Genomic DNA, 115,343 nt, shown 5'->3' with positions numbered 1-115,343 from the left:
TGGATCAGGCCGCTAGCGTCAATGTTAGGAATGGTCGCCGTCCTCGTCAGTCAAGGGAAGAAGTGGCTGCCTCTCTCCGACCAGGCTTGGCACGCCGCGAAGCACGCCCTGAAATCCCGACAGCGGCTCACCCAAGGTCAGTCCGACGTGGGATATTCTGAATTCGCGAATGGTGTCTTCGTGAGGTCCGGTCCGCTTCTTGATCACGGATACCGCACGCCGCACTTTGCCGAATGCCTCGAAATAGCGGAGCAGGATGACACTGTCGGCGAGATAGGTGACGTCAACCGGCGATTTCATGTCTCCAACGAGACCATGCTGAGCCACCGTTAGGAAAGTATTGACACCCTGCCGGTTCAGATATTGCAGAAGCTCGTGCATGTGGAGAATAAGCGCATTTTCTTCAGGCATCGCGGCCTGGTAACCATTGATGCTGTCGATAATGACTGTCTTGGCTTCATAGGTCGCAACCCGGTCTCGAACACGCTGCGCGAATTCACCTGGCGACAGTTCGGCGGCGTCCAGTTGTTCGATATGAATAAAGCCATCATCTCTCAGCTTTTCCAGATCGATACCCATGGCCTTCGTGCGCGCGAAGAGCAGGCCGAGTTCCTCGTCGAAGATGAAGATCGCCGTCTTTTCGCCGCGCTGCGCCGCCGCATTGACGAACTGCAGGGCAAACAGGCTCTTGCCCGTTCCGGCCGGGCCGATCAGCAGCGTACTCGATCCACGTTCGATACCACCGCCCAGAAGCCCGTCGAATTCGGGCAGGCCGCTGGACAGCGTGATGCGCTCGAACCCGGTTTTGTGTTCGATGGCGCGAAGTCGCGGGAAAACCGCAACGCCGCCGGTTTTGATCACGAAATCGTGGTAGCCGCCACGAAACGACTGGCCACGATATTTTATCACCCTCAAACGCCGCCGCTCGGATCCATAGTCTGGGGCAAGCTGTTCGAGGTGGACGACGCCATGGACAACGCTATGAACGGTCTTGTCGAAATTCTCCGACGTCATGTCGTCAAGCAGCAGCACGGTCGCATCAGACCTTGAGAAAAAGTGCTTCAGCGCAAGGATCTGTCGGCGATAACGCAACGAACTCTGCGCCAGGAGGCGGATTTCTGAAAGGCTGTCGATGACCACGCGTTGCGGCTTTACCCGCTCGAACGCCTCGAAAATCAGCTTGGTTGTTTCACCGAGTTCCAGGTCGGAGGAATAAAGCAGGCTCTGCTGCTGATCGGCGTCCAGAAGGCTTTCGGGCGGCACGAGTTCGAAGATCTCGATCCCGTCACCGATTTCCATGCCATGAGACTGGGCGCAATCGCGCAGTTCTTCATCCGATTCGGACAAGCTGATATAGAGGCAGCGCTCACCGAGCTTCGCTCCTTCGAGAAGGAATTGCAGCGCAATCGTCGTCTTACCCGTGCCAGGTGACCCTTCCAGCAGAAAGACATGTCGGCGAGTGAAGCCGCCGGATAAAACATCGTCCAGTCCCTGGACGCCGGTTTCAGCCTTATTACTTAGGATCTGACTCATCATTTCTCCGCATTTTCTATAATACTTAGAGCGGATGGATGGACAAACAAGACGATTGCGCGAGGCGGCTCTCCGACTTTTTCTTAAATTTTACAGTTAGGTAAACGGGGAATACCGCTTTATTTACAGAACCCGGAGCATTCAGCAGGAAAGCGCGCTGTCGCGCAGACCCCTTGGCGTTTTGGGCTTTATCGAGCAATCGTTCATCTAAAGATCGAATGGCCTATCAATCAGATGACGATCGGTCGTCGTGGACTTGAATACCGGCGTCGCAGCGATCAGTGTTCGCGTGTAGGCATGCTGCGGATCAGTAAACAGCTTCTGCCGCACATCGATCTCGACGATCCTGCCGCCTTTCATCACGGCGACCCTATCGCTGATATGGCGCACGACGCTGAGGTCATGGGCTATAAACAGGTATGTCAAGCCATGTTTTTCCTGCAGGTCGACAAGCAGGTTGATGATCTGCGCTTGCACCGAGACGTCCAGCGCCGAAATCGCCTCGTCGCAGACGATGAATTCCGGTTCGCAGGCAATCGCCCGTCCGATTGCCACCCGCTGGGCCTGGCCGCCCGACAATTCGTGCGGATAACGGTTCTCGAATAACGGACCAAGGCCCACATCCGACAGGATCGCATGCACGCGGTCGCGCACCGTTGCCCGTGTCGCAAGGCCATGATGCAGCAGCGGCAAAGCGATGGCGGAGCCAACCGTTGCACGCGGATTAAGCGTCGAGAACGGATCCTGGAAAACGATCTGCAGATGACGCCGCATGGCGCGGTTCTGCGATCCGTTGTTTTTGACGATATCCTTGCCGCGATACCAGACGGAGCCGGAGGTCGGTCGGGTCAATTGCAGCAGGCTCATGCCGAGCGTCGATTTTCCCGAGCCGGATTCGCCGACGATGGACAGCGTCTCGCCACGAAAGACGTCGAAACTGACGTCCTGCAACGCATGCACCTGTGATCGCGACTGCCCGAATTGCCCTCCCCTGACATCGAAGGTGCGGGTCAGATTGCGCACAGAAACCAGCGCTTCCGTCGATCCCTGCATGTCTGTCATCGAACAAGCTCCCTTGCTTCGTCATGCGCCACGAAACAAGCCGCCCGACGTTCCCCATCCATCGGCAGGAGAGCCGGCGGCGCGACGAGACATCGCGCTTCGCGCCGTTCGCAACGTGGTGCAAACGCACAACCGACCGGGCGGCGCGCGGGATCGGGCGGCAGTCCGTCGATGGTCTTCAACCGGCGACCCTCGCCGCGATTTGCCACCGGCATCGATGATATCAATGCTTGGGTATAGGGATGAACCGGCGCAGAACAGATCTGCTCGGCTGTGCCTTCCTCGACGATACGCCCGGAATAAAAGACCGCGATCCGATCGGCGATCTGCGACAGCAGCGCGAGGTCGTGCGATACCCAGATGACGGACAGGCCGAACTGGCGGCGGATGTCGAAGATCAGATCGACGATCTGCGCCTGTGTGGTGACGTCCAGCGCGGTGGTCGGTTCATCGGCAATCAGCAGGCTTGGCCGACAGGCAATGCTCATGGCGATCATCACCCGCTGGCGCATGCCGCCGGATAACTGATGCGGATAACTCGAAAGGCGGCTTTCGCCACCCGGAATGCCGACCAGCAACAGAAGTCTGCCGGCTTCCGCCCACGCCTCTTTCCGTCCGAGACCGGCATGGTACCGCAAGGGTTCGCTCAGCTGCGCACCGATCGTCATGACAGGGTTCAGCGATGTCATCGGGTCCTGGAAAACGAAACCGATGCGGCTTCCCCGCAGCTTCGCCAGTCTCGATTCCTCCTGGGCAAAAAGATCCTCGCCCTCGAACACGGCGCTGCCGGAGCTGACCCGCAGCGCCGGCGGCAGGATGCCGAGCAGGCTGAGCATGGAAACGCTCTTGCCGCAGCCGGATTCACCGACGATGCCGAGAACCTCGCCCTCGTTCAGCGTCAGGTCGATGCCGGTGACGATTTCCACCTCGCCGGTTTCGGTCTGCCGCGCCACGCGCAGATCGCGAACCGCGAGCAGCGGGGTTTTGCTGATGGCGTCCGTCATTTTTTGCCCTTGGGATTGAGCGCATCGTTCAGGCCGTCACCGACAAAGGCAAAAGCCATGGTGATGATCGCAAGCGCCAGTGCCGGCACGATAAGAAGATGCGGATAGGCACCCCAAACGCGCATGCCGTCGGCGATCATCCGACCCCAACTGGGCGTCGGCGGCTGGACACCGATGCCAAGGAAACTGAACGAGCTTTCCAGCACCATGGCCGTGCCGAGACCGAAACTGACGGCGACGATAACGGGTCCGAGTGCATTGGGCACGACAAAAGAGCGGATGATCGTCGTGGGCGGCAGCCCAAGCGCGATGGCCGCGGTGACATAATTGGCATTGCGGATGGACAGAACCTGCGCCCGCATCAGCCGTGCATATTGTGGCCATTTGATCAGCGCTATCGTGCCGAAAACCAACGACAGGTCGAGGAACGTGGTGTCACGAAACATCGGATTGCCGGTTTTGAGGAAAAGGTCTTCCATCCAGCCGCTGAGAAGCGGCGTCAGCGACGTGTTGATGACCACCACCAGCAACAGGCTGGGAACCGCCATGGTGACGTCGGTCAGCCACATGATCGTGCGGTCGGTCATCCCCCCCACAAAGCCAGAGACCGCACCGGCAATCGCACCGATGGAAAACGAGAGCATGGTCACGAAGAAGGCGACAATCAGGGCGGTGCGCGCACCACCGACGATACGGGCAAACAGGTCGCGACCGAGATTGTCGGTGCCAAGCCAATGGATGGGGCTGGGACCCGAATTGACATGGGCGAGATCCTGCTGGGCAAAATCATAGGGCATCAGCCACGGCCCGAAGATGGCGGCACAGAGATAAAATGCGATGATGACGAGGCCGAGCATGGCCAGCCGGTTGCGACGAAGCCGCAGCCAGGCGTCACGGCCGAGACCGGCGGGTGCCTGTTTGGCCGTGTCGGGCTCAGTCTGCGATGTCATGGAGGATTGTCCGGTCATGGCTGCCCTCACCTTGCCTGCACGCGCGGGTCGAGAAGCGGATAGAGCACTTCGACGAGAAGATTGGCCGACAGCACCGCCACCGTACCGATCAGCACCAAGGCCATGATCACCGGATAGTCCGAATCCGTCATGGCGCTGATCGTCAGGCGTCCGAGCCCAGGCAGGCCGAACACCACTTCCACGAAGATCGCGCCGTTGATGAAGGTGATCAGGATGATGCCGAGCTGAGTGACGATCGGTGTCAGAACCGGCCGCATGACGTGATCGACGGCGATGCGAAAACGCGGCACACCCTTGGCAATCGCGGTGCGAATGAAATTTTCGGAAAGGATGTCGATCACGGCGGCGCGCGTCTGGCGCTGGATCAACGCAATCGGCTGCAGGGCCAGAACCAGAACCGGCAGGATGACCCGCGGATCGGTGAGACCACCCCATCCGATCGGCAGTGTTTCACCCGGTCGCAGGATGATCAGCGACACCAGCATCAGCGGGCCGATGACATAGGCGGGGACCGCCCATAACAGCAGCGCCACGGACGTTACTACATTGTCGAGTGCCCGCCCCTGATGGAAGGCGCAAGCCATGCCGAGGGGCACACCGACAAGCGCCGTGACCACGATGGTGACCAGACCGAGTTGAAGCGAAACCGGTGCGGCGACCGCGATGATGGAGCTGACCGCGCGGCCCGAAACCAGCGAATTGCCAAGATCGCCGTGCAGCAGGTTCCACAGATAGGAGCCGAACTGTGCGAGGAACGGCCGGTTGAGCCCGGCCACTTCGCGAATGGCGTCGATACGGGCCGGATCATAAGCGACGTCGCCCGGCGCGCTGAGGAACATCAGCTTGATAGGGTCGCCGGCGCCATAAAAGGCCAGCGCGTAAATGCCGAACATGACGACCAAGATCGACGGTATCCATGTCAGCACACGCTTGAGAATGAAGAAGGCCATTCAATTCCTCTGAAAACCGGGGCATGGCTGCGAACCCTGGAAAGCGCGCAGCCATGCAGTCGGCTTAGCTGCGGCTTACGGTGACGTTCCAGGGCTCGCTGACCTGCCAGTCCATGTTTTTCTCGATGCCCTTGACCCACGGCATCGCCATCTGCGGCATGTTGCGGTAGGCCCACGGAATGTAAATGGTATCGTCGACTGCCAGCTGCTGCGCCTGACGGGCGAGCGCCAGCCGTTCTTCAGAGCCTGCGGCAAGAATGGCCGCCTTGTCCAGCAATGCGTCCACCTGCTCATTCTTGTAGCCGCCGAGCTTGTTCTTGGCATTCGATGACGAGGAATGGACGATGCCACGCAGGTAGGTCGTGCTGTCGGAAACGCGGGTGCCGACATTGTCACGAAAGATCTGGACGCGGTTCTGGTCCGGGCCTTCGAACTTGTCGATCTGCGGCTTCATGGCAACCGACTCGACGCCAAGCACCGTGCGCCACTGTTCGGCAATATACTGGGCGGCCGCTTCGGCAACCTGACGGGAAATGCCGACAAAGTTGATGCGCGGGAATGCCGCCGCACTGCCATAACTCGACTGCGCCAGAAAACGGCGCGCCGCATCCGGATCGAAGGGCAGTTCGCGGAAATTCGGATCGATGCCCGGCACCGCCGTCAGGATCTGCGTTGCGCGCACTTCCGGTCCTTGCGGAAAGGTGAGCTTCCACAGCTGCTCGCGATCCACCGCCGAAATCAGCGCCTTGCGCACGTTGATATCGTCGGTCGGCTTGCGGCTGATGTTCAGCCAGAAATGATCGCCTTCCGGCGCCAGCGGACCGGAGAGGAAATCCGCACCGAGATCGTCGATCAGCGTCGTTGTCTGGATCAGGGTGTGGACATCGAACTGGCCCGACTTGAGGGCAGCCGTTGCCGTCGAGGCATCTTCGATGACCTGAACCTCGATGCGGCGCAGCGATGGTGCGGGGCCGGAAAAATTGGCATTGCGTTCGAAAACGAAGGTTCCGGCATCGAGATCCATCTTGACCGGCACGAAAGGACCGCTGACCACGACGGCATGATCGGTCGGGTTCCACCAGCCGGGCACTTCATTGCCGTCGGCGCCACGCGCCAGCGACACCTTGACGATCGGTGCCAGATGATTGGCAAGTTTTGCCGCAAACATTGGGTCCTGCGCGCTCAACCGCACCTCGACCGTACGATCGTTGAGGGCAACCACGCCCTCGAGTACGGTCGCCTTGCCGCCGGTGATCGGGCCGTAACCCTGAACCGTGGAAAGCACCTGATCGATACGCTGGTTCTTGGTGGCCGGCATGGCCGCCAGTTCCCACGAACCCTTGACGTCGGCCGCCGTGATCGGGCTGCCATCGGAGAAGCGCGCCTTTTCGGCAATCTCGAACTGCCAGACCGTATTGTCGGCGTTGGCGCTCCATTTTGCGAAGATGTAAGGCTTCAACTCGCCCTTGCCGGAATAATAGAGCGGGGCTGCAACCCAGAACGAATTCAGCCGATAACTCTGACCGCCACCGCGCAGAGGCGACCAATCGGACGAAAAGGCCGGGTGAATGATGCGCAGTATGTCATTCTCGGTCGCAAAGGCCTGGCGTGCGAAAAGGCCTCCGGCCAGCGGCGCCAGGCTACCGATGCCCAGCAGCTTCAGCGACTGCCGGCGGTTCATCGCCAGCAAACCGTTGCTGCCGCGGTTTCCAAAATCATTGTCCATGTTACGTCTCCTGATCAGGTTGAGATCGCGGCATTTCGCCAGCGGCCGTCAAATGCGATGAAAGGCAATGTCAGTGATCGACGACGGAGCCGTCGAAATGGGCGCGCATCTTGATGTTCTGGATCGGGCGCTCGCGGCGCGGGAATTTTTCCTCGAAACCCGGCCGCAGCTCGACGCCAAGACCCGGACCATCGGGGATGGCAAGAAAACCGCCTTCGGCTTTGGGAAAGTCGACGAGCATGTCCTCGCCGGCGAGACCCGTGCGCTGGTCGATATGCGGCGTGCCGAGCGGATATTCCTGAATGGCGAAATTGGGGATCACCGCATTGATCTGCAGGCAGGCCGCAAGCCCGATCGGGCCGACCGGATTGTGCGGAGCAATCAAGGCATCGCTGGCTTCCGCCATGGCGGCGATCTTCTTGGCGGCAGTTATACCGCCGCAGACGCCAACGGAAACGCGCAGATATTCGGCCGCGCGAGTATCGAGCAATTCCTGGAACTGCTGGATATTGATGAAACGCTCACCAGTGGCGATCGGGATGGCGATCTTTTCGGCAACCCGTGCCATGGCCGGGATCGAGGCCGGCTTGACCGGATCTTCGTAAAACAGCGGCAGTGACGGCTCGACCAGACGGGCAAGCGTGATCGCCTCCGGCACCGACAGGCGGCGATGCAGCTCGAGGCAGATATCGACCTCGAGTCCGACGGCCTTGCGGACCCGCTCGACGAGCTCGGCGCCCGCCTGCATCTGCGAGGCATGCGAGCGGTAATGGACACTGTCGGCATCATCCATCAGCGGATTGAGATGACCGATCGCGGTAAATCCCTGCTCCTTGCGCAGTAACGCCTGCTCGACGAATTCGTCGGCGCTGCGTCCCTTGACCCAGGCATAAAGGCGCACGCGATCGCGCATGCGCCCGCCGAGCAGCTCATGCACGGGCACGCCCAGCGCCTTGCCCTTGATATCCCAAAGCGCCATGTCGATGGCGGACACCGCGCCGTTGATTGCAGCACCCGTATAGTGGTTGGCACGCAGCATCACATTCCAGTGCCGCTCGATCGTTGTCGGGTCCTGCCCTTCGAGAAAACGCCCGAAACGCTGGATGGCGGCAGCAGCCGCATCGTAATGTCCCCAGGTGCCGCACTCGCCGTATCCGACGATGCCCTTGTCGGTGGTGATGCGAACGAACAGGAAAATGTCCGCAAAGATTGGCTCGACCGATGTGATTTTCATGTGCCCGTGATCGCCTCGATGTTGTCCATCAATTCACTAGAGAACGGATTTCCAATCTTTTGCGAAAGAATGGAAGGTTTTTGCTCAAGCGAATAAAACGGTAGCAAACTGTTTCATTCAATGATATCTATTTCATTTAATAAAACGCACAGAGCTTGCTTGTCAAGATTTGCGCGATGACTAGGATGTTCCGATGACACTCGATCCGGCCGAAAACTCCGACAATGCACCGCCCGCAGGCGTCCTCGACCGGGGACTGCTGATCCTCAGCCTGTTCACCATGGAGCGCAGCCAGATGCATCTGCGCGAGATCTCGGAAGTCTCGGGCCTGGACAAGGCGACGACACTCAGGGCGCTGAAATCGCTATCGAATTGGGGCTTTCTGGAACGACATGCGGATGGCAGTTATTCGCCAGGGCCAATGAACATGCGGCTGGCCGCAATCTTCAAGGCGACCTCAAATCTGGTCAACCGGATCGCCGAGCCGCTCAACCGGACCAGCGATCAGATCCATCAGGTGACGGCGTTCTACATTCGTACCGAGGGCAATCGTCTGTGTCTGGTGCGCAGCCGCGTCAACCGCAACCACAGCTATTTCGTCGATGTCGGCGCGTCGGTATCCCTGTCGCATGGCGGTTCGGCAGCACGCGTGCTGCTGGCCTTTTCGGAGCCCGAAAATCCGCTCTATCAGGATGTTCGCGACAAAGGATATGCCATCTCGCGCGGAGAGCGGCTGCGCCATTATGCGTCGATCTCGATCCCTCTGTTCGAGGCGGACGGCAACTTTCTGGGAACGGTGACGATCAACGCTCTCAGCGTCGATGTGTCCGACGAGGATTTCCTCAGATTTGCCGGTATCGCCCAAACCGAGGTCGGACGCTCGGGTTTCACCACATCCACCGGCACGTCGGCAGATAAACGGACGTGAAACGAGTGCGCTCGCTGCGCATCTCGTTTCCAGCTCCGTTTCGGGATCGGCTTTGGTGGTGCCGAACGAACAAGGGGCGCTACCCCGATAGCCCCCTCCCCTTGATCAAAGCATAGATCGCCGGAATGACGATCAGGGTCAGCAGTGTCGAGGATACCATGCCGCCGATCATCGGCACCGCTATGCGCTGCATGATCTCGGCCCCTGCCCCGGTACTCCACAGAATGGGCAAGAGACCTGCCATGATGGCGACCACGGTCATCATCTTCGGACGCACACGCTCGACAGCACCGACCATGATGGCGTGATGCAGGTCGCTTCTGGTCATTAGCCGGCTCTCATTTTCGCACCGGACACGCCGCTCCTTCAATGCGTGGTCGAGATAGATCAGCATGATCACGCCCGTCTCCGCGGCGACGCCCGCAAGTGCGATGAACCCCACGGCAACCGCAACAGACGCGTTAAACCCCAGCCACCACATCAGCCAGATGCCGCCGACCAGCGCGAAGGGCAGCGAAAGCATGACGATCAAGGTTTCCGTCAGTGCCCTGAAGTTCAGGTAGAGTAGCAGGAATATCAGCGCCAGCGTCAGCGGAACCACGATGGACAGCCGCGCCGCAGCCCGTTCGAGATATTCGAACTGGCCGCTCCAGGCCACGGAATACCCTGTCGGAAGCGACACCCGTGCCGCTACCGCCTGCTGAGCCTCGGCGACATAACCCCCGAGATCGCGACCCGTAATGTCGACATAGATATAGACGGCGAGCTGGCCGTTTTCGGTGCGCACCGTCGTCGCGCCGCGCGTCAGGCTAACCTCTGCCACTTCGCCGAGCGGCACGGTTCCCCCGCCGGGCAACGAGACGAGCACGTCCCTTGCGATCGACTGCGGATCGCTGCGGGAGGCACGCGGATAACGGATCGCCACACCGTATCGCTCCCGGCCTTCCACCGTCGACGTCACCACTTCCGAGCCCAGCGCCGTCGAAACCACGTCCTGGACATCGCCGATCGTAAGGCCGTAACGACCAAGCGCCGTCCGCTCCGGCACGATATCGAGATAATAACCGCCGATAACCCGTTCCGCATAAGCGCTCGACGTTCCGGGTATCGTCTTCAGCACCGTCTCGATCTGCCGGGCGACCGTCTCCATCTCCTTCAGATCGGTGCCATAGACCTTCACCCCGATCGGCGTGCGGATCCCCGTCGACAGCATGTCGATGCGGGCGCGGATCGGCATCGTCCAGGCATTGGCCACGCCCGGAAACTGCAGCGCTGCATCCATTTCCTGTTTCAGGCTGGCCGTCGTCACGTCGGGCCGCCATTCGGATTTCGGCTTCAGCGTGATGATCGTCTCGAACATCTCGACCGGCGCCGGATCCGTCGCGGTCAGCGCCCGCCCGGCCTTGCCGAAGACGCTCTCGACCTCCGGAAAGGACTTAATGATCCGGTCCTGGCTCTGCAGCAGTTCCGCCGCCTTGGTGACCGAAAGTCCCGGCAAGGTGGTCGGCATATACATCAGCGTGCCTTCGTCCAGATCCGGCATGAACTCGCTGCCGATATGCTGGATCGGCCAGACCGTGGCGCCGAGCACGACGAGCGCCGCCATGATCGTCAGCACTTTTGCTTTCAGCACACACGCAATGACGGGGCGATAGATCCAGATCAGCAAGCGATTGATCGGGTTCCTGTGCTCCGGCACGATCCGCCCCCTGACGAAGACAACCATCAAAGCCGGCACCAGGGTTATCGACAGAAGTGCCGCCGCCGCCATCGAGAATGTCTTGGTGAAAGCAAGCGGGCTGAACAGCCGCCCTTCCTGCGATTCCAGCGTGAAGATCGGCAGGAAGGAGACGGTGATGATCAGCAGACTGAAGAAAAGAGCCGGACCGACCTCGCTTGCCGCCTCGACCAGAATATCGATGCGCGGCTTGTCCGGCGGCGCACGCTCCAGATGTTTGTGGGCGTTTTCGATCATCACGATCGCCGCATCGATCATCGCCCCGATGGCGATCGCGATACCCCCGAGGCTCATGATATTGGCCCCGATATGGAGAAAATGCATGGCGATGAAGGCCATCAGCACGCCAACCGGCAACATGATGATAGCCACAAGCGCGCTGCGGACATGCAGGAGAAAGACGATCGTGACGAGCGCGACAACGATCGCCTCTTCCACAAGCGTGCCCCTGAGGGTCTCGATCGCCGCCTCGATCAGTTGCGAGCGATCGTAGACCGGGACGATTTCGGTTCCTTCCGGCAGGCTGCCCTTCACGCCCTCGAGACTTGCCTTGGCATTGTCGATGACCGACAGGGCATTCGCCCCGAACCGCTGCAGCACGATGCCGCTCGCAACCTCGCCGTCGCCGTTGAGTTCGGTGATCCCGCGCCTTTCGTCGGGAACCAACTCGACCCTTGCGATATCGCCAAGCCGCAGCGGCGTGCCGCCCATGGTTTTGAGAACGATATTTTCGATATCGCCGATGCCTTTGAGATAACCGTGTCCGCGGACCATGAACTCGAATTCGGACAGCTCGACCGTACGCCCACCGACATCCGTATTGCTGGCGCGCACGGCATTGGCGATATCGTTCAGCGAGATATCCTGGGCCTTCAGCCTCGCAGGATCGACGACGATGGAATATTGCTTGACGAAACCGCCGACGCTGGCGACTTCGGCAACACCTTCGGATTTCGACACCGCGAAACGCACGACCCAGTCCTGCAAAGACCGCAGTTGTGCAAGCGACATCTCTTTCGCCACTACTGCATATTGATAGACCCAGCCGACACCCGTCGCATCGGGACCGAGCGTCGGCGTGATGCCGTCCGGTAGCCGGCTTTGTGCGACATTGAGATATTCGAGCACACGGCTGCGCGCCCAATAGGGATCTGTGCCATCCTCGAAGATCACGTAGACGAAGGACGCGCCGAAAAAGGAGAAACCACGCACTACTTTGGATTTCGGCACGGTCAGCATGGATGTCGTCAGCGGATAGGTGACCTGATCTTCGACGACCTGCGGCGCCTGGCCGGGATAATCGGTATAGACGATGACCTGAACGTCGGAGAGATCGGGTATGGCGTCGAGCGGCAACGACCTCAAGGCGTATACGCCGCTGGCGACCGCCAATACGGCACCGACGAAGATGAGAACGAGATTGTGGGCGGACCAGGATATGACACGGGCGATCATTGTTTCGCGTCCCCCGTCGTCATCGCGCTGAGCGCCGAATTGAGGTTGCTTTCGGCATCGAGTAGGAAGTTGGCGGCAACCACGACATGGTCACCAGCCTTGATGCCGGTTGTGATTTCGGTCTGCGTATCGCCGCGAGCACCAAGCGTGACGTCCCGAGGTTCGAAACGGCCTTCTCCCTTGTCGAGGAACACGAGCTTGCGATCCCCCGTGTCGATCACCGCGCTGCTCGGAACCGCGACCACGGGGTCGTCGGACCGCGCGTCGATTTCCGCCTCCGCATACATGTTGACGAGCAGCACGCCATCCGGATTGGGCAGTCCGATACGGACTTTCGTCGTCCGCGTCTGGCTGTCGACCTGCGGGTAGATGAGATCGATTGTGCCATGGAATGTCCGCCCGGGCAGGCTGCGGACGGTCAACCGCACATCAGCACCAACCCGAACGGAATTCAGGTCATATTCCGGAAGATCGGCCAGAACCCAGAGGTGGGACATATCCGCGATGCGAAACAGCACGTCCCCCGGCTTGGCCATCATGCCGGGTATGGCAAGCCGTTCGAGGACTATCCCATCCCGGGGCGAGGCATAGTCGATAGTCGATGGCACCTGCCGCCTTTCGGCGATCGTGCTGATCGCTTCGTCCGGCACGCCGAGATTTTTCAGGCGAAGGGCGGAACCGGCCCGATCGCCTCCCGGCGCGGCATATTCCGTTCCGGCGGTGGCAATCTCCCTGGAATAGAAACCGAAAAGCACCTGCCCCTTCTCGATCCGGTCCCCCGTCGTCACATTCGACACCGCGTCGATAAATGCGTCGGTGCGCATCGAAATCACGCTGACGCGGGTTTCGTCCAGTGTCACCGTCGCGGGAACCCGGACTGCGCGCCCTATCCGGGCCACCCCGGCGATCGAGGTTTTCACTCCCGTCCGTTGCAGCTTGCCGGGAGATAGCCTTACCGCCGAGCCACCCTGCTGCTCGCCGGCGAAAACGGGCACGTAGTGCATGCCCATATTATCCTTCTTCGGCACCGGCGACGTGTCGCCGAGGCCCATCGGATTGCGGTAATAAAGAATGCGCCGGGGCGTGGCGGGATTGGACAGCGCCTGAACGTCGGTTGCGGGCTTGTCGGCCGGAGCATTGGCGCTTGCTTCCGCGGGCTTCTCCCGCACCGCAAGATACGCCCTGCCGTCATCCGTGGATTTCGGCAGGGCCAAGAATTGCGGCAATCCATCGGGATGCCGATAGTAGAGAATACGTCCGTCCTGATGTGAATGTTCATTTGCAGCGCCGGTTGTGGCGCTATGCGACGCTCCCGAATGAAGCTCCTCAGCGAGAGCCGGATAACCGCCGGAGCTTACGACGACCGCGACGGCAAGGACCGTTCCGAAATGTGGTAGCCAGATCATGGCGACACCTTGAGGATAAGATCGCGCTCGACAGGCTCCGGCTCGCCCTGGATCATCACACCGATCCGCAAGCGCCAACCGCCCGCCATCGAAAGGTTCGCCTTGAAGTGGTAGATACCCGGTTCGCTCGACCCCAAAGGCTCGATGGCCGTGCCCATGTCCGGCATCCCATCAGGAGCCATGTCCAGAACTGTGCTGAAGATGATGGCATCCGCGACGGGGGCACCCGTATGCAGGTCCGTCAGACGAACCTCGACCATCGCATCCCGGCTTTGTTTGATGTCTGTGTTCAGGAGAGCAGCTTCGTAATCCTGTGCAGCTGCGCTCGCGCTGACGGGGTTCATGGCCAAGAGGCCGAGGAGGAGCATTGCCCTCCCGGAAAACAATATTCTGTTCATGATTTTGGATCTCGCTGCGACGTATGTTCTTGCGTCGCGAAGTGAAAGTGCAGGCCATCCGACGCGACCAAACGCGCGTGCGTTCGGCCTTCAATCAGAGGGCGGTCCAGTTTCGACAGAGATCAGGCTTTGGGAGGTGGTCCGACAGGGGCGATCGTCGCAGATGTCATCTGTTGCGCAGGTGACAGGTCATACCGGACAGGCTGCAAGACAAATTTCATCTCCGAAGCCGCAGCAGACGGTATCGAAGCGATGGGAGGTGCACACAAAAGCGCCGACGGGCAGGTGTGATGATGCTGGGTGTCGGTGCTTTGATGCATTTCGGGGCAAGGCTGATTACAGTTCGCATGATCTTCGACGATCGAAACCTGCATCCGGTCGGAAGTCATATGAGACGAATGCGCCGGTTCCGCCCCGGCAGACGGGAGCGCGACTTCGCCGCCAACTCCCATTGAGAGCAAGATAATTATAAAAAAGAGATTGCGAATATATCTCATGGCGCATTCCTCATCTGCAACCAGATGAAGAACCTGTTTCCAGCTATCGGCTGAACTATCCCGCGAATGCAAAGTGTGAGGAATAGGCCAAAAGATCGCAGGCTAGCCTAACAGACGGCCCATGCCACCAGCCGTAAACGTGCAGAGACCCGGGAAGGCATTGCCTTCCCGGGTCTCTGAATACCAGGCTCAGAACCTTAGTAGTGAACCGACAGGCTGTCGATCGGCGTGGTCTTCGGCGGCGCGAACTTGGTCAGGTTGATGCCTTCGACCGCGACGCGATACTCCTCGATGCTCGGCGTGCGGCCAAGGATCGCCGACAGCACCACCAGCGGCGTGGAGGCCAGCAGCGATTCACCCTTCTTCTCGGCCGTGTCTTCAACCACACGGCCCTGGAACAGACGGGTCGAGGTGGCAAGAACGGTGTCGCCCTTTTCCGCCTTTTCCTGGTTGCCCATGCACAGGTTGCAGCCCGGACGCTCGAGATAGAGAATGTTCTCGTATTCGGTGCGGTTGGACGTCTTCGGCTTCAGGTCGTCGAATTCGAAGCCCGAATACTTCTGCAGGATTTCCCAGTCGCCTTCAGCCTTCAGCTCATCGATGATGTTGTAGGTCGGTGCAGCGACGACGAGCGGCGCCTTGAACTCGACCTTGCCGTTGACCTTTTCGATGTTCTTCAGCATCTGGGCGACGATCTTCATGTCGCCCTTGTGAACCATGCACGAACCGACGAAGCCGAGGTCGACCTTCTTGGTGCCGCCGTAATAGGAAACCGGGCGGATCGTATCGTGGGTGTAGCGGCGCGACACGTCGGCATTGTTAACGTCCGGGTCGGCGATCATCGGCTCGTCGATGATGTCGAGATCGACGACGACTTCGGCGAAATATTTCGCGTTGTCGTCCGGCTTCAGAGCCGGCTTTTCGCCCGAGCGGATCTCGGCAATGCGGGCATCCGCCTTGTCGATCAGGCCCTGCAGCGTCTGGGCGGCATTGTCCATGCCCTTGTTGATCATGATCTGGATACGCGACTTGGCGATTTCCAAAGACTCGATCAGCGTCTCGTCCTCGGAAATGCAGATCGACGCCTTGGCCTTCATCTCGGCCGTCCAGTCGGTAAACGTGAAGGCCTGGTCGGCGAGCAGCGTGCCGATATGCACTTCGATGATACGGCCCTGGAAGACGTTATCGCCATGCTGCTTGAGCATCTGCGCCTGGGTGGCATGCACCACGTCGCGGAAGTCCATATAGGGCTGCATCGTGCCCTTGAAGGTGACCTTGACCGACTGCGGGATCGGCATGGTCGCTTCGCCGGTGGCAAGCGCCAGCGCCACGGTGCCCGAATCCGCGCCGAAGGCGACGCCCTTGGACATGCGCGTATGGCTGTCGCCGCCGATGATGATCGCCCAGTCGTCCACGGTGATGTCGTTCAGCACCTTGTGGATCACGTCCGTCATCGAATGATAGACGCCCTTCGGGTCACGCGCGGTGATGACGCCGAAATTGTTCATGAAGGACATCAGCTTCGGAATATTGACCTGAGCCTTCTTGTCCCAGACGGATGCTGTGTGGCAGCCCGACTGATAGGCGCCATCGACCAGCGGCGAAATGACGGTTGCCGCCATCGCTTCCAGTTCCTGTGCCGTCATCAGGCCGGTCGTGTCCTGCGAACCGACGATGTTGACGGTGACGCGAACGTCGGAACCGGCATGCAGAACCTTGCCCGGCGTCAAGCCGACGGCATTGCGGTTGAAGATCTTTTCGACCGCAGTCAGGCCCTGGCCTTCGACCGAGAGTTCCTTGTTCGGAGCAAAGACCGGGGTGGCTTCTACGCCCAGCGTCTGGGCGGCAAATGTCTGGAGCTTCTTGCCGAAGACGATGGCGTAGGACGAGCCCGCCTTCATGAACTCCATCTTCTGCGGCGTGAAGGCGGAGGCGACATCGACCAGCTCTTCGCCGTTCTCGTCGCGGAGCTTCTTGTTCTTGGCGTCGATCTTCAGAACCGTACCGGTCGCGACCGAATATTTCTGCTCGAGGATCGGGTTGCCTTCATTATTGAGGATCGGCTTGCCGTTCTCGTCGAGCTTCTTGACCCAGTTCTTCAGGTTGACGCCGATGCCGCCCGTCACGTCGACGGTGGTCGCGAAGATCGGCGAAATACCGTTCGTGCCGGCAACGACCGGCGCGAAGTTGACGAAGGGCACATAGGGGCTGGACTGCTTGCCGGTCCACAGCGCAACGTTGTTGACGCCGGACATACGCGACGAGCCAACGCCCATCGTGCCCTTTTCGGCAATCATCATCACCCGCTTGTCCGGATGCTGCTTCTGAAGCGCGACGATTTCCGCCTGCGCTTCCGGCGTGATCATACACTGACCATGCAGTTCGCGGTCGGAGCGCGAATGCGCCTGGTTGCCCGGCGACAGAAGGTCGGTCGAGATATCGCCTTCGGCAGCGATGAAGGTCACGACCTTGATCTCGTCCTCGACATCCGGAAGCTTGGTGAAGAACTCGGCCTTGGCGTAGCTTTCGAGAACATCCTTGGCGATAAGATTGCCCGCCTTGTAGGCATCGCGCAGCCGGAACATGTCGGCGTCATAAAGGAAGACCTGCGTCTTCAGAACTTCGCCCGCCTGTTTGGCGATCTCCGCGTCATTGCCGAGCGTGATGTCGAGCAGCACTCCGATCGAAGGGCCGCCTTTCATATGCGACAGCAATTCGAGGGCAAAGGTCGGTGTGATCTCGGGGACGAGTGTTTCGCCCAGGATGATCTGCTTGAGGAAAGCTGCCTTGATACCCGCGGCGCTCGTGGTGCCGGGCAGGGTGTTGTAAATGAAGAACTTCAGGGCGTCTTTCCGGTGTTCGTTTCCGGTATCCCTGATCAGGGTGATGATTTCTGCGACGAGCGCGCCATCATCGATCGGCTTGGGGGCAAGCCCTTGGGTTTCTCTGCTTTTAATTTCAGCCAGGTAATCGGAATACAGGTTCATCACAGTCCCAACGTCATTAGCTTTTGGCGCTGAAACGCAGCGCCACCGAACGATTTATGCGGCCCGAGGCCTTCGGATTTGGAGTACGTCAACCGAGCCCGTGTGACAAGATACCGCATTTCGGTAAATGTAGTCCTTCGGCGTCAGCCTTGCCCGGTCAACAACGGCCGAGCGCATTCTTAACGGACCCGATTTACGGAAGCCATCGATTTCAGCCCATCCGGCTTTCCCGATCTGACCGACAGCGAAGACATTAGACAGCGCCTCCGCGATAGTTGACACCAGATCTGTCTCAGCGGTCGAACATATCCTGCCACTGCTTTTCACCAACCAGGCAATCGCTTCTGGGCGGTTTGTCGGCAATACGGCGAACCAATGGCTGCGGTTCGATGCCACTGACTTCCATCACCAGTTTGCGACGGACCGCGACACCGAAATCGTCGATGTCATGAACCGGCAGAACGAACGAGCCCGGCCCGCCCGCAACACAGTCGCTGTAATATTGATCGAGCCCGCCCGGTGTTCCCGACGGTCTCAGCATGATCGCCAGGCCGTTGATGACAATGCCGGCCTCGACAGCCTTGTCGCGTGCAGGCACAACAGGATTGCCCGAATTGTTCGGCCCGTCACCCGACACATCGATCACCTGTCGAAAGCCATGATAGGAATTGGAGATCAGCATGGTCGCGCCCTGCACGATTGCAGCCGAAATCGACGTGCGGCGCTGCATCTCGACCGGCCGTGCCTCTACCTTGTCGGCAAAGGCAATGGCATCCTGTTCATTCTCGATGATCTGCCAGTCTATCACCGAACCCGGAACGACATCACCGGCCCACTCGAAATAACTGATGGCGATGCGGCCCGTCAGCCCGGTCTTGACCGCGTCGATGAACTCTTTGTGCTTCAGCGCCGACACGTAACCTTCGCGCTGGATGCGGGCTTCTTCGGTGTCCATCGATCGGGATGTATCGACCGCGAGCACGAGTTCGACATCCACTTCCTGCCCGCCTTGCGCCATCAAGGTATTGGTCGCGGACAGGGTCATTAACAATGCAAGTGTTGTGAGCATGGCAATCCATTCACTGCAGTGTCGAATGCCGGACTGTAACACAGGATGCTCTAGAGGCGATCCCCTACCCTGGCCCGGACATGGCTCGGACCTCAATTTTCAGTGATGCCTTATTCAGCGGCCGTCGGATGAGGGCCATCCTTCATCGCTTCGATCAGGCAATCCATGATCGCCTTGCGAAGAGCGTAGGTATTGGCGCTGGTTTGTTTTCGGTCCAGGCTCTGGGCAGCCTCGACGAGCCGCATGCCTTGATGCACCACGATCTGGTGCGCGCGATTCATGGCCCAATGTTCGATTGAACTGCCATGATCCAGTACATGACTTTGCGCGTTCAATGTAGCCTCGCTAATCATCAGCGTTTACTGCGAATCATCTCGCAGAACCGATGCTAATACAGGTTCATGTTCGCGTGAATCCTCTATCCCTCAATAGTATTGGCGCGGAGACAAGAAAAACGTGAGCAATTTCAAAGAAGACAAGTTTTCATCGGTAAAAACCGACTCCTGAAAGCGTGCAGCTATCACATTTTCCTCTATTCCTACCGGGCAGAACACCGAACGGCCGGCACTATGCTGGGAAGCTTTGGCCTTTTGCTTCAACTGGCCTCTCTAAGCTCGCATCTGGTTTTTGCTCCCTATGAAGCCTGCAGACTGTTCTGGCAGATTTCTTGAGGCGTCCGGGAAACGCGGGCTGCCCGCGGTTGGCCGTTTCGTAGCCTGACAATCGGGATGAACGTCTCGCCGACCTGAAAAGGTCACGCTCACTCAAAAACAGGCCTGGGTTAATTCATTGAAAAAACTAGGCACGAAGACGGAAAAGAAACTTAAGTAGCGGTTTAGTTTCGCTACCGCATAGTTAACCATAATCGGTGAAAAAGATCAGGCTGAGGGGGATTTCGTGATTCGTATTATAGTCCTCGAAGAGGCCCCTGGAAACTAGCAAACGCGGTTATCACGGGTCGATCGTTTCAGGACCCGAAGGAGCTGTTGACAGCTGTCAACAGCTTCACGCTTCCATGCGAGAACAAGCCTATCGCTCGAACTCCGCTCCAAGGTCCACATGTCGTATCGGCCGAAGCGCCCCTCCCTCTCCTCGCCGAAGAACCATGCAGCCGCATCTGCTACAAGCGCCCTGGCCGAGACCAACTCGCGGTCACAGCTAGAGACATCCCGTCCATCACACGGGGATCAGGCTGTTGCGTAGCTGTTGACAGCTGTCAACGCTCAAGCTGTCTCGGAGAATAGCGCTCGCCGCCAAAGGATGGCCGCTCGATTGCCGGCATCGAAACATCCGCTTAGCTGTCAGGTGCGACCAAGCCAATCAGCCCGATATTCCGCTAAACTGTGATGATCGATGGCAACGGCTGTCGCACCCTTGCGCGCGGCAGGCTCCACGCCGGCCAGCAAAGCCGCCCCTTGGCTCGTCCCCGTCGATCCCGGAACCGCCACGACATCCCGCTCCGTCAGACCGGACAACAAGCTCAGATAAAGCGGATTAAGCGCAAAAGGTCCTTCAACGAGGATCATGCCTTTTGCACCCGCAAGACCAAGGCAGGTCTCCGTCATCAGCGCGAAATACAGGCAGGCCGCTGCCCACCGCTCGTCAGCCGAGACGCCTTCGTCGTTCGCCCATTCCCTCTGCCGCCCCGGGAACGGACCCGACCCCGGTACGATATTCGGCAACAGCATCAGCCGCTTTTCGAACACACCTGGCAAAGCGGCCCTCGCCCGCTCCTGGTCCAGAACACCCAATTCCCCCGTCAGCACTTCGAACTCACGCCCGCCCATAAAGCGGGCCGACGGCACGATACGTCCATAGGCATCGACATTCGCCAGCGTATCGCGTGCCTTGTCCAGCCGATCGATATCCCCGCCAACAGCGAAATTGATCACCCATGTCCCCGTCGAGACGACGGCAAATGGAGCCTCCCGTCCGGCGAGATACGGCAAAAGGGAAGCGTTGGAATCATGGATACCGCAAAAGACCGGGACAGGCCGGGACAGCGAAATCTCTGAAGCAATTTCAGGCAAAACGGACCCGACGCGATCAAAGGCCGAATGCACCGGAGCCATCGGCTCACGCACCCCCAGCACATCAACGAGCGCGGAATAGGCTCCCTCATCCGGCCTCCAGAGATCCGTATGGCAACCGAGCGACGTCACCTCGTTGGCCGCGATACCGCTCAGTTTGTAAGCCCAATATTGCGGATAGGTCAGGATCGTCCGCACTCGCGAAAACTCTTCGGGAAACGCTGTCTTCTGGTAGTGGATCTGCGCACCGAGATTAAGCCCGCCGGACAGGCGAGGGGAAAATGTCTCGGCAAACCCCGGACGCACCGCGTCATAGGCCCGCTGGATCTCCTCGGGATACAGATGCTCGTAATCCAGCACCGGCAATGCCAGTTGCCCATCGGCATCGATCAGTGCGGCGGCGGCGCCATGCGTGGTGATCGAGATGGCATCGAAACCGGGCTGCGTGGCAAAGGCGGCAAGGCTCTCGATCAAAAAAGACCAGAGCGCTTCGACGTCGTAATGGGGGTAGGGCGGCCCTGACAGAACCCGGTTGGGCATGCGCCGCGTCTCGATCTCCGCGCCACTTGCGGCATCGAAAATCACGACTTTCGCATTGGTCTTGCCGATATCGAGGACGGCGATCCGTTCGAAATTGCTCATGGCAGATGGAACACCGTGACCAGATCGCTTTGAACCGGCGAATTGTCCGGATTGGTTTCCATAATATCGGCCATATGCGCCCACCACCGCTTCATCACCAGGTGTTCAGGCAGGCTCGCCATCGAGTGATCCACCGGGCGGGACAACACGCCGAAGAGCGTGTTGGTCTCGCGGTCGAGATGGATGGAATAATCCCGCACCCCCGCTTCGCGCAAAAGCGCACTCAGTTCCGGCCAGATCTCATCATGGCGCTTGCGATATTCCGCCTCCATGCCGGGGTTCAGTTTCATCTTGAATGCGTATTTTTCCAAAATCATTTCGTGCTCATGAACTTGATGCGGCGCACCACGATGGGCAGCGCGATGGTGATGATCAGAAGCAGGCCGACAAAGATCGACATGACGATGCCCGGCACGTTGAGAAGCCCAAGCCCGAAGGTAACGAGCCCCATGACGAAGGCCGCGATAACAACGCCGGCAATCGTGCCCGCGCCCCCAAGAATGGAGACGCCGCCGAGAACCACCATGGTGACGACCTCCAGCTCCCACCCTTGAGCGATCGAGGGTCGGGTAGAGCCGAGCCGCGAGGTGAGGCAGACGGCGGCAATGCCGGACATCAGACCGGTCAGCAGGAAAAGCTTGAATTTCACCCGCTCGACCGGAATGCCGGAGAAGCGTGCAGCAAACTCGTTATTGCCGATAACATAGACCTGCCGGCCGAAATTGGTGGCATGCAGGATGATGCCGAAGATGACGGCCAGCGCGATGAACAGCACGAATTCGAACGAGAAGACCCAGACGACATAACCCTGCCCGAAGTAGGCGAAATCGGCCGGATACTTGCCGTAGGCCTTGTCGCCGAGAGTGATATAGGAAATGCCGCGAAACAGGCTCATCGTACCGATGGTGACAACGATCGAGGGCAGTTTCAGCACCGAAACCAACGTCCCGTTGATCGCCCCGCAGACAAGCCCGACAGCAAGGCCGATCGCCACCAGACCGGGCGTCCCGATCCCCATCTGGGCCGCCGCCCCCATGGCAGTGGAAGCGAGCGCAATGATCGCCGCAACCGAAAGGTCGATCTCCCCGACAATGATCAGCATCGCCATGGCAAAGGCGATCATCGCCTTTTCGGTGAAATTGAACGTTGCGTCCGACAGGTTCCAAGCATTGAGGAAGTAGGGTGAGGCGAAGGAATTGGCGATGAAGATTGCGATTGCCACGCCGAACAGAAGCACCTCCCAGCTACCGAGCAGACGGCTCACCGGCGTGCCAAGCCGGTCGGGAATGGCGGAACGGGTTCTGGTTTCAGTCACGATGTCGCTCATGCGGAAACCTCCTTGGCGCCACGATCGCGCAGGATGATGCGCCCGGCCCTGCGTTCGGCACGGGCGTTGAAGACGACGGCAAGCACGATAACGATGCCGGAAATCGCCATCTGCGCGAAAGGCGAAATGCCGATGACCGGCAGCGCGTTCTTGATGACGCCGAGGAACAGCGCCCCGAGCACGGCACCGGCGACGGAGCCGATCCCGCCTGCGATGGAAATGCCGCCGATCACACAGGCTGCCACCGTATCGAGTTCGAAACCGGCGGCGACATCGACATAGGCGACCGCATAACGCGACACCCAGAGATAACCGGCAAGTCCTGCAAGCGCACCAGAAAGGGTGAAAGCCAGAAACTTGGTCCGGCCGGTATCGATACCGGCATAAACCGCAGCCGTCGGGTTACCACCGGAAGCATAAGTCGCGCGCCCGAACTGGGTTCGCGTCAGCACCACCCACATCAGAAGCACGATGCCAATCGCCATCCAGGACAGAAGCGGCATCCCCAGGACGGGCAGGCGAGGGAAGTTCAGGAACCCAGGCGTCATCTGGTGTGAATTGACCCAGGCGCCGCCGGACAGGACGAAAGCCATGCCGCGATAGATGGTGAGCGTGCCGAGCGTCACGACGATCGGCGGAATCCTCAACCACCAGACAAGCGTACCATTGATCGCCCCGAGCACGGCGCCGATGCCGACAGCCAGAATGACCAGCAGCGCCAGCGGCATGCCTGGATAGGTCGCATCCATCATCGCCACCGCCATGCCGGTAAAGGCGAGATTGGCGGCAACCGAAAGATCGATCGACTTGGTCAGGATCACCGTCATCTGGCCAAGCGCCAGAATGATCAAGATCGAGGTGTCGTTAAAAATATTGGCGAGATTTCCGGGCGTGGCAAAACCGGGCGCACGGGTGGCAAACCCCGCCACCATGATGGCGATAATGCCGACCAGAAGCAGTTCGCGGTGTTTCAAGAGTTTCTTCATCACGGCTTCCTCACGCATTACCGGTGGCAGCGCGCACCAGCGTCTCGGCGCTTAAGCGCGAGCGATCGAATATCCCGGCAGACAGACCTTCGCGCATCACCAGAACCCGGTCCGACACGCCGAGAATTTCCGGTAGTTCGGAAGAGACCATGATGATCGACAGGCCTTCGGCGGCAAGTTCGCTGATAAAGCCATGCACCGCCGCCTTGGAGCCGATATCGATCCCCTTGGTCGGCTCGTCGAGAATGATCACCTTCGGCAGCGTCGCCAGCCACTTGCCGATCACCACCTTCTGCTGGTTGCCACCGGAAAGCGTACCGACAGGTACGGAAAGCGCAGCCGCACGCAGATCCAGCCGCTCGGCATATTTTCGTGCCAGTGCCAGTTCATTAGCCGCCTTCAGAAAACCGGACCGCGAGGTGCGCGCCAATGACGGCAGCGACATGTTCTGAAAAATCGGCATGGGCAGCGCCAGCCCATGGCGGCCACGCTCCTCCGGCACATAAACGATGCCCGCCGCAATCGCGTCACGCGGCGAACGGATGGAAACTGTCTCACCTTCCAGCACAAGCCGGCCCGAAGACGGCAGCGTCACGCCGAACAATGCCTGGCAGATTTCCGAGCGGCCAGCACCGACCAGCCCATAAACGCCCAGAATCTCGCCGCGCTTCAGCTCAAACGAGATGTCGCGATATTCCGTCGGGTGACAATAATTCTCGACCGACAGCACGGTCTCACCGATCGCCACCTCCACCTTGGGAAAGATGTTGGAGACATCGCGGCCCACCATCATCCGCACAATCGCATCCTGCGGTGTCTCCGCCAGCCGTCCGCTTCCCACAGCGCGGCCGTCGCGAAACACCACAAAATTCTCGGCGATCTCGTACACCTCATCGAACTTATGGCTGATGAACAGGATTGCCTTGCCCTGCCTTTTCAGCCCCTCGACGATGCGAAACAGATCGTCGATCTCCTTGCGGGAGAGGGCGGCCGTCGGCTCGTCCATGATGACGATCCGCGCTTCGACCGACAGTGCGCGGGCGATGGCTACGAGATGCCGCTGCGCAATCGAAAGATCTTTTAGCCGGATGGTCGGATCGATCTCACTTTCCAGCACATGTAGCAATTCGCCGGCGCGGGCATTCATGGTCTTCCAGTCGATCAGCCCGAAACGGGTGCGCGGCGCATGACCGAGAAATATGTTTTCCGCCACCGACAGTTCGTCGAACAGCACGGTTTCCTGATGGATCGCGGTCACGCCCGCATCCACTGCATCCTGCGCGCTTGAAAAACTGACGGGCTTGCCGTCGATAAAAATCGCGCCGTCGCTCGGCAGATAGATACCGGTAAGGATTTTCACCAGCGTCGACTTGCCGGCACCGTTTTCGCCGATCAGGGCCGTCACTTCACCGGGATGAAGCGAAATATTGACGCCGTCAAGCGCCTTAACACCCGGAAAAATCTGCGAAATGCCGCGCATTTCCAGGATGGTCATCCGCTCGGCGGCTCTCGAATCCTGAATAGGCGCCATCTCCATGCCCGTCCGTTCAACTGCGGTCATCATCATATCTGCCATTTGGAAATCATCGCCGGTCCGGCGCCATAAACCTGGCGGCGCCGGACCTTGAAGTCCCGGGAGGGATCAGAAGATCTTCGAGAACTCGTCGATATTCTTGGCGTCGTAGATGAACGGATCAGCCATGGCGGCCTCGCCATTGTCGCCGATCTTGATCTTGCCCATACGGCCGGCCGTGATCTCCGAACCCGGCTTGCCGTCGGCATCACCCTTTACAAGATGATAGGAGATCTGGGCGGCGGAATAACCGAGATCGATCGGGTTCCAGATGGCGAATTCCTTGGTGGCACCGGACTTGATGGCGCCCGCCATTTCGGAAGGAAGGCCAAGGCCGGTCACATAGACCTGGCCGATCTTGCCCGCATCCTTGACCGCCTGCGACGCCGCCAGCACGCCGACCGTGGTCGGTGCGACGATGACCTTGACGTTCGGCTGCGAGGTCAGAAGACCCTGCGCTTCACGATAGGACTTGTCGGCAAGGTCGTCGCCGTAAACCGTGGTGACGAGGTTGAGGCCGGCAAAATCCTTCAGCTGCTTCTTCATCTCGCCGATCCAGATATTCTGGTTAGTCGAGGTGGTGGTAGCAGACAGAATGGCGAAATCACCCTTGCCGCCTTCAAGATGGTCGGCTGCCAGCTGCAGGCACATCTTGCCGATCAGCTCGCTGGAAGACGGGTTGAGCTGCAGGATACGGCCTTCGGGTGCTACGCCACTATCCCAGGAGATCACCTTGATACCGCGCTGCGCCGCCTTTTTCAGTGCCGGCACGACCGCATCCGGGTCGTTGGCGGAAATGGCGATCGCATCGACCCCTTGAGCGATCAGCGAGTTGATCACTTCGATCTGGCCTTCCGCCGTCGTCGAGGTCGGGCCGGTATAGATGATCTCGACGCCGCCGAGTTCCTTGGCGGCTTCCTGCGCGCCCTTGTTGGCGGCTTCGAAGAAGCCGTTGCCGAGCGATTTCACCACCAGGGCGATCTTCATGTCTGCGGCACTTGCCGCCGACGACATCATGACGACGGCCAATGCCGCGCCGAGTGCGAGCTTCTTCGCCAGTTTCGAAGAAAGTTTCATGCCAATTCTCCTCCCAAAGATTGAACTTATGTCCATTTCCTCCCGCCGGGCGCACTATGCGACCGATGGGGTATCTTCCTCACCTGTCTGCGAAACGTTTCCGACACCGGCGATGATCAACCGGACCCCGGCATCCTCCACCATGCGTTTCGCATCCTCCGAAATGCCATCATCGGTAACGATCGTGGTGACGCGCTCTAGCGGACACAGGATCATGCTCGACCGCCGCTGGAATTTCGATGAATCGACCAGAACAACCAACTCCTCGGCCTGGCTCATCAGCTTCTGCTCGCTCTGGATCACTAGCGCATCCGGCTCCATGATCCCGAGCGGACCGATCCCTTGCGCGCCGATAAAGATGCGGCGGGCATAAAAATTGCGGATCGCGTCATTGTCGAAGGGCGACAGGATCAGGCTCTGTTCGCGATAGATCGTGCCGCCCGGCACGGTCACATTGTTCTTCGAATGCTTGACCAGATGCTCGGCGATCGCAAACGAATTGGTCATCACCTGCATGCGCCGCGCAGCCATGTAATGCACCATCTGGAACGTCGTCGTTCCACCATTGATGATGATCGATTCACCTTCGTCGCAAAGATCGACGGCCTGGTGTGCAATTGAGCGTTTCTTATCGATATTGACCGATTCCGACACGCGGAACGAGCGCGCCGCCAGCTGACCGATCTGCGGCGGATGCATCGCCTCCGCCCCGCCGCGCACCCGGCGCAGCTTGCCTTGAACATGCAGAGACGCGATATCACGGCGGATCGTCGCCTCGGACGCATCCGTCAAATCGGCAATATCCTGCACCGTGATCACAGGCTTTTCCTGGATCGCGCTCAAGATTATGCGATGTCGTTCGCGTTCGTGCATGGTCTCCTCCTAACGCCAACTATTATCAGTTTCTAAAAGTTGTCAATCATAAACGATCAAGTTTGATTTTACCGCAGCGCAACATGATTGAATTTGATCAATTACGATTGACAAGCGACGAAACATCGCGCGATATCCTGTCGCACGAACGGCGCAGGAGGACCAGCGCCGTGACAAAATACCGTCAGGGAGGACGACATGTCGGGCCAAATCCGCCTTCTCGATAACCGCTGGGATGATGCTTACGCTGCCAAGCTGGATGAACCGGGCAAGCTGCTTTATCGCTCCAATCTTCTGGGCAGCGACAAGCGCATCACCAATTACGGCGGCGGCAACACGTCCGCCAAGGTGATGGAAACCGATCCGCTGACCGGCCAAAAGGTCAAGGTCATGTGGGTCAAGGGTTCCGGCGGCGATGTCGGCACCATCAAGCTCGATGGTTTCTCCACCCTCTACATGGACAAGCTGGAAGCGCTTAAGGGTATTTATAAGGGTGTAGAAGACGAAGACCGCATGGTCGGCTTCCTGCCCCATTGCACCTTCAACCTCAATCCGCGCGCCGCTTCCATCGATACGCCGCTGCATGGCTTCGTTCCTTTCACGCATGTGGACCACATGCATCCGGATGCGATCATCGCCATCGCCGCTTCGAAGAATTCCCGCGAACTCACCCAGAAAATCTTCGGCAGCGATATAGGCTGGCTGCCCTGGCGCCGCCCCGGTTTCCAGCTCGGACTGGATCTTGAAGCCTTCGTGAAAGCCAATCCGACCGCCAAGGGTGTGGTTCTCGAAAGCCACGGCCTGTTCACCTGGGCCGAAGACGCCAAGGATTGCTATCTGCTGACGCTCGAGATCATCAACAAGGCGATCGAGTGGTTTGCCAGGGAAACCGAAGGCAAGACGATCTTCGGCGGCGCCGTTACAAAAAGCCTCGGCGCTGAAGAACGCCGCGCCATTGCCGCGAAACTGATGCCGGAAATCCGTGGCCGTATCGGCAAGGCGGAACGTAAGCTCGGCCATTTCGACGATCAGGATGCCGTGCTCGAATTCGTCAACTCGAAGAACCTTGCACCGCTCGGTGCACTCGGCACCTCCTGCCCCGACCATTTTCTTCGCACCAAAATCCGCCCGCTGATCGTCGATTTCGATCCAGCCAAACCGGATGCGGATGCCGTGGTTGCCGGTCTGGACAAGGCGCTGGAAGATTACCGGGCCGATTACAGCCGTTATTACGAGACCTGCAAACACGACAACTCGCCAAAGATGCGTGACCCCAACCCGGTCATCTTCCTGGTTCCCGGCGTCGGCATGCTCTCCTTCGCCAAGGACAAGGCAACCGCCCGCATCGCCGGCGAGTTTTATGTCAACGCCATCAACGTCATGCGCGGTGCTTCGACCGTCTCGGAATATCAGGGCCTGCCGGCACAGGAAGCCTTCGATATTGAATACTGGCTGCTGGAAGAAGCAAAGCTGCAGCGCATGCCGAAGCCTAAAAGCCTTGCCGGCCAGGTGGCCTTCGTCACCGGCGGCGCCGGCGGCATCGGTCGCGCCACCGCAACCCGCCTGATCGGCGAGGGGGCCTGCGTGGTTCTGGCTGACATCGATCAGAACGCTCTCGATGAAGCCCATGGCGATTTCGCCAAGCGTTTTGGCGCTGATGCGGTACGTGCCGTGAAGCTGGATGTCACCGCGGAAGATGCGGTCGCACACGCCTTTGTCGAAGCGTCCATAGAATTCGGCGGCGTCGATATTCTCGTGTCTAATGCTGGTATCGCCTCTTCGGCTCCGGTGGAAGACACCACGCTTGCCATGTGGAACAAGAATATCGACATTCTCGCCACCGGCTATTTCCTCGTCTCCCGAGAAGCCTTCCGCCTGTTCCGACGCCAGAAGATCGGCGGCAATGTCGTTTTCGTCGCTTCCAAGAACGGACTTGCGTCGTCACCCAACGCTTCGGCCTATTGCACGGCAAAGGCCGCCGAGATCCATCTCGCCCGTTGCCTTGCCCTGGAAGGGGCAGATGCCGGTATCCGCGTCAACACGGTCAATCCGGATGCAGTACTTCGCGGCTCTAAAATCTGGAGCGGCGAATGGCGCGAACAGCGGGCAACGTCTTCCAAGATCGACGTGAGCGAGCTGGAGGAACATTACCGCAAGCGTTCGATGCTGAAGCTCAACGTCTTCCCGGAAGACATTGCGGAGGCGATCTACTTCCTCGCCTCCGACCTCTCGGCAAAATCGACCGGCAACATCATCAATGTCGATGCCGGCAACGCCCAGAGTTTTACGCGCTGACGATATTTTCCAGCCACCGGGGCTTACGACCCCGGTGGCTGATTTCCATTACTTGCGGAGAATGACCCAGATTGCGTGGATGATCCCGGGAATATAGCCGCAGAGTGTCAGCAGGATATTCAGCCAGAACTGCAGGCCGATACCGACCTGAAGAAACACGCCGACAGGCGGCAGGATGATGGCGAGAAGGATGCGAATGACGTCCATAAAAACCTCGTCTTGAAAAGAACAGCACGTAACAACGCAGGAAGCGGCGGTTCGTTCGCTTAGCGGAGGAGGAAATAATGACGGATGCGATGATTTCGCCCGAAGTGATCGGCGAACACAACAAAAACAACGAGGTAGCGCTCAATTCCGACTATGCCGCGCTCGGCGAAAATCTGTCCCGTCGTGGCGTGGATATCGAAGCTATCACAAAAAAGGTCTCGGAATTTTTTGTCGCCGTCCCATCCTGGGGTGTCGGGACCGGCGGCACGCGTTTTGCCCGTTTTCCAGGGCAGGGCGAGCCGCGCGGCATATTCGACAAGTTGGAAGACTGCTCGGTTATCAATGAGTTGACCCGAGCAACACCGACCGTATCGTTGCATATCCCGTGGGACAAGACCGACCCGAAGGACCTGAAGGCCAGAGGGGATGCGCTCGGCCTTGGCTTCGACGCGATGAACTCCAACACCTTTTCCGATGCACCCGGCCAGGCGCATTCCTATAAATATGGTTCGCTGAGCCACACCGATGCGGCGACCCGCGCACAGGCGGTCGAGCACAACATCGAATGTATCGATATCGGCAATGCCATCGGCTCCAAGGCCCTGACGGTCTGGATCGGCGACGGCTCCAATTTCCCCGGCCAAAGCAATTTCACTCGCCAGTTCGAACGCTATCTTTCGTCAATGGCGGATATCTACAAGGCCTTGCCGGACGACTGGCGGCTGTTTTCCGAACACAAGATGTACGAGCCGGCCTTCTATTCCACCGTCGTGCAGGACTGGGGCAGCAACCTCCTGATCGCCCAGACTTTGGGTGACAAGGCTTTCTGCCTCGTCGATCTCGGCCACCACGCACCCAATACCAACATCGAAATGATCGTGGCCCGGCTGATCCAGTTCGGAAAACTCGGCGGCTTCCACTTCAACGATTCCAAATATGGTGACGACGACCTCGATGCCGGATCGATCGATCCCTACCGCCTCTTCCTCGTCTTTAACGAACTGGTCGATGCCGACAACCGCGGGAAATCGGAGTTCCATCCGGCCCATATGATCGACCAATCGCATAACGTCACCGACCCGATCGAGAGCCTGATCTCCAGCGCCAACGAAATTCGTCGCGCCTATGCCCAGGCGCTGATCGTCGATCGGAAAGCGCTTGACGGTTTTCAGGACGATAACGACGCCCTGATGGCAACCGACACACTCAAGCGCGCCTACCGTACCGATGTCGAGCCGATCCTTGCCGAAGCCCGTCGCCGTGCTGGTGGTGCAATCGATCCGATTGCCGCCTATCGCAAGAGCGGTTATCGGCAGAAGGTTGCCGGGGAACGCCCGGCCGTAACTGGTGGCAGCGGCGGAATTATCTGATCCTTCAAGACATGTTAAGGGTCGCTCTCATGGCCCTCGACATACTTTCCGGAACTGCCGTTTTGCGTCGATAAGCAACATAAGCAGTGTGCTTTTTGTTTCCGTCGCACAATCTCAGGCATGGCCTATGCTCGTGCCCATTGATTTCCGCTTTTGCCGATGCGTTTTCCATCCCTGACGAAATCAGAAGTCAGCAAAACCCCATACTTCAGCTATCTAGCGGAAATATTTGAATAAAATCGATGTTTTGACTGCCGTCAACAGCAGGTCCTGCTGATTATCCGGCCTGCATTGTCGTCTCTCCTGCATTGGCACGCACCAGCGCCATCAGCATTCTTCCAAGCGAGAATTCGCCCCGCTCTGCCTTTGTGGTCAGATCCCGAAGATAACCGCCGGGCGAGTTGATATGTCCCGCACGCTCGAGAATGCAGGCAACTGCCACAGCGGCATTTTCAGGTCCCATGACTTCGCAGGCTTGCTGATAGGCCGATGGGCTGACGCCGAGCACGGACCGAACCAGGATTGCCGTTCCGATGAAGTCGCGCCAATGGCCAATTCCCCCACCACTGGCATAATCCAGTATCTGCGGGCAGGCTCGTAACACCAGACCGAGCGGAAAAGCTTTCGGCGTTTCGCGCTGGGTGATTTTGGTTGGCTCGACTTTTGCCCCCAGCTCTTTCTCAAAGCGCGGTTCAAGTTCATAGATGGATTCAGGATCTGAATTCTGTATGTGGCATCCATTCTGGATGTCATTGGTGTCTGTTTTTTCAGTTTTTATCTGCATTTCCAAACAATTGACGATCTGCTCACGCAAATTGCCCATTTCGACGAGTATGGTTTCGACGATTTTCCGATTGGGTGAACGGGGCAGGCGGGCAATCAGCGCGTGATAGAGGTCTTCCATCATGCACCAGTCACCATCAGCACCTTCTTCCACTGCTGCGGTGAGGAGCTTGCGGATGTCGCGACGGCAAAGGGTCAAGGCTTCCTTGGCACGCTTGAAGCGGATCTTCTCGGCAGCGACCTGTTGTGCAAGACCGGCGAGTTCACCGGCACGCAAAAGCAGCGGCTCAAGGCTGAAGCCGTAAGCGTCGTCGATCTGGCCACCGATGCCGCGATGGGCATACCGTTTGCCGTTGGGGCTATCGCGGCGATGGATGAGACCGGCTTCGACCAGGGCGGCGAGATGGCGACGCAAGGTCGTACCGGCAATGCCATGGGCGCGAACCGAAAGCTGCGCATTCGACGGAAAGACGACAAGCTTGGCGCCGGCCGTCAGTTCGTTGCTCGGATAGAAGGTCAGCAATGCGTCGAGGACGGCAAGCGCACGGTCATGAAGACCAAGCAACTGCCGCGCTTCGGAGATGTCGCGAAACACTTTCCATTTCTCGACGGGACGCCCTATCCTGTCGTCGGACGATTGAAGCTGGCCTTTTACCAAGGCAAGCGTCATCGGCCGCCGCCCGAAAGGCGTCGTCACAAGTCCAGTTCGCATCTTCCACTTCACCTTTCTTCAGGCAAAAGAAGTCCGCTCATCAAAACGATGCCAAAAACTCTTGACTGTGATTCGTGGAAATGCGATTCTGCAGGTGCTTAATCAGAGAGAAGCTTCCACGACGGAAACGTTTTGGGGGCTTTTTTCTTTTGGTCGGTTCCTATTCCTTCATCAATCGACGGTATTCGGCATAAAGATCGTCGAGGCTGTCGGCGATGAATTCGCCAAACCCCACGGCGTCCCTGGCCTTCAGCGCCAAAGTGTAGTTCTTGCCGTCATTGCGAATCTCGGCCGAGAGGGCCTTCGCAACGCTCTTGTCCTTTGGTACCCATTTCGACGTCTTCGGGGATCTCGCATAACCTGCAGTTTTTTTGCGGGTGAGTGCGTCGATAACGAAGGCAAAACGGGCATCGCCGTTGAGGCCCGCAAGGTCGGTCGCGGCCAGAACTTCGCGCAATGTTGCGAGATTGGCCGGACGTTCCAGAAGCAGCTTTAGTTCGTACCAGCGGTCGCGTCCGGGCAGCTTTGCGCCGCCGATCGCTTCCAGAATGTCGCGGGGCATGTTGGCCACCGACATCATCTTCGACAGCGTCGCCTTATCCACAGATAAGGCGGTCATCACAATCGTGCTGTCATTGTCGTAATGTAACTCTGAAAGCCGACGGGCAAAGGTAGCCTTTTCGATGAAGGAGAGATCGGCGCGAGCGGAATTTTCCTGCCCCTGGGCAATGACATGTTCGCGGTCGGAGATCGGCTTGACCACGGCGCGGACATTGCGGCCGAGCACGGCTGCGGCCTTCAGCCGGCGATGACCGAAAACCACCATATAGCGGCTGTCATGACGCGGGTGGGGACGCACAAGGATCGGGCTGGTCTGTCCGTGTTCGCGGATTGCCGAAACGAGATCGTCGAAATCCTGCGGGTCCTCTTCCAGACGGTCGCGGATGAAGGATTCCTCGATGACCTCCGGCGAAAGCTCGACGACGGTTTCGCCTTCGAGCATCTTGTCGGCACGCTCGGCAAGTTCGTCGATCGTCGTGATGATCGAGCGCGAGGCGCCCTTGACCGTATAGTCAGGCGCCACGCCGCTATCCGGCCGGTCGTCGTTCATCAGATTGGCAAACGGGTTTTTACGCGCCATGAGAATTCTCCTCAATTCTCGTTATGCCGCCGGTGGTGTTCTTAAACAGCATCACATCCTCCCCCAGGCGCTGTGGATGAGCCCCTGGATCTCGAAATTGACGCTGTCCATGCAGTCTATGGCGCGGTCATAGGTTTCGCGGGTGAAATTGGCGCGCTCGACTTCATAGAGTGTCTGCTTAGTGAGACCGGCATCGGAAATCGCCGTCGACTTCACCATCGGATTTTTGAGGATTTCCTCGGCCAGCATCGAGTGCATGAAACCAAGCATCTGCGCCTGCGGAATGTCGGTCGGCTCATAGCGAGTGATGAGATAGCGCAGCCAGTCCATCTGGACATTGGCGCCGGCACGTTTGATCGTCTTGGTGATGTTGCCGAGCATCAGCAGGAACTGGCTCATCGACATCAGATCGAGCATCTGCGGATGGACGGTAATCAGCACCGAGGTTGCGGCCGTCAGTGCCGTCAGCGTCAGGTATCCGAGCTGCGGAGGGCAGTCGACGATGACGACGTCGTAACGACCCTCGACATCCTGCAGCGCCTTGCCCAGACGGGTGAAGAAGCGCTTGCCCTCGATGGAAGTCTGCATCGAGAGCGGCGTGTCGTATTCGTATTCCTGCAGTTCCAGATTGGCCGGAATGATGTCCAGATCCGGAAAATTCGTTTGCTGGATGATATCGGCAATCGGCTTTTTCTCGTCGTCATAACGGATCGCGTCATAAAGCGACGGGTTCCTGTCCAGCTCCGGCTGAAAACCGTGCAGGGCAGACAAAGATGCCTGGGGATCGAGATCGATCGCGAGAACGCGGTGGCCGGTCAGCGCCAGATGCTGGGCGAGATGGGCCGCCGTCGTCGTCTTGCCGGAACCGCCCTTGAAATTGACGACCGCAAGCACCTGCAGCTTGTCACCGGGCTTGCGATGCGGAACGTATTTCTTGGCGTCGGATTTGCCGGTCTTGTCGAGGAAAAAGCGCAGCTCGCGCATCTGCTCGCCGGTATAAAGACGTCGGCCGCCGGTCGAGGTCTTCGGGATAGGCCCCTTGCCTTCGAGATGGAGGCGCTTCAGATTGTTTGGGCTGACGCCAAGATAATGCGCCACTTCCGCCATGGAAAACAGACGCAGTGTTTTCTTCGCATTCGGGGGAAACTTCTCCATCCGCAACTGGTCGAGGCGACGCGAGATCTCTGCACCCTGATGCAGGATCTTCTCGTCGAACTCGAAGGATGGCAGTTTAGAATGCGCGTTCATGTTGGAACCGTTCTGGCGACAAAACTCATGTTTCTGGGAAACTGCCGCCAGTATCTGCGATTCCCTGAAAGTGACAAGGAATTTCTGGTGAATCGGGTCTTAATCCAAGAGAATCAGATTCTGCGAAGATAATACCATCTATATGAAAAATAACATTTTTTCTGATTTTCTCAAGATTCGCCCTTCGCTTGCTGCGTCACTCGCCGGGTACATGGCAGGCGGCTGGAACATCGGATCTGACCCTTGCGAGGGAGAATCGGTGTCGAGAGAATCAGAGTGAGTCGGTACCGGCGGATTGCGGATCGGCGATCAAATGCCACAGGCGAAAATGACAAAAACCGCTTTCCTCGTGACGTTGGACAGTTGCCAAGTCTCGTTCCTTCTTTTAGAATCATTCTAAGATTTATGAGTTCAGTTCTCAGGTTTTGAGGGCTGGCATTGCAAAGAAGGAGACTTACCATGTCCACAGAAACAGCCTGCAAAGTTTGCTCGTTCTATGAAGATCACGTCGTAAACGCTGGTTCGGCTCCGGCAGATGCTGGTCTCTGTCGTTTCAACCCGCCGGTCACTCAGCCGGCGGCTGATGCCCGCGGCTTCTGGCCTGTGGTTTCCGCCAACGACTGGTGCGGCCAGTTCGACAGCGAAAGCAAGGCTGCCTGAAGGCGCCGGTTATCGGGAATCAGAAAGGGCGGCTCTCGGGCCGCCCTTTTCATTTGTCGGATTTCTACGCGAAGAGGAGAGGGGTCGTCTCGCAAAGTCCTCTGTCGCCTGCCGGTTCAGTCTCTCGACAGCCAGAGATAGGCCGCCGCCGTCCACGAAAAGCCGAGACCGCCACAGCCTTCGCCGGTGGTCGGGTCGAAATATTCGGCAAAACCTTCTTTTTCGATCGCATTGACCGTCGAGAGCCGCAGCGCCTCGGCCATTTCCGGCTGGCTGTTGCGGTTCAGGCCGTCGATCAGCAGCCAGTTGATGATCGCCCATGCCGGGCCGCGCCAGTAGCGCTTCGGTTCCCAGCTTTCGACGAAGGGTTTCGTCGTCGGAAAAGCGACCTTCATGTCGTTCGACCAGAGCTTCATTTCGGCCACTGCGGCATCGACCATGCCACCGCCGAGATCTAGACCGAGAAGGGGGATAAATCCGGCCTGCGTCGGTGCTTCGATATCCTCGCCGGAGATCAGATCGCGGGATACGAAACGCGATAGTTCGGGACGCCATTGAGCGAGAAGCGCCTTATGGGTCAGATCATTATAGTTTGCGAGTTCCTGTGCCTCGGCTTCGAGACCCAGGGATTTCGCGATATGTTCGAGGTCTTCACCGGCCTTGAGCAGGATGCCGGTCGTCTGGACTTCGGCGACCTTGAACGGGGTCTTTTCCCATTGTTTGACCGGATCCCAGCCACAGGCGGCATAGGTATCGACTAGATGGATGAACCGACGGTAATCCTCGTCACGCGGGCGCATGGCGGCATCGACATGGCCGGTATCCTTGCGCACCACGGCTGTGTCGGTCGTGGTCGGGACGCGGGCAAGGGCGATATCCCAGGCGGGAGAATTGTCGCTGCCGCTTTCCCACGGATGCAGCAGGGCGACGAGGCCGGTACCGTCTGGGTCGCGGGCCTTGTACCACCAGCGATGCCATTTCAGGCCGGCCTGGAAGAGGGCGAGGGTGCGGGCCTTTGCATTCTTGGTACCAGCTTTTTCGGCTGCTTCGTGGACGGCGCGCAGCGCCATGCCGAAGACCGGTGGCTGGGTGATGCCGGAAGTCGGGATCGTATGGCTCGTGCGCCAGACGTCGGGACCGGGGAAATAGGTGTCGCTAGGCTGGTGGAAGACGATATGCGGGATCATGCCATCGGCCCACTGGCCTTCGGTCAGCCGCTCAAGCTCGCGATAAGCGCGGTCGATGTCGAAGGTGGCGAAACCCATGGCGACGAAGGCGGAATCCCAGTTCCATTGGAACGGATAAAGCCGATCGGTCGGCACGGTATAACCGCCGCGATCGTTGGCGGCGAGGATGCGATAGGCCTCGTCGAAATGTTTGGTCATTGTCGAAAACTCCAAAAGTATTAGGCCGCTGCCGGATAGGAAACGCCGCTTTCGGGCGACAGCCATGTCAGGCGCTTGGGATCGAGCGTGAGGCCAACGGTCTCGCCGTTTTTCACGGTTTCGGTGGCGGGAAGGATGACGCGGGCTGGCTGGCCGAGAATGCTGCCGGTCAGAAGCAGATGCGAGCCCATCGGTTCGGCGACGCGGACCTGCATGTCCAGTCCCTGTCCGGTCGGTGCCCGCTCGACGGTTTCGCCACGCAGGCCGAGTACGATCTCGCCACCCTGGGCGGGTACCGCAAACTGCTGCGCGCCGGCAGTCACCTGACCGCCCGTCACCGGCATGGTGATGAAATTCATCGGCGGATTGCCGATAAAGCCGCCGACGAAGCGTGTGGCGGGGTGGTTATAGACCTCGACCGGCGTTCCGACCTGTTCGATACGGCCGTCATGCACGACGGCGATCCGATCCGACAGTCCCATGGCTTCCGTCTGGTCGTGGGTGACGTAGATGGTGGTGGTGCCGGCCTCCTGCAGCACGGTTTTCAGTTCCGTGCGCATTTCCAGACGCAACAGCGCATCGAGATTGGAAAGCGGTTCGTCCATCAGAAGCACGCCGGGTTCGACCGCAAGCGCGCGGGCAACGGCGACACGCTGGCGCTGGCCGCCGGAGAGCTTGTTGGGATAACGGTCGAGATAGGGTTCGATATGGAGAAGACCGGCGGCCTTTTCGACCTGTTTCTTGACGCGTGCGTCATCGGCCTTCTGCATGCGAAGGCCGAAGGCGACGTTTTCGTAGACCGTCATATGCGGGAAGACGGCGTAGTTCTGGAACACCATGGCAAGGCCGCGATCCTTCGGCAGCAGGCCGATGACCGATTTTTCGCCGATGCGGACGTCACCGGACGTCGATGTTTCCAGGCCGGCGATGATGCGCAGAAGCGTGGTCTTGCCGCATCCCGACGGTCCGAGCAGCGAGACGAACTCGCCGTCATTGATCGTCAGCGAGACGCCTTTGAGCGCCTGGAAGGCACCAAAACTCTTCTTGATGTTGTCGATGACAATGTTGGCCATGAGTTTATCCGTTACTTTGAAGAGACGCCCCAGATCGCAAACAGGTAGCGCCTGACTGCGAAGATGAAGACAACCGAGGGAAGGATGAGCATGAGGCCGCCGGCAAAGCGGTAGTGCATCGGGCTTTCCGACAGCACGGTGAGCAGATAGGCCGTCAGCGTGCGATGCCGCACGGTGAGGACCGAGGCTGCAAAGACCTCATTCCATGAGATGACGAAGGCAAAGACCGCTGTTGCCACCAGACCCGGCAGGGCAAGCGGTGCGACGACCTTGAAAAAGGCCTGGATGCGGGTGCAGCCGAACACCCAGGCAGCTTCTTCCAGCTCGCGCGGGACGCCGAGAAAGATCCCTTGCGTGACCAGCGCCGCAAAGGGCAGCGCCAAAACGGTGTGGATAAGGCCGACACCGAGGACCGTGTCGTAGAGGCCGAGCCGGATATAGGAGACCGTCAGCGGCAGGGCCAGAATGGCGAGCGGGAAGGCGCGGGTGAGAAGCACCAGAAGCCGGTAACTGTCCTTTCCGCGGAAATTGTAGCGGGCCAGCGCGTAACCCGCCGGTGCGCCGAGCGCGATCGACAGCGCCACCGTGATGCCGGCGGCTCCCAGCGAATTGAGAAACGACTGGAAGACGCCTTCTGTTTTCAGGAACAGGATGAAGGGCTGCAGCGAGATATCGGTGGGCAGAAAGTTTTTCGGCCACTGATAGGCGCCGGTGCGGCCGCCGAGCGCCCCGAGCGCCACCAGATAGATCGGCACCAGAACCCAGGCGCAAAGCGCGACGATGCCGCTCCAGAACAGGAGCCGTCGGGCCGAGATGAAGCCGGCGTAACCGGATGTATTCACAGCTTTGCTCATGGCAGGCGCTCCGGATCGACCTTGACGGCCTTGAGATAGACGAGGGTGGCGGCGAGCGAGATGACCATGATCAGCACCGCGTAGGCGGCGGCGACGCCGTAATTCTGGTTCTGGTTCTGCCAGTTATAGGCCTCGCCGACGAGGACCGGGAAATTGCGTCCACCGAGCGCGTAGACCACCGCGAAGACCTCGAAGGCCAGGACGGTGCGCAGGATCAGCGCCGACTGCAGGGCAGGGCGGATCAGCGGCAGGGTGATGCGCGTGAAGCGGGTCCAAGGGCTGGCACCGAAGATTTCGGCGGCTTCCTTGAACTCTTTCGGTACCTGGTTGAGGCCGGCGACGATGATGATCATGACGATCGCGGTGCCGCGCCAGATTTCTGCGATGGCAATGCCGATGAACAGCGCCACCGGCGTCTGGTAGGTGAGCCATGCGGTCTGGCGTTCGATGATGCCGAGGCCGAACAGAACGGAATTGAGATAACCGGTATTCTGCAGGATCGACAGCCAGACCATGCCGGCGGCGAGATCGGAAATGCCGAGCGGGATGGTCCAGATCCACAGGATCGTCTCGCGGCCGCCGTTCATCTTGGCGACCATCGAACCCATGGTCAGCGCCATGACGATCTGGATGGGCACGACGGCGAGCGTCAGCAGGAACGTGTTCAGGACGGAGCGGCCGAAATTGAGATCGGTCACCATCGTCGTCATGTTGGCGAGCGACGGCGTGCCGTTATCGGAGACGGCCAGCCACAGTGTCTGTACCAGCGGCACGACGAACAGCAGTCCTAGAAAGACGACGGAGGGAAGGATCAGCGCGTAGGGGATCCAGCTTCGGTTTTGGGTCATCGGTTACCCTTTGGTTTTTGATTTTTGCAGTAGGGGCCGTGGCTGCCCCTCATCCGCCTGCCGGCACCTTTTCCCCGCAAGCGGGGAGAAGGACGAATGCCGCACTCTCTTGCTCCACATCGCTGCGGGGCACGTCCCCTCTCCCCGTTTGCGGGGAGAGGGTTAGGGTGAGGGGCAGCCTAGGATCACGTTGGCCGAAGCGAAGGCAGCCCTAAGAACCTCACTCGACCGGGCATGCACCGTCGCTTTTGGCGTCGGGGGCCCAGCAGGGGGCCTTGGTGTCGGCCATCAGCTTGGTCATGGTTTCGCCCTGCAATTTCAGCACCTCGGCGACCGGTTGGTTCTGCAGGATGATCCGCTGGAAGGCATCCATATAGACCTTGTTGAACTCGCCGCCCTTGTCGCCGAGACCGACCGGCAGGAGCGAGATGACCGCATCCGGCGCGCTCTGGGTGGCAGTGACGGCACCGGCGAGAAGGGCCACGCCCGGATCGAGATCGTCCGGCAGCTTTACGTTCAATGTCGGGAAGAAGCCGACGAGCGATGCCGTCTGCAGCTGCACGTCCTGGGTGGCGAGATGTTCGATGACGGCGGTGGCGTTCGCCGCGTCCGGTGCGCCTTTCGGGATGGCGAGGCCGGCGACGACCGGCATGTAGCCGCGACCCTTCGGACCGGCCGGTGCCGGGAAGACGACGTAATTGTCGGGCGAACCGGAAATGGCGTTTTTCAGACGCGCGACGTGATCCCATGCGACCATGACTTCACCGGAAGCGAGCGGCTCCTGCATGAAATCGTAATTGGTCGAGTTGGGGCTGACGACGGTCCAAAGCTCCTTCAGCTTTTCCCAGCCGGCAGCGGCATCGGCGTTTCTGAAGGTGCGGACCACGCCGCCGGTAAAGGACGGGTAGAAATAGCCCTGGAAATAACGCGGCATCAGGCCTTTCGGGCCGGCCGGAAAGCCGATCTGCGGCGCGCCGGTTTCTTCCTTCATCTTCTTGCCCCACTCGATCAGCTGATCATAGGTGAGCTTGTTGATGTCGGCGCCTTCAGGCAGGTATTGCAGCGCGTCCTTGGTCGCGGCCATCACATAGGTTGCCTGCATCCACGGGATATATTGCTGCTCGGCCTTGCCGAGTTTGCCGAGATCGATCAGCGACTGCGGCATGCCCGCGTCGGCCAGCTTCTTGGCCAGATCATCGAGCGGCTCGAGCATCTGCTTGTCTGCAAGCGGCGACAGTTCGCCATGCAATGCGCCGACGAGGCTGATCGTGTGCTTGCCGGCCTGACGCTCGGCTTCCATGCGCACGGCAAACTGCGGCGGCTCCTCAACCACGTAGTCGACCGGCTTTTCGAGACCGCTCAACAGTTCCTCGCGCACTGCCGTCGCCTCTTCGATCGGGCGAAGCTGGGTGGACAGGAAGACTGTTTGCGATTGCGCCTGGCCGGCGAAACCGATGGCGGTGGATGCCAGGATGGCGATGGACAATAGACGTTTCATTGTTTTTCCTCCGTATTTTCTCTGGTCGACGAAATTCGAGGTGTCAGGCCGCAACCGGCGGCAGGCGGTGGCTGTCGCGATCGACGAATTCGATCGCATGCAATTCCTGCAGGGTTTCGGCGGGTTCGCCGGCAATGGTGCGCAGCAGAAGCGAGGCGAAGCTGCGGCCGAGATTGCCGCCGGTCATGCGCATGGTCGATAGCGCCGGGCTGGTGAAGGCGCCGATTGGCAGGTCGTCATGGCCGATGACGCTGATCGACAGGCCTCCATCGACCTCGCGGAGCGCGCGCAGAACGCCGATCGCCATCTCGTCGGTGGCGCAGACGATCGCGGTCGGCCGGTCCGACCGCGCGAGAAGCGCGAGGGCAGCTTCGTAGCCGCCCTGTTCGGTCGGCGCCTGCTGCAGGTCGAGATCGGTGGCAAGCCCGCATTCGCGCATCGCCGCCTCCCAGCCCTGACGGCGGGCATGGGCGAAGAAATATTCCTGCGGGCCGCCGACATGAGCGATGCGGCGGTGGCCGTCACGGTGAAACCGCAGCGTCGCGGCATGAAAGCCGGAAAAACCGTCGCCATCGATATAGGGGTGCTGGATCGCCGATTCCGTGCGGCCATTGGTGACAAACGGAAAACCGCGCGACTGCAGGAATTCGACGCGTTCATCATGGCGTTTGGTACGGACGAGCAGCATGGCATCGACCCTGCGGCCATCGACGAAACGACGGCACATGTCGAGCTCGCTTTCACCATGCGGCACGGGCGCGATGACGAGGTTGAGGCCGGCACCGGCCAGATGTTCGGCACAGCCGGAGAGCATGTCGAGGAAATGCAGCGGACCAATATGGCCGGGTTCGCTCGGCAGGGTGACGGCCACAAGTTCGGCGCGTTGTTTGCGCAGGCGGCGGGCGGACGCGTTCGGGCGATAACCGGCCTTGTCGGCGGCTTCCTGCACGCGCTGACGTGTCGCGGCCGAGACGTCGGAATAGCCGTCCAGCGCTCGCGAAACTGTTGTGATCGACAGACCCAAGGATTGGGCAAGTTGCTTGAGATTGGCCAATGCAAGTCCTCCCAGACGGCAGAAAAATCATCCAAAACGTTTTGGGAGTCAAGCCGAAACGTTTTGGATTCTTTTTCGACGGGTTTCTTCCCAAGGTCGAAGAGCGTCCTTTGAGGCCTGCCGATCGCTGAAAAGATCAGGAAATCCGGGGCATTGTCAGCGCATGAGGTGATAGATAAAATTCTTGAACGCAGACAGCGCTGTTGTCCGTTGGCTTTCGCCAAAGGCTCGGCTAGAACGCTGATATGAGCGACAATGTCATCAAGTTCCAGCGGCCGAAACAGCCGAAGCCGCCGCGCCAGACGCCGCCTTGGGCGAAGCGTGTTCTCACCATTCTGGTGGTGATCGCCGCTTTTGCGGCGATCTATGCCTATTTCAGCCTGACCGGAACGCCGCCGCAGGGCGCTCCGGGTTAACGGGGCTTACTTGACGAAGAGCTGGCGCGGGAAATTGGTCAGTTTTTCGTAGCCGGTTTCGGTGATGGTGATCGTCTCCGACATGCCGAAACCGCGGGCCAGCACATAGGTGTGGAAGGTCTGGCCGGGTTCGAAGGTCCAGGTGCTGTTTTCCGCCGATTCCAGCGGCTCACCGCCATTCGGCTGCAGCAGCAAGCCGACGGAATAGAAGGTCTTGTTCGTGTAGGTTTCGCGCAGGCCCGCCGAAAGCACGCCGTCGCGGTAGATCGCATCCGGCACGCGCACCGAAACACCCGGTTTCACTTCACTTATGGCCGCATCCTGAATGGCGATCAGCTGTTCCACCACCTTGTAATCGTCATCCTGCACCGGCCCGACCCGGATCGGGCGCATGAAGCGGGCGTGGTAGTGTTTTACATTCGGCGTCGTCTCGATCTGGACGATGTCGCCGGCTTCCAGCACACGGTCGGAATATCCACCATGCAGGTGGAAGGCGCGTTCGCCCGATGACATGACGCCCGGACCCGGCAGGTCGGAACCGGCGCGGATCATTGCGGCGCAGACTTCGGCGGCCATTTCGCGCTCGGTAACGCCGACCGCGGCACTGTCGATCGCGGCCTGCATGCCGGCTTCGGCAGCCTTTGCGGCGCGGCGCTGATAGGCGATTTCGGCGGGCGACTTGATGAGGCGCATCTGCGGCGTCATCAGGCTCTCGTCCTGCCAGACGATGCCGGGAAGCGCCGATTTCAGGTATTCGTAACGGCCGGCCGAAAGCGGCCAGGCGGACAGCTCGATGCCGAGCTTGGCGGTCTTGCCGATACGGCTTTCAATGGCACCTACGGCAACCGCCATGCGGTCGTCGCTGTCGGTCCACATTACCCGGTCGGAAAAGACGCAGGTGCTGTCGAGATAATATTCCTCGACATCGCGGCAGAACAGGGTCGGCTCGCCTTCGGCCGGAATGATGGCGAATTGCAGAGTGCCATAGGCACGGGTGAAATAGCCGGTGAGCCAGGTGACGGTTTCCGGCAGGAAGGCCACGAGACCATCGAGCTGCTTCTTCTTCAGCTCGGCCTGGACGCGGGAAAGGCGGGACTGGAATTCCTGGCGTTCGAACCAGTAGGCGGGCGTTACCATCGTTGTTCCTCGATAGGATCTATTTGAAATCAGGCGTTCTGGACCAGTTCCGCAAAGCGGGTCAGCATGGTCTTGGCCTCGGCGGCCTCATGGGCCTGCGCCTTGAGATCGTCGATATCGGCGCCGTCGAGTGTCATCCGCTCGCGGTTTTCCTCGAACCAGATGACGGCCTGCGCCTTGGTGACTTCCGGATGTCCCTGGATGCCCCAGATATCCTTGTCCTTGTAGCGCCAGATATGGTTCGGGCAGTCGTCGGAATAGGCGAGCACGGTCATGTCCGGGTGCGCGGCCTTTACCTCGTCATTGTGCCAGACGAACATGTAGGCGCTGTCGACCAGATCACGGCAGAGCTTGTCGGTGCGGGCGGCCTCGGTCAGCGGCAGGTCCTTGTAGGCGATTTCGCAGGAAGTGCGGCGGAACACCTGGTCACGGCCGCAAAGTGCGGATGCGAGGATCTGGCTGCCGAAGCAGATGCCGAGCATGGGGATTTCAAGCTCTGCGGCTTCGCGGATCAGGTCATGTTCGCTCAGGATGAAGGGGACGTCTTCATAGGCGCCATGCGGGCTGCCGGATAAAAAGATTCCGTCATAACCCTTCATCGTTTCGGGAAACTGGCCGTCATAAGCCCAGTAACGATCGACTTGCAGACCCCAGGCCTCGAACCGGTCGTCGAGTTTTGCGATGGACTGAAACTTGCGTCCATTGCCGAGATAAAGAAGCCGTCCCGCCATGTCATTCCTCGTTTTTAAAATCAGAAGACCAGTGGTATACCAATGGTCTTCATGGTGCAATCGGGAAACCGTGGCATTTTGCGGCTGCTTTGCTATGCATCTGACAAGAGGTACAAAAAGGGGAAGCAATGCGTATCGATCTCAACTCCGACCTTGGCGAGGGCTACGGTCCCTGGACGATGGGCGATGACGCGGCGATGCTCGATATCGTCAGCACCGCTAATATCGCCTGCGGTTTCCATGCCGGCGATCCAGACATCATGCGCGCCACGGTGCGGCTGGCGAAGGAACGCGGCGTCGCCTTCGGCGCGCATCCCGGCTATATGGACCTGATTGGTTTCGGCCGTCGGCGTTTGCCGGGGTTGAGTATTTCCGAGATCGAAACGCTGGTTGCCTATCAGGTCGGCGCACTGGCTGCGGTCGCGGCGCTGGAAAGCCATCCAATGACGCATGTGAAGACCCATGGCGCGCTCGGCAATGTCTGTGCCGATGACGATGATATGGCGCTTGCGGTCGGCCGGGCCATCAAGGCCGTCGATCCGAAACTTGCCTTCATGGTAATGCCGGGAACGGCAACGGCGCGGGCTGCAGAAAAACTCGGGCTGACGCCGATCAACGAGATCTATGCCGACCGCACCTATGCGGACACATTCAACCTCTCGCCACGTTCCGAACCGGGGTCGGTGATCCACGATCCCGAGCTTCTGGTGAAAAGGGTGATCGAGATGGTTTCGGAAGGATGCCTGACATCGACATCCGGCAAGCGGCTGGAAGTGCCGATCGGGTCGGTCTGCGTGCATGGCGATACGCCCGGTGCCGTGACGATGGCAAGGCAGTTGCGCGCGGCGCTGGAAAAGGCCGGATGGGTGATTGGGTCTTCGATGTAGCGGTTTGGTTGATTGAAGAGGGCAGTGAAGGGCGGGCTGCCCCTTTCTCAAGGCTGCTGATAAGGGCCGAAACCTCTCCTTCGTCATGCTCGGGCTTGTCCCGAGCATCTGCTGCCGTATCAACGACCGCAACACTACTGCTTTGGCACCGTGGTTAGATCCTCGGGACAAGCCCGAGCATGACGGCGTCGTTTGGTGGGTTGTTCGTTCCCAAGCTTCCGAGGGTGGTCAGCCCTTTTTCTTCTTGAGGCCGCCGATCACGGCCGAGAGGCGATCCTGTGCATGGATTGCCTGTTCTTCGGCCATATCGGCGGAGATTGCCCGGAACATGAAATCCTGACCCGCCGGCAGTTGTGCCAGGCGCGCGAGATCGAATGACACGATGGTGGCGATCTTCGGGTAACCGCCGGTCGTCTGGCCATCGGCGGTGAGCACGATGGGCTTGCCCGAACCCGGCACCTGGATGGAGCCGACGACGGTGGCATCCGAGACGATATCGTGACCCTTCAATGCGCTGAGGGCAGGACCGTCGAGCACCATCGCCATCCGGTCGCGCGATGTGGTGGTTCGGTAGGGCTGGCGCAGGAATGTTTTCCAGGCGCTCTCGTCGAAATAGTCGTCCTGCGGGCCGGGAATGACCGCGATAGGCGCGTTTCCGCGCAGATAAGGCGTGCCCAGCATGCGGGACTTGAGTTTTCCGGTCTCGCCGAGGGGCAATATATCGCCTGAGGCAATTACCCTGCCATCCAAGCCACCGACCGCGGTTCTCAAATGGGTCGAGCGGCTGCCGAGCACTTCTGGAATGGTGATGCCGCCGGAGATGGCGAGATAACCCCAGACGGCGCCGCGCAGAGCGCCGATCGTCAGCGTTTCGCCTGCCTTGAGAAGATGGCTCTCCCAGGTCGCAACCGCCTTGCCGGCGATATCAATCGCGCAGCGTCCACCGGTGACAGCGACAAGCACGTCGCGGTCTGCCGTAAACGCGCCGCCGATCAGGGCGAATTCGATGGCGGCCGCGCCCGGCTCGTTGCTGACCAGAGCGTTGGCGATGGCGTGGGCGTCACGGTCCATTGCCCCTGAGGTGGAGACACCGCGGGCGCGAAAACCGTAACGGCCGCCGTCCTGAACCGACATCAGGGGGCCGGAACGATGAATGGAAAGGAGAGCTTTCATCGGGCGATCTCCTTCAGTTCCGCGGTACCGGCTGCGACTTTTTCATCCAGCTCACGTGCTTCATCGATGTCGATGCTGCGGAAGGTGATCCGGTCGCCGGCTTTCAGCAGGAAAGCTTCGGTGCGGGCGGGATCGAAGAGCTTGAACGGGGTGCGGCCGATAAAACGCCAGCCGCTGGGGCCGGGCACGGAATTGATGCTCGACTGGCGGCCGCCGATGCCGATCGCACCGGCCTCGATCCGCTGGCGCGGCACGGCAAGCCGTGGGGTGTGCAGAATTTCCGGCAAGCCGCCGAGGTAGGCGAAACCCGGTGCGAAGCCGATCATGTAGACCCGGTATTCGGCCGAGGAATGCAGGGCGATCACATCGGCTGCGGTGGTGTTCTTCAGCTCGGCGATTTCATCGAAATCGGCCTGATGTTCACCGCCGTAAAACACCGGGAATTCGAGCAGGCGGCCGGTGTCCGGTGCGGCAGCGTCTTGTGCCGCGCGTTGCAGCAGCTGCTCGCCGAGAGAAGCACCACGCACGGTCTTCGGGTCGTAGATCACGGTCAGCGAGCGATAGGTCGGGATCGTCTCCAGAATGCCGTCGATCGGCTCGGCGGCAAGCGACGCATCGAGCGACAGGACCTTGAGATTGGCGGCCTCGCTGACCGTATCGGAAAACTCGATGCCGATGGCGCGATCGCCGCAGCGAAGGATGCGCGGATAGGAAATCTCGTTGATCGTTTCTGGGCCTGATCTGGGGCCGGGGCGGGGCGTGACGGGCATGTCTTCAATCTACCATGTGGCGATCAGGTGCCGGTGGCCGGAACCCGATCGATCGCCGCCAGTTCGGCCAGCACCTTGCTGGCGACCTGGAAACCTGTCTTTTCCAGCGCTTCGTCCGTCGAACCGCCGATATGGGGAGTTAACACGAGGTTCGGGCAGTCGAGTAGGGGATGACCGGAAATAATCGGCTCGGTCACCAGCACGTCGAGCCCGGCACCGGCAATGATCCCGTTCTTCAGCGCGATGGCGAGCGCATCTTCATCGATCAGCGCGCCGCGGGCGGTGTTGATCAGGATGCCGTTTTTGCCGATCAGCGACAGGCGGCGAGCATCGAAAAGCGGTTCCACCTCAGGGATGCCGTGTAGCGAGACGATGTCCGACCATTCGCAGAGGCTGTCGAGGTCCGGCAGGAGCGTGATGCCCTGCTGCTGAAGTTCTTCGGCAGGTGTGAAGCGCGACACGGTGGCGACTTCCATGCCGAAAGCCTGGCCTAAACGCGCAACGAGCTTTGCGATATGGCCGTAGCCGAACAGGCCGAGGCGGCGGCCGGAGAGTTCGAAGGTGCGGTGATGCTGGCGGAAGAGCGTGTCGCCGGTGCGCGAGGCGTTGTCGGCGGCGATCAGCGAACGCGAGCAGGCAAGCGCCAGGCCTATCACCAGTTCGGCAACCGACTGGGCATTGGCGCCCGGCGTGTTGTGCAGCGGGATGCCGCGCGCGGCAAGCGACGGCTTGTGCACCTTGTCGGTTCCGGTGCCGTGAACGCCGACGACCTTAAGATTGGGGGCCGCCTCGATTTCGCGGGCGGACAGGCCGTGATTGCGGGTGATGACCGCGGTTGCGACGGCAAGATAGGGTTCGAGATCGGCAAAGGCGGTGGATGCCGAAGTGTGGACGACGAGCCCGGTCTCCTCCAGCATGCGGATGGCGCTTTTGGCAATCGGCTGGACGATGAGGCAGTCACAACGAATATCGGACATGATCAGGCTTTCAGTGGCGGGTCGAGGCAGAGCGCGGAAACAAGCCTCGCTGCCTCGGCGAAATCGGCAATCTCCATCTGCTCGTCTGGATTGTGGCTGCCATTGGCATTGCGGATGAAGACCATGCCGGTCGGCACGCCGGCATCGGCAAACACAGCCGCATCATGGCCCGCACCGCAGGCCATGGTCTGAGCCTCGATACCGTGCTCCTTTGCCAATCCGGCGAGCGAGGCGACAATAGCGTCGTCCATCTTCGCCGCTTTGCTGTCGGTCAAACGGCCGAGTTCGAATTTGACGCGATGTTCCGCCTCGATGCGGGTGACGGCATCGGAGACGATGGCTTGCATCTTTGAAAGCGTTTCCGGTTCTTGGCTGCGGACATCGAGCGCGAATGAGAGCTTGCCGGCGATCTTGCTGAATGCTGCTTCCGAAGCGTCGGTCGAAAACTGGCCGAAAGTGACGACGAGATCTGCGCCCTCTGCCTGCAGCTCATCCCAGGCCTTGTCGAGTTCGACGACCAGAGCCGAGGCTGCCCGTACGGCATCGCTGCGATATTCGCGCGGCGTGGCGCCCGAATGGGCATAAACGCCGATGCATTTGGCTTCGCGATAACGGAAGGAACCGCGAATGCCGGTGACGATGCCGATCGGGATCTGCTTTTCGACCAGAACCGGACCCTGCTCAATATGCGCCTCGATGAACATGGCGATATTTTTCGGGTCGAGCCAGGATTTGCCCGAGCGAAGGAATTCCGTGTCGCCGCCGGCGGCATCGATGGCGGCGCCAAGCGAGATCTGGTCGGAGGAACGCTTGACCTTGTCGAGTTCGCTTCCTGTGAGACGTCCGAGTGCGGCGCGGCTGCCGATATAGGACGCGCCGAACCAGGTGCTTTCCTCGGCGCGGATCGCCATGACGGTTATATCGCGCGGGGGACGGATGCCGGCGCGGACATAACCGGAGATGACCGACAGGCCGAGCAGTACGCCGGCGGCGCCATCGAAATTGCCGCCCATCGGCACGGAATCGAGATGCGAGCCGATGAAGATGCCCGGACCTTCGTCGCGGCCCTTCATCGTCATGTAGAGATTGCAGCCGGGATCGGTCTTGACTTCGAGGCCTAACTTGCGTGCCTCGCGGCGCACCATGTCATGGGCAATCTGCTCGCCGAGACCGTAGGAGGTGCGGGTGATGCCGCGATTGGTGCCGGTCCGGCGTCTCAGCTCGTCGAACAGCCGTTCGGCAAGCGCGATATCGACCGGGGCAGAATTGCTGAGCACGGGCTCTGCAGCCTGCACGCCTTTTGCCAATACTGTCATGTGCGGGTCAGTCTCCCGATAATGCTGTCTTTGACGTGATCGAGATGCTGGCGCATCAGCTTAGCAGCGTCATCGCCGCGGCCCTCACGCAGTGCGCCGACGATATCCAGATGTTCGCGGCAGGTCGCCTCGAACCGTTCCGGCATGCTTCTCAGGTCGAAAATCTGGGTCTGGCGACGCAGCGTGCGGATGATCTGCGCCAGTTGCGGATTGCCGGCGCAATCGCCGATGCCGCCGTGAAGCCGGTCGTCGACATCGCGGACGGAGCCGCGATCCGGCTTGCCTTCGCCGTCTTCCGGTTTTCCGAGCAGAGTTTTCAGGTCTGCTTCGAGTTCGTCGAGAGCGGCGGCAGACATGCGACCGGCGGCAAGACGGGCGGCTTCGGGTTCCAGAAGCTGGCGGATCTGCAGCGCATCCATATAATCTTCGACGCGCATCTGCTTGACCTGCAGGCCACGGCTGCCCTGACGGATCAGCAGGCCTTCGCTTTCGAGCATCAGCAGCGCATCGCGAATCGGCGTGCGCGACATGTTGAGGATTTCCGCCAGACGGCGTTCGGTCACCATCGTGCCCGGCTGCGCAACTCCGGTAAGGATCAGGTTCAATATCTGTTCGTAGGCCTGCAGCGCCAGCCGCTTATCGGTTTCAATCAGCATAAATATCCAGTCCCTCCCTTGCGGAGACCGCGTCAAATATCTGTCTGGTGCCACACGCTTTGGCAGTTGTCACCAGATTCTACGCCCAATGGGTGTCTATCTTCCGCAATCGATTTCGCTTGTCTCGCAATTTTTGTATTCCGCTGGTTGACGAGTGGTATACCAAACCGTAGGGTGAAGCAACAACGAGCTTTGACGATCTTGCCGAAAGGACACATTCGTGAGTGCCATGCCGCAACCGAACCTCCCCTTTTCCAAGGAGGAGCATCTGCAGCGACAGGACCGGCTTCGGGCCGAACTCGCGGCGCGCGGCGTCGATGCCATGCTCGTGTTTGCCCAGGAAAGCATGTACTGGCTGACCGGCTACGACACCGGTGGCTTCGTCTATTACCAGTGCCTGGTCGTGCCGACGGATGGTCGCCAGCCGGTACTTCTGACCCGCCGCCCGGATCTGGTGCAGGCGAAACAGACGAGCATCATCGAGGACATCCGCATCTGGTGGGATGCCGAGGACGCCAATCCGGCTGCAGATCTGAAGGTCATTCTTGAAGAACTGGGTCTTGGCGGGAAAAAGATCGCAATCGAGCTGAACACCCACGGCCTGACAGGCTGGAACCTCTATCGCACGCAGCAGACGATCGGCAACTGGTGCGAACTGGAAGACGACCGGCACCTGATCCGCTGGCTGCGCGTCTGCAAGTCTCCGGCCGAAATCGAATATACCCGCAAGGCGGCCCGTATTCTGGATGACTCGCTGAATGCCGTGATCGCAGCTGCCCGTCCGGGCATTCTCGACAGCGACCTGAAGGCTACGTATCTCACCTCGATCCTCGGCCAGGGCGCGGACATGCCGCCGAATGCGCCGCTGTTCAATTCCGGCCCGCGTGCAGTCTATGGCCGCGGTGTTTCCGATCCGCGCCGGCTGGAAGAACAGGACCAGATCCTCGTCGAATATCCGGTTGCCTATCGCCGTTACAACGTGAAGACCGAATGGACGATCCTGTTCGGAAAAGTCTCCGATGCGCATCGCAAGATGTACGATGTCGGCATGGAGACGCTGCGCAGGATGACGGAGATCGCACGTCCCGGCACGACGCTCGGCGAGATCTTCGACGTTTATGCCGACGGTCTAGACAAGGGCGGCTATAAGCGTGCCCGTTACGGCGCGACCGGTTATTCGGTGGGCTGCACATTCGCGCCGACCAGTATGGACGTGCCGCCGATGATCTATTCCGGCAACCCGACGCTCTGCCAGCCGGGCATGACGCTGTTCTATCATGTGATGAACGGCGATGCCGATACCGGGCTTGCGATGGGCGTGGGCCACACGCTGCTCGTCACCGACGGGGCGCCGGAGGTACTGACCGGATTGCCCGACGAGCTGACCGTGATCAGCTGACGGGCCAAGGAATAAAGCCGGGACAACCATAAAAATACTGCCGCCCGGCTTCTGTCAAAAACAAATCAGAGGGCACAATATGACAAGTTTCATGATTTCCCGCCGCAGTGTGATGATGGGTCTCGCCGGCGGCCTTGCGGCAACCGCACTCATTCCCGGCATCGACATGTCCGAAGCACTGGCTGCCGACACGCCGAAGGCCGGCGGCACGCTGAAGATCAGCCACTCGACGCGTATCGCAACGCTGAACGTGCTGAACTGCTCGGGCCCCGCCGAATATCCGGTCGTCGACATGCTCTATTCGGGCCTGACCCGCATGGGTCCCGACAACAAGCCGATGGCCGATCTCGCCGAGCGCTGGGAAGGCAGTGAAGACGCCAAGACCTTCACCTTCTACCTGCGCAAGGGCATCGTCTTCCACGACGGCACGCCGTGCACCGCCGATGACGTCGTCGCCACTTACCAGGCGATCCTCAACCCCGACATTCCGGCCGCCGCCCGTTCCGTCCTCAACATGATCGAGAAGATCGAGGCCGTTGACGCAACGACCGTCAAGTTCACGCTGAAGACGCCGTTTGCCGACCTGCCGATCTCGACGGCACATGCCAATGCCCGCATCGTCTCCAAGGTCGCCCTGTCCGGCCCGCGCGAAAAGCTGGACACGACCGCCAACGGCACCGGCCCGTTCAAGCTCGAAACCTATGACAGCGCCCGCATGGTGCGCCTCGTCAAGAACGAGAACTATTTCATCAAGGGCAAGCCTTATCTCGACGGCATCGACATGATGCTGTTCCCCGATCTTGCCGCCGAAAGCGCCAACTTCCTGTCCGGCGCGGTCGACGTCATGCTGGTCGTCCAGCAGGCGGATTTCCAGCGCATCGCCGATGCGACCGGCATCACGGCGCAGCGCATTCCGTCGGGCCGTTTCGTCAACATCACCATGCGCCAGGACCAAAAACCCTTCGACGACGTGCGGGTGCGCAAGGCGCTCGCCATGTCGGTCGATCGTCCGACGCTGGTTGATCTCGTGCTCGAAGGTCTCGGCCGCCCGGCCTACGACAACCTCGTGTCGCCGGAATTCCCCTATGCGATCGAAACGCCTGAGATCGCCTACGATCCGGCAGGCGCCAAGAAGCTGCTTGCGGAAGCCGGTTATCCCGACGGCATCAAGATCAAGCTCGTCGCCTCCAACCGCCCGGCAATCCGTGCGCAGGTGGCCATCGCGCTGAAGCAGATGGCGCTGCCCGCCGGCTTCGACATCGAAGTCGAAACCATGCCGCACGACACCTATCTCGCCAATGTGTGGATGAAGGGTCAGTTCTACATGGGCTATTGGGGCATGCAGGCCACCGAAGACGCAACCTTCAACCTGCTGCTCACCTCCAATGCCTCCTACGAGGATACGGCCTGGAAGAACAAGGATTTCGACAAGCTCATCGCCGATGCCCGCGCCACGGTCGATCCGGCCAAGCGCAAGGAGCTTTACGCCAAGGCACAGCAGCTGCAGCTGGACGAGACGCCCTATATCGTGCCGATTTTCGAAGACATCCTGACCGCCAGCGGCAAGGGTGCGGAAGACTGGACGATCGCGCCTCTGTCCCGCTACTACTATGCCGAAAACGTCTGGCTGAATAAGGCCTGACCGGATGACCAGGGCTTATCTCATCCGCCGCTTGCTGGCCGTCTTTCTTGTGCTGGCGATCGTAACCTTCGCCGTGTTTGCCATCACGACGATGCTGCCGGGCAATGCAGCGATCATGATCCTGGGTGAATATGCCACCCCGGACGCGGTTGCCGCACTCGAAAAGCAGCTGCATCTGGATCAGCCCTGGTACACGCAATATCTGACCTGGGTCGCCGGCATTCTGCACGGCGATCTTGGGACATCCCTGCGTCTGTCTCTGCCGGTGACCCAGGTCGTCGGCGAGGCATTCGCGAACTCCGCAATGCTGGCGCTGACCGCGCTCGTCGTCGTCACCATCACCGCCATTCCGCTCGGCGCGCTTGCCGCGATCAAGCGGGGTACCGCGATGGATCTGGCGCTCGGCCTGTTCAGCTATCTCGGCACCTGCCTGCCGGAATTCGTCACCGCAACGCTGTTGCTGGTGTTCTTCGCGGCACCGAACCACGGGCTTTTCCCGGCCGGCGGCTTTGTTGCTCCATGGGAAAATCTCGCAGGCTTCGGCGCCCATGTCGTTCTTCCCGCGGCAACCCTTGGCCTCGTGCTGATGGCCCATATCGCCCGGCAGGTCCGTTCCGAAATGTCGGAAGTGCTGTCTTCCGACTATATCCGCGCCGCACGTCTCAAAGGCCTGACCGAAAGACGGGTGATCCGCCGGCATGCGCTGCCCAACTCGCTGGCGCCGGCCGTCGCGGTCATCTCGCTCGATATCGGCTACCTGCTCGGCGGTATCATCGTTGTCGAGGAAATCTTTGCCTGGCCGGGTCTCGGACGCCTGCTGATCTACGCGCTGGAAAACCGCGACCTGCCCGTCATCCAGGCCGTGACCCTGCTTCTCGCGGCCGTTTATGCCTTGTCCAACCTTCTGTCGGACATCGTCATTGCCCTGCTCGACCCGAGGGTGCGTTATGCGTAATTTCTTCTCCACACCCACGGCCATCGTCGGCACGGTATTGCTGGCGATCGTCTGTTTTGCCGCGATCTTCGGCCCGATGATCGCCCCTTACGATCCGCAAGCCTTCGATCCGCTGAACCGGCTTCAGGGACCGTCGATGATGCATCTGTTCGGCACCGACCAGTTCGGCCGCGACCTGCTGTCTCGCATATTGACCGGAGCACCTTCGACAGTTGCCTTTGGTGTCGGCGCGACGCTGCTCGGCGTCGGTATCGGCTCGATCATCGGGGTTGTCGCCGGTGTTACCGGCGGCTGGGTCGATTCGACCATCATGCGCATTCTCGACGGGCTTCTGGCCGTGCCGGACCTGCTGTTCACGCTGCTGATCGTCACCATTCTGGGCGGCGGCATGGAACATGCGATGCTGGCCGTTTCGATCGCCTTTGCTCCCGGCATGGCCCGCATTTCGCGCAGCGCCGTTCTCTCCGTCCGCACCCGCGACTATGTGCGGGCGGCGGTCGCCCGCGGTGAATCCGGCGTCTATATCGTCACCTGCGAAGTGCTGCCCAATGCGTTGAGCCCGATCGTCGTGGAAGCGACGATCCGCGTTTCTTTCGCCATCATGATCGGCGCGACGCTCGGCTTCCTTGGTCTCGGCGCACAGCCGCCGAGCACCGAATGGGGGCTGATGGTGGCGGAAGCGCGCCAGTTCATGTTCCGCAATCCGTGGTGCGTTGCGATCCCCGGCCTTTCGATCGCCATTGCCGCCCTCGGTTTCAACCTTTTCGGCGACGCCCTGCGTGACGCCCTCGACCCCAAGAGGAGCCACGGATGACAGTTCAGACGATGAGCCAGACCGTGACTGCAGCCGCGGAAAAGCCGGCCCTTTCGATCATCAACTATTCGCTGTCCTACAAGACCGCCAACGGGATGGTCTCGGCGCTGAAGAATATCGACCTGACGATCCCCAAGGGCAAGACGGTCGGCCTCGTTGGCGAGAGCGGTTCCGGCAAGTCGTCAATGGCGTGGTCGGTGATGCGTTACCTGCCGCCGAATGCCGTTGAGACGGGCGGTGCCATTCGCCTCGCCGGCGAGGAACTGCTCGACTATACTCCGTATCAGATGCTGGACATTCGCGGCAGTCGCATGTCGATGGTGTTTCAGGATCCCTCGACCTCGCTCAACCCGACGATAAGGCTCGGCGAACAGATCGCCGAAGTGCTGATGCGCCATCGCGGCCTGACCAAAGCGCAGGCCTGGGTGGAGGCTGAGGCTGCGCTTGCCCGCACCGGCATCACCCGCCCGAAGGAAATGCTGAAGCGTTTTCCACACGAGGCATCGGGCGGCGAAAAGCAGCGTGTGGTGATCGCCACCGCCTTTGCCTGCGAGCCGGAACTGATCATCTTCGACGAGCCGACAACGGCACTCGACATCCTGACCGCACGGCAGATCCTTGATTTGTTCAACCAGCTGCGCGACGAAACGAATGTTTCCGCACTCTACATCTCGCACGATCTCGGGCTCGTCTCCCGCGTGGTGGATGAAGTTTCGGTGCTGCATAAGGGCGTGATCGTCGAGCGCGGCCTGGTCGGCGACGTGTTCCAAAAACCTTCGGCCCCTTATACGAAACAGCTGATCGGCGCGGTGCCCAACCCGGATCGCTGGATCGGCGTCGATGCGCCGGCCGTGCCGCAGACGCTTGTCAAACTCGACGGCATCGGCGTGCATTACGGTGCGCCTTCGAAGATCCAGAAGATGTTCTGGCCAGACGATGCGGACAAGATCGGCTTCTGGGGTGCGAAGGACGTCAATTTCGAGGTTCGCAAGGGTGAGCTGCTCGGCGTTGTCGGCGAAAGCGGCTCGGGCAAATCGACCATCGCCAAGGTTCTGGCCGGCCTGCAGGATTTTCAGGGCAAGCTTGAATTCGATGGCAAGACGGTGGGCAGCCGAAGGGCGATCGACCGGGCCTATCGACGCCGCGTGCAGATCGTTTTCCAGCATCCCGATGCCTCGCTCAACCCGCGCCAGAAGATCGGTACGATTATCGCCCGGCCGCTGAAACTCTACGGCGTCGTGCCGCGTGAAAAAATCAAGGCGCGGATTGCCGAGCTTCTGGAGATGGTACGGCTTCCGGCCGAATACGCCGATCGTTATCCGCACCAGCTTTCCGGCGGCGAGAAGCAGCGTGTGGCGATTGCCCGCGCCTTTGCGGCTGAGCCGGAACTGGTCATCTGCGACGAGGTGACGGCGGCGCTCGACGTTTCGGTCCAGGCGGCGGTGGCTGAACTGCTGGTCAAGCTGCAGAAGGACACGGGGGCTGCCTGCGTGTTCATCACCCATGACCTGAACCTGATCCGCCAGCTCGCCCATCGCATTGCCGTCATGCATCACGGCAAGCTGGTCGATTTCTTCGACCGGCCGGATGCCCGTTCCGCCGATCGCGATCCCTATACCAAGGCGCTGCTGGATGCGGTGCCGGTTCATACGCCTGCGGAGGCTTGAGGGATCGTGGGCGCCACCCTTTTCATCACTCGCGAGATCGCATGACCATGTATGTCCCCCAGGAATTTGCCGGCACGACGCGTGGCGGTCGCCAGGTTCTTCTGAAGTTCAAACAGGCCGAATTCGAGACCCGTCTGGCGGCGACACGTCTCCGGATGCGCGAGCGCGGCATCGATGCGCTTATCGTGTTTTCGCAGGAAAGCCATTACTGGCTGACGAGTTATGACACGGCCGGTTACGTGTTTTTCCAGGCCGGCCTCGTGCTGGCCGATGATGGCAGCGACACCGTGCTTCTGACCCGCACGCCTGATCTGCGGCAAGCGAATGTCGCTTCGCTCTACGACGATGTCCGTGTCTGGCTGAACGCCGAGGATGCCAACCCGGCTAACGACCTGCGTGCGATCATGGCCGAGAAGGGCCTTGCCGGCAAAAAAATCGGCGTCGAATATGCGACCTATGGCCTGACCGGCGCCAATGCCCGCATGGTCGACAAGGCGCTCGACGGTTTTTGCGTCACCGAGGATGCGTCGGATATCATCCGCACCGGGCGGCTGGTGAAATCGGCGGCCGAACTGGAGCATGTGCGCATGGCGGGCAAGCTGGCGGATGCGGCTGTTCGCGCCGCGATCGATGTTACCAAACCCGGAATTCCCGATACAGTGCTGTCCGGCGCGGCATTGACCTCCATGCTTGCCGGCGGTGGCGACATTCCATCCGGTGGGCCTCTCGTCAATTCGGGATCGCGTGCGCTTTACGGCCGCGGGATCGGCGGACCCCGGTTGATCGAGGAACAGGACCAGATTCTCGTCGAGCTCGCCGGGTCCCATTGCCGCTACCATGTCGTGGTCGAGCATACGCTGGTGACCGGCAAGCCGGACCCGCGCCAGCTCGGCATGCTGAGCGTGGCAAAAGACGCGCTCGACCAGATCAAGGATGCGGCAAGGGCAGGGGCGGAACTTGGCACGCTCGACGATATCCATCGCCGCGTGCTGGATGATGCCGGTTTTGCCAAGGCGCGCTATGCTGCCTGCGGTTATGCGCTGGGCTGCACCTTCAAGCCGACCTGGATGGATGTGCCGCCGATGATCTATTCCGGCAATCCGCTGATCATGACGCCGGGCATGGTGTTTTTCGTCCATATCATGATCCCCGACGCGACCACGGGCCTGACGGCCGGTGTCGGACAGACCTTTGCGATCACCGATGGCGCGCCGGAAGTGTTCAGCGACCTTCCGGTCGAGCTTTACTGCTGCTGAGCGCGGCACTGACAATCAAGACAGACAAGAGCAGGCATTCATGGATCTTCAATTGAGCGGAAAGACCGCGCTGGTATTCGGCGCAGGCGGTGGACTGGGCGGCGCAATCGCCCGCTCGCTGGCAGCGGAAAAGGCCAATGTCGTCGTTGCCGACATCGATCTTGCCGCAGCCGAAAAGACGGCGCAGGCGATCGAGGCGTCGGGCCACCAGGCTTTCGAGCTGCAATGGGATATCGGCGATCTGACGGTGATCGAGGAGCGGCTGGCGCTGATCGCCTCGACCTTCGGGCCGGTGGATGTGCTGGTCAACAATACCGGTGGCCCGCCGCCGACGCCGGCTTCAGGACAGGCGCCGGAGATCTGGTCGAAATATTTCGACAGCATGGTCCGCTCGGTGATCGCCGTGACGGATGCCGTTTTGCCTTCGATGCGCGAGCGCGGTTTTGGCCGTATCATCACCTCGACATCTTCAGGTGTCGTCGCCCCAATCGCCAATCTCGGGATTTCCAACAGCCTGCGGATGGCGCTGGTTGGCTGGTCGAAGACGCTGGCGCGGGAAGTGGGCCGCGACGGGATTACTGCCAATGTCGTGCTGCCCGGCCGCATCGCCACGGGCCGAATCGTGTTTCTCGATGAGCAGAAGGCCAAGCGCGAGGAGCGTCCGGTGGCTGATGTGACCAAGGAAAGCACCGGCTCCATTCCGGTCGGCCGTTACGGCGATCCGCAGGAATATGGCGATATGGTCACCTTCCTCGCGAGCCCGCGCGCATCCTATATCACCGGCTCGGTGATCCGCATCGACGGTGGCCTTCTCGCCAACATCTGATTAGAAACTAAGAGCAAAAGCTGCGGCCCCGACCGGGCAAGCATCTGCATCCGGGAGAACGACATGACATTCAGCATTGCATCCAAGGGCGTTTATGCGATCGCCGCCACGCCGTTTCACGACGATGGCGCGATCGATTTCAACTCGGTCGACCGCCTGACGGATTTCTACGAAGAGAGCGGCTGCACCGGCATCACCATTCTCGGCATCATGGGCGAAGCGCCGAAGCTGGAAGCGGATGAAAGCCGGGCGATCATCAAGCGTGTCGTGGAGCGTGCCAAGGTTCCGGTCATTGTCGGTGTGTCGGCACCGGGTTTTGCCGCGATGCGTTCGCTTGCCCGCAGCTCGATGGATATGGGTGCTGCCGGCGTGATGATCGCACCGGGACAAGGGGCGAAGACCGACGAGCAGACGATCAACTATTTCGCCGGTGCCGTGGAAGCGGTTGGCGAGGACGTGCCATGGGTGCTGCAGGACTATCCGCTGACGCTCAACACGGTGATCGCCACCAGCGTGGTCGCCAAGATCATCACCAACCATCCGTCCTGCCTGATGCTGAAGCACGAAGACTGGCCGGGTCTGGAGAAGATCTCGAAACTGCGCGCCATGCAGAAATCCGGCGAACTGCGCGAATTCTCGATTCTCTGCGGCAATGGCGGCATGTTCCTCGATTTCGAACCGGAACGCGGCGCCGATGGTGCGATGACCGGTTATGGTTTCCCCGACATGCTGAGCGAGCTTGTGTCGCTGTTTGCTGAAGGAAAGCGCGACGAGGCGCATGACCTGTTCGACGCACACCTGCCGCTGATCCGCTATGAGCAGCAGCTCGGTGTGGGATTGGCGGTGCGCAAGCACATATTGAAGCGCCGCGGCGTGATAGCGTCCGATGCGCAGCGCAAGCCGGGACAGATGCTGACGGCAACCGCCAAGGCCGAGGTGGATTATCTGCTGGCGCGGGTGGCGAGGCACGACAAGCGGGCGGCGCTGTAATTGGTCCAGACAGCCTTCAACCCGGAAATGCTGATTTCCGGGTTGAAGGTGCGATCATTCGACTTGATATGAAACTGGCTGAATTGCGCCGGTCATAACGCTGACAAGGCTGTTTTCCGAGCACGGAGCCCTGATTACCCTCATTCCTGTGCTTGTCACAGGAATCCAGCCACGGCGCGTCTGCGCCGTGAAAAGACTCTCTCCGCCCAAGGACTTGGGCTACTGGATTCCTGTGACAAGCACAGGAATGAGGGAGGATTCAATTGCCGATGGTGGTCAACGCAGATCTGAGCGTGCTGAACCGTAAGCCTAATCAGTAATTTGACCGGCAGACTTACTGCCGGTTTTTTCGTTTCAATCCAGCGGCTTATACGCGATCACGTCCATCTCGACCTTGACGTCGACCATCATTGGGGATTCGACGGTGGAGCGGGCCGGGGGGTGGTCGATGAAGTGTTTCTGGAAGACGGCGTTGAAGCTCGAAAAATCGCGGGCGTCGTCGAGCCAGACATTGACCTTGACCACATGTTCCAGCGTGCAATCGGCTAGCGCCAGAACCGACTTGATGTTGGCGATCACCTGTTCGGTCTGGGCAACGATATTACCGACGACGACTTCGCCGTCCACGGTCGGGACCTGGCCCGAAACGTAGACGAAATCACCGGCGCGGACGGCCTTGGCGAAGGGGCGGCGCTGGCCGCCGGCCTGGGCATCGGCGACATCGTAACGGATGAGTTTCTTGCTGGTCATGGGGTGGTCTTTCTATTCCAGTGGGGTAGGGGCAGGGTTTGTCCGTTCTTGCAATGCCGACAACGCTTTACGCTTTTGCCGGCATTGTTTCAGTGGGCATCCTGCACGAAATGGCCGGGCGAAACTTCACGGTAGGTACGCTTCGGCACGACGTAATCGAAGGGGCGCACGGGGCTCTTGATCTCTTCGGAAAGCGGTGGTGGGGTCTGGCCGCGGCGTGACGGATCAGGGATCGGCACGGCCGAGATCAGGCGCTGCGTATAGGCATGCTGCGGGTTGTCGAAGATCGCCGCCCGCGGGCCGATCTCGACGATTTCGCCCAGGAACATCACCGCCACGCGGTGGCTCATCCGCTCCACGACCGCCATGTCGTGGCTGATGAACAGATAGGCGAGGCCTCTCTTTTCCTGCAGGTCGAGCAGAAGGTTGGAGACCTGCGCCTTGACCGACACATCGAGTGCGGAGACCGCTTCGTCGGCGACGATGAATTTCGGGTCGAGGGCGAGCGCGCGGGCAATCGAGATTCGCTGGCGCTGGCCGCCGGAGAATTCGTGCGGGTGGCGATCGGCCATGGCGGCGGAAAGGCCGACCTGTTCCAACAGTTCGGAGACGCGGGCCTTGGCATCTTTCCGACCCATCAGGCCGTGGGCGAGGATGGGTTCGGCGATCGCGGAGCCGACGGTGATGCGCGGGTTGAGTGAGGCGAACGGGTCCTGAAAGATCATCTGCGAGGTGCGGCGCATGGTCCGCAATTCCCGCGTGCCGGCCTTGGTGACATCCTGACCGCCGATGACGATCGAACCGGCGGAGGGATTGAGCAGGCGGATGATGGCGCGGCCGGTCGTGGATTTGCCGCAGCCGCTCTCTCCGACCAGCGACAGGGTTTCGCCTGGACGCAGGTCGAAGGAGACATCTTCCACCGCATGGACGCGCCCATTGGGCAGGTCGAAACGGACGGCGAGATTATCGACCTTGAGGATCGGCTCGACGCTCAAGGCGACCGGGTTCATCTCGCGGCCATCGACGGCAATACCGGTCGAGGCATCGACCTCGGGGAAACGTTTTGGTGCGGCGGCGGCACCCATCGTGCCGAGACGCGGGATCGAGGCGAGCAGGGATTTTGTGTAGATCGCTTTCGGCGTGGCGAAAATTTCGTCGGTCTTGCCGGTCTCGATCATGTCGCCTCGGAACATCACAACGGTGCGGTCTGCGATTTCTGCGACCACGCCCATGTCGTGGGTGATGAACAGCACGCCCATGTTTTCCTCCCGCTGCAACTCGCGCAGCAGGTGGAGGATTTCGGCCTGGATCGTCACGTCGAGGGCGGTGGTCGGCTCGTCGGCGATCAGCAGTTTCGGACGGCAGGCGAGCGCCATGGCGATCATCACGCGCTGGCGCATGCCGCCGGAGAATTTGTGCGGATATTCGTGAAGACGGGCTTTGGCCGCGGGAATACGGACGCGCTCCATCAGGCGCACAGTCTCAGTCTCGGCTTCGCTCCATGACAGGCCGCGATGCAGAACGAGAGCTTCCGCAATCTGGTTGCCGATGGTGAAGACCGGGTTGAGCGAGGTCATCGGCTCCTGAAAGATCATGCCGATCGAGCCGCCGCGCACCTTGCGCATCTCGGCTTCGCTGGCGGCAAGCAGGTCCCTGCCGTCGAGCAGGATCCGGCCTTCGGTGCGCGAGCGGCCGGCCGGCAGAAGCCGCATGGTCGACAGAGCGGTGACGCTCTTGCCCGAGCCGGATTCGCCGACGATCGCAACCGTTTCGCCGGCATCGACATGCAGGCTGATATTGCGAATGACGGCTTTCCAGCCATCCCGCGTCTTGAACGAGGTGGTCAGGTTCTCGACCGAGAGCACCGGCCGTTTCGTGGTCGTTGTTTCGGTCATGATCAGCTTTCCTTGGCGAGGCGCGGATCGACGAGATCGCGCAGGCCGTCGCCCAGCAATTGCAGGGAGAGAACCGAGAAGACGATGGCCAGCCCCGGAAACACCATCAGCCACGGAGCGTTGTTCATGTATTCGCGGCCGGATGCCAGCATCGTACCCCAGGTCGGCATGTCGGTGGAAACGCCGACGCCGAGGAAGGAGAGGCTTGCTTCGGCGAGCATCGCCGAGGCGAAAACGAAAGTGGCCTGCACGAGGATCGGGGAGGCGAGGTTGAGCAGCACGTGGCGGGCAAGGATCTGCCAGGTCGGCAGGCCCATGGCGACGGCGGCCTCGATATAGGGGAGCTCACGCAGGACCAGCGTCGAGCCGCGGACGATACGGGCCAGACGCGGGGCGTAGGTGATGCCGAGCGCGAGGATGACGGTTGTCAGCGACGGTCCGAGGGCCGCGACCAGTGCGATGGCGAGCAGGATGTCCGGGAAGGACATCATCGCATCGAGAAGGCGCGAGATCGGCGCATCGAGGCGACGGAAGAAGCCGGCGGCGACACCGAGGATGACGCCGAGCACGGTCGAGATGAACACGACGCCGAGGCTGACGAGCAGCGAGATGCGGCCGGCGAAGATGGCGCGGGAGAAGATATCGCGGCCGAATTCGTCGGTGCCGAAGAAGTTCGTTATCGACGGCGGCTTCAGCTTGTTGATGATCGACAGCTTGTTCGGCGCATAGGGCGCTACCCAGGGCGCGAGCAGCGCCGCAGCCACGACGATGACCAGGATGATCGCCCCGAACAGCATGGCGCGGTTGCCGAACAGGCGGCGCAGGCCGGATGCGAAGGGCATGGAGAGGGAGGCCATCGTGGTCATAGGCGCACCCTGGGATCAACGAGAATATAAAGCATGTCGACGATGAAGTTGATGAGGACATAGATGGCGGCAACGACGAGCAGCGCGCCCTGGATGACTGGATAATCGCGGCGCAACACCGCCGAGACGACAAGATTGCCAACGCCCGGCAGGCCGAAGACGGTTTCGGTGACAACGGCACCGGCCACCAGCATGGCGACCGACAGCCCGATAACGGTGATGATCGGGATCATCGCGTTCTTCAGGGCATGCTTGAGGATGACCCGGCCTTCGCCGGCGCCCTTGGCGCGGGCGGTGCGGACGTAATCGTCGCCCAGAACATCGAGCATGGCGGCGCGGGTGAAGCGGGTGATCAGTGCAGAATTGACGACGCCGAGTGCGACGGCCGGCAGAACGAGATGGTGCAGGCGTTCGAAGAAAGGCGTTTCCGGGCCGCCGTAACCGGAGGCCGGGAACCAGCCCTGGCCGACGGCAAAGACCTGGATCAGGATCAGGCCGAGCCAGAAGCTCGGGACACTGGCGGCGACCATGGTGAGGGTCACGACGATCTGGTCGAAGATCGTGCCGCGTTTGACGGCCGACAGGATGCCGACCGGCAGCGCAATACCGACTGCGATCAGGATGGAGAAGAGGGTGAGGAAGAAGGTGGGTTCGGCACGTGCGGCGAGAGCCGTCGTGACCGGCTGGTTCAAAAAGATCGACTGGCCGAGATCACCCTGCAATATGCCCAGAACGAACTGGCCATATTGCATGAGGAGCGGAGCATCGAGCCCCATCTTCTCGCGCAATTGCGCGATATCAGCCGGGGTCGCATCCGAACCCAGCATGACGGCGGCAGGATCGCCGGGCGTGACGCGAACGATGATGAAGACCACCGTCACGACGAGGGCGAGCACGATTGCCATGCCCCCCAGCCGTTTCAGCAGCGCTTGTGCGATCCTTGCCATAGTCGGTTCCCAGTCTTTTTAGAGCAGTTCCGTCTTTCCTCGAAACACGAAACTGCTCTATCTCTTTCGTTTCATCGCAATTCCAGCAACACGGGTTCCCGCTTTTGCTGGAACTGCTCTGGCCTTACTTCTTCGGGCTGACATTCCAGAAATGCGGCCAGTAGGTCGGCTCGTAACCGGAAACGCCGTTGGCAACGCCGGAAACGGCATTGAAGTTGCCAACCTTGTAGAGCGGTGCATCATCATAGATGACCGTCTGGATGCCATCCCATGCTGCCTTCTTGGCATCATCGGTGGTGGCGTCCATATAGGTGGCGACAGCCTTTGCCTTCTGATCGGAAACGTACCAGCCCGGATAGGTGTCGGTGATCGTGTTGATCGTCGTCGGGTCACCCGGGAAGTTGGAATGGGTGATGAAGATATCCCATGCCTTCGAATCCGCGCGGCGGGTGGTGAGCGTTGCCCAGTCGACCACCTGCAGATCGACTTTGAACCCGGCGGCTTCGAGATAGGCCTTGGCGACTTCGCCGATCTTGTAGTGGAATTCGTACTGGCGGCTGGTCAGAAGGCGGATCGGGGTTCCGTCGTAACCGCCATCCTTCAAGAGCTTTGCAGCTTCTTCCGGGTTGCCGTCGCCGTAACGGGCGACACCTGCTTCGGTGTGCCAGAAGGAACCTTCCGGGAAGATCGAGGCATCGACGCTGAAGAAGCGGTCGTCAGAGAAGGCGGCCATCATCATGTCGTTCGGGTTGAGCGCAACCTGAACCGCCTGACGCAGCTCCTTCTTAACGAGCAGGCCTTCCTTCATGTTCATGTTCATCGAAGCCCAGCCGGCATCGCGGAAGATGACGGGCTTGGCATTGCCGCTCTTTTCGACGCGCTCGAATGCGCTGACCGGAAGGGAGTCCGCATAATCGAACTGGCCGGAAATCAGGCCTTCAACGCGGGTATTTGCATCGGGAACCGGAACGAAACGGATTTCCTTAGCGATCGCCTCGCGCTTGCCGGCATAGTTGCTCGGCGTGCCTTCCGGCGACTTGTAGCCGTCGAAACGGACGAGCTGGGTATATTGGTCGGGCTTGCGCTCCTTCAGGGCGTAAGGGCCGGTGCCGACGAATTCGGTCAGCGTGTCGGCGATCTTTTCCGACGGCAGGATGACCGAGGCCTGCGACAGCGTGGCAAGCAGCGGCGCATAACGCGACTTCAGCTTGAAGACGACGGCATGATCGCCATCTTCCGTCAGGCTTTCGACGATGCCGGCGACCTGCTTGCCCTTGGAATTGACTGCCATCCAGCGCTTCAGCGAGGCGGTGACATCCTTGGCATCGAAGGCGCTGCCGTCATGGAACGTGACACCTTCGCGCAGCGGGATCGTATAGGTCAGGCCGTCTTCGGAAATCTTCGGCATTCCGGCTGCAAGCAGCGGTACGGACTTCCATTCGGCGTCATAGGTGTAGAGCGTTTCGAAAATGTGCTGGTCGATGGTCAGCACGATGTCGGTCGCCGTCTGCATGACGTCGAGCGTCGGCGGTTCGCCGATCGTGGCGACAGTCAGAATACCGTCGCTTGCCTGGGCCAGAGCCAGGCTGCTGGTGCCGGCCAAGGCCGCCAGCGTCATCAGAACAAGTGCACTCTTTTTCATGGTCATCCCCTTGTTGCGTTCGGTTCGGTCAAAGATTTCGGCCGGCTTTCCTGTCCGGTCGAGAATTCAGGCATCCAGTCCCAGTGGATCGGCCACACGCGGCCAGAGCTTCAAGCTCGCCTTGCGATAGGGCGTCGTTGCCGGGTTGGTCGGATAGGAGGTCGGCGCGGCGATATAGACGATCTCGGAGGAGACCGGCTGGAAACCGGCGTAAAAATGATTGGTCGACTTGATCAGCATGTAGGCCTTCGAGGCGAAATCGATGCCCTGATTGGAGAAGATGTCGGGCTCGTAGGTCTGGGTGCGGCTGGTGATCAGCACGATATCGATATTGGTGCCGACCGGACGGATGACAGCGGCGCTGCCGAGCGTGACGCGCGAATTGCGAAAACTCTGCCAGCCGGCGTCGAAAACCTTCTGCACGGTGACGCACAGGTCGAGCGGATCGCCGCCTTCCGGGCTCGACTTGCCGCCGACGCGCAAGGCCAGTTCCGCACCTTCACCCGCCGCGTGGCAAAAGCTGACGGCAATCGGGTCCCAGATGGTGGCGACGGCAAAATCGTCCATTCCGCGTTCCATCATCCGGCGCAGGATATAGGTGGCATCGCCCGCCACGCCGCCGCCGGGATTGTCCCAGACATCGGCAATCGTCACCGGCTTTTGCTGATGCGCGGCGCGGATGGCGATCGCCTTGTCGAGACCGGCCTCGGTATCGAACATCGGCATGGCAGTGGTCTTGCGCAGGCTGTAAAGCTCGCGGCCGAGTTTTGCCGCCAGTGCGTCACCCTTTGCCTTGTCATTGTCGGAAACGACGACGATGCGGGTGCCCATGTCGGGCACGTCGCCGGCCATGAAACCGTGGATGACCGAGGCCGACAGGATGCCGTCATGGCCTTCCAGCGCCTGCATGCGGTCGACAAAGGAGCGCATCGGTTCGCGGCTGGTCGGGAAGATGGTGATCATCCGGCAGTCGAAGGTGGAGATGACCGGCCTGATCTTGCCACGCAACGCCTGAAGCGCCAGTTCAACGACGTGTTCGCCGCGCTGTTCGAAATCTGTATGGGGGAATTCGAGGAAGGCGGCCATGATGTTCAGGTTTGCAACACGCAGCGCCGTCAGGTGGCTGTGCGGATCGAATTCGGCAGCGATCAGCACGTCCGGCCCGACCATGTCGCGGACACGGGCGAGGAAATCGCCTTCCGGATCGTCATAGCCTTGGGCTGCCATCGCGCCATGCAGGCCGAGGACCACGCCATCGACAGGCAGGGCGGCTTTCAGCTCAGCAAGGATCTGGTCGCGCAAGGTTTCATAGGTCTGGCGCTGGATGAGGCCGGCGGGTTCGGCCCAGCAGGACGTGCCTTCGATGACGGTGAAACCTTCTTCGCGGCCTCGGCGGCGCAGGATCGGGACGACGGAGGAACACAGGGTCGGCGTATCCGGGTGTTCGCCCGGCGCGGCATAAAACGCCGCCTTGAAGGCGTTCATATCCGTCGGCACGGGTGAAAAAGTGTTCGTCTCGGTCGCCAGCGAGGCGGTGAAGATGCGCATGTCTGTTATCCGAATGCACTCCGGCCAACGCGCCGCTGTTACAGCCGCCCGAATACCGTCGCCATATTGTCCCTGATGTGAAGTTTGCCGGAGCTGCCATGTCCCGACCGCCGCGTCAGCGACAGTCCAGGCACTCTCGGTTCATCCGATGTCCCGTTTTCCTCAAGTTCGCCCGCTCACCGTTTCGGTGTAATTTATTTTCTTCATAATGCGTCAAATGTTGCCGAAGTCAACGGATTTTCAGATTTCGCACTATTTTGTGTAATTTATTTTCTTAAGCGTGAAAATCGAAGAAAATTTTCACGGCCTTCCCCAGGCGTAGCAGCCGACGTCGAGGCCGGTGCAACGGCATTCTGTTTTGGAATCAAGCCATTCGGCCGGTCCCGGCTGCGTGCCGGCGGCAAACAATCGTCATCGCCGCATGAAAAAGGGCGCCCCTGAGAGGCGCCCGATTTTCATCATTCCGTGACCGCCGCGCCTTGCGGCAGTGAGCGGCTGGCCTTTCGCGGTAAAAATTTTCAGGCCGCAACCCTACCAGACGGTGCCGCGTGCATCGACATTTTCAACCCGCGAAACGATGCCGTCGCGGTGGAAGACCATGCGGTCGAACAGGTTGGTGACGACGCATGTATGGTTCGGCACGACCTTCACCATCGAACCGATTTCGGGGAAGGGCGTCTTGCAGTCGGTCAGATCAACGACTGCATGTTCTTCCGAAAGCGAGACGACGCGGGCGCCCTCGAAACCGGCAATCGCACCATAATCGGTAAAGCCGAGCAGGTCGGAGGTCAGTGCCTTGGAGCCGCTGTCCAGCACGGCGCGATCCGGCGCCGGGCGGGACACGACGGTGGCGAGGATATGCATGGCGAGATCGTCATTGCTGCAATGGCCGGCGCGCACCATGCTGCGGTCGTTATAGACATAGGTGCCGGCGCGGTGTTCGGTGGCAGACGGCACGAGATGGGCGGAGAACAGATCCGGCGAACCGCCGCTGGAGCGCATGGGGCATTCGATACCCTTTTCCGAAAGCAGCGCCATGGTGCGGACGATGAAAGCCTCGACCTGTTCGGCGCCACCGGTGGCCGGATAGGTCATGATGCCGCCGAAACGAAGGCCGGGAGCGGCAGCGATCTTTTCGGCAAGCGCAACAGCTGCTTCCGGTGTCTGCACGCCACAGCGCTTGGCGCCGGTATCACATTCGATCAGCACGGTCAGCGGACGGGAGGCGTCGAAGGTTGCGGCGAGGCCGGCAATCGTGGTTTCGCTGTCGGCGACGACGGCGAGTTTTGTCACGCGGGCATTGAGGGCTTTCAGGCGGGCGAGCTTGGCGGTACCCAGAATGTTGTAGGTAATCAGGATGTCTTCGAAACCGGCATCAGCGAAGACTTCCGCCTCGGTCACTTTCTGGCAATTAAGGCCGACCGCGCCGGCTTCCACCTGCTGGCGGGCGACGGCTGCAATCTTGTGGGTCTTGATATGCGGGCGAAACGCCTTGCCATGGCTGTCGCAATAGGCCTGAACGCGGGCGATGTTGGCGGCAAGCCGCGCCTCGTCGATGACCGGCATCGGGGTTGCAACCTGTTCGAGCGGCGTGCCGGGTTCGGGCCAAGGATAGTTCATGTCTGGAGACCTCGTTGGAAAAGGCGCACTGCCGGATGACGGAAGCATAAGCGCGGGAAGGTTGTTTTTATTTTCGTGGAACAGGCGAGTTTCGTTGATGCTGGCGGGCATTATGCTATCAAATTGCATGCCAGTGAAATTCATTTTCACGAGCTTAAGCATTTTTCTGATGTGGCCAATCCGAGGGGAAAACCGAATGGATCTGTTTCACGCCCTTTCCGATCAGGATGGCCGGCTTTCCGGTCTTGAAGCTAAGCTCGCACATTTCGCGCTGGAAAATGTCGATTTCGTCGTCAACGCATCGATCATCGAGGTGGCGGAAAAGGCCGGCGTCTCGCCTCCGACGGTCACCCGTTTCTGCCGGCGGCTGGGTTGCCAGGGATATTCGGACTTCAAGGTGCAGCTGGCAAAGCTCGCCTATGTCGGCCTGCGTTATCTGACACCGGAAGCGCCGACCGCAACGGCGGAAGAAGTGGCGCAGGATATCGTCTCGAAGGCGCAGAACGCACTGTTCGAGGTGCATCGCCAGCTTGATCTGAGGGCGATCGAAAAAGCAGCGCAGATGTTGCGGGCCGCGGAGTTTATTCAGGCCTTCGGCGCCAGCGGCAATTCGGCGATGATCGTCAACGAGCTGCATAACCGGCTGTTTCGCCTCAGTTGCAGGGTCCATGCATCGAGCGACCACGGCATGAACCTGATGATCTCGGCGGCGGCTCAGCCGGGCACTGTCGTTTTCGGCTCGTCGTTTACCGGCCGCGACATGGGGCTTGTCCATTGCCTTGACCTGCTGCGGGAGCGCTCGATCCCGACGATCGTGATGACCCAGAGCGGTTCGCCGGTCGCCAATGCCGCCGACGTGGTGATCGCGATCGAGATGCCCGAGGGCAAGAACATCTTTCGACCGACATCGACACGCTATGCTTATCTGGCGGCGATCGACATCCTTGCCAACATGGTCGCCTATGCCGACCGCACAAGAGCGTTGAAATCGCTGCGGGCGATCAAGGAAGAGCTGGTACGCAATCGCGACGGCGACGATCGACAGTTGCTCGGCGACTGACGGAATGTTTTACCCGAGCGTTCTGGCCGTCAGTTTCGGCAGCATGAGACGGAAGGCGACGCTGCGGGCGCTCTGGAAGAGGAGCAGCGCGATCCACAGGCCGTGATTGCCGAAGAGCGGCTGCAGCACAGCCCAGGCGGCAAAATAGATTGCCAGCGACAGAAGCATGAGATTGCGCATCTCGCGCGACCATGTCGCGCCGATATAAACCCCGTCCATCTGGAAGGCGATGGCACCGACCAGCGGCATGATCGCTGCATAGGGCAGGAAAGCTTCGGCCAGTTGCTCGACCGTTGCATTGGGGGATGCGAGATCTATGACCCACCAGCCGCCGGCGAGGAAGGACAGCGCAACAAGCGCGCCGAAGACCAGCGCCCAGATCGTGGTGAGTTTGATCATCCGGTCGAAGGCAGCGCGGTTTCTGGCGCCGACGGCGCGGCCGGCGAGCTGTTCGGCCGCTGTGGCGATGCCGTCGAGGAAGGCGACGCCGAAGAAATAGAAGCGCAACAGGATCGTGTTGGCAGCGAGGATATCGATACCGAGTTCACCGCTCTGGCGGGTGAAGAAGGAAAGCCCGATCAGCAATGCAAACGAGCGGATCATCATGTCGCCATTGACGGAAAACAGCCGTCGCAGGCTTTTCACGTCCGGTAAATTCCAGCTCGACTTGTCGGTGCGACAGAGGATGATGGCGGCACCGGCCAGTGCCGTGACGATTTCGGAGACGAGGCTGGCGATCGCGAGGCCAGCAACGCCGCCATCGAGACCGAGTACCCACCAGATGCTGAGGCCAAGATTAAGGCCGTTCAACAATCCCTGCAGAAGCATTGCGGTAAGCGCATCGCCCCGGCCGATGATCCAGCCGAAGGCGACGAAATTGAACAGCACGAAGGGGGCCGACCAGACGCGCCAGGAGAAATAGACTTTTGCCGCGTCTGCGACCGCACCATCGGCTCCGAGCACAGTGAGGCCGAGATTGCCGATCGGGACGTGAAGAAGCAGGATGACGAGGCCGGCGACCATGGAAATGGTCAGGCCGCCGAGCAGCATGCGCTGCTCGTAACGGCGATCACCTGCGCCAAAAGCCTGGGCGGTGAAACCGGTGGTCGCGCCGCGCAAAAAATTGAAGGTGACGAACAGCACATCGAAAATGACGGCGGCAAGCGCCACGCCGCCGATCAGCGCCTCCTGCCCCAATTGCCCGATAACGCCCGTCGCCACAAGGCTGACGAGCGGGGTCGAGAAATGGGCGACCATCATCGGGATCGCGATGCGCAACACTTCGCGATGGGTGACATCGAAGGAGGGGACGCTGTCTGCCGTCGTTGCGGTTGCCACTTAGTCTTTCCGGTGCGGTTCTCCGAGCGTGTGCATCAACCGGTTTGCCCAGCCGAAGATCGCAACGGAATGAATGAGGTCGAGGATTTCAAGATCACTCAGGCCAGTCTCGCGCAAGTGGTAGAACTGGTAGACGCCGACATTATCCGGATGGGCGGTCAGGTCGACGCCGAAATTGAACAGTGCCTGATCGTATTCGCCAAGATCGGCGTCGAGACCGTTCTGGTAGATCTCCTCCACCACTTCCCGCCGTTTTTCCAGCTGGATGAAACGGTTGGCGTGAACCTGGGCGCAGTAGATGCAGTGGTTGACGAAGGAGGCGGCGAGCGCCCCGAGCTCACGGCCGCCTCGCGAAAGGCCGCCATCGCTATACATGATGTCGTTGAAAAGTGGTGAGCGCTCGGCCAGCATCTCGGTTTCCTGCGCCAGCACCAGCACATAGGCGGAAACTTTTGTATTGGACGGGGTTACCTTAAGCGCATCCAGCTGTTCGGGCGTCGCTGTCTGCAGATCGACCGGCTTGACGTAAGGCTGCCATTCCAGTGCATCGAGGGTGAATTCGTGAACCGCGTCAGACATGTCAGTTGTCCCTCAGCATCTTCAGGCCGGCGACGACCAGAACCTGGTAATTGACGAAAGCGATGATGCCGGCGAGCGTGACGATATCGCGATCGTCGAGACCTGCGGCATAGAGCTTTTCTATATTTTCGCGCGTTGCCGCTTTCGGGTTTTTCGTCACCAGATCGATATGACGCAGTATGACGGTGAGGCGGCTTGCCTCGTCTTCCGGCTTCCATGCGGGGTCAGCGATGGAGAGGACATCGCCGGTGGCACCTTCCGCGGTGGCGAGTTCCCGATAATGCGCAAGCAGTTCCTGCGAGGTCCACAGCGCTGCCATGCGAGCGGCAAGGGTGGCGCGTTCCGCATAGGAAAAGTTGCGCGGGTCGGTCGGGTGAAGGGCCGCGACATAGCTGGTCTGGGTGAGGTGCTTCAGCTTGGCGCGCTGTTCACGTAGGGCAAGCAGCGGCGAGGAAGGGCCAAGCCCCAGCACCTTGTCGATCACATCGACGGTCGTTTCGGTCGTCATATGATTGTATTCCTCATTCTTCCGAAAGGGCTTCGTCGAGAAAACTCAACCGGTCCTGCCCCCAGTAGAGCACGTCCTTATAGATCCAGGTCGGCGTGCCGAAGACGCCGCGCTTGCCGGCTTCTTCGTGGCTGTCGAGCCAGGCCTGCATGATTTCCGGCTGGTCTTCCATCGCCTGCAGTTTTGCGCCGTCGAGGCCGATCCGGTTGGCGACGTCGATACGGACATCCGGCTGGGTCACGTCGAGTTCCTCGCTCCACAGAGCATGAAGAAGGGCGTGGCTCAACTCCAGTGACGGCAGGCCGAGCCTGTCGGCAGCGATCACCATGCGGGCGGAAAACTCGTTGTTGGTCGGATAATATTTGGGCTTGAGCACTAGCGGCATGTTGAGCCGCTTGCGCCAGCGATCGAGTTCGACGGCGTGATAGTCCTGCCGCGGCTGCGGACGGGAACGCAGGGGCACGCCGCCATTTTCCGTGACGATGCGGGTCGGGCGTACCACGACGTCGAGATCGTGTTTTTCGATCAGCGCCTTGAACTGCGGCCAGCCGAGATAGGCCCACGGAGAACTGAGGGCGTGGTAATAATAGACTGTCTTGCGCATGATTATCCTCAAGCTGTCTTCTGTTCGGGGAGATCGGCGTCGGCATCGACCCATTCGGAACCGTCGAGTTCCGGCTTTTCATAGGCGAGCAGGGCTTCCCAGTGGTAGTCGATATCCTGAATGAACAGGCCGGCGGAAACGCCGCGGGCGAGCCATTGTGCGCCTTCACTGATTGCCGGGATATCGCCGCTGACCTTGCCGAGGCTCATCGTTGCGCCGTAGTTGAAGCAGTGGATGTTTTTCAGCCAGGGCGCAGTGCCGGGCGTCTTTTCGGTGAAGGAAAAGTCGTCTTCCAGCCAGGGGAAACGGCCAAGGCTGGGGTTCTCTTCCCCGATTGGCGGAGTGATGCGATCCTCCCAGCAGGCGATCTCAGCCTTGTAGGGTTCAAGTTCGCTGCGGGCCAGCGGGTCGACGGTAAAGCCGGTGCCGAGAATGACGAAATCGGTGCGGAAGATGCGGCCGTTGGTGGTGGTGATGACCACTTCGCTGCCTTCCTCCTTCATCGAAGCAATGCCGCAATCGAAGTGGAAGAAAGCGTTGGCGTGACGGCTGACCCGCAGGGTCGAACCGTGCGGCGCAGGGGTCTGCTGACGGGTGGAATAATCCATCAGGCGCCAGCGCCATTTCGGATCGATCTTCGGGAAGCCGGCGGTGACGCCATAGGAGCCGATGCCCATCAGCTTGTTGACCGTCGGCATCTTCTTGCGGCGGGCAAGAAGGCGCACTTCGCCGGCACCGGCTTCCAGCGCTTCTGCGGCATTGTCGACGGCGGAAGCGCCGACTCCGATGACGACGACGCGCTTGCCCTTGAGAGTGGTGAAATCGACCTCGTCGGCCGAATGCGCCCAGCTTTTTCCGCGCTGCATGCCTTCGACGAAACCGGGAATTTCGGCGGCACCCAGACCATCGCGGCCGGTTGCCATGACCAGCTTGCGGGTGAGGATGGGTTCCTCAGCGCCGCCGGCGATTTCAAGCTCCAGTAGCCCGTCCTCGCGTGGCACCATGCGGGTGACATGGATGCCGTTTTCGACCGGGATGGAGAGCACATCACGGTACCAGTCGAGGTAATCCATCCACATCGGGCGGGGGATCCGGTACAGTTCGTCCCACTTGGCGATGCCGAAAAGGGCGGTGTACCAGGCGCGGAAGGTGAGCGACGCCATGCCGGCTGCCGGTCCGAGCAGGGTTTTCGGCGAACGCAGGGTTTCCATGCGGGCAAAGGTTTTCCACGGGCCTTCGCGGCCTTTCGGCGCCTTGTCGATGATCCTGACATTGCGGATGCCGACGCGGGAAAGCGCGAACCAGCCGACGAGGCCGCACATGCCGGCGCCGATGATGACTACGTCGCTGACCGGTTTGCCATCAACCTTGGCCGAAGCCGGCGACCAGTTGGCGACCGGATAGTTCAGGTATTCGAGGTCCTGCGCAACGCGGGCGTTCAGTTCGGCAAGCTTGGGATCGTTGAAACTGCGGATCGGTTCGGGACTCATGTGTCAGGTCCTGTTCGGTTCAAATCTTCCACGGTCCCTGCCGCCGTGGGCGGCCGGGCAAAATGCCGGTAAGGCCGGCGGCAATGATCAGTCGGCCAGCACCACGGCGTCGTTCTCGCGCCATGTCAGCCAGACGTCGTCGCCGGTCACGGCCGAAAGCGCTACTGGGTCGAGCTGAGCGACAACGGACTGGCCGTTGTTCAGGCTGATCGTCAGAGACGTATGATCGCCCTTGAAGATGCTCTGCGTGATGCGGCCGGAAACGGCAATGGTGTTTGACGGCTTTTGCGACAGAACCGAAATGGCTTCCGGGCGAAGCGCCGCCGCAACCGTGTTGCCGACAGACGGGCTTTGGCCGTTGAGGTTCGCATGGACGACGCTGCCGTTCCATTCGATTGCGGCGAGCCCGCCATCGATGGCCTTCAGCCTGCCCTCGATGAAATTCGTCTCGCCGATGAAGTTGGCGACGAAGCGACTGCGCGGTTTTGCGTAAAGCGTGTGGGGATCGCCCATCTGCTCGATGCGGCCGGCATTCATCACCACGACGACATCCGACATGGTGAGCGCTTCTTCCTGGTCGTGGGTGACGAAAATGAAGGTTTTGCCGGTGGTCTTCTGGATCGATTTGAGTTCGATCTGCATCTGCTGGCGCAGTTTCGCGTCGAGAGCCGACAGCGGCTCGTCGAGCAGCAGGACGTTCGGGTTGGGTGCAAGCGCCCGCATCAGGGCGACACGCTGGCGCTGGCCGCCGGAAAGCTGGCCCGGCATGCGTTCGGCAAAATCGGTGAGCTTGACGAGCGACAGAAGCTCCATCGTGCGCTTGTGGATGGCGTCGGATGCCATGCCCTTCAGTTCGAGGCCGAAGGCGACATTGCGGCGGACGTTGAGATGCGGGAAGAGCGCATAGTCCTGAAACACGATGTTGACGTTGCGCTTGTTGGGCGGGAGCTTGCTGATCTCCTGGCCGTCGAGAAAGATCTCGCCGGACGTCGGCGTCTCGAAGCCGCCGAGCATGCGCAGCGTCGTCGATTTGCCGCAGCCTGAGGGGCCGAGCAGGGTGACAAACTGGCCGGGTTCGATGGCGAGATCGAGATTGTCGACCGCGAGCGACGAGCCGTAAGATTTGTTGACGTTACGGAAATGAACAACTGGCTGCATGGATTACATCCTCGAACGGCGGGTGAAATGCTCGGCGTAAAGCCCGATGGCTGCGGTCACGATCAGCACAAGGGTCGCCATGGCATTGATTTCGGGTGACATGCCGCCCTGCACCTTGGCGAAGATCAGCATGGGAAGGGTGGTCTGGTAACCGCCCAGGAAGAAGGTGCGGACGAAATCGTCGATACTGGTCAAGACGCAGAAGACCATGCCGCCTGCGAGCGCCGGTACGAGATAGGGAAGCGTTACGCGCATGAAGGCGACAAAACTGTCGGCACCGAGATCACGGGCGGCATCGACGAGATTGTTCGGCATCGAGCGCAGCCGGGTCAGCACCATGATGACGACGAAAGGCACGGCGTGCACGGTGTGGCCGAGAATGATCGCGCCGGTGCCGGTCGGGATATCCAGGACGCGGATGAAGATACGCAGAGAGATCGCGTTGATCAGGCCGGGTACGACTGCCGGAAGACAGGCGAGCGCAAAGATCACGGAGCGTGCCATGATGCCCTCGGCGGAGATCAGGAGTGCGATCCACACGCCGATGATCGTCGCAAACAGCGTCGTCATCACGGCGATGAAGATCGAATAGAGGCAGGCTTCTAGGAACTGCTTGTCCTGCAGCACCTGCGCATACCATTTGAGGGTCCATTTATCGATCGGGAAGGCGACGAAATTGGCGTCCTTGAAGGAGATCGCCATCATCAGCGCCAGCGGCAGGAGAAGATAGATCACGAACAGCCAGTAGGAGGCCTGAAGCGCGGTCTTGGGGAAGTCGGAAAAATAGGAGCGCATGGGTCAGATCCTCACATCAGCTTGACGGTACGGCCGCCGACGACACGCATGAACAGACCAACGGTCGACAGCGAGACGGCAAGCATCAGGATGGAGAAGGCGGCACCTTCCGGCCATTTGTCGCTCGAGCCGTGGAACAGGCTGGCGATGATTTCCGGAAAGATCGTCGAGTTCGGCCCGCCGAGAAGAAGCGGCGCGGCGAAGACACCGATCGAGGTGAGATAGACGAGGCTGCAGCCGGAGATGATGCCGTCCTTGGACAAGGGCAGGATGACCCTGCGGAAACGCTGCCATGGTCCCGCGCCGAGATCGGCTGCTGCATCGACCAGCGACGAGGGGATCTTTTCGATCGCCGAATAAAGCGGCAGGAGCATGAACAGCGAGATCAGGTAGATCACGCCGAAGCTCAGCGAGAAATAATTGTAGAGCAGGATAATCGGGCGATCGATGAGACCGATCTCGCGCAGGAAGACGTTTACTGCGCCACGGTTGGCGAGGAACATGATGACCGAAAAGGTGCGGATCAGCTCGCCGGCCCAGAAGGGCGTGAGTAGCAGCAGCAGCGCGCGGGTCCGGTTTTCGGGCTTGACCACTTTCGCGACATAATAGGCGACGGGATAAACCACGATCAGCGTCGTGGCAGTCACGCAGACGGCAAAGATGATGCTGCGTAGGAACGGCATGAAATAGAGCGGTTCCTGGAAAAACAGCCGGTAATTGTCGAGCGTGTAGACAGGGCCGCCCGGTGCCGGCGGATAGTTGTCCATTATGCTGATACGGGCCATCTGGTAGATCGGGCCGATATGGAGCGTGACGATCCAGACCAGCGGGATCGCCAGAAGCAGCACGAGGCGGGTCTTGTGGCTGTTGGCGATCAGGCCGATCGTTGCGGCGTAAAGCGGCGAGGCCACCAGCTTGCCGATCCATCCGGCATAAGACGGGCCGGCCCTTGGAGACACTTTCGCGGTTTCGGTCATACTACTGTCGACCATCATTTCGTTCCCATTCGTCTTTTTGCTTTTGACTGCAGTTGCGAGCGACCGGCCCTTTTGCGGGACCGGTCCTCTGCATTACGGATGGGCGGCTTAGCCGGCCTTCACTTCGGCCGAAGCCTTGTCGATCATGTCGTTCTTCATCTTGCGGTTCTTGGAACTGAAGAACTGGATGCGCTGCAGCTGCTCGTCCGGAAGCGTCATGGCGGCGCGTTCCTTGTCGTTCAGCACCGTATCTACGCCGGCAAATGCCGAGGCAAAGCCCGACTGGCGGCTCATGGCCGCGCCGATTTCCGGCGACGACAGCATGGCGTCGAGGAACTTGTAGGCGGCATCCGCATTCGGCGCGTTGTTGACGACGTTGAACGAATAGAGGAAGCCGTAGGTGCCTTCCTTCGGGATGGAAAGCTCGATCGGGTGGCCATCCATGATCAGCTTGGCGGCCGGGCCGGACCATGCCTGGGCGACATAGATGTCCTCATTGACGAACATCTGCTGCACTTCCGAGCCGGCGTCGTAATATTTACGCACCTGCGGCTTGTTCTTGATCAGGTAGTCGCGGGCCTTGTTGGTGGCTGCAAGCGCTTCCGCGTCCTTGCCCTCATAGGTCACGTAGTCGCCGTCGGTGCCCTGATATTTCATGGTGATCGAGAGGAAGTCGGAGACGATGTAGGAGGTCAGCTCCTTGTACTGCTCGTCGAACATGATGTCCCAGCTGTCCGATGCCTTGGTGTATTCCGTGTTGCGGACCAGGCCTTCGAAACCGGCGAGAAGCGGCACGCCATAGGTCTTGCCGTCGATCGACAGCTGCGGGGCACCGGCATAGGCAGGTGCAAGCTTGTTCCAGTTGCCGATGCGGCCGGTGTCGAGCGGCGCAAGCAGGTTGGAGGTGATGAACTGCGACAGGCGGTGGCCGGTGACGGTGACGATGTCGGTCGACGGTGCGTTCCCTTCGGCTGCCAGAAGATTGTACTGCTTGCCCTGGTCATCGGTCAGGCGGATACGCACCTCGATGCCGGTGTCCTTCTGGAACTGGTCGATGAAGGACTGTGGCACGAACTTGTCATAGGTCGTGATGTTGACCACCTTGCTCTGCGCCATGGCAGGGCGGATGATCGACGGTGCAGCCAGGATGCCGGTCCCAGCGGCCAGCATCTTGAGTGTCGAACGGCGTGTCTGTGTGAAGTCTCGCATATCAGTCTCCTTATTATCCTGTCCGGGTTCCCCTAGGCATTGCAGACTTCACACCCCCAGTTAGTGTATCGGCGCTGCCAGCCCTGTTTCCGCTCGTGCCGCGAAAATATGCGCGAGCGAGATATCGACTGCCGCATCGGCATGCAGCAGGGTCGAATCGAATGTCGGAATGTCGAAATCTGCGGCGCTCACAAGCAGCCCGATTTCCGTGCAACCGAGGATGACGCTGTCGGCGCCCGCGGCCTTGCCCTTCTCGACAATATCCAGATAGCGCTGGTGCGAGGCGCTCTTGACGATGCCGCAGCACAATTCGCCGAAGATGATGTCGTGTACGTCCTGCCGATCGGGCGCATCGGGCACCAGAACCGAAAGCCCAAACTTCTCTTCGACGCGACGGCGATAGAAATCCTGTTCCATCGTGTAGCGGGTTGCGAGCAGCAGTGGACGCTTGCAGCCGGCAGCCACCACGGCTTCCCCGGTCACGTCGGCGATATGGAGCAAAGGAACATCGACGGACTGCTGCACGTCGTCCGCCAGCAGATGCATCGTGTTGGTGCAGATCAGGATCATGTCCGCTCCAGCCTGTTCCAGATCTCTTGCCACCTTGCTCAATTCGCCTGCCGCCTGCTCCCAGGCCCCCTGTTTTTGAAGGGTTACGATATCCTGAAAATTGACAGAACGCATTACCACGTCTGCCGAATTTAGCCCTCCAAGCCGTTCGCGGACCTGCTCGTTGACCCGGCGATAATAAACCGCCGTGCTTTCCCAGCTCATGCCGCCAATCAGACCAATCCTTTTCATCTTCCACCCACGAGGTTGTTGTGTTTGGAAAGAGGGTAGACAAACAGGCATGGAGATGGATTGCTTTTTTTGACCAAAATCAAGAAGGTTTTGCAATCTCATCCTACGAATTTGTTTTTCTATGAGGATGGATTGACGAAAATAGTAGTTGGTTTAAATTTTGATCATCACTGCACGCAAAATAAGCGGTTGATTGTCCGCGTCGAAGGTGAAGAAACGCGCGGAAACTATCGTTGCCTGAACCCGGGTGCGAAGAAGCATTTGTCATAGGTCAGGCCCTTGATGAAAAATCTTTCTAGAAAAAAATGCGCATGCGCAAATTCATCCCGGAGCGACCATGTTTGACCAGATCGATCGCAAGATAATCGAGATCCTTCAGCAAAATGCCGAGAAATCGGTGGTGGAGATCGCCGAAGAAGTGGGTTTGTCGCATACGCCATGCTGGCGGCGGATCAAGCGGATGGAGGATATCGGCCTGATCCGCAGCAAGGTGGCACTGATCGATCGGCGCATGGCGAACGTGCCGATGACGATCTTCATCTCCGTCAAGGTGCCGCGTCACACCACCACCTGGCTCGATGATTTTCGCAAGGAAATCAAGGAAATTCCCGAAATTCTCGAGGCCTATCGGCTGACCGGTGACACCGATTACCTGCTTCGCGTCGTAGTGCCGGACATCGATGTCTACGACCAGGTCTACAAGAACCTGATCAGCCGGCTGGAATTTTCCGACCTCAGCTCTTCCATCGCCATGGAGGAAATGAAGTTTACAACGGCGCTGCCGACAAAATACATGTAACGCCCACCCCTGCGTCCAAATATCGTCCCCACATCAAGGAGAAATCATGCGCGTCAGCATACTCGGAGCCGGATCCATTGCATTCGGAATGGCCGCCTATCTCGCGAAAGAAGGCCATGACCCCATGCTCTGGTCACCGTCCGGAAAGAGCACAAGCGTGCTTGCCGATGGCGCAGCGCTGACCGCGAATGGGGCCTTTGATTTCTTCGGTCCGGTGCGTATCGCTGCCGATTGCGAAGAAGCGATCACCAGCGCCGACGTCATCGTGGTCGCCTTGCCGGGTTACGGCCACAAGGCCGCGTTCGATGCGGCTATTCCGTATCTGAAGTCCGGTCAGCCGGTGATCATCTCGTCGCATTGCTCCTTCGGCGCGCTCTATCTCTCCAAAGGACTTGCTGCGCGTGGCGTGAAGCTGCCGATCACGGTCTGGGGAACCACGCTTCTCACCGGCCGCCAGCAGCCGGACCTCGCCACCGTCAAGGTCAATACCGTCCGCCAGAAGGTGGATATCGCCACGCTGCCGAAGTCGGAGATTGAGGCCGGGCATGCGCTCTGCACCGAACTGTTCGGCGACCGCTTCGTCAAGCGTGACGGGCTGATGGCAATCTCGCTGAGCAATCTCAATCCGCAGAACCATCTCGGCATCGCATTGCTCAATCTTACCCGCATGGAAAAGGGCGAGACCTGGGGGCAGGGCGACAACATTACCCCGACGGTCGGCCGCGTCATCGAAACGCTCGATGAAGAACGTCTGGCGATTGCCGCCACACTCGGCCTGTCGGTGCGTACCGTGCGCGAGCATTTCTCGCTATCCTTCCACGTGCCGATGGGCAGCGTTTCGGAAATGAACCAGCAGATGCATGCGGAAGGCCGTGGTGGTTTCGGCCCGACAACGGTCGACAGCCGCTACATCTACGAGGACGTGCCCTTCGGCCTGGTCCCGACTTCGCTGCTCGGCCGGCTGGCGGGCAAGCCGACCCAGTTGCACGACGCTGGTATCGCCATGATGTCGGCTGCGACCGGACATGACCTGCCGGCGGAAAACGATCTGCTTCCGGCCATCGGCATTGAGGCCCTGACGATCGAACAAGTCGCCAAACTTTGCGAGGAAGGCTACTGATCAGCGCTCACATGCCGGACCGACATGTCGGTCCGGCATTGAGGTTCACTGAACCTCGTTGACATAACGGTGGTTTGCGGTCGTCGCCCGGTGAGCGGAAATCAGCACCGGCACGGCCATCTGGTCGTAAGCGATCTCGTCGATGGTGAGGACCGCGGCCGGTATTTTCAGGTTCAGCCAGCGGGCATCTTCGTCCGTCGCGAGATCCGCACCGATCTGCTCGCGGATGGCGGAAATGCGGATGCCGAAACGATCGAGCAGGTGCAAATAGAAGAGTGGCGGGATGTCCTCCGCCTTTTCCGGGAAGTCGGGAACCCGTTCGCGCGACAGCGTCAGCGTTTCGTGCATGATCGGCTTGTCGTCGACGTAACGCACCCGGTGGAAAGCGACGACCGGCGCGCCTTTATCGATCTGAAGTTTTTGCGCTTCATTCACGGATGCGAGGCCCGTTTCGAGCGTGGTCACCTTCGTCACCGACTTGCTGAGCGATCCGTCGAGCCCGTGCAGGCGAAAATACTGGAAGAACAGGCGAAGGCTGTGCTGCGGTTTGCGGCCGGTAACGACGGTGCCCGTCTTGCGGCGGCGGCTGAGAATCCCGTCATTGGTGAGGTCCATCAGGGCCCGCCGAATGGTGCCGACCGCCACTCCGTAAGTTTGCGATAATGCCACTTCGCTAGGCAGTACCGAACCGGCCTCAAGCTTTCCCAGCATGATGGATTCGGTAATCTGCCGCTTTACCACCTCATAGAGCGGCAAAGACAGCTCGCCGAGCCTCTGTGCTTCCGATGAAATATTGGGCAGTTCTGGCAATTATTTGCCTCTTCTTTAGAGTTGACTCATGATGGCGATCTACGCAGTATTACTATATAGTTTATATTAAAGCGCAAGCTGAGGAGGCTGGCGCTGAGGTACTGAGGATACCGCATGGCCGAACAACAATCTGGCTCGCAACCGGGCACCCTGACCTCTGCCATGGCAGCGATTGAACGCAATGTCGAGATCGCTGTTCAGGATTTGGCACGGATGGTCGCGGTCGATACGTCCTTTCCGCCCGGCGAAGGCTATGGCCCATTCGCCGATCTGATGGCCGAGCTTCTGGCGCCGCTCGGTTTCGACTTCGACCGGGTGACGGTGCCGCGCGACCTCTGGTACGTCGAGGGCGGCCCGGCTTCCGGCGAGCGGACGAACCTGGTGGCGACGCGCGATAGCGGGAAACCGGTCTGTGGACTCTACTACCATGTCGATACGGTTCCGGTTGCGCCGGGGTGGTCGCGCAATCCACTGTCCCTGACGATCGAAGGCGACAATCTCTACGGTCTCGGTGCTGCCGACATGAAGGGCACGATCGCGGCGACCCTGCTTGCGCTGCGTGCGGCGAAGGAAAACGGTGTAGCACTTGCCTATGATCCGATGCTGCTTCTATGCACCGACGAGGAGGGAGGGCTTTATCCCGGCATCCGTTATCTCGCCGAACAGGACATGCTCAAGGGCCATATTCTCAATTTCAACGGTTCTGCCGCACCGCGCATCTGGGCCGGCTGTTTCGGCATCTTCAACCTGCAGGTGACGATTACCGGCCATGCGGTACATGCCGGCGAGGGCAACCGCACCGGCACCGGTGTCAATGCCATTGAAGGTGCTTTGCCGGTACTGAACGCGCTGGCCACGTTGAAGCCGGAGGTTGCCAGTCGCACATCGAAGCTGGCGCCACCGCCGCATGCGACGGGGCCGCTGCGCCCGTCACTGACGATTGCTGCGGTCAATGGCGGCACGGCGGGCGGGCAGGTGCCGGCCGAAATCAAGATCCTCGTCTCGCGCCGTTATGCGCCGGAAGAGAATTATGACGAGGCGCGCGCCGAAATCGAAACCGCGATCCGTGACTGTATTACCGGGACCGAACTCGGGCTCGCTGTCGATCTGGTCGGCCATCTGATCCCGACCGGTGATCCGGACGGACCGCACTGGCCGCGTTGGCAGAAAGCTCTGTCGGAAGGTTTCGGTTACCAGCCGGAAGACTTTCACAAATGGGGCGCCGCGAGCTGCTCCGACTTCGGTTATGTGCAGAAGGCGGGTTTCGGGCCGGAAGTGCTGCTCGGCGGCCTCGGTCGCCCGGCAAGCTGCATCCACAGCCCGGAAGAGCACACGACGCGCCAGGACATCATCGCGCTCGCCAAGAGCATTCTCGCCTATCTCGCGGCGGACTTTGCCGCCGACTCAATCCCAGAAACACGCCATTCCTGAAAACCGCAGCTGATAAACAAGGGAACTGAAAACATGCTGGAAATGAAACGCCGATTCTTCCTGGCCGGCACTGCCGCCATCCTTGCCGCACCGTCGATGAGCTTTGCCCAGGCAACGCCGGTCAAGGGCGGCACGCTGAAGATTTCCGTCGACCAGGCGGCAAGCGTCATCCATCCGCTGCTCACCCGCGTCAACCCGGAATACCTCGTCACCGAACTGCTCTACAGCAACCTGACGCGCCTCAAGGTCGACATGTCGATCGAGCCGGATCTGGCCGAAAGCTGGAGTGCCAACGATGCGCTGACCGAATGGACCTTCAAGCTGCGCACCGGCGTCACCTTCCATGACGGTTCCGCCTTTACCGCCAAGGATGTCGTCGCCACGTTCAAGGCGATCCTCGACCCGGCAACGGCTTCGCCCGGCCGCAACAATGTCGGCCCGATCGCCGATATCGTTGCCGTCGACGATGCGACCGTGCTGTTCAAGCTCTCGGGCGCCTATGCCGACCTGCCCGTCTCGATGGCCTATACCAATGCCCGCATCATTCCGGCCGCAATCGCAACTGGCGACCTCAAGAGCCTGTCGACCAAGGCTGTCGGCACCGGTCCATTCAAGCTGGTTTCCTATGAGCCGGACCGCCTGATCGTCGTCGAACGCAACGAAAAATATTACGACCCGGCACGTCCCAACCTCGACCGCGTCGAAGTGCATGTCTTCCCGGATACGTCGGCAGAAAGCTCGGCGCTGCTTTCCGGCGATATCGACATCATCTCGACCATCCAGCCGCCGGAATTCTTGCGTGTCGATGGCAATGACGGCATTACCACGCTGCGTACGCCGTCCGGCCAGTTCTGCAACATCAACTTCGGCTGCGATACGGCTCCGTTCAACGATGCCCGCGTTCGCCGTGCCATCGCGCTCACCGTGGACCGCGAAGCCATGGTCGGTTTCGTTACCGAAGGTTTCGGAACCACCGGCAACGACACGCCGCTCAACCCGTCCTACCGTTTCTTCAAACAGGTGAAGCAGCGCGAACAGAATATCGAGGAAGCCAAGAAGCTTCTGGCCGAAGCGGGTCACCCCGATGGCCTGGAAGTAACGCTCATCGCCTCCGATCGCCCGGCAGTGCGCACCCAGCTCGCCGTCGCCATGCGCGAAATGGCCAAGGAAGCCGGTATCACCATCAACGTCCAGACCATGCCGCATGCGACCTATCTGGAACAGGTGTGGAAGAAGGGCTCGTTCTATGTCGGCTTCTACAACATGCAGCCGACCCCGGACGGTATCTTCAAGCTGCTCTACACGTCCGACGCCTCGTGGAACGAAACCCGCTGGAACAACAAGGCATTCGACGCGCTGATCAATGAAGCCCGCGGCACGGCTGACGAGGCCAAGCGCACCGAACTTTACACCAAGGCACAGGAAATCATGAACGAGGACGTTCCCTCGATCATCCCGTCCTTCTTCGACGTCCTGGCTGCCAAGCGCAGCTGGGTCGAAGGGTTCGAAGCGCATCCGCGCGCTTCCGTCTTCCGTCTCGACTACGCTTCGCTGACCGACAAGGCGCCAAAGCGCGGCTGATCCGTCAATATCGCCGGACGCCTCGTCGGCGTCCGGCCCTCTTGTCCAAGGAACACGCCCCTGTCTCCGAACTATATAGCCAAGCGGCTGGTGATGATCGTCTACACGCTCTTTGTCGTGTCGCTGATCGTCTTCGCCATCACCCAAATCTTGCCCGCCGACGCCGCCGTGATGATGCTCGGCGAAAACGCCACCCCGGAAGCGCTCGATGCGTTGCGCCAGACCATGGGTCTGGATGCGCCGATCTGGCAGCAGTATTTCAGCTGGGCCTGGCATGTGGTGCAGGGTGATCTCGGCACCTCGCTGCGCACCGGTCAGCCGGTCGGGCCTGCCATGTTCGAAGCGCTCGGGCGCTCGCTGCTCCTGGCGTTCTTCTCGATCGGCCTGATGCTGGTTCTTGCCATCCCGCTCGGCATCATCGCTGCGATAAGACGCGGCAAGATCGCAGACATGGTCGTCAGCCTCGTTTCCTATGCCGGGGTTGCGCTGCCGGAATTCGTCACCGCGACGATTGCGGTTCTCGTCTTCGCCGACTGGATGAAGTGGCTGCCGCCGACCGGTTACGTGCCGCTGACGGAAAATTTTGTCGATGGCATTGCCCACCTCGTGCTGCCGGTCTGCGTCATCTCGATCATCCTGATCGCCCACGTTTCCCGCATGGTACGCTCCGAACTCGTTGACGTGCTGCATACGGACTATATCCGCGCCGCCCGACTGAAGGGTATTTCGCGCGGACAGGTGCTGCGCCGCCATGCATTGCGCAACGCGCTTTTGCCGACCATCACCATCGTTGCGCTCGATGTCGGTTACCTGCTCGGCGGCGTCATCGTCGTGGAAGAGATCTTTGCCATCCCCGGCATCGGCCGCCAGCTGATCGTTGCCATCCAGGCGCGCGACCTGCCCGCCATTCAGGCCGGCGTGTTGATCATGGCTGCAACCTATTCGATCGTCAATTTCATCGCCGACATCCTCTATGCCTGGCTCGACAAGAGGATCCAGTATGACTGATTTCCTGAAACGCCTCTTGAAGACGCCGCAGGGCGCCATCGGCATCTTCCTCGTGGTGCTGGTTCTGTTGGTCGTCCTGTTCGGCCCGCTGCTTGCTCCGTATGACCCGGAAAAGCTGTCGCCGCTCGCCCGCTACAAGGGACCGAGCCTGATGTATTGGCTCGGCACCGACCAGTATGGCCGCGATATTTTCAGCCGTCTGTTGATCGGCGCCCGCGCCACCGTCGTGATGGCAGTTCTCGCGACCATCGCCGGTACGTTGATCGGCGCCCTGATCGGAACCGCATCCGCCTTTCTCGGCGGCCGCGCCGACGAGTTGATCATGCGCACCATCGATGCCGTGATGTCGATCCCGAGCCTCCTGTTCGCGCTTCTTGTGGTGAACCTTCTCGGTTCCAGCACCGTCAACGCGCTGGTCGCCGTCGCCATCGCCTTTGCACCGGGCATGGCCCGTATCACCCGCAGCGTGGCGCTGTCGGTGCGCAAACAGGACTATGTGAATGCGGCGATCGCCCGTGGCGAAAGCTCCGGCTACATCATCCGCCGCGAAATGCTGCCGAACGTGATTGCGCCGATCATCGTCGAGATGACCATTCGCGTGTCGTTTGCCGTGATGCTGTTCGCGACGCTCTCTTTCCTCGGTCTCGGCGCGCAGCCGCCGGCTGCCGAATGGGGGCTGATGGTCTCGGAAGCGCGTCGTTACATGCATCTTTCCGCCGGCATCCTGATCTGGCCGAGCGTGGCTATCGCCATCGTCGCCGTCGGTTTCAACCTTCTGGGCGACGGTCTTCGCGATGCCCTCAATCCGCGGACCTGAGGTGACACCCATGACAAATACGGAAAACAAGCCGGTCCTCGCTATCGAGAACTATTCGCTGGATTACGAAACCGCCAACGGTTCGTTTCACGCGCTGAAGAACATCGATCTCTTCATCAACCGCGGCGAGATCCTCGGCCTCGTCGGTGAATCCGGTTCCGGCAAGACCTCGCTTGCCTGGTCGATCATGCGTTATCTGCCGAAGAATGCCCGCGAACCGGGTGGAAAAATCCTGCTCGGCGGCGACAACCTGCTGGAAAAATCAGAACGCGAGATGGAGACGTTTCGTGGACGCCGCATCAGCATGGTGTTCCAGGATCCGAGCACCTCGCTCAACCCGACGCTGTCACTCGGCGTCCAGCTGGCGGAAGTACTTGTCCGCCATCGCGGGCTGACGCGTCAGCAGGCGTGGAAGGAGGGGGAGGAGCGGCTCGCTCATGTGGGACTGAAGACACCGGCGCAGATGATGAACCGCATGCCGCATGAGGCATCCGGCGGTGAAAAACAGCGCGTCGTCATCGCCTCCGCCTTCGCCTGTAACCCGGAATGTATCATCTTCGACGAGCCGACGACGGCGCTCGACGTGATCACCTCGCGGCAGATTCTTGATCTCTTCGTCGAGCTGCAGGCCGAGACGGGTGTCGCTTCGCTTTATATCTCGCATGATCTGGCGCTGGTGGCACGCACCGCCGGCCGCGTTGCCGTGATCAAGCGCGGCGATATCGTCGAGCAGGGCACGGTCCGCGAAATCTTCACCAATCCGCAGCAGGACTATACGCGCGAGCTGATCGCAGCCGTTCCCGACCCCGCCCACAGGCTGGTGAAGGACGACGTTGCGGTCACCGACAAGCCGCTGGTGAAGGTCGAGAATGTCAGCGTCCATTTCGGCCGCAAGCCGTTCCTAGCGGCACTCACCGGCAAGAAGACCGAGCGAGTGACGGGCAACAATGCGATAAGCCTCAGCGTCAATCCGGGCGAAATCCTCGGCATCGTCGGCGAAAGCGGGTCGGGCAAATCGACGCTCGCCAAGGCGATGACCGGGCTCAACCGGTTCGAGGGAAAGATCTGGTTCGACGGGCGCGAGATCAAAAATCTCGGCGATATGGACAATGCCTATCGCAAGGATGTGCAGATCATCTTCCAGCACCCGGATGCCTCGCTCAATCCGCGCCAGAAGATTTTTGAAATCCTGTCGCGACCGCTGAAGCTGTTCGGTAATTCCAGTGACCTGGAAAAGCAGGTCGGCGATATGCTGGAGCAGGTGCGCTTGCCGCGTACTCACGCCAACCGTTATCCGCATCAGCTTTCGGGTGGCGAAAAACAGCGCGTGGCGATCGCTCGTGCATTCGCATCCAAGCCGAAGCTGGTGATTTGCGACGAAATCACTTCGGCGCTCGATGTATCTGTGCAGGCTTCGGTCATCGAACTTCTGCTGGAGCTGCAGAAGGCGAGCGGCACGGCCTATCTGTTCATCACCCACGATCTCAACCTCATCCGCCAGATCGCCCACCGGATCGCCGTCATGTATCGCGGCGACCTGATCGAGGTGGTGAAGGCCGACGAGATCGATAGTCCAGATCGGGCGGAATACACGCGCCGCCTGATCGAGGCGGTGCCGCGCGCCGCCGCCCAGTACCAGTGACCCAATGTCAGTAATATTGCATCAAGGAGCATGACAATGGACCCGAAGTCCCTCGTGGATCGGATCGACGAAAAGGCCTGCCTCGATTTCCTGTCGAAAATGGTCCAGCACAAGAGCCATTCGGAAACCGAAGGCGAGAAGAATCTCGCCCGCTGGATGGCGAAAGAACTTGAGAAGATCGGCGTCGAAGCCGAGCTTCAGGCCTTCGACGACGGCAACCGCTTCAACACGATCGGCCGCCTCAAAGGGCAAGGCGGCGGGAAAAGCCTGCTGTTCAACGGCCATCTCGACACCAATCCGGTGACCGAAGGCTGGACGGTCGATCCTTATGCGGGTCTCGTCGATGACAAGTTCATCTATGGCATCGGTGTTTCCAACATGAAGGCGGGCGACGCGGCCTATTTCTGCGCCGTAAAGACGCTGCTCGATGCCGGTATCAAGTTGAAGGGCGACGTGGTGCTGACCTTCGTCGTCGGCGAATTGCAGGGTGGTGTCGGCACGCTGGCCGCCATCCGCAGCGGTGTGAAGGCAGACTATTTCATCAATAGCGAGCCAAGCGATCTCGTTGCCGTCACCATGCATGCGGCGGCGCTGAGCTATGTCATCGAGCTGACCGGCGACACGCGCCACCTGTCGAAGCGCGAAGAATCCGTCGATGCGATCGCAGCGGCCTGCGATATCATTCCGCGCATCAATGCTATGACCTTCAGCGGCGCCAAGAGCGACACACATCGCTCGATCAACCGCGGCCATGTTGGGGTCGTCCATGGCGCGCTCGGCCGTGATCTCGCAGAATGGCGTCCGCCGCAGGTTGCCGATTTCGTTCGGCTGCGCGGCTCGTTGCGCTACGCGCCGGGCCAGACGCAGGAAAGCGTACTGGCCGACGTCGATGCGGAACTACGCCTTCTCGAAACGCGTTTCCCCGGCCTCGAAGCCAAGCTCGTTCCGGACATGATCGAGGGCCGTCCGCTGATGCCGCCCTTCGAGGTTTCGCACGACTCGCGCATCGTCAAATCGATCAATGCCGCCTATGAGGCCGTGCGCGGCGAAAAGCAGCCGACCGGCGCGATCACGCCGACGCGCTTCTACGGCACCGATGCCGGCCATCTCTATCATGAGCTTGGCATGGAAGGCATCGTCTGCGGTCCGGGCGGGCGTTACAACACCATGCCCGACGAGCGTGTCGACATTGTCGACTTCCTCGACATGATCCGTGTCTACATGCTGACCATCCTCGATATCTGCGAGGTAGCATAACATGTTCTCCCGGGCGGAATATGATCGTCGCATCGCTCTCGCCCGGGACGCCATGGCGTCTTCGAACGCGGATCTCCTGCTCGTCGACAGCGGCGAGTTTCTGGCCTGGCTGACGGGGTATACCGTTTCCGAGACCATGTATCGCGCGGCGTTCTTGTCGCGCGAAGGTGACGCCTGGTTCTGCCTGCGGGCTCTCGATGAGGCGCCCTGCCGCGAAAAGAGCTGGATCACCGACGTCGTCGGGTTCGCTGATGCCGAGGAAGCGCAGGCGGCGGTTGCCAACAGTATCCTCGACCATGGTTTCGGCAAGGCTCGGATCGGGCTCGATACCAAATCCTATTGCCTGAGTGCTGCGACCTTCATGCGCCTCACCGAGCTTCTGCCCGAGGCGACATTCGTGCCGATGCCGGGTTTGAGCGACAGTCTGCGCTGGGTGAAGTCCGAAGAAGAAATCACGGTTCTTGCTCAGGCTTCCGCGATTGCCGACAAGGCGATGGCCGAGATCGCAAGGCAGGCCAAGCCCGGCATGACGACACGCGATGCGGCTGCGATCGCGTCCGGTGTTTTCCTGCGCCAGGGGACAGATACCGGTGAGGTCGGCCCGGTGGTCAAGGCTTCCGGCAGCCATGAATTCCTGCATGGTGTGTTCAAGACAGAGACGATCGAGGAGGGCGACGTGCTGCATGTCGAACTCATTCCGCGTGTCGGCAATTACGGTGCGCGAATGATGCGGCCGATCGTGGTGGGCAGCCCGTCGGAAGAGCTTGCAGCCGCTGCCGGGAAACTGATCGAGCTACAGGACCTGCAGGTCGCGGCGATGAAACCCGGCGCGATCGCCAGCGATGTGGACGCGATCATGCGAAATGGTGCGCTCGCTGCCGGACTGCGACCGGTCTATGAAAATGTCACGGCCTACACACTCGGCCTTTATACCCGCACGCCGCGCACCAGCGATTTCTCCGGCACCTTCCTGCCGACCTCCGATTGGCCTCTGGAAGAGGGCATGGTCTTCCATCTCTATGCAACGGCCAGGGGGCTCGGCTTCAGCGAAACGGTCGTCGTTGGCAAACAAGGTGGAATTCGCCTGACGAAGGCCCCTCGCAAGATCATGCGGGCAACCGAATGAGTTAACTCTCCCTTGTTGCCAGGGGATGGAGGTAAGGGTCCGCGCTGTTGCGATGTTATCGGATCATCGGGCTGGTAGCACCTTAAAGACCATCAGCTCCCAGCGGCTGCTCATTCTGATATCCGGATCAATGCCGGCGTTTCAACTGAAACGCCGGCATTGTGCTTTTCACGGCTGGTCGTTTTCCTGTGATTGTGCCCGGCCCTGAACTGTTCTGCTTATGTTTTGAGCACAAAATTTATCGCCTAAAAAACGGCTTGACGTGTGTGAGGGAAATCCTCCAAGATGAACCAATGAAGAATTGGTTCGATCAAATGGTGCGACTTGACCACAGGTCCTAACGACAATTCCAACTTCGCTCTGGCAAGGCTTCGCGAGTTCATCCGAAACGGAGAAATCGCGAAGGACGGACGCCTGCCAACGGAGCGGGCCTTTGCGGAAACCCTGAATGTCGGCCGCCGGGCGGTTCGTCGGGCTCTGGAAGTTCTGGAGGCGGAAGGGCTGGTCTGGCGGCGACAGGGTGCCGGAACCTTTCTTGGTGAAAAGCCCGATGGCTGGGCGGCGCAGGTGGATGAACTGGTTGCCGGCACTGATTTCATGGAAATCATGGAAGTGCGCCTGCGCATCGAGCCGCAACTGGCACAGCTTGCCGCAATGCGCGCAAAACCATCCGAGATCGAGCGGATGCGTGCTCTCGCTGAAAAGACCGGCCAGAGCACGGATGCCGATTCCAAGGAATTGTGGGACGGTTCGCTGCATCGCCAGATCGCCCAGAGCGCCGGCAACATGTTGTTTCTGTCGATTTTCGATGTGGTCAACCGCGTTCGCCAGGATGAGGCATGGCAGTCCATTCGCGAGCGTGCGCGGCGCACCGGAACCAATGGGCGGGCCTCCTACGAACAGCATATGGCGATCGTCGATGCCATCGCCGCCCGCGATCCCGGACGCGCGGGGGAGGCGATGCGCCAGCACCTTCTCATGCATCAGGAGCGCCTGATCCGCGCCACTTCGCTTGAGTTTCTCGACGACACCGCCACGGTGGTGCCGTCATCGGATACTGCGGAAAATGACGACGCAATCACCGCCGTCTTATGATCCGTCGTCGTAATACCGCCTGGCCCGTCGGGCCGGCCAACAAGAACAATGCCACCAAAGATAGTCAGACCAGAGGATAGAACATGAAGAGATTTTCCGCTTTCAGTGCGGCACTGCTCGCCAGTGCCTTGATGGCCATGCCGGCCATGTCATCCGAACTGCGCATCGGGCTTAACGACGATGCCGACGTGCTGGATCCGGCGCAGTCGCGCACCTTCGTCGGCCGCATCGTCTACACGGCCATGTGCGACAAGCTCGTCGATATCGACCAGAACATGAAGGTCGTACCGCAGCTCGCCACCGAATGGGCCTGGTCCGAAGAGGGCAAGGTTCTGACGATGAAAATCCGCGACGGCGTCAAGTTCCATGACGGCGAAGTGCTGGATGCGGCAGCCGTCGTCGCTACCATCGAACGCAACATGACTCTGCCGGAATCGCGCCGCAAGAGCGAGCTGTCTTCCGTCGCCAAGGTCGAGGCCACCGGCCCGCTGGAAGTCAAGTTCACGCTGAAATCGGCAGACGTGACGCTGCTTGCCCAGCTGTCCGACCGCGCCGGCATGATCGTTGCGCCGAAGGCTGCCAAGGAACTGGGCGCAAATTTCGGCTCCAAGCCGGTTTGCGCCGGTCCGTTCAAATTCGTCGAACGCATCCAGCAGGACCGTATCGTGCTGGAAAAGTTCGCCGACTATTGGGACAAGGACAAGATTCTCGTCGATAAGGTAACATACCTGCCGATCCCGGATACGACGGTGAAGCTCGCCAACCTGCGGTCGGGCGATCTCGACATGGCCGAGCGTATCTCCGCATCCGATGCGGAATCGGTGAAGAGCGATGCAAACCTGACCTATGCCGACGTCATTGGTCCGGGCTACATGGCCATGTATGTAAACATCGGCAACGGCGCGCGTGCCGACAATCCGCTCGGCAAGGACAAGCGCCTGCGCCAGGCCTTTTCGCTCGCCATCGACCGTGATGCGATCGGCCAGATCGTCTTCGAAGGCACGTCCAAGGCCGGCAATCAGCCGTTCCCGCCGTCGAGCCCGTGGTTCGACAAGGACATTCCGGTTCCTGGCCGTGATATCGAAAAAGCCAAGCAGCTGATGAAGGAAGCCGGCTACGAAAAGCTCGACATCGAGCTGCAGCATGCCAACAACACCACCCAGACGCAGATGATGCAGGTCATCCAGTCGATGGTGGCCGAGGCTGGCTTCAACGTCACGCTGAAGGCGACGGAATTTGCAACGCTTCTCTCCGAGCAGACCGCCGGCAATTACCAGCTGTCGCGTTCCGATTGGTCCGGCCGTATCGACCCGGATGGCAATATTCACCAGTTCGTCACTTGCAAGGGCGGCATCAACGACGTGAAATATTGCAACCCGAAGGTCGACGAGCTGCTCAATGCCGCCCGCGCCTCGACCGACGATGCCGTCCGCAAGGAAAAATATGACGCCGCCATGGCGGTCCTCAACGACGACATGCCGATCATCTATCTCGGCCACCAGCCTTATGCCTATGCCATCTCCAAGAAGGTCAAGGGCTGGGCCCCGTCGCCAGACGGCATGATTCGCCTTCTCGGCGTCAGCAAGGGCTGATCCCGATTGAAAGACGGCCGCACGGGGCAAATCCGTGCGGCCGGTCCAACGACCAAAACCAAGACTGACCCTAAACGAGGGCAATGCCATGCCTGTCTATATCGGCAAGCGACTGCTGGTCGCCATTCCGACGCTGCTGATCATTTCGATCTTCGTCTTCTCGCTGCAAAAGCTTCTGCCCGGCGATCCCGTTCTGGCCATGGCCGGTGAGGAGCGCGACCAGGCGACGATCGAATTCCTGCGCGAAAAATATCATCTCAACGATCCCATGCCGATCCAGTATCTGAACTGGATGGGCGGCGTCGTGACAGGCGATTTCGGAGTGTCCTTAAGAACCAACCAGCCGGTTCTGGAACTGATCGGCCAGAAGCTGCCGGTCACCATCCAGCTTGCCGTGATGGCGATGTTCTTCGCGATGATCATCGGTATTCCGATCGGCATCCTCGCCGCGGTCAAGAAGAATACCTGGATCGACTATACGGCCAACATCGTGGCGCTATCCGGCCTGTCGATCCCGAATTTCTGGCTCGGCATCATGCTGATCCTGCTCGTTTCGGTGCAGCTCGGCTGGCTGCCGGCCTCCGGGTATGAATCGATCTTCGTCGATCCGGTACGCTCGATCAAGACGATGATCATGCCGGCCTTCGTGCTCGGCAACGCGCTGGCCGCAACGCTGATGCGCCATACCCGTTCGGCCATGGTCGCGGTGCTGAGCTCGGATTATATCCGCACCGCCCGCGCGAAGGGTCTGTCGCCCTGGGAAATCGTCATGTCGCACAGTTTCCGCAATGCGCTTCTGCCGGTGATCACGCTTCTGGCGCTGCTGTTTGGCGAGCTTCTTGCCGGCGCCGTCCTCACCGAGCAGATCTTCACCATTCCCGGCTTCGGCAAGATGACCGTCGATGCCGTGTTCACCCGCGATTATGCCGTCGTCCAGGGCATCGTGCTGTGCACCGCCGTCGGCTTCATCATGATGAACCTCCTCGCCGATATCGCCTATGTCCTGCTCAATCCGCGCCTCAGGGCGACCATCTGAGGCCGATGATATGACAGCCATCAACTCCACCCTCCCTGTTCCGGTCAAGCGACAGGAAAGCCGTGCCTGGAAGAAGATGAAGCGCAACAAGTCGGCGATCGTCGGTCTGATCATCGTGTTGTTCTTCGCCATTCTTGCCATTGCCGCACCGATCCTGCCGATTGCGGACCCGATCGCCACCAGCTGGGGGGCGATCCGCAAGGCGCCGTCCGCCGCCCACTGGCTCGGCACCGACGATCTCGGCCGGGACATCCTCTCGCGGATGATCTGGGGCGCCCAGGCCTCGCTGATGGCCGGCGTCGTGTCGGTCATGATCGCCGTCGTGATCGGCGTGCCCTTCGGCCTCATCGCCGGTTATTTCGGTGGCTGGCCGGACATGATCATCTCGCGTGTCACCGAAGCCCTGCTTGCCATGCCTTTCCTGATCATGGCCATCGCGCTTGCCGCCTTTCTCGGCCCGAGCCTGACCAACGCTATGATCGCGATCGGGGTTTCCGCCACGCCTGCCTTCGTGCGGCTGACCCGCGGCCAGGTGCTTTCGGTGAAAACGGAGGATTATGTCGAGGGCGCCCGCTCGATCGGTCTCAACCACATCGACATCATGACCCGCTACATCCTGCCCAACGTCTTTGCCCCGATCATCGTCCAGGCGACGCTGACGGTTGCGACCGCCATCATCGCCGAAGCGAGCCTCTCCTTCCTCGGCCTCGGCCAGCAGGCACCGGCGCCAAGCTGGGGGTCTATGCTCAACACCGCCAAGAACTTTTTGAGCCAGGCGCCATGGATGACCATGTGGCCGGGTATCGCAATCTTCCTCGTCGTCATCGGTTTCAATCTTCTCGGCGACGGCCTGCGCGACGCGCTTGATCCGCGCGAAGCATAAATTCATAGGGATTTCCAACAATGTCCGATTTCACCACACGCCCCGAAATTCTTGGCACTTTCGGCGTCGTCACCTCAACACACTGGATCGCCTCGGCCGTCGGCATGGCCATACTCGAAAAGGGCGGCAATGCGTTTGATGCGGCTGTTGCCACCGGTTTCGTGCTGCAGATCGTCGAACCGCATCTGTGCGGTCCTGGCGGCGACATGCCCGCCGTCTTTTATTCGAAGAAGACGGACAAGGTGGAAGTGATATGCGCTCAAGGGCCGGCACCGGCCGGCGCCACGATCGAGCATTACACGTCGGAAGGCCTGAAGCTGATCCCCGGCGACGGCCTGCTCGCCACCGTCATTCCCGGCGCCTTCGACGGCTGGATGCTGATGTTGCGCGATTACGGCACGATGAGCGTGCGCGAAGTGCTGGAACCGGCGATCTATTACGCCGAACACGGCCACCCCATGCTGCCGCGCGTATCCAACACCATCAATAGCCTCGCCGAATTCTTCAGACAAGAATGGCCGACTTCCTACGAGACCTGGCTGCCGGGCGGCGTAGCCCCCGAGCCCCATTCCAACTTCAAGAACCCGGTTCTGGCCGAAACCTACAAGCGGATCATCTCCGAGGCCGAGGCGAAGACCGGCCGTGAAAACCAGGTCGAAGCGGCTCGCGACGCCTTCTACCGCGGCTTCGTTGCTGAGACGATTGACACCTATCTCAAGACCGCCGAAGTCATGGATGCCAGCGGCTCCAGGCACAAGGGCGTACTGACCGCAGACGACATGGCCAACTGGAGCGCCACGGTCGAGGCACCTCAGACGCTAGACTACCAGGACTGGACGATCGCCAAGACACCCGCCTGGGGGCAGGGGCCAGTGCTTTTGCAGTCGCTCGCCCTGCTCAAGGGCTTCGACCTTGCCGCCATGGACCCGTCCGGCCCGGATTTCGTCCATACCGTTGTCGAGGCGATGAAACTCGCCTTCGCCGACCGCGAGGTCTATTACGGCGATCCGGAATTCGGCCAGATCCCGACCGAATATCTTCTCTCGGAAGGTTATAATGCCGAACGTCGCAAGCTGATAGGCTCGACCGCTTCGCTCGACCTTCGCCCCGGCACCGTGCCGGGTTACGAGCATCAGGTCGACGCGACCATGGCGATGCTTGCCGAAATGAGCGGCAAGGGCACGGTCTATGAGCCAACCATGTCGCACCTGACCGAAAAGCGCGGCGACACCGTCCATATCGACGTCATCGACCGCTGGGGCAACATGGTTTCGACAACGCCGTCGGGCGGCTGGCTGCAGTCCTCGCCGATCGTGCCCGGCCTCGGTTTTGCGTTGAATTCCCGTGCCCAGATGTTCTGGCTGAAGGAAGGTCTGCCGACCTCGCTCGCACCGGGCAAACGTCCGCGCACAACGCTCACCCCGTCGCTCGCCTTGCATCGGGGCAAGCCCTCCATGGTATTCGGCACGCCGGGTGGCGACCAGCAGGACCAGTGGCAGTTGCCCTTCTTCCTGCGGTATGCCCATCACGGCAAGAACCTGCAGGCGGCGATCGACATGCCGCTGTTCCACACCTCGCATTTCCCCGGCTCCTTCTACCCGCGCACCAGCTCGCCGGGCGAGATCATGGTGGAAAGCACGATCGGCGAGGCGACGCTCGATGAGCTCCGTCGCCGTGGCCACAAGGTCAAGGTCGCCGATGCCTGGTCCGTCGGTCGCCTGACGGCCGCGCGTCGCGATGCCGACGGCCTGCTGCGTGCCGCAGCCACCCCCCGCCTGATGCAGGCCTATGCAATCGGACGATGACGCCCATGACCACAACCGCCCCCGTCCTCTCGGTCAAAAACCTGTCGACCTCTTTCCTCGTCGATGGCGAATGGAAAAGCGTCGTCCGCAACATGTCCTTCGATGTCGCGCCGGGTGAAACCGTCGCCATCGTCGGCGAGAGCGGCTCCGGCAAGAGCGTCACCTCGCTGTCGCTGATGCGGCTTCTGGCACCTGCCACCAGCCGCATCGAAGGCGAGGTCATGCTCAACGGCCGCAACCTGCTTGCGCTGCCCGAAAAGGAGATGCGGGCGGTGCGCGGCAACGAGGTCTCGATGATATTTCAGGAGCCAATGACCTCGCTCAACCCGATCTTCACCATCGGAAGGCAGATTTCCGAAGTGCTGGTCCGCCACAAGAATATGTCGAAGGCGCAAGCGCGCGCAGAAACGGTCCGGCTTCTCGAAAAGGTGCGCATCCCGAACGCGGCCAGCCGTTTCGATGAATATCCGCACCAATTCTCCGGCGGCATGCGCCAGCGCGTGATGATCGCGATGGCCTTGGCGTCGCGCCCGAAACTTCTGATCGCCGACGAACCGACGACCGCACTCGACGTGACCATTCAGGGACAGATCCTCGATCTGATCAAGGTCCTGCAGGAAGAGGAGGGCATGTCGGTCCTCTTCATCACCCATGACATGGGTGTCGTTGCCGAGATTGCCGACCGTACCATCGTCATGTTCCGCGGCGACGAGGTCGAGACCGGCCCGACCGAAGAGATTTTTCACCGCGGCAAACATCCATACACGCGGGCCCTTCTGTCGGCCGTGCCAAAACTCGGTTCGATGCAGGGCCATGACTGGCCGACGCGCTTCCCAGTTCTCGATGCCACGACAGGCGAGCCTGCCGAACCGGTGGAAGTGACGGATACCGTCGTGCTGTCGAAGCGGCCGGTTCTGGAGGTGAAAAACCTCGTCACCCGTTTCCCGATCCGCTCCGGCCTCTGGTCGCGCCAGACCGGCGCTGTGCATGCGGTCGAAAACGTCTCCTTCGATCTGTTCCAGGGAGAGACGCTGGCGCTTGTGGGCGAATCCGGCTGCGGCAAGTCGACCACCGGCCGCTCGATCATGCGGCTGGTCGAACCGACCGCCGGGAACGTGGCGCTCGACGGTTATGACGTCATGCGGCTCGATACGATCGGCCTGCGCCAGATGCGCCGCTCCGTCCAGATGATCTTTCAGGACCCGTTTTCGTCGCTCAACCCGCGCATGACGGTCGGCACGGCGATCTGTGAACCGTTTATCAAACACCGGCTCGGTACGACCAAACAGGCCAAGGAAAAGACTGCGGATCTGCTCGAAAAAGTCGGTCTCTCCGCCGATATGGCGAGACGTTATCCGCACGAGTTCTCCGGCGGCCAACGCCAGCGTATCGCCATTGCCCGCGCGCTTGCCCTCGACCCGAAGGTGATCGTTGCTGACGAAAGCGTTTCGGCGCTCGACGTGTCGATCAAGGCACAGGTCTGCAACCTGTTGCTCGATCTGCAGCAGAGCCTGAACCTCGCTTTCCTGTTTATCTCCCATGATATGGCGGTGGTCGAGCGTGTCAGCCACCGGGTCGCGGTCATGTATCTGGGCGAGATCGTCGAGATCGGCCCGCGCGCCGCTGTCTTCGACAATCCGCAGCATCCCTACACGAAAAAGCTGATGTCGGCGGTGCCTGTTCCAGATCCGTCACGCCGCGGCATTCGCCGGGCGATTTCCAACGACGAGCTGAAAAGCCCGGTGCGGGCGATGGGTTATGAGCCACCCAGGCGGGAATATAGAGAAGTATCACCGGGCCATGTGGTCCAGATCGGCTGATAAGCCGATCTGGACGTGGCAGGTCATCCCGATCGGATGGCCGTCCGGGCCTGCGTTCGCTCAGTCAAACAGAAAGTTTTGACTGCAGCAATTGCCAGGCTTCGTAAGCCGCAATGACCGTTTCCATCTGCGCGGTATGGCCAGTGATGAAATCGTCGCCGTAGATCGTCTCGTCCGGATATTCGGTGATCAACGTCAACGGCACGGTGTGGCGGTCGTCGATGGACGAAAGGCAGGGGAAACCGTTGATGATGCGGAAGCCAGTTTCGCCAGCATGGGTTTCATAAAGCGCGATCTGGCGGTTGTTGTAGTCGAGAATACCCGGAATGGCGCCGAGATGGCGGGTGACGTGATCAAGCATGGCTTCCGCCTGTTCGGTCCAGCCGGCATGGTGGCGCATAACGAGGAAAAAGCCTTTCGGCAGCGTCCACATGGCAAAATTGCGAGGAACGTAACCGGACAACGGCCGCGTCCACTCATGCGACGGGTAACCGTGCAGGTTCACATGCAGCTTTGCGCCGCTCAGGTCCTGTGCCGCGAACCGGATGGCCTTTTCGTTCAGGTGTTCGCCGGAATTTTCACGGGTGCGATATTCCAGATCGTCGCCGAGCGCCGTGTAACGCGCGGCATGGTGCATGTGGCGCGGGTTGTCGACGCGCAGGCGCTGGTGCAGCGCGTAACCATCCGGGTTTTCCAGCGGTGAGATGGTGAAGTGCGCGTTGGTGCGTTCTTTCAGCGTACGGGCCGCGCGGATGGCGCCGACGATACCGGTTGTCTCGTTCGGATGCTGGCCGCCGCTGATCATCACGGCTGCTTCGCTGCCCTTGACGTAACGGGCTGAGAGCACGCGGCCCGAGCGGGAGTTTGCGTTGAACTCCTCGCCGCCGATGTCGGCCAGCAGCGTTGCCATCTGGGCCGCTGCCGGAGGCTCGGTCGCGGTGTCGATCGCCTGTTCCTTGCCGTCGAGGAAACCGGTCGTCAGCGGGCGCGTCTCGACACGAATGCCGATCTCGCCGTTGCTCTTTACGATTTCCGGCACGATCTGGCCGGGCTTCAGGCCACGGTCACCGAGCGGACGGCCGGACTTCTTCTGGAAAAATTCGAGCAGGGAGAAATAAAAATCCTCGTGCAGAGCCTCGCGCAGGCTCACCACCTCGTCGCCGACCGGCAGGTCCATGTCTTCGGCCGGATGGGAGACGCGGATATTGAGTTCTTCGAAATAGGGTTCGGTCGAACCCCAGTCGTAAGCGGCGATGGCGTCGATAGCGTTGTGGAACAGGCGCTCGTAATCGGTTTCCAGACGCTCGCCCGTCGCCTCGCCTTCGGCACGGTACCAGCCCGTGGGCGAGACATTGGTTTCTCCTACGACATCTTCATGCACGCGGTTCGGCACGAGAATTTTCAGCGTTTCGCTCTGGCCATTCCGAGTCAGCGTCACGTCATAAAAGAACGCGCCGTCCGTGCGGGCGACGAACTCGATCTTCGCGTCACCAACAAGCGATGCCAGCGGATAGGCTTCCAGGCGAAAACGGTTGGCCGGGGCATTGGTATGTACCGGATAGCGCACCTCGATGGCCGTCACGCCGGCAAGGTCGATCTCTTCGAGGAAGGTGAAAAGCAGCGGTTTGTAGGCGCTGCGGATGCGGGCGGTGATGCCCTTTTCCTTCAGCGCCGCCTCCGTGGCACGGCGGCTTTTCGTGTCGTCAAATGTCCAGGCTTCGAAAGATTGGCCGGGCTTTGCACCGGTGACCAGAGTTTCAAGAGTGCGCTCGATTGAAGTCTCGAAGATCGTGGTCATGGTGCAAAAACCTTGCTGTATTTCGATAGGGATTATCTGGAGGTGCGGCCGGTCGGGTCGAGGCTGTCGCGCAGCCAGTCGCCGAGCAGGTTGAGGCCGAGCACGGTCAGGAGAATGGCGAGGCCCGGGAAAACGCTGACCCACCACGCGGTCTGCAGATAGGTGCGGCCATCGGCCAGCATGCCGCCCCAGCTCGGAATGGTCGGATCGACGCCGAGGCCGAGGAAGGTCAGGCTGCTTTCCAAGAGGATGTTGTTGGCGACGTTGAGCGTCATCAGCACGATCACCGGCCCGATCAGGTTCGGCAGCAGATGCTGGAAGATGATGCGCCAGTCTTTTACGCCGATCGCACGCGCCGAAAGAATGAACTCGCGCTCGCGCAGCGTCAGCACCGAGCCGCGCACGAGGCGGGCATATTGCACCCATTGCGACACGATCAGGAGGATGATCGTGTTGGTGAGGCTGCCGCCGACGATGGCGATGAAGGTGATGGCGAGCAGGATAAAGGGCATGGCGAGCTGCAGGTCGGCAAAACGCATAACCAGCATATCCCAGAAGCCGCGATAATACCCGGCGATCAGGCCCATCAGCACACCGAAGATGACAGCGCCGATGACCGAGGTGAAACCGACCAGAAGCGAGATTTTTCCACCCGCGACAACACGCGCCAAGACGTCACGGCCGAGCGGATCGGTCCCGAACGGGAAGGCCGGGTTGGTGAACGGCTTGGCGAGACGCGCCATCAAATTGATCTTTTCAGCGCCGCCCGGAAACAGAACGTCGGAGAACAGCACGGCCAGGCAGATGACGACGGTCAGCACGGTGCCGAGGATGAATTCGAGGCTCGCGAAGCGCGACAGGCGGGAGGTTCTGGTTGCCATTGTCGTTTACTCCGTGCGGATGCGGGGATCGACGAGGCCATAGGCGATGTCGACCAGAAGGTTGATGCCGACGATCATCAGCGAAAGAACGGTGATGACGGCCTGAAGAACCGGATAATCGCGGGCTGCCACTGCATCGAATGCAAGCGTGCCCATGCCCGGCCAGTTGAAGACGCGCTCGATGACGACGATGCCGCCAAGCAGGCCGCCGAACTGCAGGCCGAAATAGGTGATTAGCGGAATGGCGCAGTTGCGCAGCGCATGCTTGTAGAGAACCTTGCTTTCCGAAAGGCCCTTGGCGCGGGCGACCATGATGTATTGCGACTGCAGCGTTTCCAGCATCGAGGTGCGCACGAGGCGAACATTGGTCGCGGTCAGGATGACGCCCATGGTGATGGCCGGCATGACATAGCTGGCAAAACCGCCCATGCCGCTGGGTGGCAGCCAGCCGAGCGTGATGGCGAACAGCAGCACCAGCATGGTGGCGAGCCAGAAATTCGGGAAGGACAGGCCGATCAGCGAGAAGATGCGGATCGCCTGGTCGGCGGCCGAACCACGCGAGGTCGCAGCCTTGATGCCGAGCGGGATCGACAGCGCGATCGACACGAACATCGAGATGAAGGCGAGCAGCAAGGTTGCCGGCAGCGCATCGCCGATCAGCAGCGAAACGGACGTGCCGCCGTTGAAGCTGCGGCCGAAATCGAAGGTCACCATGCCCTTGAGGAAGGTGAGATATTGCACGATGAACGGCTGGTCGGTGCCGAGCGATACACGGATGCGCTGCAAATCTTCTTCCGTCATGCTGCCGCCGCCCTGAAACATCATGAGCGCGGGGTCGCCGGTCAGGCGAATGGCGAAAGAGACGACGAGCGTGATGGCGATGACGACGAAAATCGCCTGTAGCAATCGCTTGATGAGGAAACCGGCCAAGTTCTCGTTCCTGTAAGAGAAGTCCAGCCTCGCCCGCGGGGATGCGGGCGAGGTATCGTTTAATATGAAGCGTCGTCTATCAGTCGACGGACACTTCGTTGAGCTTCAGGCGGTTGTCCGGAGGAGCGATGAAGCCCTTGACCCGCTTGTTGATGCCGAAGATGGCGTTGGTGTTGTAGAGCGGCAGTTCCAGCGCGCGTTCGGCGGCGTAAGCACCGACTTCCTTGAGGATCTTTTCGCGCTCGGCACGGTCGGTCAGCGGACGCTGCGATTCCAGCAGCTTGTCCATCTTCTCGTCCTTGTCGTAAGGGTTCCACTTTTCGCCCGAGTGGTACATCGCGTAAGCGGTGTTGTCGAAGTCGAACGTCCAGCCGCCCCACTTCTGCTGGAACATCGCGCCGGTCTTGCCCTGCGGGATGATGTCATTGGTGATGACGTTGGTTTCGTAAGGCTTGATGGTGGCGGTGATGCCGACCATCGACAGATAGCTGGATATGACCTGCGCGACTTCGTTCATCGTTGCGTCATTGCCGCGGATGTCGATCTGCAGCGTGGTGCCAGCCTTGACGCCAGCTGCGGCGAGTAGCTTCTTTGCGCCTTCCGGGTCGTAGGGCAGGGCCTTGAGGTCGGCGTCGTAACCGAAGGAAAGGGCGCTCTGGAAGCTGACGATTTCCGAAGCCTGACCGGCGAGGATCGACTGCACGATGGTGGCGCGATCAACGGCCATGATGATCGCCTTGCGCACGTTCACGTCAGCGGTAATGCCGTCGCGCGTGTTGAAGCGCAGCGCATCCACGGTCGGGCCGGGAACGGAGACAATCTCGAGCTTGCTGTCACCTTCAATGACCGGGATCATGCCGATCGGAATGGTTGGCGGAATGACGAGGTCGACGCGGCCTGCCTGCAGTTCGGCAACAGCGGTCGCCGGCTCGGCGATGAAGCGGTATTCGACTTCCGAAAGTTTCGGTGCGCCGCCCCAATAGTCAGTGTTGGCTTCCAGCTTGATGTTCACCTTCGGCTGGTAGGACACGAATTTGAACGCGCCGGTGCCGACCGGATTGGTGTTGAAATTGTCCTCGCCCTTTTCGGCGATATATTTTGGCGGCACGATCATCGCGCCGTAACCGGCAAGCTTTGTCAGCAGGACCGGGTCCGGCGCCTTCAGCTTGAGGTCGACCGTGTAGTCGTCCACGATCTCGACGCTGTCGATCGCGGTGTAGTTGGAACGCTGCGGACCTTTGGCACCCTGGTCGCCGAGAAGGCGCTCGAAGGTGAACTTGACCGCTGCGGCGTTGAAATCTTCGCCGTCATGGAATTTTACGCCCTGACGGAGCTTGAAGCGCAAGCGCTTGCCTTCGTCCAGCTCTTCCCAGCTTTCAGCCAGACCCGGAACGACCTTGAGGTCGGGACCGCGATAGGTCAGGCCGTCAAAGATGTTGGTGGAAACGGCGGCCCACTGGGTGAGGAACGTATCGACCGGATCCCAGCTGCCCGGATCCTGCGGGGTGGAAATGGTCATCTTGCCGGCGGCAAAAGCCGGAGCGGCGGAAAGTGCTGTTCCAGCGAGAGCGAAAGCCACGAAGGCCGACGCCAGTCCCCTTTTGAACGTTGTCATTTACCTGTTCCTCTTCAGATGCTTTGCGATTGTGTCGCGGTTTGTGATCCGGGTTTCCTCAGGCGCTTTTGGCGATGAAATGGCCCGGATTGATTTCCTCGTGGGAAAGGATGGCCGGCTCGTCGCCGACGCGACGGACGGGGTTCGGGATTTCGCCTTCGATCAGCGCCGTGTTGCGCGGTGCCGTCGGATCGGCAACCGGAACGGCGGAGAGAAGGCGGCGGGTGTAATCGTGGCTCGGGTTTTCGAACACCTGTTGGCGTGAGCCCATTTCCATGATCTGGCCGAGATAAAGCACCGCGACGCGGTGGCTCATCTTTTCGACCACGGCCATGTCATGGCTGATGAACAGATAGGCGAGGCCGCGCTCGGCCTGCAGGTCCATGAACAGGTTGATGATCTGCGCCTGAATGGAGACGTCGAGTGCCGACAGCGCTTCGTCGGCAATGATCAGCTTGGGATCGGAAGCGAGCGCGCGGGCGATACAGACACGCTGGCGCTGGCCGCCGGAAAACTCGTGCGGGTAACGTGAGGCGACATTCGACGGCAGGCCGACCCGCTCCAGCAGTTCATCGACGCGGCGTTTGACTGCCTTGCTATCGTTGATCAGGCCATGGGTGTTGATCGGTTCGGCGATCGAGAAGCCGACGGTCTTGCGCGGGTCGAGCGACGCAAAGGGATCCTGAAAGATGTACTGCACTTCCTGACGCATGCGAAACCGCTCGGCGGCGGACATGGACGAATAGCTGCGGCCGTTAAAGGCGATCTCGCCGCCCATGGAGGATTGCAGTTGCTGGATCGTGCGGCCGATGGTCGACTTGCCGGAGCCGGATTCGCCCACCAGAGCCAGAGTTTCGCCGGGATGGATATCAAAGCTCACCTTTTGCACGGCACTGCAGCGATGCGTTGCCTTGCCAAACAGGTTCTTCTTGATGTCGAACCGGACGAACAGGTCCTTGACCGACAGAAGCGGTTTTTCGTCGTATTTGGCGGTGTCCTGAATGCGCTCTTCACCGGCCAGCGCCGGCTCGCCATCCTGAAGAACGGTCAGCGGCATGCGCTTGGGAAACTCTTCGCCGGTCATGCTACCGAGTTTCGGCACTGCGGACAGAAGCGTACGGGTGTAGGGATGCTGCGGGTTGGCGAAGATTTCGCGAACCGGGCCTTCCTCGACTTTTTTGCCCTTCCACATGACGACGACGTGGTCGGCCATTTCGGCAACCACGCCCATATCGTGGGTGATGAACACCATGCCCATGCCGAGCGTCTTCTGCAGGTCGCGCATGATGTTCAAAATCTGCGCCTGAATGGTGACGTCGAGTGCTGTGGTCGGCTCGTCGGCGATCAGCAGCTTTGGGCGGCAGGCAAGCGCCATGGCGATCATCACGCGCTGGCGCATGCCGCCGGACAGCTGGTGCGGAAAGCGGTGCAGAAGTTCTGCTGAATCCGGAAGGCGCACCATGTCGAGCAGTCGCTGGGCCTCAGCCATGGCAGCGGACTTGCCGAGCTTTTCGTGCAGCATCAGCACTTCGCAGATCTGGTCGCCGATGGTGAATACCGGGTTGAGTGAGGTCATCGGCTCCTGGAAGATCATGGCGATCTCCTTGCCGCGGATCGAGCGCATCTCCTTCTGGCTGGCCTTCAGGAGGTCGCGGTCGTTGAACATGATGCGGCCGGTTGCGTATTTTGCGCCCATCATGTCGGCAAGACGCATGGTCGACAGCGAGGTCACCGACTTGCCGGAACCGGATTCTCCGACGACGGCCACCGTCTTGCCGGCCTCGACGGTAAAGGAAAGTTCATCGACCACACGGCTGGAGCCGAATTCGACGCTCAGGTTTTCGACCGACAGAAGCGGCTTGATGGTTTCGCTCATGTCCGTGTCTCCGGCTTGGCCTGTTCAGTGGTTGACGTGGTCCCGCTGGTAATGCGGGCGATGACGGCGCCTGCCGTCTGTGATGAACCGGCCTCAGCAAGGATGGCGATGGTGCCGGAAACCGGTGCGGTGACTGCTGTCTCCATCTTCATCACGTCCATCATTGCCAGAACGTCACCTTTTTCTACAATAGCGCCGTCGGAAACATTCCAGTGGACGAGAAGGCCGGGCACCGGTGCTGTGACTGCACCGACATCGTTCTCTTCGCTCTTTTTGTTGCTGTTCGAGGCCGCCGAAAGCGGGCCGAGCAGCCGCAGGAATGTATCGGGAATGCCGATCTCGACACGCTTTCCATCGATCTCGACATGGCCGCGCAGAAGACCGGTGCTTTCTGCCGGGGCAGGGCGGCTTGCGGCTTCCAGCGTTTCGGCGAAGTCGGTTTCGATCCAGCGTGTGTGGACGCGAAATTCCTTGGCGAAATCGTCATGGGCGATGACGGCGCGATGGAACGGCAACACAGAGGGCACGCCATCTATGGCGAATTCGCTCAACGCGCGGCGACTACGGGCAATCGCTTGTTCACGCGTCGCGCCCCAGACGATCAGCTTGGCCGAAAGGGAATCGAACATCGGCGGAATGGTCGAGCCGGAAGCGACACCGGAATCCAGTCGCACACCGGGACCCGAAGGCGCGGTGAATTTGGAAATCTCGCCGGCAGACGGCAGAAAGCCGCGGCCCGGATCTTCCATGTTGATACGGAACTCGATGGCATGCCCGCGTGGTTCCGGCATCGTCGTCACGCTGATCGGCTGCCCTTCCGCAATGCGGAACTGTTCGATGACAAGATCGAGACCGGTCGTCTCTTCCGTTACCGGATGTTCCACCTGCAGTCGGGTGTTGACCTCAAGGAAGGAGATCACGCCATCGGCGCTGAGCAGAAACTCCACAGTGCCCGCACCGGTGTAACCGGCAGCCGTGCAGATGTCGCGCGCGGCGGAATGGATTTTTTCGCGCTGTTCATCGGAGAGGAAAGGCGCAGGTGCTTCTTCGACAAGTTTCTGGTTGCGACGCTGCAAAGAGCAATCGCGGGTCCCCACCACCAGTACATTGCCGAGACGGTCCGCCAGCACCTGCGCCTCGATATGCCGCGGGCGGTCGAGAAACTGTTCGACATAACATTCGCCGCGACCAAAGGCGGCCACTGCTTCACGCGTGGCCGATGAGAAAAGTTCCTCGACCTCGCCGAGCTCGCGGGCGATCTTCAACCCTCGTCCGCCGCCGCCATGCGCCGCCTTGATGGCGATCGGCAGGCCGAATTTCTTTGCGAAAGCCAGCGCTTCCGCAGGCGAGGAAATTGCGCTATCGGAACCGGCCACCAGCGGCGCGCCGACCTTCTGGGCAATCGCACGCGCCTGCAGCTTGTCGCCGAGTGCTTCGATGACTTGCGGATCGGGACCGATCCAGATGAGGCCGGCATCGATCACGGCTTCAGCAAATTCGCTGCGCTCCGATAAAAAACCGTAACCGGGATGCACGGCATCGGCGCCTGAACGCTTGGCAATGGCAATCAGCTTTTCGATATCGAGATAGCTGTCCTTGGCGGTCACGCCATCCAGCGCAAAAGCCTCGTCGGCTAGCCTCACGAACAGCGCGTCAGCGTCGGCATCGGCATAAACGGCGACAGAAGTCAGGCCGTAATCCTTGCAGGCCCGAATGATCCGCACCGCGATCTCGCCGCGGTTTGCTATCAGAACCTTCTTCATGGGCATTTTCCTGCAATGAAACGGGGCGAAAAGCGGCTGATCGCGTTGAAGCGTATTTTGGCGCCCACGGGAATTTGGCCGGCCAGATCAAGATGATGGCCGGCGACATTGGCAATGACCGGATAACCGCCGGTCAGTGGATGATCGGCAAGAAACAGAACGGGCTGGCCGCTGGCCGGAACCTGCAGCGCGCCACGCACGGTCGCCTCACTCGGCAGCTCGCCGGGGTTTGCGCGCTCGAGTGCTTCGCCGGCAAGGCGGATGCCGACGCGGCTCGACTGTGGCGTGACCGACCATTCCTGATTGAGAAAGTTTTCGACGGCGGCTTCGGTGAACCAGTCGGTGCGCGGGCCCATCACCACGTCGAGCACCACGGTTTTTGTCGCGGACGGCATCGCAAAGCTCGGTTCTTCCATTGCAACCAGCGAATCGGCTGCTGCCGGACGGATCGTGACGACATCGCCGACAACAGGAGCGGCGGGGCCGATCTGAGCCAGCGTATCGGTGGCGGCGCTACCGAGCACCGGAGCAATATAAAAACTGCCGCGCAGTGCCAGATAGGAACGCATGCCGGCTTCCGGCGTGCCAAGCGAAACCACATCGCCGTCATCGAGCGCGACGGCCGTGTGGTGCGGGGCCGAGATCTTCGTGCCATTCACGCTGATGATCGAGATTGCAGCCGTCGCGCCTGTCAGAGCCATGACGCCCTGACCGTGCATACGGAAACTGACGCCGCCGAGTGTGATCTCGAGCGCCGTGGCGTTTGCCGGGTTGCCGACGATACGGTTGGCGACCTTGAAACTCGCGCGGTCCGCTGCGCCCGATACGCTGATCCCCTGGCCGGCCTGACCAGCACGGCCGAGATCCTGAAACAGAACCGGCAGACCCAGCGAGATGATCTCGATCGACGACGTGACATCCGCCTGAACGGGCTTTGCCGCTAGCGTGCTCGAAGCCTTGATCTCGTAAGCAGCATCCTTCGCCATGTCGCGAAATTTCACCCGGCTGCCCGGCTGCAGCAGCGAGGCCGGCGTGCGGTCGATATCGAACATCGCAAGCGGCGTGGTGCCGATCAACTGCCAGCCGCCCGGGCTGGTTTTGGGATAGACGCCGCTGAATTCGCCGGCGAGACCGACGGCACCGGCGGGAACCAACGTGCGCGGTGATTTGCGGCGGGGAACCGTCAGCCGCGGATCGCCACCGGAAAGATAGGCAAAGCCCGGCGCAAAGCCGGTAAATGCAGCAACGTAGTCGCTTTCACCATGCAGCCGAATGACGTCTTCCACGCTTATCCCGAGAATGCCGGCGACCTCGGCCAGATCCTCGCCGTCATAACGAACCGGGATTTCCACGAGGGTGCCAGTTGCCGCCCTGCGCTCGCCGCCGGCCAGTGCGGTAACGGCGTCCACCAGCGCATCCTCGGACACGGTATAGGGGTCGAACGAGATCAGAAGTGTGCGTGCTGCAGGAATGATTTCGGTCATTCCGCCGACCGGATTGTTTTTCAGCGCATCCAATAGCGCCAGCGCTTCGCCAAGATCGGCCAGTTCCACGAGAATGCAGTCGCCACGCACCGGCAGGATGCGCATCGACGTGTCTCGGTTTATGGTTGGCACGGCGGATTGCATGATTGTTCAAGCGGCCGGTGTAAAGGCGCGGACGGCAAGGCCGGTTTGCTCGAAAACCTCGCGAAGGCGTTTCGCCATGGCAACAGCACCCGGACTGTCGCCATGAACGCAGATCGATTGGGCATCGACCTTGGTCAGCGTGCCGTCGATCGCCTCGATTACACCGTCCTTGACCATGCGCACCATGCGGGCAGCAATCAGATCGGGATCATGCAGCACCGAGCCCTTTTCCCGACGGGAAACGAGATTGCCTTCCGGCGTGTAGGCGCGGTCGGCAAATGCTTCGGCAACGACGGTCAGACCGGCGGCGCGGGCCTGCTCGACCAGCGGGGAGCCCGCCAGCGCCATCAGGACCAGCGACGGATCGATCGTAAGGATCGCGTCGATCACATCCTTGCCCTGTCGCGCATCGACGGCGATCGTGTTGTAGAGCGCACCGTGCGGCTTCACATAGGTGACACGGGTGCCGGCAGCCTTGGCGAGGCCCTGCAATGCGCCGATCTGGTAGATCACGTCGCCGATCAGCTCGGCACTCGTCGGGTCCATGTTGCGGCGGCCGAAGCCAACGAGATCGCGGTAGCCGACATGTGCGCCGATCGTCACGCCACGTTCAGTGGCAGCGCGCAGCGTCTTCAGAATGCCTGCCGGGTCGCCGGCGTGAAAACCACAGGCGACATTGGCGCTGCTGACGATATCGAGCATGGCCGAATCATCGCCCATTGCCCACGCGCCGAAGCTCTCACCCAAATCGCTGTTGATATCGATCGTCAGCATGAAATTACGTCCGCCCTGCCAAGTTGACTAAACGCTAACAAAGGCGAACAATGCTGTCTATAGTGTTGAACAATTTTTATATATTGCCCTACAAATGGTCAATTGCTCAACATTTATGCATGCGCTGAATTCTGCACGATTAAGTTCTCTTTTGCCTCCGGCTGCGCTTCATTTTGCTTGTGGCCGGCAAGGAAGCGCATTACCGAAAAATGAAGCTCGTCCGAAGCGAAGGGGTAAGGTTTGGCTGCACGTAAACCGCAAGGTGATGAAACGGGATACTCGAACCTTGTCGGTGGCAGCAGCAGCGTCGCCGGATCGCGCGCAGCGGAACCGGTGCAAACGCTGGCCGAGACGGTGGCTGGAAGTATTCGTGAAAAGGTCATATCGGGTACGCTGACGCCGGGGAGTCATCTTTCAGAAATAGCACTTTGCGAAGAGTTGCAGGTTTCGCGCAACACGCTGCGGGAAGTTTTCCGCATCCTGACCAAGGAAGGCCTGCTGCGTTACGAAGCCAATCGCGGCGTCTTCGTTTCCACCCCGAGCATGTCGACGATCATCGATATCTATCGTGTGCGGCGCTTTATTGAATGCCCTGCGCTGGCGCAGGCGCATCCGCGGCATCCTGCAGCGCAGCGCATGCGGGCTGCGGTCGATGATGCGCGCCGCTGCCGCGAGGTGAAGGATTGGCTTGGCGTCGGAAGCGCCGACATCGCTTTCCACTCGGCGATCGTCGAACTTGCGGACAGTCCGCGTCTATCGAATTTCTACGCACATATCTCGCTGGAGTTGCGCCTCGTCTTCGGCCTGCTTCACGATCCCGAGTTTCTCCATGGTCCTTTCATCGACCAGAACGGCGAGATACTTATCGAGCTTGAGGCCGGGCGCTCGACGAGTGCGGCGGAAAAACTGGAAGCTTATCTGCTGCGCGCCGAACGCTTCATTCTCGGCGCCTATGCGCGCGTGGCGTCATCGACCTAGACTGGCGGCTTCGTCGTTCTGATGGCGCACTAAAAGGCGCCCTTGCGGCCGCCTTCATGGCTTATCCGGCCACGAGCCTGCGCAGTCCGTCGATCGCCAGATCTTTAATCGTCTCCGGCGTGTTGTCGATGTCGACGACTACGACGTCTGCTTCCTGATCCGGCCGCTCCAGGGTTGCGAGCTGGCTTTCGAGAAGGCTGGTTGGCATGAAATGGCCTTCGCGATCGCCCATGCGCCGGGTCAGTAGAGCCTTGCTGCCGTCGAGAAACACAAAGGCAAGCTTTTCGCCGGCTGCCGCGCGCAGCCGGTCACGGTAGACCGTCTTCAGCGACGAGCATGTCAGGACGATACCGCTCGATGCATGATCGGCCAGAATCTCGCCGATCCGGTCAAGCCAGGGCCAGCGATCATCGTCGGTAAGCGGTGTGCCCTTCGACATCTTGGCGATATTGGCTTGCGGGTGGAGGTCGTCGCCCTCCTGATAGGGCAGGCCAAGCGCCTCGGCGAGGCGTGCACCAACCGAACTCTTGCCGCATCCGGCAACGCCCATCACGATGATGGGACGCCGGACGGTGTGGGCCTCAAAGGCTGATGGTGATGCCGCCGTCGACATAAAGCGTGTGTCCATTCACGAAAGAGGAGCCCTTGCCGGACAGGAAGACGGCTGCGCCGACCAGTTCATCGACATTGCCCCAGCGGGCGGCCGGTGTACGCTTTTCCAGCCATGCCGAAAATTCGGGATTGTCGACCAGCGCCTGGTTGAGCGGCGTCTTGAAATAGCCGGGTGCAATGGCGTTGACCTGCAGGCCGTGCTTGGCCCAGTCGGTGGACATGCCTTTGGTGAGGTTTTTGACGGCGCCCTTGGTGGCGGTATAGGGCGCGATGCCCGGACGGGCGAGTTCGCTCTGTACCGAGGCGATGTTGATGATCTTGCCGCGACCCCGGGCGATCATGTGGCGGGCAACGGCCTGGCCGACATAAAAGACGCTGGAAATGTTGGTGGTCAGAAGCTGCTGCCACTTGTCGATCGGAAAATCCTCGAGCGGCGAGCGATGCTGCATGCCGGCATTGTTGATGAGGATATCGATCGGACCGATCTCGGCCTCGATCCTGTCGATGCCTGCCGCGACGGATGTGTAGTCCGTGGCGTCGAAGGCAACGGCGTGGGCAGTGAAACCATCGGCGGTCAGCTGTTCCCGCGCGGCATTCAGTTTGGTCTCATCGCGGCCGTTGAGAATGACGGTTGCGCCATGCTCTACAAGGCCACGGGCGAGCGCCAGGCCGATGCCCTGGCTGGAGCCGGTGATCAGCGCGGTCTTGCCCGTCAGATCGAACAGCGGAAACGACATTGGAAATTCCTCCCGGTTCATAAGGTTCTTTACCGTTGACATAGATGTTATCGATAACACGGGCAATCAAAAACAGACATGCCGCACTTGTGGGATTTTGAGCGATATTGTCCTGATCATGTGCTGCCACGATGCAGCACATGATAGCTCGTTCTTATGGTCGCGGCAGTGCCGCGGTTTTCCAGCATGGCAATCATCTGCCCGGCTGCCTGCGCGCCGATCCCGTAGCTGTCGACATTGACGGTGGTGATGCCGGGCTCCGATATCGAGGCGATCTCGTAATCGCCGAAGCCGGCGATGGCGATGTCACGCGGCACGACCAGTCCCATTCTCTTGCATTCCATGATCGCGCCGAAGGCCGGAAGGTCGGAAACGCAGATGGCGACATCGGTGTCCGGATAACGTTCGAGCAACGCGCGAATGGCCTCTCCGCCATGCGACATGCGGATCGGCACGGCCTCGATGGCCACCACGCGGTCACTGGTCAGGCCGTGCCGCGACAATGCGCGGTCGAAACCGATATGGCGCTGATGGCCACGGGTATCCGAAGCCTCTGATCCGGTTATGAAGCCAAAGCGCGAATATCCCTGAGCAACGAGGCTGTCGACCAATGCTTCCATCGCATCCGTGTTGGAAAAGCCGACAACGGCATCGACAGGATTTTCCGGTACATCCCAGGTCTCGATCACCGGGATGCCGGAATTGAAAAGCATCGCCCTTGCCTTCGACGTATGTTTGCCACCGGTCAGGATGATACCTTCCGGCCGTCGCCGGAGCATGGACTCGATCAGCTCCTCCTCACGCTCGACCGAATAGTTCGTATAGCCGAGCAACAGCTGCATGCTGGTCTGCGCCAGCGTGTCGGTGATGCCGCGGGCGGTATCGGCGAAGTTCGAGTTGTCGATCGAAGGCACGATGGCGGCGATGAAGCCGCTGCGGCGGGACGAAAGGCTGCCGGCCGACTGGTCGAGGACATATCCGAGTTGATCGACCGCTGCCAGAATGCGTTCCAGCGTATCCTTGGCGATATAGGATTTGCCCTTCAGCGCCCGCGACACCGTCATGGCCGAAACACCGGCAATCCGTCCGACATCCGCCATGGTTGGAGGATTGCTGTTGGTTTCGGTGGGCCGTTGCTCCTGCTCGGTCGGCATCTCTTCTCCTGTCACGGGATGATCCGACTGAAACCGCGCTTATCGGTGCGCGTCAAGGTAGACATGTCCAAACACTTGGTTCGATGAGTGCCTTTAAGACCATTATCGAGTTCAGGCGGCGCAAAGGGTCGGTGTTACGAACCGGAATGCCGCCTGAATCTCACAAGACTGGAGCCAACATCGTGTTTGCTGACTCTGTTTTCTACATCAGCTGTGAGGCTCCGAGGGTGAGATTGAGCCCCGTGTCTGCGTCGAAGATATGGACCTTGTCCATGACGAAGCCGAGCTGGATTGTCTGGCCACGCTCTGCCGCGTCGATATCGCCGGCAAAATCCGTCGGGATGCGGGCGGCGAAATCGTGGCCGCCGAGCTCGAAATGGGTATAGACCTCGTTGCCCATATGCTCGCGCAGGCGGAAAAGGCAGTTGGCTATGGCGGCGCGCTCCTGCGATCCAGAGGCGAGTATGCTCCGAGGCGTGCCGATATGCTCCGGGCGGATGCCGAACTGCACCTTCTGGCCGATCCTGTTGCGCAGGGCATCAGAAAATGCAGCGGGAAGCGGCAACATCGTGTCGCCGATCTCGACGCCCAGCCCTCCATCGCGTGCCACCAGCGTTGCCGGACGGATGTTCATTTCGGGCGAACCGATGAACCCGGCGACGAAGGCATTGACCGGACGGTCATAAAGCGTCGTTGGCGTGTCCACCTGCTGGATGGTGCCGTCCTTCAGCACGCAGATGCGCTCGCCCATGGTCATGGCCTCGACCTGGTCATGGGTGACG

The 115,343-nt window shown here is 60.3% G+C and carries 99 protein-coding genes (2 of these 99 only partly in view); 31 read left to right on the top strand and 68 right to left on the bottom strand.

Going from position 1 to position 115,343, the window contains the following annotated elements; all coding sequences use genetic code 11:
- The 8 genes from FHP24_RS13150 to FHP24_RS13115 all read right to left on the bottom strand — a co-directional run.
- Nucleotides 1-50: the start of a hybrid sensor histidine kinase/response regulator gene (locus FHP24_RS13150; RefSeq protein ID WP_246091753.1), read on the bottom strand. Its footprint begins 2,020 nt before the window's first position; only the first 50 of its 2,070 coding nucleotides appear in the window; its start codon is at nucleotides 48-50; the stop codon falls past the left edge of the window.
- Nucleotides 25-1,533, bottom strand: coding sequence for an ATPase domain-containing protein (locus FHP24_RS13145; protein ID WP_139676971.1), 1,509 nt, complete (start codon nucleotides 1,531-1,533; stop codon nucleotides 25-27). Before FHP24_RS13145 ends, FHP24_RS13150 begins: the two co-directional genes overlap by 26 nt.
- A gap of 207 nt (nucleotides 1,534-1,740) precedes the next feature.
- Nucleotides 1,741-2,586, bottom strand: a complete 846-nt coding sequence (locus tag FHP24_RS13140; RefSeq protein WP_139676970.1) for an ABC transporter ATP-binding protein — start codon at nucleotides 2,584-2,586, stop codon at nucleotides 1,741-1,743.
- A 5-nt stretch (nucleotides 2,587-2,591) separates the two neighbouring features.
- On the bottom strand, nucleotides 2,592-3,599 hold the full coding sequence (locus FHP24_RS13135; protein ID WP_139676636.1) for an ABC transporter ATP-binding protein: 1,008 nt from the start codon (nucleotides 3,597-3,599) through the stop codon (nucleotides 2,592-2,594).
- The gene (locus tag FHP24_RS13130) at nucleotides 3,596-4,549 is read right to left on the bottom strand and encodes an ABC transporter permease (protein ID WP_139676635.1); all 954 of its coding nucleotides are present in this window, start codon (nucleotides 4,547-4,549) and stop codon (nucleotides 3,596-3,598) included. Before FHP24_RS13130 ends, FHP24_RS13135 begins: the two co-directional genes overlap by 4 nt.
- Nucleotides 4,550-4,575: 26 nt before the next feature.
- A complete protein-coding gene (locus FHP24_RS13125) occupies nucleotides 4,576-5,520 on the bottom strand; it encodes an ABC transporter permease (protein ID WP_139676634.1) in 945 nt (314 codons plus the stop codon).
- Nucleotides 5,521-5,584: 64 nt separating this feature from the next.
- Nucleotides 5,585-7,246: an ABC transporter substrate-binding protein gene (locus tag FHP24_RS13120; RefSeq protein ID WP_139676633.1), complete on the bottom strand. Its 1,662-nt coding sequence runs from the start codon at nucleotides 7,244-7,246 to the stop codon at nucleotides 5,585-5,587.
- Nucleotides 7,247-7,316: 70 nt separating this feature from the next.
- Complete coding sequence (locus FHP24_RS13115; RefSeq protein ID WP_139676632.1) at nucleotides 7,317-8,480, bottom strand: mandelate racemase/muconate lactonizing enzyme family protein; 1,164 nt, start codon at nucleotides 8,478-8,480, stop codon at nucleotides 7,317-7,319.
- Nucleotides 8,481-8,673: 193 nt separating this feature from the next.
- On the opposite strand from FHP24_RS13115, the gene FHP24_RS13110 reads away from it, so the two are divergent.
- Nucleotides 8,674-9,408 (top strand): IclR family transcriptional regulator, encoded by a 735-nt coding sequence (locus FHP24_RS13110; RefSeq protein ID WP_139676631.1) that lies wholly within the window; start codon nucleotides 8,674-8,676, stop codon nucleotides 9,406-9,408.
- 79 nt (nucleotides 9,409-9,487) lie between these two features.
- On the opposite strand, the gene FHP24_RS13105 is transcribed toward FHP24_RS13110, so the two are convergent.
- The 13 genes from FHP24_RS13105 to FHP24_RS13040 all read right to left on the bottom strand — a co-directional run bounded on the left by FHP24_RS13105 (nucleotide 9,488) and on the right by FHP24_RS13040 (nucleotide 27,466).
- A complete protein-coding gene (locus FHP24_RS13105; RefSeq protein WP_139676630.1) occupies nucleotides 9,488-12,601 on the bottom strand; it encodes an efflux RND transporter permease subunit in 3,114 nt (1,037 codons plus the stop codon).
- Nucleotides 12,598-14,007, bottom strand: coding sequence for an efflux RND transporter periplasmic adaptor subunit (locus FHP24_RS13100; protein ID WP_139676629.1), 1,410 nt, complete (start codon nucleotides 14,005-14,007; stop codon nucleotides 12,598-12,600). The genes FHP24_RS13105 and FHP24_RS13100 overlap by 4 nt, the downstream gene beginning before the upstream one ends.
- Nucleotides 14,004-14,351, bottom strand: coding sequence for a FixH family protein (locus FHP24_RS13095; protein WP_246091735.1), 348 nt, complete (start codon nucleotides 14,349-14,351; stop codon nucleotides 14,004-14,006). The genes FHP24_RS13100 and FHP24_RS13095 overlap by 4 nt, the downstream gene beginning before the upstream one ends.
- 748 nt (nucleotides 14,352-15,099) lie before the next feature.
- The gene (locus FHP24_RS13085; RefSeq protein WP_139676626.1) at nucleotides 15,100-17,889 is read right to left on the bottom strand and encodes a bifunctional aconitate hydratase 2/2-methylisocitrate dehydratase; all 2,790 of its coding nucleotides are present in this window, start codon (nucleotides 17,887-17,889) and stop codon (nucleotides 15,100-15,102) included.
- A 292-nt stretch (nucleotides 17,890-18,181) separates the two neighbouring features.
- Nucleotides 18,182-18,958: a DUF1194 domain-containing protein gene (locus tag FHP24_RS13080; protein ID WP_139676625.1), complete on the bottom strand. Its 777-nt coding sequence runs from the start codon at nucleotides 18,956-18,958 to the stop codon at nucleotides 18,182-18,184.
- A gap of 110 nt (nucleotides 18,959-19,068) precedes the next feature.
- Nucleotides 19,069-19,239 carry a hypothetical protein gene (locus FHP24_RS13075; RefSeq protein WP_342782341.1) on the bottom strand — a complete coding sequence of 57 codons (171 nt, stop codon included), beginning with the start codon at nucleotides 19,237-19,239 and terminating at the stop codon, nucleotides 19,069-19,071.
- Between the two features lie 1,020 nt (nucleotides 19,240-20,259).
- Entirely contained in the window at nucleotides 20,260-21,630 is a 1,371-nt protein-coding gene (locus FHP24_RS13070; protein WP_139676623.1) for an FGGY-family carbohydrate kinase, read from the bottom strand.
- Nucleotides 21,627-21,947, bottom strand: coding sequence for an L-rhamnose mutarotase (gene rhaM / locus FHP24_RS13065; protein ID WP_139676622.1), 321 nt, complete (start codon nucleotides 21,945-21,947; stop codon nucleotides 21,627-21,629). Before rhaM ends, FHP24_RS13070 begins: the two co-directional genes overlap by 4 nt.
- On the bottom strand, nucleotides 21,944-22,957 hold the full coding sequence (locus FHP24_RS13060) for an ABC transporter permease (protein WP_139676621.1): 1,014 nt from the start codon (nucleotides 22,955-22,957) through the stop codon (nucleotides 21,944-21,946). Before FHP24_RS13060 ends, rhaM begins: the two co-directional genes overlap by 4 nt.
- Nucleotides 22,954-23,943, bottom strand: coding sequence for an ABC transporter permease (locus tag FHP24_RS13055; RefSeq protein ID WP_139676620.1), 990 nt, complete (start codon nucleotides 23,941-23,943; stop codon nucleotides 22,954-22,956). Before FHP24_RS13055 ends, FHP24_RS13060 begins: the two co-directional genes overlap by 4 nt.
- Nucleotides 23,944-23,953: 10 nt before the next feature.
- Entirely contained in the window at nucleotides 23,954-25,480 is a 1,527-nt protein-coding gene (locus FHP24_RS13050) for a sugar ABC transporter ATP-binding protein (RefSeq protein ID WP_139676969.1), read from the bottom strand.
- A 105-nt stretch (nucleotides 25,481-25,585) separates the two neighbouring features.
- Nucleotides 25,586-26,593 carry a rhamnose ABC transporter substrate-binding protein gene (gene rhaS, locus FHP24_RS13045; protein ID WP_139676619.1) on the bottom strand — a complete coding sequence of 336 codons (1,008 nt, stop codon included), beginning with the start codon at nucleotides 26,591-26,593 and terminating at the stop codon, nucleotides 25,586-25,588.
- A 54-nt stretch (nucleotides 26,594-26,647) separates the two neighbouring features.
- Nucleotides 26,648-27,466 (bottom strand): DeoR/GlpR family DNA-binding transcription regulator, encoded by an 819-nt coding sequence (locus FHP24_RS13040; protein ID WP_139676618.1) that lies wholly within the window; start codon nucleotides 27,464-27,466, stop codon nucleotides 26,648-26,650.
- A gap of 198 nt (nucleotides 27,467-27,664) precedes the next feature.
- On the opposite strand from FHP24_RS13040, the gene FHP24_RS13035 reads away from it, so the two are divergent.
- Nucleotides 27,665-29,761 carry a bifunctional rhamnulose-1-phosphate aldolase/short-chain dehydrogenase gene (locus FHP24_RS13035; protein WP_139676617.1) on the top strand — a complete coding sequence of 699 codons (2,097 nt, stop codon included), beginning with the start codon at nucleotides 27,665-27,667 and terminating at the stop codon, nucleotides 29,759-29,761.
- Nucleotides 29,762-29,809: 48 nt separating this feature from the next.
- Here FHP24_RS13035 and FHP24_RS13030 read toward each other — a convergent pair whose 3' ends face one another.
- Nucleotides 29,810-29,968: a YqaE/Pmp3 family membrane protein gene (locus tag FHP24_RS13030; RefSeq protein ID WP_139676616.1), complete on the bottom strand. Its 159-nt coding sequence runs from the start codon at nucleotides 29,966-29,968 to the stop codon at nucleotides 29,810-29,812.
- Between the two features lie 77 nt (nucleotides 29,969-30,045).
- Here FHP24_RS13030 and rhaI point away from each other — a divergent pair, with 77 nt between their 5' ends.
- Nucleotides 30,046-31,338, top strand: coding sequence for an L-rhamnose catabolism isomerase (gene rhaI / locus FHP24_RS13025; RefSeq protein ID WP_139676615.1), 1,293 nt, complete (start codon nucleotides 30,046-30,048; stop codon nucleotides 31,336-31,338).
- Nucleotides 31,339-31,615: 277 nt separating this feature from the next.
- Here the strand turns inward: rhaI and repC are convergent, their stop codons facing one another.
- The 3 genes from repC to repA form a co-directional block, all read right to left on the bottom strand.
- Entirely contained in the window at nucleotides 31,616-32,833 is a 1,218-nt protein-coding gene (gene repC, locus FHP24_RS13020) for a plasmid replication protein RepC (RefSeq protein ID WP_139676614.1), read from the bottom strand.
- Nucleotides 32,834-32,993: 160 nt separating this feature from the next.
- Nucleotides 32,994-33,974: a plasmid partitioning protein RepB gene (gene repB / locus FHP24_RS13015; RefSeq protein ID WP_139676613.1), complete on the bottom strand. Its 981-nt coding sequence runs from the start codon at nucleotides 33,972-33,974 to the stop codon at nucleotides 32,994-32,996.
- A gap of 51 nt (nucleotides 33,975-34,025) precedes the next feature.
- The gene (gene repA / locus FHP24_RS13010; RefSeq protein WP_139676612.1) at nucleotides 34,026-35,222 is read right to left on the bottom strand and encodes a plasmid partitioning protein RepA; all 1,197 of its coding nucleotides are present in this window, start codon (nucleotides 35,220-35,222) and stop codon (nucleotides 34,026-34,028) included.
- Nucleotides 35,223-35,681: 459 nt separating this feature from the next.
- Here repA and FHP24_RS13005 point away from each other — a divergent pair, with 459 nt between their 5' ends.
- The gene (locus FHP24_RS13005; RefSeq protein WP_139676611.1) at nucleotides 35,682-35,882 is read left to right on the top strand and encodes a hypothetical protein; all 201 of its coding nucleotides are present in this window, start codon (nucleotides 35,682-35,684) and stop codon (nucleotides 35,880-35,882) included.
- A 116-nt stretch (nucleotides 35,883-35,998) separates the two neighbouring features.
- On the opposite strand, the gene FHP24_RS13000 is transcribed toward FHP24_RS13005, so the two are convergent.
- The 6 genes from FHP24_RS13000 to FHP24_RS12975 all read right to left on the bottom strand — a co-directional run bounded on the left by FHP24_RS13000 (nucleotide 35,999) and on the right by FHP24_RS12975 (nucleotide 42,594).
- Nucleotides 35,999-37,267 carry an MGH1-like glycoside hydrolase domain-containing protein gene (locus FHP24_RS13000; RefSeq protein ID WP_139676610.1) on the bottom strand — a complete coding sequence of 423 codons (1,269 nt, stop codon included), beginning with the start codon at nucleotides 37,265-37,267 and terminating at the stop codon, nucleotides 35,999-36,001.
- 20 nt (nucleotides 37,268-37,287) lie between these two features.
- The gene (locus FHP24_RS12995) at nucleotides 37,288-38,340 is read right to left on the bottom strand and encodes an ABC transporter ATP-binding protein (RefSeq protein ID WP_139676609.1); all 1,053 of its coding nucleotides are present in this window, start codon (nucleotides 38,338-38,340) and stop codon (nucleotides 37,288-37,290) included.
- 11 nt (nucleotides 38,341-38,351) lie between these two features.
- Nucleotides 38,352-39,194 carry a carbohydrate ABC transporter permease gene (locus FHP24_RS12990; RefSeq protein WP_139676608.1) on the bottom strand — a complete coding sequence of 281 codons (843 nt, stop codon included), beginning with the start codon at nucleotides 39,192-39,194 and terminating at the stop codon, nucleotides 38,352-38,354.
- Complete coding sequence (locus FHP24_RS12985; RefSeq protein ID WP_112456174.1) at nucleotides 39,191-40,042, bottom strand: carbohydrate ABC transporter permease; 852 nt, start codon at nucleotides 40,040-40,042, stop codon at nucleotides 39,191-39,193. The genes FHP24_RS12990 and FHP24_RS12985 overlap by 4 nt, the downstream gene beginning before the upstream one ends.
- 220 nt (nucleotides 40,043-40,262) lie before the next feature.
- A complete protein-coding gene (locus FHP24_RS12980) occupies nucleotides 40,263-41,540 on the bottom strand; it encodes an ABC transporter substrate-binding protein (RefSeq protein ID WP_139676607.1) in 1,278 nt (425 codons plus the stop codon).
- 43 nt (nucleotides 41,541-41,583) lie between these two features.
- Complete coding sequence (locus tag FHP24_RS12975) at nucleotides 41,584-42,594, bottom strand: LacI family DNA-binding transcriptional regulator (protein ID WP_139676606.1); 1,011 nt, start codon at nucleotides 42,592-42,594, stop codon at nucleotides 41,584-41,586.
- Nucleotides 42,595-42,839: 245 nt separating this feature from the next.
- Between FHP24_RS12975 and FHP24_RS28725 the strand changes: the two genes are divergently transcribed.
- The gene (locus FHP24_RS28725) at nucleotides 42,840-43,010 is read left to right on the top strand and encodes a hypothetical protein (RefSeq protein WP_180355989.1); all 171 of its coding nucleotides are present in this window, start codon (nucleotides 42,840-42,842) and stop codon (nucleotides 43,008-43,010) included.
- Nucleotides 43,011-43,016: 6 nt separating this feature from the next.
- Here the strand turns inward: FHP24_RS28725 and FHP24_RS12970 are convergent, their stop codons facing one another.
- Both FHP24_RS12970 and FHP24_RS12965 read right to left on the bottom strand, forming a co-directional pair.
- On the bottom strand, nucleotides 43,017-44,147 hold the full coding sequence (locus FHP24_RS12970) for a M24 family metallopeptidase (RefSeq protein WP_139676605.1): 1,131 nt from the start codon (nucleotides 44,145-44,147) through the stop codon (nucleotides 43,017-43,019).
- A gap of 29 nt (nucleotides 44,148-44,176) precedes the next feature.
- Entirely contained in the window at nucleotides 44,177-44,878 is a 702-nt protein-coding gene (locus tag FHP24_RS12965) for a type 1 glutamine amidotransferase (RefSeq protein WP_139676604.1), read from the bottom strand.
- A gap of 128 nt (nucleotides 44,879-45,006) precedes the next feature.
- On the opposite strand from FHP24_RS12965, the gene FHP24_RS12960 reads away from it, so the two are divergent.
- On the top strand, nucleotides 45,007-45,765 hold the full coding sequence (locus FHP24_RS12960) for a LamB/YcsF family protein (RefSeq protein ID WP_139676603.1): 759 nt from the start codon (nucleotides 45,007-45,009) through the stop codon (nucleotides 45,763-45,765).
- Nucleotides 45,766-45,993: 228 nt separating this feature from the next.
- Here FHP24_RS12960 and FHP24_RS12955 read toward each other — a convergent pair whose 3' ends face one another.
- The 5 genes from FHP24_RS12955 to FHP24_RS12935 are packed head-to-tail and all read right to left on the bottom strand — an operon-like array spanning nucleotide 45,994 to nucleotide 50,657.
- Nucleotides 45,994-46,938, bottom strand: a complete 945-nt coding sequence (locus FHP24_RS12955) for a 5-oxoprolinase subunit C family protein (RefSeq protein WP_139676602.1) — start codon at nucleotides 46,936-46,938, stop codon at nucleotides 45,994-45,996.
- On the bottom strand, nucleotides 46,935-47,708 hold the full coding sequence (pxpB, locus tag FHP24_RS12950) for a 5-oxoprolinase subunit PxpB (protein WP_180355988.1): 774 nt from the start codon (nucleotides 47,706-47,708) through the stop codon (nucleotides 46,935-46,937). The genes FHP24_RS12955 and pxpB (FHP24_RS12950) overlap by 4 nt, the downstream gene beginning before the upstream one ends.
- Nucleotides 47,709-47,731: 23 nt before the next feature.
- Nucleotides 47,732-48,685 carry an NAD(P)-dependent oxidoreductase gene (locus FHP24_RS12945; RefSeq protein WP_139676601.1) on the bottom strand — a complete coding sequence of 318 codons (954 nt, stop codon included), beginning with the start codon at nucleotides 48,683-48,685 and terminating at the stop codon, nucleotides 47,732-47,734.
- A 2-nt stretch (nucleotides 48,686-48,687) separates the two neighbouring features.
- Nucleotides 48,688-50,001 (bottom strand): hydantoinase/carbamoylase family amidase, encoded by a 1,314-nt coding sequence (locus FHP24_RS12940; RefSeq protein WP_139676600.1) that lies wholly within the window; start codon nucleotides 49,999-50,001, stop codon nucleotides 48,688-48,690.
- Complete coding sequence (locus FHP24_RS12935) at nucleotides 49,998-50,657, bottom strand: GntR family transcriptional regulator (protein WP_139676599.1); 660 nt, start codon at nucleotides 50,655-50,657, stop codon at nucleotides 49,998-50,000. Before FHP24_RS12935 ends, FHP24_RS12940 begins: the two co-directional genes overlap by 4 nt.
- Before the next feature lie 229 nt (nucleotides 50,658-50,886).
- Here FHP24_RS12935 and FHP24_RS12930 point away from each other — a divergent pair, with 229 nt between their 5' ends.
- The 8 genes from FHP24_RS12930 to FHP24_RS12895 all read left to right on the top strand — a co-directional run bounded on the left by FHP24_RS12930 (nucleotide 50,887) and on the right by FHP24_RS12895 (nucleotide 60,206).
- On the top strand, nucleotides 50,887-52,056 hold the full coding sequence (locus FHP24_RS12930) for a M24 family metallopeptidase (RefSeq protein ID WP_246091752.1): 1,170 nt from the start codon (nucleotides 50,887-50,889) through the stop codon (nucleotides 52,054-52,056).
- 79 nt (nucleotides 52,057-52,135) lie between these two features.
- A complete protein-coding gene (locus FHP24_RS12925; RefSeq protein WP_139676597.1) occupies nucleotides 52,136-53,698 on the top strand; it encodes an ABC transporter substrate-binding protein in 1,563 nt (520 codons plus the stop codon).
- A gap of 4 nt (nucleotides 53,699-53,702) precedes the next feature.
- Nucleotides 53,703-54,653, top strand: a complete 951-nt coding sequence (locus FHP24_RS12920) for an ABC transporter permease (protein ID WP_139676596.1) — start codon at nucleotides 53,703-53,705, stop codon at nucleotides 54,651-54,653.
- A complete protein-coding gene (locus FHP24_RS12915) occupies nucleotides 54,646-55,467 on the top strand; it encodes an ABC transporter permease (protein ID WP_139676595.1) in 822 nt (273 codons plus the stop codon). Before FHP24_RS12920 ends, FHP24_RS12915 begins: the two co-directional genes overlap by 8 nt.
- Nucleotides 55,464-57,134 carry a nickel ABC transporter ATP-binding protein NikE gene (gene nikE / locus FHP24_RS12910; RefSeq protein WP_246091734.1) on the top strand — a complete coding sequence of 557 codons (1,671 nt, stop codon included), beginning with the start codon at nucleotides 55,464-55,466 and terminating at the stop codon, nucleotides 57,132-57,134. The genes FHP24_RS12915 and nikE overlap by 4 nt, the downstream gene beginning before the upstream one ends.
- Nucleotides 57,135-57,175: 41 nt before the next feature.
- A complete protein-coding gene (locus FHP24_RS12905; RefSeq protein WP_139676594.1) occupies nucleotides 57,176-58,390 on the top strand; it encodes a M24 family metallopeptidase in 1,215 nt (404 codons plus the stop codon).
- 40 nt (nucleotides 58,391-58,430) lie between these two features.
- On the top strand, nucleotides 58,431-59,216 hold the full coding sequence (locus FHP24_RS12900) for an SDR family oxidoreductase (RefSeq protein WP_139676593.1): 786 nt from the start codon (nucleotides 58,431-58,433) through the stop codon (nucleotides 59,214-59,216).
- A gap of 63 nt (nucleotides 59,217-59,279) precedes the next feature.
- Nucleotides 59,280-60,206 carry a dihydrodipicolinate synthase family protein gene (locus tag FHP24_RS12895; RefSeq protein WP_139676592.1) on the top strand — a complete coding sequence of 309 codons (927 nt, stop codon included), beginning with the start codon at nucleotides 59,280-59,282 and terminating at the stop codon, nucleotides 60,204-60,206.
- Between the two features lie 354 nt (nucleotides 60,207-60,560).
- On the opposite strand, the gene FHP24_RS12885 is transcribed toward FHP24_RS12895, so the two are convergent.
- From FHP24_RS12885 to FHP24_RS12855, 7 genes are all read right to left on the bottom strand, one after another.
- Complete coding sequence (locus FHP24_RS12885; RefSeq protein WP_139676591.1) at nucleotides 60,561-60,956, bottom strand: RidA family protein; 396 nt, start codon at nucleotides 60,954-60,956, stop codon at nucleotides 60,561-60,563.
- Nucleotides 60,957-61,045: 89 nt separating this feature from the next.
- Complete coding sequence (locus FHP24_RS12880) at nucleotides 61,046-62,851, bottom strand: ABC transporter ATP-binding protein (RefSeq protein ID WP_139676590.1); 1,806 nt, start codon at nucleotides 62,849-62,851, stop codon at nucleotides 61,046-61,048.
- 2 nt (nucleotides 62,852-62,853) lie between these two features.
- Nucleotides 62,854-63,708, bottom strand: coding sequence for an ABC transporter permease (locus FHP24_RS12875; protein WP_394344622.1), 855 nt, complete (start codon nucleotides 63,706-63,708; stop codon nucleotides 62,854-62,856).
- A gap of 5 nt (nucleotides 63,709-63,713) precedes the next feature.
- Nucleotides 63,714-64,655: an ABC transporter permease gene (locus FHP24_RS12870; RefSeq protein ID WP_180356004.1), complete on the bottom strand. Its 942-nt coding sequence runs from the start codon at nucleotides 64,653-64,655 to the stop codon at nucleotides 63,714-63,716.
- Nucleotides 64,656-64,788: 133 nt separating this feature from the next.
- On the bottom strand, nucleotides 64,789-66,306 hold the full coding sequence (locus FHP24_RS12865; RefSeq protein ID WP_139676587.1) for an ABC transporter substrate-binding protein: 1,518 nt from the start codon (nucleotides 66,304-66,306) through the stop codon (nucleotides 64,789-64,791).
- Between the two features lie 66 nt (nucleotides 66,307-66,372).
- Nucleotides 66,373-67,854: a M81 family metallopeptidase gene (locus FHP24_RS12860; RefSeq protein ID WP_139676586.1), complete on the bottom strand. Its 1,482-nt coding sequence runs from the start codon at nucleotides 67,852-67,854 to the stop codon at nucleotides 66,373-66,375.
- A 531-nt stretch (nucleotides 67,855-68,385) separates the two neighbouring features.
- Nucleotides 68,386-69,474 (bottom strand): D-TA family PLP-dependent enzyme, encoded by a 1,089-nt coding sequence (locus FHP24_RS12855; RefSeq protein WP_139676585.1) that lies wholly within the window; start codon nucleotides 69,472-69,474, stop codon nucleotides 68,386-68,388.
- Nucleotides 69,475-69,670: 196 nt separating this feature from the next.
- On the opposite strand from FHP24_RS12855, the gene FHP24_RS12850 reads away from it, so the two are divergent.
- Nucleotides 69,671-70,534 (top strand): MurR/RpiR family transcriptional regulator, encoded by an 864-nt coding sequence (locus FHP24_RS12850; RefSeq protein WP_139676584.1) that lies wholly within the window; start codon nucleotides 69,671-69,673, stop codon nucleotides 70,532-70,534.
- A 9-nt stretch (nucleotides 70,535-70,543) separates the two neighbouring features.
- On the opposite strand, the gene FHP24_RS12845 is transcribed toward FHP24_RS12850, so the two are convergent.
- The 10 genes from FHP24_RS12845 to FHP24_RS12800 all read right to left on the bottom strand — a co-directional run bounded on the left by FHP24_RS12845 (nucleotide 70,544) and on the right by FHP24_RS12800 (nucleotide 79,993).
- A complete protein-coding gene (locus tag FHP24_RS12845; protein ID WP_246091732.1) occupies nucleotides 70,544-71,872 on the bottom strand; it encodes an MATE family efflux transporter in 1,329 nt (442 codons plus the stop codon).
- On the bottom strand, nucleotides 71,873-72,451 hold the full coding sequence (locus tag FHP24_RS12840; protein ID WP_139676583.1) for a peroxidase-related enzyme: 579 nt from the start codon (nucleotides 72,449-72,451) through the stop codon (nucleotides 71,873-71,875).
- A 1-nt stretch (nucleotide 72,452) separates the two neighbouring features.
- Nucleotides 72,453-72,959 (bottom strand): CMD domain protein, encoded by a 507-nt coding sequence (locus tag FHP24_RS12835; protein ID WP_139676582.1) that lies wholly within the window; start codon nucleotides 72,957-72,959, stop codon nucleotides 72,453-72,455.
- Nucleotides 72,960-72,972: 13 nt separating this feature from the next.
- Nucleotides 72,973-73,563, bottom strand: coding sequence for a 2-hydroxychromene-2-carboxylate isomerase (locus FHP24_RS12830; RefSeq protein WP_246091730.1), 591 nt, complete (start codon nucleotides 73,561-73,563; stop codon nucleotides 72,973-72,975).
- Nucleotides 73,564-73,571: 8 nt separating this feature from the next.
- The gene (locus FHP24_RS12825) at nucleotides 73,572-75,053 is read right to left on the bottom strand and encodes an NAD(P)-binding domain-containing protein (RefSeq protein WP_139676581.1); all 1,482 of its coding nucleotides are present in this window, start codon (nucleotides 75,051-75,053) and stop codon (nucleotides 73,572-73,574) included.
- A gap of 87 nt (nucleotides 75,054-75,140) precedes the next feature.
- Nucleotides 75,141-76,211, bottom strand: a complete 1,071-nt coding sequence (locus FHP24_RS12820) for an ABC transporter ATP-binding protein (protein WP_139676580.1) — start codon at nucleotides 76,209-76,211, stop codon at nucleotides 75,141-75,143.
- Between the two features lie 3 nt (nucleotides 76,212-76,214).
- Nucleotides 76,215-77,006: an ABC transporter permease gene (locus FHP24_RS12815; RefSeq protein ID WP_139676579.1), complete on the bottom strand. Its 792-nt coding sequence runs from the start codon at nucleotides 77,004-77,006 to the stop codon at nucleotides 76,215-76,217.
- Between the two features lie 11 nt (nucleotides 77,007-77,017).
- Complete coding sequence (locus FHP24_RS12810; protein WP_139676963.1) at nucleotides 77,018-77,998, bottom strand: ABC transporter permease; 981 nt, start codon at nucleotides 77,996-77,998, stop codon at nucleotides 77,018-77,020.
- A gap of 93 nt (nucleotides 77,999-78,091) precedes the next feature.
- Nucleotides 78,092-79,192: an extracellular solute-binding protein gene (locus tag FHP24_RS12805; protein ID WP_139676578.1), complete on the bottom strand. Its 1,101-nt coding sequence runs from the start codon at nucleotides 79,190-79,192 to the stop codon at nucleotides 78,092-78,094.
- A gap of 60 nt (nucleotides 79,193-79,252) precedes the next feature.
- Nucleotides 79,253-79,993, bottom strand: coding sequence for an aspartate/glutamate racemase family protein (locus FHP24_RS12800; protein WP_139676962.1), 741 nt, complete (start codon nucleotides 79,991-79,993; stop codon nucleotides 79,253-79,255).
- A gap of 337 nt (nucleotides 79,994-80,330) precedes the next feature.
- On the opposite strand from FHP24_RS12800, the gene FHP24_RS12795 reads away from it, so the two are divergent.
- Together FHP24_RS12795 and FHP24_RS12790 are read left to right on the top strand one after the other, a co-directional pair.
- Nucleotides 80,331-80,792: an Lrp/AsnC family transcriptional regulator gene (locus FHP24_RS12795; RefSeq protein WP_139676577.1), complete on the top strand. Its 462-nt coding sequence runs from the start codon at nucleotides 80,331-80,333 to the stop codon at nucleotides 80,790-80,792.
- 46 nt (nucleotides 80,793-80,838) lie between these two features.
- Nucleotides 80,839-81,912 carry an NAD/NADP-dependent octopine/nopaline dehydrogenase family protein gene (locus FHP24_RS12790; RefSeq protein WP_139676576.1) on the top strand — a complete coding sequence of 358 codons (1,074 nt, stop codon included), beginning with the start codon at nucleotides 80,839-80,841 and terminating at the stop codon, nucleotides 81,910-81,912.
- A gap of 45 nt (nucleotides 81,913-81,957) precedes the next feature.
- Here the strand turns inward: FHP24_RS12790 and FHP24_RS12785 are convergent, their stop codons facing one another.
- Nucleotides 81,958-82,722 (bottom strand): GntR family transcriptional regulator, encoded by a 765-nt coding sequence (locus FHP24_RS12785; protein WP_139676575.1) that lies wholly within the window; start codon nucleotides 82,720-82,722, stop codon nucleotides 81,958-81,960.
- A 114-nt stretch (nucleotides 82,723-82,836) separates the two neighbouring features.
- Here FHP24_RS12785 and FHP24_RS12780 point away from each other — a divergent pair, with 114 nt between their 5' ends.
- The 13 genes from FHP24_RS12780 to FHP24_RS12720 all read left to right on the top strand — a co-directional run bounded on the left by FHP24_RS12780 (nucleotide 82,837) and on the right by FHP24_RS12720 (nucleotide 99,815).
- Nucleotides 82,837-84,153, top strand: a complete 1,317-nt coding sequence (locus tag FHP24_RS12780; protein WP_139676574.1) for a M20 family metallopeptidase — start codon at nucleotides 82,837-82,839, stop codon at nucleotides 84,151-84,153.
- Between the two features lie 33 nt (nucleotides 84,154-84,186).
- Nucleotides 84,187-85,734, top strand: coding sequence for an ABC transporter substrate-binding protein (locus tag FHP24_RS12775; protein WP_139676573.1), 1,548 nt, complete (start codon nucleotides 84,187-84,189; stop codon nucleotides 85,732-85,734).
- Between the two features lie 60 nt (nucleotides 85,735-85,794).
- Nucleotides 85,795-86,742, top strand: a complete 948-nt coding sequence (locus tag FHP24_RS12770; protein WP_139676572.1) for an ABC transporter permease — start codon at nucleotides 85,795-85,797, stop codon at nucleotides 86,740-86,742.
- Entirely contained in the window at nucleotides 86,735-87,559 is an 825-nt protein-coding gene (locus tag FHP24_RS12765; RefSeq protein ID WP_139676571.1) for an ABC transporter permease, read from the top strand. Before FHP24_RS12770 ends, FHP24_RS12765 begins: the two co-directional genes overlap by 8 nt.
- 10 nt (nucleotides 87,560-87,569) lie before the next feature.
- Nucleotides 87,570-89,201, top strand: coding sequence for a dipeptide ABC transporter ATP-binding protein (locus FHP24_RS12760; protein ID WP_139676570.1), 1,632 nt, complete (start codon nucleotides 87,570-87,572; stop codon nucleotides 89,199-89,201).
- Between the two features lie 36 nt (nucleotides 89,202-89,237).
- Nucleotides 89,238-90,458, top strand: a complete 1,221-nt coding sequence (locus FHP24_RS12755) for a M20 family metallopeptidase (RefSeq protein WP_139676569.1) — start codon at nucleotides 89,238-89,240, stop codon at nucleotides 90,456-90,458.
- A gap of 1 nt (nucleotide 90,459) precedes the next feature.
- Nucleotides 90,460-91,584 (top strand): M24 family metallopeptidase, encoded by a 1,125-nt coding sequence (locus FHP24_RS12750; RefSeq protein WP_139676568.1) that lies wholly within the window; start codon nucleotides 90,460-90,462, stop codon nucleotides 91,582-91,584.
- Nucleotides 91,585-91,908: 324 nt separating this feature from the next.
- A complete protein-coding gene (locus tag FHP24_RS12745; RefSeq protein ID WP_139676567.1) occupies nucleotides 91,909-92,679 on the top strand; it encodes a FadR/GntR family transcriptional regulator in 771 nt (256 codons plus the stop codon).
- 83 nt (nucleotides 92,680-92,762) lie between these two features.
- A complete protein-coding gene (locus FHP24_RS12740) occupies nucleotides 92,763-94,271 on the top strand; it encodes an ABC transporter substrate-binding protein (protein ID WP_139676566.1) in 1,509 nt (502 codons plus the stop codon).
- 88 nt (nucleotides 94,272-94,359) lie between these two features.
- The gene (locus FHP24_RS12735) at nucleotides 94,360-95,307 is read left to right on the top strand and encodes an ABC transporter permease (protein ID WP_139676565.1); all 948 of its coding nucleotides are present in this window, start codon (nucleotides 94,360-94,362) and stop codon (nucleotides 95,305-95,307) included.
- 10 nt (nucleotides 95,308-95,317) lie between these two features.
- Entirely contained in the window at nucleotides 95,318-96,190 is an 873-nt protein-coding gene (locus FHP24_RS12730) for an ABC transporter permease (protein WP_180355987.1), read from the top strand.
- A 20-nt stretch (nucleotides 96,191-96,210) separates the two neighbouring features.
- Nucleotides 96,211-97,995: a gamma-glutamyltransferase family protein gene (locus FHP24_RS12725; protein WP_139676564.1), complete on the top strand. Its 1,785-nt coding sequence runs from the start codon at nucleotides 96,211-96,213 to the stop codon at nucleotides 97,993-97,995.
- Nucleotides 97,996-98,000: 5 nt separating this feature from the next.
- Nucleotides 98,001-99,815, top strand: coding sequence for an ABC transporter ATP-binding protein (locus FHP24_RS12720; protein WP_139676563.1), 1,815 nt, complete (start codon nucleotides 98,001-98,003; stop codon nucleotides 99,813-99,815).
- Nucleotides 99,816-99,879: 64 nt separating this feature from the next.
- Here FHP24_RS12720 and FHP24_RS12715 read toward each other — a convergent pair whose 3' ends face one another.
- The 8 genes from FHP24_RS12715 to FHP24_RS12680 form a co-directional block, all read right to left on the bottom strand.
- Complete coding sequence (locus FHP24_RS12715; protein WP_139676562.1) at nucleotides 99,880-101,613, bottom strand: M14 family metallopeptidase; 1,734 nt, start codon at nucleotides 101,611-101,613, stop codon at nucleotides 99,880-99,882.
- Between the two features lie 32 nt (nucleotides 101,614-101,645).
- Nucleotides 101,646-102,494, bottom strand: a complete 849-nt coding sequence (locus FHP24_RS12710; RefSeq protein ID WP_139676561.1) for an ABC transporter permease — start codon at nucleotides 102,492-102,494, stop codon at nucleotides 101,646-101,648.
- A 6-nt stretch (nucleotides 102,495-102,500) separates the two neighbouring features.
- Nucleotides 102,501-103,424: an ABC transporter permease gene (locus FHP24_RS12705; protein ID WP_139676560.1), complete on the bottom strand. Its 924-nt coding sequence runs from the start codon at nucleotides 103,422-103,424 to the stop codon at nucleotides 102,501-102,503.
- A 79-nt stretch (nucleotides 103,425-103,503) separates the two neighbouring features.
- A complete protein-coding gene (locus tag FHP24_RS12700) occupies nucleotides 103,504-105,039 on the bottom strand; it encodes an ABC transporter substrate-binding protein (RefSeq protein WP_139676559.1) in 1,536 nt (511 codons plus the stop codon).
- Between the two features lie 58 nt (nucleotides 105,040-105,097).
- Complete coding sequence (locus tag FHP24_RS12695; RefSeq protein WP_139676558.1) at nucleotides 105,098-106,915, bottom strand: ABC transporter ATP-binding protein; 1,818 nt, start codon at nucleotides 106,913-106,915, stop codon at nucleotides 105,098-105,100.
- Nucleotides 106,912-108,678, bottom strand: a complete 1,767-nt coding sequence (locus tag FHP24_RS12690; protein ID WP_139676557.1) for an acetyl/propionyl/methylcrotonyl-CoA carboxylase subunit alpha — start codon at nucleotides 108,676-108,678, stop codon at nucleotides 106,912-106,914. The genes FHP24_RS12695 and FHP24_RS12690 overlap by 4 nt, the downstream gene beginning before the upstream one ends.
- Complete coding sequence (gene pxpB / locus FHP24_RS12685) at nucleotides 108,675-110,267, bottom strand: 5-oxoprolinase subunit PxpB (RefSeq protein WP_139676556.1); 1,593 nt, start codon at nucleotides 110,265-110,267, stop codon at nucleotides 108,675-108,677. Before pxpB (FHP24_RS12685) ends, FHP24_RS12690 begins: the two co-directional genes overlap by 4 nt.
- A 45-nt stretch (nucleotides 110,268-110,312) precedes the next feature.
- The gene (locus FHP24_RS12680; protein ID WP_180355985.1) at nucleotides 110,313-111,080 is read right to left on the bottom strand and encodes a LamB/YcsF family protein; all 768 of its coding nucleotides are present in this window, start codon (nucleotides 111,078-111,080) and stop codon (nucleotides 110,313-110,315) included.
- A 333-nt stretch (nucleotides 111,081-111,413) separates the two neighbouring features.
- Here FHP24_RS12680 and FHP24_RS12675 point away from each other — a divergent pair, with 333 nt between their 5' ends.
- On the top strand, nucleotides 111,414-112,058 hold the full coding sequence (locus tag FHP24_RS12675) for a GntR family transcriptional regulator (protein WP_139676959.1): 645 nt from the start codon (nucleotides 111,414-111,416) through the stop codon (nucleotides 112,056-112,058).
- 61 nt (nucleotides 112,059-112,119) lie between these two features.
- On the opposite strand, the gene FHP24_RS12670 is transcribed toward FHP24_RS12675, so the two are convergent.
- The 4 genes from FHP24_RS12670 to FHP24_RS12655 form a co-directional block, all read right to left on the bottom strand.
- Entirely contained in the window at nucleotides 112,120-112,671 is a 552-nt protein-coding gene (locus FHP24_RS12670) for a gluconokinase (protein ID WP_139676555.1), read from the bottom strand.
- Nucleotides 112,640-113,407, bottom strand: a complete 768-nt coding sequence (locus FHP24_RS12665; RefSeq protein ID WP_139676554.1) for an SDR family oxidoreductase — start codon at nucleotides 113,405-113,407, stop codon at nucleotides 112,640-112,642. The genes FHP24_RS12670 and FHP24_RS12665 overlap by 32 nt, the downstream gene beginning before the upstream one ends.
- Before the next feature lie 116 nt (nucleotides 113,408-113,523).
- A complete protein-coding gene (locus tag FHP24_RS12660; RefSeq protein ID WP_394344616.1) occupies nucleotides 113,524-114,576 on the bottom strand; it encodes a LacI family DNA-binding transcriptional regulator in 1,053 nt (350 codons plus the stop codon).
- Nucleotides 114,577-114,763: 187 nt separating this feature from the next.
- Nucleotides 114,764-115,343, bottom strand: the end of a protein-coding gene (locus FHP24_RS12655) for an ABC transporter ATP-binding protein (RefSeq protein ID WP_139676553.1). It continues 584 nt past the right edge of the window; only the last 580 of its 1,164 coding nucleotides appear in the window; its start codon lies off the right edge, out of view — the gene reads right to left on this strand; the stop codon is at nucleotides 114,764-114,766.

It is taken from the genome of Aliirhizobium smilacinae (genome assembly GCF_006335145.1).
Lineage (GTDB): Bacteria > Pseudomonadota > Alphaproteobacteria > Rhizobiales > Rhizobiaceae > Neorhizobium > Neorhizobium smilacinae.
This window is presented reverse-complemented; position numbering and strand designations above follow the sequence as displayed.

Bases quoted from the DNA above. Each gene is read 5' to 3' on its own strand.
- FHP24_RS12750 (WP_139676568.1), top strand. From the start codon at position 90,460: ATGTTCTCCCGGGCGGAATATGATCGTCGCATCGCTCTCGCCCGGGAC.
- FHP24_RS13135 (WP_139676636.1), bottom strand. From the start codon at position 3,599: ATGACGGACGCCATCAGCAAAACCCCGCTGCTCGCGGTTCGCGATCTG.
- FHP24_RS12915 (WP_139676595.1), top strand. From the start codon at position 54,646: ATGCGTAATTTCTTCTCCACACCCACGGCCATCGTCGGCACGGTATTG.
- FHP24_RS12955 (WP_139676602.1), bottom strand. From the start codon at position 46,938: ATGAAAGCTCTCCTTTCCATTCATCGTTCCGGCCCCCTGATGTCGGTT.
- FHP24_RS12880 (WP_139676590.1), bottom strand. From the start codon at position 62,851: ATGACCGAAACAACGACCACGAAACGGCCGGTGCTCTCGGTCGAGAAC.
- FHP24_RS13125 (WP_139676634.1), bottom strand. From the start codon at position 5,520: ATGGCCTTCTTCATTCTCAAGCGTGTGCTGACATGGATACCGTCGATC.
- pxpB (WP_180355988.1), bottom strand. From the start codon at position 47,708: ATGCCCGTCACGCCCCGCCCCGGCCCCAGATCAGGCCCAGAAACGATC.
- FHP24_RS13055 (WP_139676620.1), bottom strand. From the start codon at position 23,943: ATGAAGAAACTCTTGAAACACCGCGAACTGCTTCTGGTCGGCATTATC.
- FHP24_RS12875 (WP_394344622.1), bottom strand. From the start codon at position 63,708: ATGGCCTCCCTCTCCATGCCCTTCGCATCCGGCCTGCGCCGCCTGTTC.
- FHP24_RS12900 (WP_139676593.1), top strand. From the start codon at position 58,431: ATGGATCTTCAATTGAGCGGAAAGACCGCGCTGGTATTCGGCGCAGGC.
- FHP24_RS13120 (WP_139676633.1), bottom strand. From the start codon at position 7,246: ATGGACAATGATTTTGGAAACCGCGGCAGCAACGGTTTGCTGGCGATG.
- FHP24_RS12940 (WP_139676600.1), bottom strand. From the start codon at position 50,001: ATGACAGTATTGGCAAAAGGCGTGCAGGCTGCAGAGCCCGTGCTCAGC.
- FHP24_RS12800 (WP_139676962.1), bottom strand. From the start codon at position 79,993: ATGAAAAGGATTGGTCTGATTGGCGGCATGAGCTGGGAAAGCACGGCG.
- FHP24_RS12680 (WP_180355985.1), bottom strand. From the start codon at position 111,080: ATGCTGACGATCGATATCAACAGCGATTTGGGTGAGAGCTTCGGCGCG.
- FHP24_RS12740 (WP_139676566.1), top strand. From the start codon at position 92,763: ATGAAGAGATTTTCCGCTTTCAGTGCGGCACTGCTCGCCAGTGCCTTG.
- FHP24_RS12670 (WP_139676555.1), bottom strand. From the start codon at position 112,671: ATGTCGACGGCGGCATCACCATCAGCCTTTGAGGCCCACACCGTCCGG.
- FHP24_RS12925 (WP_139676597.1), top strand. From the start codon at position 52,136: ATGACAAGTTTCATGATTTCCCGCCGCAGTGTGATGATGGGTCTCGCC.
- FHP24_RS12860 (WP_139676586.1), bottom strand. From the start codon at position 67,854: ATGCGCATCTTCACCGCCTCGCTGGCGACCGAGACGAACACTTTTTCA.
- FHP24_RS13105 (WP_139676630.1), bottom strand. From the start codon at position 12,601: ATGATCGCCCGTGTCATATCCTGGTCCGCCCACAATCTCGTTCTCATC.
- nikE (WP_246091734.1), top strand. From the start codon at position 55,464: ATGACAGTTCAGACGATGAGCCAGACCGTGACTGCAGCCGCGGAAAAG.
- FHP24_RS12790 (WP_139676576.1), top strand. From the start codon at position 80,839: ATGCGCGTCAGCATACTCGGAGCCGGATCCATTGCATTCGGAATGGCC.
- FHP24_RS12850 (WP_139676584.1), top strand. From the start codon at position 69,671: ATGGATCTGTTTCACGCCCTTTCCGATCAGGATGGCCGGCTTTCCGGT.
- FHP24_RS12725 (WP_139676564.1), top strand. From the start codon at position 96,211: ATGTCCGATTTCACCACACGCCCCGAAATTCTTGGCACTTTCGGCGTC.
- FHP24_RS13115 (WP_139676632.1), bottom strand. From the start codon at position 8,480: ATGAAAATCACATCGGTCGAGCCAATCTTTGCGGACATTTTCCTGTTC.
- FHP24_RS12980 (WP_139676607.1), bottom strand. From the start codon at position 41,540: ATGAAACGTCTATTGTCCATCGCCATCCTGGCATCCACCGCCATCGGT.
- FHP24_RS12840 (WP_139676583.1), bottom strand. From the start codon at position 72,451: ATGTCTGACGCGGTTCACGAATTCACCCTCGATGCACTGGAATGGCAG.
- FHP24_RS12795 (WP_139676577.1), top strand. From the start codon at position 80,331: ATGTTTGACCAGATCGATCGCAAGATAATCGAGATCCTTCAGCAAAAT.
- FHP24_RS12755 (WP_139676569.1), top strand. From the start codon at position 89,238: ATGGACCCGAAGTCCCTCGTGGATCGGATCGACGAAAAGGCCTGCCTC.
- pxpB (WP_139676556.1), bottom strand. From the start codon at position 110,267: ATGCGCATCCTGCCGGTGCGTGGCGACTGCATTCTCGTGGAACTGGCC.
- FHP24_RS12895 (WP_139676592.1), top strand. From the start codon at position 59,280: ATGACATTCAGCATTGCATCCAAGGGCGTTTATGCGATCGCCGCCACG.
- FHP24_RS12665 (WP_139676554.1), bottom strand. From the start codon at position 113,407: ATGTCGTTTCCGCTGTTCGATCTGACGGGCAAGACCGCGCTGATCACC.
- repB (WP_139676613.1), bottom strand. From the start codon at position 33,974: ATGGCGCGTAAAAACCCGTTTGCCAATCTGATGAACGACGACCGGCCG.
- FHP24_RS12905 (WP_139676594.1), top strand. From the start codon at position 57,176: ATGACCATGTATGTCCCCCAGGAATTTGCCGGCACGACGCGTGGCGGT.
- FHP24_RS12825 (WP_139676581.1), bottom strand. From the start codon at position 75,053: ATGAGTCCCGAACCGATCCGCAGTTTCAACGATCCCAAGCTTGCCGAA.
- rhaI (WP_139676615.1), top strand. From the start codon at position 30,046: ATGACGGATGCGATGATTTCGCCCGAAGTGATCGGCGAACACAACAAA.
- FHP24_RS12695 (WP_139676558.1), bottom strand. From the start codon at position 106,915: ATGAGCGAAACCATCAAGCCGCTTCTGTCGGTCGAAAACCTGAGCGTC.
- FHP24_RS12715 (WP_139676562.1), bottom strand. From the start codon at position 101,613: ATGACCACGATCTTCGAGACTTCAATCGAGCGCACTCTTGAAACTCTG.
- FHP24_RS12960 (WP_139676603.1), top strand. From the start codon at position 45,007: ATGCGTATCGATCTCAACTCCGACCTTGGCGAGGGCTACGGTCCCTGG.
- FHP24_RS12865 (WP_139676587.1), bottom strand. From the start codon at position 66,306: ATGAAAAAGAGTGCACTTGTTCTGATGACGCTGGCGGCCTTGGCCGGC.
- FHP24_RS13070 (WP_139676623.1), bottom strand. From the start codon at position 21,630: ATGAGCAATTTCGAACGGATCGCCGTCCTCGATATCGGCAAGACCAAT.
- FHP24_RS12830 (WP_246091730.1), bottom strand. From the start codon at position 73,563: ATGCGCAAGACAGTCTATTATTACCACGCCCTCAGTTCTCCGTGGGCC.
- FHP24_RS12935 (WP_139676599.1), bottom strand. From the start codon at position 50,657: ATGCTGATTGAAACCGATAAGCGGCTGGCGCTGCAGGCCTACGAACAG.
- FHP24_RS13145 (WP_139676971.1), bottom strand. From the start codon at position 1,533: ATGAGTCAGATCCTAAGTAATAAGGCTGAAACCGGCGTCCAGGGACTG.
- FHP24_RS28725 (WP_180355989.1), top strand. From the start codon at position 42,840: ATGAGCGACAATGTCATCAAGTTCCAGCGGCCGAAACAGCCGAAGCCG.
- FHP24_RS13085 (WP_139676626.1), bottom strand. From the start codon at position 17,889: ATGAACCTGTATTCCGATTACCTGGCTGAAATTAAAAGCAGAGAAACC.
- FHP24_RS12930 (WP_246091752.1), top strand. From the start codon at position 50,887: ATGCCGCAACCGAACCTCCCCTTTTCCAAGGAGGAGCATCTGCAGCGA.
- FHP24_RS12735 (WP_139676565.1), top strand. From the start codon at position 94,360: ATGCCTGTCTATATCGGCAAGCGACTGCTGGTCGCCATTCCGACGCTG.
- FHP24_RS12805 (WP_139676578.1), bottom strand. From the start codon at position 79,192: ATGCGAGACTTCACACAGACACGCCGTTCGACACTCAAGATGCTGGCC.
- FHP24_RS12815 (WP_139676579.1), bottom strand. From the start codon at position 77,006: ATGCGCTCCTATTTTTCCGACTTCCCCAAGACCGCGCTTCAGGCCTCC.
- FHP24_RS12970 (WP_139676605.1), bottom strand. From the start codon at position 44,147: ATGGTAACGCCCGCCTACTGGTTCGAACGCCAGGAATTCCAGTCCCGC.
- FHP24_RS12720 (WP_139676563.1), top strand. From the start codon at position 98,001: ATGACCACAACCGCCCCCGTCCTCTCGGTCAAAAACCTGTCGACCTCT.
- FHP24_RS13005 (WP_139676611.1), top strand. From the start codon at position 35,682: ATGTCCACAGAAACAGCCTGCAAAGTTTGCTCGTTCTATGAAGATCAC.
- rhaS (WP_139676619.1), bottom strand. From the start codon at position 26,593: ATGAAACTTTCTTCGAAACTGGCGAAGAAGCTCGCACTCGGCGCGGCA.
- repA (WP_139676612.1), bottom strand. From the start codon at position 35,222: ATGAACGCGCATTCTAAACTGCCATCCTTCGAGTTCGACGAGAAGATC.
- FHP24_RS12780 (WP_139676574.1), top strand. From the start codon at position 82,837: ATGGCCGAACAACAATCTGGCTCGCAACCGGGCACCCTGACCTCTGCC.
- FHP24_RS12690 (WP_139676557.1), bottom strand. From the start codon at position 108,678: ATGAAGAAGGTTCTGATAGCAAACCGCGGCGAGATCGCGGTGCGGATC.
- FHP24_RS12945 (WP_139676601.1), bottom strand. From the start codon at position 48,685: ATGTCCGATATTCGTTGTGACTGCCTCATCGTCCAGCCGATTGCCAAA.
- FHP24_RS12835 (WP_139676582.1), bottom strand. From the start codon at position 72,959: ATGACGACCGAAACGACCGTCGATGTGATCGACAAGGTGCTGGGGCTT.
- FHP24_RS12710 (WP_139676561.1), bottom strand. From the start codon at position 102,494: ATGGCAACCAGAACCTCCCGCCTGTCGCGCTTCGCGAGCCTCGAATTC.
- FHP24_RS12775 (WP_139676573.1), top strand. From the start codon at position 84,187: ATGCTGGAAATGAAACGCCGATTCTTCCTGGCCGGCACTGCCGCCATC.
- FHP24_RS12965 (WP_139676604.1), bottom strand. From the start codon at position 44,878: ATGGCGGGACGGCTTCTTTATCTCGGCAATGGACGCAAGTTTCAGTCC.
- FHP24_RS12920 (WP_139676596.1), top strand. From the start codon at position 53,703: ATGACCAGGGCTTATCTCATCCGCCGCTTGCTGGCCGTCTTTCTTGTG.
- FHP24_RS13040 (WP_139676618.1), bottom strand. From the start codon at position 27,466: ATGCACGAACGCGAACGACATCGCATAATCTTGAGCGCGATCCAGGAA.
- FHP24_RS12885 (WP_139676591.1), bottom strand. From the start codon at position 60,956: ATGACCAGCAAGAAACTCATCCGTTACGATGTCGCCGATGCCCAGGCC.
- FHP24_RS12700 (WP_139676559.1), bottom strand. From the start codon at position 105,039: ATGACAACGTTCAAAAGGGGACTGGCGTCGGCCTTCGTGGCTTTCGCT.
- FHP24_RS12995 (WP_139676609.1), bottom strand. From the start codon at position 38,340: ATGGCCAACATTGTCATCGACAACATCAAGAAGAGTTTTGGTGCCTTC.
- FHP24_RS13095 (WP_246091735.1), bottom strand. From the start codon at position 14,351: ATGAACCCCGTCAGCGCGAGCGCAGCTGCACAGGATTACGAAGCTGCT.
- FHP24_RS13000 (WP_139676610.1), bottom strand. From the start codon at position 37,267: ATGACCAAACATTTCGACGAGGCCTATCGCATCCTCGCCGCCAACGAT.
- FHP24_RS13130 (WP_139676635.1), bottom strand. From the start codon at position 4,549: ATGACATCGCAGACTGAGCCCGACACGGCCAAACAGGCACCCGCCGGT.
- FHP24_RS13060 (WP_139676621.1), bottom strand. From the start codon at position 22,957: ATGAGCGACATCGTGACTGAAACCAGAACCCGTTCCGCCATTCCCGAC.
- FHP24_RS13140 (WP_139676970.1), bottom strand. From the start codon at position 2,586: ATGCAGGGATCGACGGAAGCGCTGGTTTCTGTGCGCAATCTGACCCGC.
- FHP24_RS13035 (WP_139676617.1), top strand. From the start codon at position 27,665: ATGTCGGGCCAAATCCGCCTTCTCGATAACCGCTGGGATGATGCTTAC.
- FHP24_RS13100 (WP_139676629.1), bottom strand. From the start codon at position 14,007: ATGATCTGGCTACCACATTTCGGAACGGTCCTTGCCGTCGCGGTCGTC.
- FHP24_RS13050 (WP_139676969.1), bottom strand. From the start codon at position 25,480: ATGGAGATGGCGCCTATTCAGGATTCGAGAGCCGCCGAGCGGATGACC.
- FHP24_RS12760 (WP_139676570.1), top strand. From the start codon at position 87,570: ATGACAAATACGGAAAACAAGCCGGTCCTCGCTATCGAGAACTATTCG.
- rhaM (WP_139676622.1), bottom strand. From the start codon at position 21,947: ATGATTTTGGAAAAATACGCATTCAAGATGAAACTGAACCCCGGCATG.
- FHP24_RS12730 (WP_180355987.1), top strand. From the start codon at position 95,318: ATGACAGCCATCAACTCCACCCTCCCTGTTCCGGTCAAGCGACAGGAA.
- FHP24_RS12990 (WP_139676608.1), bottom strand. From the start codon at position 39,194: ATGAGCAAAGCTGTGAATACATCCGGTTACGCCGGCTTCATCTCGGCC.
- FHP24_RS13080 (WP_139676625.1), bottom strand. From the start codon at position 18,958: ATGCTCACAACACTTGCATTGTTAATGACCCTGTCCGCGACCAATACC.
- FHP24_RS12985 (WP_112456174.1), bottom strand. From the start codon at position 40,042: ATGACCCAAAACCGAAGCTGGATCCCCTACGCGCTGATCCTTCCCTCC.
- FHP24_RS12820 (WP_139676580.1), bottom strand. From the start codon at position 76,211: ATGCAGCCAGTTGTTCATTTCCGTAACGTCAACAAATCTTACGGCTCG.
- FHP24_RS12855 (WP_139676585.1), bottom strand. From the start codon at position 69,474: ATGAACTATCCTTGGCCCGAACCCGGCACGCCGCTCGAACAGGTTGCA.
- FHP24_RS12765 (WP_139676571.1), top strand. From the start codon at position 86,735: ATGACTGATTTCCTGAAACGCCTCTTGAAGACGCCGCAGGGCGCCATC.
- repC (WP_139676614.1), bottom strand. From the start codon at position 32,833: ATGCGAACTGGACTTGTGACGACGCCTTTCGGGCGGCGGCCGATGACG.
- FHP24_RS12810 (WP_139676963.1), bottom strand. From the start codon at position 77,998: ATGGTCGACAGTAGTATGACCGAAACCGCGAAAGTGTCTCCAAGGGCC.
- FHP24_RS13110 (WP_139676631.1), top strand. From the start codon at position 8,674: ATGACACTCGATCCGGCCGAAAACTCCGACAATGCACCGCCCGCAGGC.
- FHP24_RS13075 (WP_342782341.1), bottom strand. From the start codon at position 19,239: ATGAATCGCGCGCACCAGATCGTGGTGCATCAAGGCATGCGGCTCGTC.
- FHP24_RS13030 (WP_139676616.1), bottom strand. From the start codon at position 29,968: ATGGACGTCATTCGCATCCTTCTCGCCATCATCCTGCCGCCTGTCGGC.